This is a genomic window from Salegentibacter sp. UBA1130 (assembly GCF_002311535.1).
Classification (GTDB): Bacteria; Bacteroidota; Bacteroidia; order Flavobacteriales; family Flavobacteriaceae; genus Salegentibacter; species Salegentibacter agarivorans.
In genome coordinates this window covers 57672-173014 of record NZ_DCAP01000038.1, presented here as the reverse complement: position 1 = coordinate 173014, position 115343 = coordinate 57672, and the positions used below count along the sequence as shown (strand labels likewise).

Sequence of the window (115343 nt, the reverse complement as noted above, 5' to 3'; positions counted from 1 at the left end):
GGGAAATTTATTAAGCTGCAACGAAAGTTTAAACCAGTCCAAGGGCGAAAAAGCTTTTTTATAAGAAATAATTGGTGCTTCAATTTACAAACAATTATTTTTGGTGCATAACTAAAATGACTTCAGGATGAAAATTTTAATTCTCGGCGCCGGCGGACGCGAACATACATTTGCTTACAAACTGGCTCAAAGCCCAAAATGTTCTCAACTTTTTGTGGCACCGGGTAACGCGGGAACCGCTGAAATTGCAGAAAACATTGATCTAAAAGTAACCGATTTTAAAGCGATTAAAGATTTTGTGCTGAAGGAAAAAATTGAAATGCTGGTAGTAGGTCCCGAAGATCCTTTGGTAGAAGGAATCACCGATTTCTTTGCGGAAGATGATGCGCTAAACAGCGTAAAAGTTATTGGCCCATCTAAACGAGGGGCGCTTTTAGAAGGAAGTAAAGAGCGTGCAAAAGAGTTTATGGCGATGCATAAAATTCCAACCGCGACCTACGAGAGTTTTACCGAAAAAAGCCTTGAAGCCGGAAAGGAATTTTTGGAAACTTTAAATCCGCCGTATGTTTTAAAAGCCGATGGACTCGCAGCTGGAAAAGGAGTTTTAATTATTAACGATCTGGAAGAGGCTAAACAGGAACTTCAAAATATGCTGGCCGAAAAGAAATTTGGGGCGGCCAGCGCCAAAGTGGTCATTGAAGAATTTTTAGACGGAATTGAATTAAGCGTTTTTGTACTTACTGATGGGAAAAATTACAAAATCTTACCAACCGCCAAAGATTACAAACGAATAGGAGAAGGAGACACCGGCCTAAATACAGGCGGAATGGGCGCTATTTCTCCCGTTCCATTTGTAGATGATGAATTGATGCAAAAAATTGAAGAACGCATCGTAAAACCAACGGTTAATGGTTTGCAGGAAGAAGATATAGACTATAAAGGTTTTGTTTTTATCGGTTTAATTATGGTGAAAAACGAACCTTATGTTATAGAATATAATGTGCGCATGGGCGACCCGGAAACTGAAGTTGTACTGCCCCGAATTAAATCAGATTTAGTAGAGATTTTTGAAAAAGTTTCTGAAGAAAAATTAAATGAAATTTCTTTAGAAATAGATGAACGTGCAGCCACAACGGTAATGTTGGTATCTGGCGGTTATCCTGAAGCTTACGAAAAATCTAAAGAAATCACAGGGTTTGATAAAGTTGAAGATTCCATAGTTTTCCACGCGGGAACCAAATTTGAATGCGATAAAGTAGTAACCAGTGGTGGAAGGGTGATTGCGGTTACTTCTTTTGGGAAAGATTACAAAGAAGCACTAAAAAAATCTTATCAAAATGTAGAAAAGCTACATTTCGATAAGATGTATTATAGAAAAGATCTTGGCTTTGATTTATCCTAAAAACGAGTGTGCTGTAGGATCACGATCTTCATCATTCACTTCGTTGTAGTGCTTTAATTGCTTCATCCAATAAGCAAAAGCAGCCAAACCAACTAAAATAAAGATGAAGTTTAAGGCGTTTGCACCCCACCAGGAATCAAGCTCCAACGATCTTAAAGCATCTAAAGGAACAAATAATATTTCCTCGAATAAATAGGCGATACCTTCAAATATATCTCTTAACATTTTTAGTGTATTTTAAGTTCAAATTATTTCAAAGCGATATTAAATTACCTTTGAAGGCGTTCAATAACTAACTTTGGTGTATTTAAGATTACAAAAATATAAAAAACCACAATGCTAACAAGCTTTTTTGGCAAATCAAAACCGGTAAATGGGGTTGCGATCACCGTTTTTCTCATTATATTTTTTATTATCGCTAATTTTAGGGAGTGGTTTTTAGATTTTAACCTATTATTTTTTCTTGAAAAACTGGCGGTTTTATTATCACTTATTTTAAGTGTTTTTACCCTTAATTTTATTGCCAAGAAAAATGAACTTACCCAGCGTAGTGCCTATAAAATCTTGTTTTTTGTAATTTTCACAGCTTCATTTTTTGCACTTTTAAGAAATCACCAGGTGATATTTGCCAATTTATTGGTACTACTGGCTTTTAGAAGAATTATTAGCTTAAAATCTAAAAAAGTAATGCAGAAAAAGGTTTTTGATGCTACCTTTTGGATTTTTATCGCATCACTTTTTTATTTTTGGTCTATTTTATTCCTGGTGGTGGTGTATGCCGGGATCTTATATTATCTTCCAAAACCTAAAAACTGGTTAATTCCCCCAATTGCAGCTTTAGCGGTTGCGCTCTTAACGCTTGGTTTTCATATTATTGCTTACGACCAGTTTTATACATTTTCGCAGTGGTTTGAATGGAGTAATTTTGATTATTCCAATTATCAAAACCTCGAAATTCTTATTCCCGTAAGTATTATTTTGACTTTGGCACTTTGGACACTTGTCCAGTTTTTTGCAGTGGTGAGCAAGGCAAGCGTCTCCATGAAGCCTTCCCTAAACCTGGTTTTGCTAAGTTTTCTCACCGCGGTGGCGGTTGCTATTTTTGCGCCTACCAAAGATGGTAGCGAACTTATTTTCTTTTTTGTACCGCTTAGTATAATCACTTCTATTTATTTTGATCAAAGAGAAGACAAAGTCTTTCGGGAAGTTTTGCTGGTTTTGCTTATCTTAATGCCTTTGTGTATTCCTTTTATTTTTTAAATGAATTTACCGGCAATTTAGACCGAATTAAAAAAGCGCTGCAAATACCAGTATCGCTGGTTTCGTAAGCAAATTAATTCGTGGGACAGGCTGTCTTCCTTTGTTTATTCTACTTCAAATTGGGATAAATTAAACGAGCAAATTGCCTTAATTATCGCTACTGAAAAGTTAGACGAAAAGCAATTTTTCCAGTATTGCAGTAATCTTACAACTTCTGGAGTGCCATGGCCGTGGAGCATATATTTGCCGAAATGAAAGAAGTTATTCCCAATAAAAACCCAAAAAATCGAAAAATTGATTTTAATTTCTTAGGAAATGATTTCGATTTAAAAACAAGTGTTTTCCCAAAAGCGTTTAGTCGTTCCCTTGAATTTGCAAAAAATAATCCTGAAACTCTGATTTCCTGGTTATATAAAAACCAAAGCAAACAAAGCCGTTTTCATCTTGAAAATCGATTATTCTTAATAGTTTATGCTGAAGATGGACAGCATTGGAAGATAAAGGCTGAAATTTCTTTTTTGAAGCAGGTGATTGAAAAATATGTTGCTATTTTTGAAAATTCACAACTAAAAGAATTCCAATTTCAGCAAGGAAAAACCACTTTTGCTGACGTGATCTGGGCAGTAAAATGAATTATATAGGTTCTAAACATAAGCTTGGTAATTTTATAAAATCTACGGTAAAAGAAGTGGTTGGCGAAGATCTGTCTCAAATGGTTTTTTGCGATCTTTTTGCCGGTACAGGCAGTGTGGGCAGGAATTTTAAAACTTCGGTAAAATCGGTTCTTGCTAACGATGTAGAATATTACAGTTATGTTTTACTCAAAAATTATATTGAAAATCATCAGAAATTAGATTCTGAAGACCTCCTCGTTAAATTAAATAAGCTGGAAGGAAAACCGGGTTTTATCTTTGAAGAATACAGCGAAAACGGAAAATCTAACCGACTTTATTTTTCTGAAGCAAATGGAAAGAAAATTGACGCGGTTAGGCAGCAAATTGAAAATTGGAAATTGAATAATGAAATAGGGAAAAACCAGTATTTTTTCCTTTTAGCTTCATTATTAGAAAGTGCCGATAAAGTGGCAAATACCGCTTCAGTCTATGGCGCATTTTTAAAAAAGGTAAAACTTTCGGCCCAAAAAGAATTAGTATTAAGACCAGCAAACTTTGATTTTACAGAACATTCCCACCGGGTTTTCCAAAAAGATGCCAATCAATTAATTAAGGAAATTGAAGGGGATATTTTATACTTAGATCCGCCCTACAATGCACGCCAGTATGGCGCGAACTACCATATTTTAAATACCATCGCAAAATATGATACCTTTGCACCACAAGGTAAAACCGGTTTGCGAGAATATTATCGATCAAATTATTGTAGCAGGACAAGAGTTGAAAATTCTTTTAAAGATTTACTGGAAAATGCAAATTTCAAATATATTTTCTTCAGCTATAATAACGAGGGTTTAATGCCTTCAACAGAAATAAAAAAAATAATGAGTCGTTTTGGAAATTACGACCTGGTAACCAGAAATTACCAGCGTTTTAAGGCCGATAAAACCGAAAACCGAAACCATACGGCCATAAATACAACAGAATATTTACACATTTTAGAAAAAAAATAATTTATGTTTTCAGATAAAGCAAATAAGATTTTTCAGGAAGTAATAGAAAAATATCACGAAAAAGATACGGTAGAACAGCCATTTACCAATCCGTACGACAGCGAAAATGAGTTGATTGAGCATTTATTATACAGAAAATGCTGGATAGATACAGTGCAGTGGCATTATGAAGATATTATTCGCGATAAGCACATAGATCCTGTAGATGCACTGGCGCTAAAACGCCAAATAGATGCGTCAAATCAGGACCGAACGGACACAGTGGAATATATTGATAGTTATTTTTTGGAAAAATTTAAAGATGTTAAGCCAAATGAAGATGCTACAATAAATTCTGAAAGCCCGGCCTGGGCTATAGACAGGCTTTCAATTTTAGCGTTAAAGATTTATCATATGGACGAGGAGGCTAATAGGGAAGATGCCTCACAGGAGCACCAAATGAAATGTAAGGCTAAACTTGATGTTTTGCTGGAGCAACGCGTAGACCTTTCTACCGCGATAAACCAGCTGTTAGAAGATATTGCTGCCGGGAATAAGTATATGAAAGTTTACAGGCAAATGAAGATGTATAATGACGATGAGTTAAATCCTGTTTTAAGAAAAAAATAGCGCTTAAAATTGTTTGAAAATGAAGAAGAAGACCTCTTTTAATAAAAGAAATTCTCCCCTTTCAGGAGAGATTCCACAGGCTGAGGGGGCTTCTCATATTTTGGTTATTCGCTTATCGGCGATGGGCGATGTGGCGATGACGGTACCGGTATTACGGGTGCTTAGCGCCACTTATCCACATTTAAAAGTTACGGTTTTAACCCGCGGGTTTTTTGAACCAATGTTTAAAGGAATTCCGCGGGTTTCTGTTTATGAAGCCGATGTTAACGGAGTGCATAGCGGCGTATTTGGTCTCTGCCGACTCGCAAAAGATTTAAGGGATCTGGGAATTGATAAAGTAGCCGATCTTCACGATGTTTTGCGAAGCAATATCTTGAAATCGGTGTTCTATATGTTTGGGATTCCAGTAAAACAAATTGATAAAGGCCGAAGTGAAAAGAAGGCCTTAACCACTGAAAACAATAAGGTTTTTAAACAATTAAAATCCACCGTACAGCGCTATGCCGATGTTTTTGAGGCTTTAGGTTATCCGTTAGACCTCAAAACCCACAAATTTCCTGAAAAAGAAAAAATTTCAGAAAAGATAAGAACACTGGTTGGCACCGAACCTAAAAAATGGCTTGGCATTGCACCCTTTGCCCAGCACAATTCTAAAGCCTATCCAGCAGATTTAATGGAAGAAGTTTTAGGGAAATTAAGTGAAAATTCAAAGATTAAAATTTTGCTTTTTGGCGGTGGAAATAAAGAAAAACAACAACTGGAAACCTGGGCGGCCAGATTTAAAAATACTCTTAGTATTGCCGGAAAACTCACTTTAGCCGAAGAACTCGCACTTATCTCAAACCTGGATGTCATGCTTTCTATGGACAGTGGGAATGGACATATGGCCGCGATGTTTGGCATCCCGGTAATAAGTATTTGGGGTGTTACGCATCCTTATGCCGGTTTTAGACCTTTTAACCAGCCGACGGAAAATAGCTTACTTCCCAATCTTACGCAATACCCTAAAATACCGACTTCCGTTTACGGGAATAAGTTTCCAGAAGGCTATGAGAACGCTATTAGAACTATTTCCCCACAAACTGTATTAAAAAAGATTCAGGAAGTACTTCTTTAAAGATTGCCTTTTACATATCTGGTTAATTTCTTGTTTAGAAAATGATAAAATTCGTGGTAGAAAGATGATTCTTAGTATCTTTCTTTAGAAGTCTAACATTACGAAAATGCAGGAAATTATAGTTTACGACCTTAATCAAACTTTGTATAAAAAATCGTCTAAAGATGAATTTTTTAAATTCATTTGCTATAAAAAAGGCTATAAGTTATTGCATCTCTTTCAAATTGGCTGGCTGCATGTGTTGGGAAAGCTTCATATAACCAGTAAAACTTATTTTAAAGAAAATTTCTATGATTATTTGAATAAGCTTTCACCTGAAAAGGTAAAAAAGTACGCTAAGCAATTTTGGAATATTGAATTTCCCGAACATTTTAGAGAGGATATGCTCACCGATATTAAAGAAAAAGATAAAGCTGGTATAAAAGTGTATATAGTTACCGGCGGATTCGAGGTCTACACAAAATATTTGGAAGAACTTTTGCCTTTAAAAGTGATTGGTACTCTCACAAAATATGAAAATGAAGATTATAAGATAATAGGAAAAACCTGTAATGATGCCGAAAAGGTAAAACGCCTCGAAGCTGAAATGAATGGAGAGTACAGGCTACTAGAGGCCTACTCAGACGATGATGAGGAAATTCTGTATAAAGCTGAAAAAGGCTATTTACTTGAAGAGGGAGAATTGAAATTGGTGCAGAATAGAAAAAAATAAAAAAGAGACTGCCTGAAAAGTTCTTAATATCGTCATCCTGAATTTATTTCAGGATCTAAAATATTGATAATCAAAACATCTTAGAAGCTGAAACAGATTCAGCTTTACGAAACTAGACATTTCAGACAGCCTCTTTGAGATAATAAAAAAAATTATCCTTTTACTTCTTCTTCCGTTTTATTAGGTAACGTGTCAAAGCCCATATTATAAAGGGTGAAACCAAAAATATCGGCATATTCTTCAATAATCATTTTTGTAGGTTTTCCTGCACCGTGACCGGCTTTGGTTTCAATTCTGATTAAAGCTGGATTATCTCCGGCTTGCTTATCCTGTAATTCAGCGGCAAATTTAAAAGAATGCGCAGGCACCACACGATCGTCGTGATCTCCTGTGGTTACCAAAGTAGCTGGATATTCGGTTCCTTCTTCCAGGTTGTGCACCGGGGAATATCCAAGAAGGTATTTAAACATTTCTTCACTATCTTCTGCAGTTCCATAATCGTAAGCCCAACCTGCACCTGCGGTGAAAGTATGATAACGTAACATATCCATTACGCCAACGGCTGGTAGAGCCACCTTCATAAGATCTGGACGCTGGGTCATTGTAGCTCCAACTAAAAGCCCGCCGTTAGAACCACCACGAATGGCCAGGTAATCGCTGGAAGTATAATTCTCTTCAATTAAGTATTCCGCAGCAGCGATAAAATCGTCAAAAACGTTTTGTTTTTTAAGTTTTATACCGGCATCATGCCATTCTTTTCCATATTCACCACCACCTCTAAGGTTTGGTACGGCGTAAACTCCGCCTTGTTCCATCCAGACCGCATTTGCGGTGCTAAAAGAAGGCGTTAAACTAACATTGAATCCTCCATAACCATAAAGCATGGTTGGGTTCTTACCGTTAAGCTCAAGACCTTTTTTGTGGGTAATGATCATAGGAACCTTTGTCCCATCTTTTGAGGTATAAAAAACCTGCTTGCTTTCGTAATCTTCTGGATTGAATTTTATGTTCGGTTTGTTATAAACCTCAGAAGTTCCTTCTTCAATATTGTATTTGTAAATAGTACCCGGAGTCACATAATTTGTGAAAGAATAATACAATTCTTCTTTTTCCTTTTTAGCACCAAATCCGCCTGCAGAACCAATTCCCGGAAGTTCAACTTCACGAACTAACTCTCCTTCATAATCGTATTGTTTTACTTCAGAAACCGCGTCTACCATATATTCGGCAAAGAAATAGCCACCGCCTGTAGAAGGGCTTAATACGTTTTCGGTTTCAGGAATAAAATCCTCCCAGTTTTCAGGAGAAGGATTTGCAGCATCTACAGTCACAACCTTACGATTTGGCGCATCCATATTGGTAACGATAAACAATTTACTGTCTTCGTTAGTAATTACGTAGCTATCGGTGTTTTCATGGTCCAAAATAGTAACCAGTTCAGAATTTTCTTTAGAAAGATCCATCATAAAAAGTTTTCCTCCAGAGGTTGAATTCCTTGCAGAAATAAATAAAAACCGGTCATCTTCTGAAACGCCACCACCAACATAACGATGTTTTTGCTCTTCAGAATCTCCAAAGATTACTTTGTCTTCGCTCTGTGGAGTTCCCAGTTTATGGTAAAATAACCTATGCTGATCTGTTTTTGCTGAAAGCTCGCTACCTTCAGGTTTTTCGTAGCTTGAATAGTAAAAGCCTTCGTTTCCTTTCCACGAAATTCCACTGAATTTTACATTTTGAATGGTATCTTCTATACGTTCTTTATTTTCGGCATCTATAATGATTATTTTTCTCCAGTCGCTACCACCTTCAGAAATAGCGTAAGCGGCTTTGCTGCCATCTTTAGAGAAACTTAAGCCTGCAAGGGAAGTAGTCCCGTCTTCACTGAATTTATTAGGATCCAGGAAAACTTCTGTTTTACCATCTTCACCTTTTTTTCTATAAACCACGTATTGATTTTGTAAACCATCGTTTTTATAGAAATAGGTGTAATCACCTTCTTCAAAAGGAGCACTTATTTTTTCATAATTCCATATTTCAGAAAGTCTTTCTTCAAGCTCTTTTTTATACGGAATGCTGTTTAGATAATCGAAAGTCACCTCATTTTGGGCTTTTACCCATTCTTCGGTTTCTTCGCTACGATCGTCTTCCAGCCATCTATATGGATCTTTTACTTCGGTGCCAAAATAATCGGTTACCGTATCTACTTTTTTGGTTTCAGGATAATTCAAACTGATTTCTTTTTCTGATTTAGAATCGTTGCAGGAAGCCAGGACGGCGAGTGCAAAAATTCCGGGTAATGTTTTTTTCATAAATTATGTTTTGATACAAACAGTTAGTACTAAAAAATGCCTGTAAGTTACAATTTTACAGGCATTAGTTAATTTTTTGTTTGCTACCGTTTACACTAACTTATTTTTAATCAGGTATTCGGCAATTTGTATGGTATTGGTAGCTGCGCCTTTTCTAAGATTATCGGCCACCACCCACATATTTAAACTTTTAGGTTGTGAATAATCCCTACGGATTCTTCCAACAAAAACATCATCTTTTCCTTCAGCATAAATAGGCATAGGGTAAGTGTTGGTATCAGGATTGTCCTGTACGGTTACCCCTGGAAACTGACTTAGAATTTTTCTTACTTCAGCTTCATCAAATTCATTTTCAAATTCAATATTCACAGATTCTGAATGTCCGCCAACAACGGGAATTCTAATCGCGGTAGCACTCACCAAGACCGATTCATCTCCTAGGATCTTTTTGGTTTCTTTGGTAAGTTTCATCTCTTCTTTGGTATACCCGTTTTCCTGGAACACATCGCAATGCGGAAGTGCATTCTTATGAATAGGATAAGGATAGGCCATTTCGCCTTTTTCACCTTTGTACTCATTTTCCAGTTGTTCCACCGCTTTTACGCCGGTACCGGTGATAGACTGGTAAGTAGAAACGATAACACGCTTAATTTTGAAAGCATCGTGCAGCGGTTTTAAAGCCATCAACAACTGGATGGTAGAACAGTTTGGGTTGGCAATGATCTTGTCTTCTTTGGTTAACTCTGAAGCATTAATTTCTGGAATCACCAGTTTTTTGGTTTCATCCATTCTCCAGGCCGAAGAATTATCCACTACCGTTGTTCCATTTTCGGCAAATTTTGGAGCCCATTCCAAAGAAGTTTCTCCGCCAGCTGAAAATAGAGCAATATCCGGTTTAAGATCTACCGCCGTTTGCAAGCCAATTACTTCATAGTCTTTTCCTTTAAAATTGATCTTTTTACCTACAGAACGTTCTGAAGCCACCAAATATAATTCGGTAATCGGAAAATTTCTTTCGGCTAAAACTTTTAACATGATCTCGCCTACCATCCCGGTAGCGCCTACAACTGCTATTCTCATAATTTTAAACTTTTGTCTTTTTCCGCGTAGGCGGAAAACTATTTATTTTAGTCATTCCGGCTAAAGCGGAAATCTTATTTGGGTAATTTCTTTTTGTTAATAAATGTTCTTAAAACAAGCCGCAAATTTATTATCCCCAACTTAACTTACATAGCCCCAGCCCTTAAAATTGAAAAGAATTATTGTTTTTAAACTAATTCGTGTTTTTCGTTAAAAAAAGACCCCACAGTTTCCTGTGGGGTTTGATTAAATTACGATTTATTTAAAATGAGCAGTATAGCGGTGCTCGTATCTTTAAGAATTTTAAGTCGTACTATTCTGTTTTTTTAGCTCATCCCTAATTTGGGTAAGCAAATCTTCCTGGGTTGGGCCTTTTGGTTCCACCAATTTTGGGGCTTCTTTTTCTTTTTTGGTCTTTTCGTAAGCACGTAATACCAAAAATATAAAAAACGCAACGATTATAAAATGAATAATAGTATCAATTAAATTTCCGTAGGTAATTACAGCGGCTTCAGCTTCTTTTGCAGCTTCTAACGTTTCGTAGGAAACGCCATCTAACGAGATAAATTTCTGTGAAAAATCTGTTCCTCCGGTAATTAAACCAATAATAGGCATAATAACATCGGCCACTACAGAAGCGATGATTTTGTTAAAAGCGGCACCTATCACCACCGCAGTAGCAAGGGCTATAATATCACCCTTGAGCATAAACTTTTTAAAATCTTGAATAAAACTCATGATAAATTCTGATTGGATTAGTAGCTAACCAAATTACACAATAATTCGCTAGAAAAATTCATTTAACTATTGAATAATTATCCGTTTTACTCTTTGTGAAATTCCGGTGATAAGCTCGTAAGAAACGGTTCCTCCTTTGGCTGAAAATTCGGGTACATTTTGGGGACCACCAAAAATTATTACTTCATCACCTTCCTTACAATCAATGTGGGTAACGTTTATCATAATAATATCCATACAAACATTACCAACAATGGGAGCGTAATCCCCATTAATAAAAACGCCGGCTTTTCCGTGGCCGTATATACGTTTTATACCATCGGCATGGCCAACAGGAAGCGTAGCTATTCTTGTAGTTTTTTCGGCTTTAAAAGCACGGCCATAACCTACCGTATCTCCTTCTTCTAAATTTTGAATTTGCGAAATAACCGATTTTAAAGTGCCAACCGGTTTTAGTTTCTTGTTGAGGTTATCGTCATTGGCGAAACCATAAAGTCCCAGGCCGCTTCTTACCATAGAAAAAGTGGCAGAAGGATAATTAAAAATCGCTGAAGTATTACAAAGATGCAAAAGCGGTTCGTAACCAATATCATCCAAAAGTTTACCCGCCAGATCTTTGAATTTATAGATTTGTGAAAGGGTGAATTCCCGCTCTTTCCAGTCTTCGCTGGCTGCTAAATGGGAAAAGGCAGAAGCTATTTTTACCGATTTAGTCTTCTTTAATTTCTCCGGAATATGCTGATAATCGGCTTCAGTAAATCCAAGACGGTTCATTCCCGTATTAAATTTTAGATGCACCGGATAATTTTTCTGTTTTTGCTTTTCAGCGAGCTCTATAAAAAGCTGAAGCGTTCTTGCACTGTATAAATTAGGCTCCAGGCAATTTTCAATTATTTCAGGATAATTTACGGGTTGTGGGTGCAGAATTAAAATAGGTTTGCTAATTCCCGCTTCCCGCAGTCTTATGCCTTCTTCGGTATAAGCAACCGCAAAATAATCGGTGTCCAGTTCTTCTAATTTATGAGCCATTGCTACAGAATCATTTCCGTAGGCATAAGCTTTAATAACCGACATAAATTTAACGCCGGGTTTTAACTGCGATTTTATGGTTTTAAAATTATGAGCTAAGGCGTTAAGGTCTATTTCCAGAACGGTTTCTTCGGCTTTAGGCATTCTTTTTCTTTAGGTTAGGTTGCAATTCTTCGGCATCTTTCACATCTAATTTCTTAACCCTTTCCCTAAGCATAGCTTTGTAATATGCACCACGGCTTAAAGGTTCGTATTCCTCGTTTTCCCCTAGAAAAACCAGATCGTCATTAATAGCTTTTCTATAACTAAATTGTGCCAGGTTTCCGGTGCGGGTGCAAACTGCATGAACTTTGGTTACATATTCTGCAGTAGCCATAAGATAGGGCATAGGCCCAAAAGGATTTCCTTTAAAATCCATATCCAACCCGGCCACAATTACCCGAATTCCTCTATTTGCGAGATCGTTGCAAACCGTTACAATTTCATCATCAAAAAACTGGGCCTCGTCTATTCCTACCACATCACAACCATCGGCAAGAATCCTGATATTGGAAGCCGAAGGAACGGGAGTAGACCTAATTTCATTAAAATCATGAGAAACCACCATTTCCTCGTCATAGCGCGTGTCTATGGCGGGTTTAAAGATTTCTACGGTTTGTTTGGCGAACTGGGCTCTTTTTAAACGGCGAATTAGTTCTTCGGTCTTGCCAGAGAACATACTGCCGCAAATAACTTCAATCCAGCCAAATTGCTCTTCGTGATTTACTGTATTTTCGAGAAACATTTTGTAATTTTCAAATCGAAATGGGAACTTGCCCTTTTTGATAAAGGTGGAACAAATTTATTAAAAATACAAGCCATTAGCGGTTGGTAACCACTAAAGTTATTAAACCAGATTAAGGCACTTTTTTTGTAAGTGTTATATTGAAACTTGAGAGAGACTTTAAATAAAAAGTGGGTTCATAAATATTGCTGAAAAATGAAAAACAGACTTAAAAAAGAGTTAGTAAAACTTGCCGAAGAAATAATTTCTGAAAAAGAAAATCTGGATACCAAAGCCCTTAAATTAAAAGCGGCAACCTTATATGAGCAACTTTCTATATTGAATTTCACCGAAAAGAATCTTGAGGCATTTGAAGCTCCTGAAGCCACTCCAACGCCTAAGATAGAGAAGAAAGTTCAGGCTAAAGCACCAGTACAGCACGAACGTGACGATTATGCTCCAGATGGTACCGAATACCGGGAAGATGCCGATGCAATTACCGAACCTAATACCGAAAAAATTAAAGATATTGTAGCTCAAATGCCTGCAGAATCTGAGCGTGTAGATGAGCTTATAGAACAGGCAAATCCTAAACCACAGGCTCCACCTGCGCAACAGCAATCTCTTCAAATGGAAGAAGAGCCACCAAAGCCAAAAACAGAAGCGCCTAAAAACGATTTTAGAAATATTGGGGTAGATTATGATAACCTTCCTGATTTTGAACCGTTAAATAACAGGCAAAAGGACCAAAGACCAAAGTCTGTAAACGACAGGTTGAAGAAAGGAATAAATATTGGGCTTAACGAACGACTTTCATTTATAAAAAATCTATTTGACGGAAATTCTTCAGATTATAATCGGGTACTTTCCCAGTTAAATACTTTTAGTTCTTTAGATGAAGCCCAAAAATTTATCCAGTTGGTAGTAAAGCCAGATTACAACCACTGGGAAGGAAAAGAAGATTATGAAGAGCGATTTATGGCCAAAATAGAGAACAAATTTAGTAATTAAATTCGCTTTAATGGGAAAATTATTCCTGGTTCCAACGCCAATAGGAAATTTGGACGATATGACTTTTAGGGCGGTAAAAGTGCTAAAAGAAGTAGATACAATTCTTGCCGAAGACACCCGAAATAGCGGGAAACTCTTAAAGCATTTTGATATTGGTACGCATATGCAAAGTCACCATATGCACAACGAGCATAAAACAGTAGATCACATTGTTGAACGGATTAAAAGCGGCGAAAATATTGCGCTGATAAGTGATGCCGGAACTCCCGCAATTTCAGATCCCGGGTTTTTATTAACGCGCGCTTGTGTTGAAGCAGGCATAGAAGTAGATTGTTTGCCTGGCGCTACAGCTTTTGTTCCGGCGCTGGTAAACAGTGGATTTCCAAATGATAAATTTATTTTTGAAGGTTTTTTACCGGTAAAAAAAGGCAGACAAACGCGCTTGAATTTACTTGCCGAAGAAACCCGAACTATGATTTTTTACGAATCGCCTCATAAATTGCTGAAAACCTTAAAACATTTTTCAGAGTATTTTGGCGAAGACAGGCCTGTTTCGGTTTCCCGGGAAATTACCAAACTTCACGAAGAAACTATTCGCGGAACGGCAGCTGAGGTTCTTCAACATTACACCAAAAAAACACCTAAAGGGGAAATTGTAATTGTGGTAAAAGGAAAATCTTGATGCAGGAATTGTTAAAAGAAGCCAGGGCCTGCAAATTTTGTGCAAAGCATCTGCCGCTTGGAGCAAAACCTATAGTAGAAGCCACTAAAAAATCTAAAATAGTTTTAATAAGTCAGGCGCCGGGAAAAATAGTGCATCAAACAGGAATTGCCTGGAATGACCAAAGCGGAAAAAAGCTTAGGGAATGGCTGGGAGTAGATGAAAATACTTTCTACAATACCAATAATTTTGCAATTCTTCCTATGGGATTTTGTTATCCGGGGAAAGCCAAAACGGGTGATGCACCGCCTCGTAAAGAATGTGCACCCATGTGGCACGATACTATTCTTTCAGCATTAAAAAATATTGAACTCACCATTCTAATTGGAGCTTACGCAGCAAATTATTACCTGCCCGGGAAATTAAATCTTACTGAAAAAGTAAGTTCTTATCAGAAATTTTTACCTGATTATTGGTGTTTACCGCACCCTTCACCGGTGAACCGTTTCTGGCGAAGTAAAAATCCCTGGTTCGAAGAAGAGGTGGTACCTAAATTACAAACCAGGATTCATAAAATTATAGATTAGTTTTTATCTATCATATCAACAAAATCAAACTTTCTTCCACTGAACAAACCTTTATCCGAAAGTTTTAGATCGGGAATTACTAGGAGCGCCATAAAGGAAAGTGTCATAAAAGGAGCTTTTAAGGTACTGCCTAAATCTTTGGCCATTTTATCTATTTCCTCGTATAATCTACCGGTTTCCCAACCATCCTTATCGCTAATTATCCCGGCAATTGGCAGTGGAAGTGCTTTTTGCTCATTTCCATTCACGCTACAAATTCCTCCTTTATGCTTGATGATGAGGTTTACTGCGTTACAAATCTCTTCGTCTGATGTCCCAACTGCGATAATATTATGAGAATCGTGTGCTACCGAGCTGGCAATCGCTACATTTTTTAATCCGAAATTCTTTATAAATGCGACAGCAGGAGCTTTGTCCTCATACCGGTTAACCACCGTGATTTTTAAAATATCATTTTCAATATCAGAAATTAGTTCCCCGTCCTTTTCTAAAGCTTTCTGCTGAATTTCATTAGTAATAAGTTCCCCATCCAGCGCTTCAATAACTTTAATAGTATTACCGGCTGCTTTTACTTTAAAATCTTCATGCGTTTTGGATGAAGTATGAAAATTATTCGGCTTTTCGAATGGAGAAGATTTGATATGAGATTTACCATTTTCAGCAACTAATTCTCCGTCAATATAAGTTTGTAAAACTTCAAAATTGGTCAGGTCTTTTACAGCAATAAAGTCGGCGGGGTCGCCTACTTTTAATTGTCCGACTTCTAAATTATAGTGATTTATGGGATTGATACAAGCGACTTCCAGCACTTTAAAAACATCTATACCTTTAGCCACCGCCCGTGCACAAAGCTGGTTAATATGCCCTAAAACCAGGTCGTCTGGATGTTTATCATCAGAGCAAAACATCATATTTTTATAATGTTCCGCCAGCAAATCTACAAGCGCTTCAAAGTTTTTAGCGGCGCTACCTTCGCGAATAAGTATTTTCATACCAAGGCCAAGCTTTTCCTCGGCTTCTTCAGCGGTATAACATTCGTGATCTGTAGAAATACCGGCTTCAGCATATTTTTTAGCGTCTTCTCCGCGCAACCCGGGTGCATGGCCATCGGTAGGTTTATTAAAATGTCTAGCCCACGCGATTTTCTTCATCACTTCTTCATCTTCGAAGATAACGCCGGGATAATTCATCATTTCCGCGAGATATTTTATTTCAGGAAGTGCTAATAGATCTTTAATATCTTCAGCATTAATCACAGCTCCCGAAGTTTCAAAATTGGTAGCCGGAACACAGGAAGGCGCACCAAAATTAAATTTCAACGGACTTTTCTTTCCGTTTTCAATCATAAACTTAACGCCTTCTTTTCCCAAGACATTGGCAATCTCATGAGGATCTGAAACGGTGGCTACCGTACCGTGAATTGCAGCTAAACGGGCAAACTCGGTAGGCACCAGCATAGAACTTTCAATGTGTATATGTGCATCTATAAACCCAGGAAGCAAAAAGCTCTTTACTTCGTGCTTTTTTTCTTCAATCTTTGTAATCTTTCCATTCTCGATGCTGATTTCCGCAGGAAAAATCTTCCTGTTTTTAATATCTACGAGCTGGCCCTGTATAATTTTGATCATATTTTTTCTGTAAATCCTAAAGCGTGAAATTAGGGATTATTATTAATTGCTGAAAAATTTCTATTATTCTGTTTTAGTGAATTCCCCCTTATTGGTATTGAAATTCTATATGTATTTTTGAAAAAAACTTACGATGCGCTGGACTTTAAAACCTAAACCCGATTCTTTAGTTGTTAGTAAACTTGCCGAAGAATTAGGGGTGGAAACGCCTGTGGCTGCACTCTTGGCGCAGCGCGGAATAATGACTTTTGAAGCTGCAAAAAAGTTTTTCAGGCCCAGTTTGGAAGAGCTGCACGATCCCTACTTGATGAAAGACATGGATGTGGCTGTAAACCGAATTCAGCAGGCAATCGCTTCCGAAGAAAATATTATGGTTTATGGCGATTATGATGTAGACGGGACTACCAGTGTGGCTTTGATGTCTTCTTACTTAAAAACCCTTACTCCAAATATCGCGACTTATATTCCCGACAGGTATACTGAAGGTTACGGGATTTCTTACCAGGGAATTGATTTTGCGGCCGACAACGAAATTTCGCTGATTATTGCCCTGGATTGTGGAATAAAAGCCATTGATAAAGTAGCTTATGCTGCTGAAAAAGGAATAGATTTTATTATTTGTGATCACCACCGCCCGGGAGAAACTATCCCTGAGGCCGCTGCGGTGCTGGATCCCAAGCGCGAGGATTGTGAATACCCGTATAAAGAACTTTGTGGTTGCGGGGTTGGTTTTAAATTGATCCAGGCTATAAATACTAAAAGATTAGGAACACCCGAGGTTTTACTGCCTTATCTGGATTTGGTTGCGACCGCCATTGGAGCCGATATCGTGCCTATTACCGGTGAAAACCGAATTTTGGCCTATCACGGTTTAAATGTGATCAATGTTGCCCCCAGAATGGGTTTTAAAGCAATATTGGCACAGGTCAAAAAGGATAAACTCACGATAACTGATGTAGTTTTTATAATTGCGCCTCGTATAAATGCAGCCGGAAGAATGAAGCACGGCTTGCACGCAGTGAATTTATTGACGGAAGAAGACGAAGCAACCGCTATGGAATTCGCTGCTGAAATAGAGAATTTTAACGCCGAAAGGAAAACTACCGATAAAGCGATTACGGTTGAAGCTCTTGGGCAAATTGAAGAACTACAGGAACAGGAACGTTATAGTACCGTGGTTTATCACGAAGGCTGGCATAAAGGCGTGATTGGTATTGTAGCTTCACGTTTAACCGAAACCTATTACCGCCCAACCCTGGTTTTTACAAAAAGCGGTGAGAAATTGGCGGCTTCAGCACGCTCTGTGAAGGGGTTTGATGTCTATAATGCTTTGGAAGCCTGTAAGGAGCATATCGAGCAATTTGGCGGACATAAATATGCGGCAGGATTGACTTTAGAAGCTTCAGAATACGAGAATTTTAAAGCGAAATTCGAGTCGGTGGTTTCTGAAACTATAGATAGAAGATTACTAACTCCTGAAATTGCAGTAGATGCCGAAATTGATCTGGATGAAATAACCCCGAAATTTTTTAGAATTCTAAAGCAATTTGCTCCTTTTGGACCAGGAAATATGAGTCCGGTTTTTATGACACGAAATCTTACCGATACCGGTTACGGGAAATGTGTGGGTGCAGATGAAGCACATCTAAAATGCAAGGTTGTACAGCAGGGAAAATCGGCAATGTTTGATATGATTGGTTTTGGACTGGGAGAAAAATTCGAGACGATTTCAGAAAAGAAAACTTTTAAAGCAGTGTATTCCTTAGATGAAAATGAATGGAACGGGAATGTTTCTATTCAGTTAAAATTAAAAGATATCAGCGAATAAATCTTTTCTATTTAGATTCATTTTAAATAATAATTTTATATTTGGATAACTTATCTCGAAGCAATAGCAAGAGGTATAAAATGATGATGAAATTTCGAGGTAGGCTTTGGAATTTTTAAATCTCGATTATCGAGTAAAGTGTTTTAAAATGGAGGATGTTGCATTAATTTATCACAACAAATTAGGAATTGCTTTTCGGTGGAAAAATAACTTACCAAATGCTGACCCAGCGAGAGTACAGATGGTTTTTAAGGATATGGGCTTCTATTTGTTACCTGAAGAAATTCAGCATTTTTCCAATAATATACAAGCTGCTAAATATTATAATTGTGGTAATTGTACCACTGAAAAATCCTGTAGAAATATTCTGTTAAGATCTCCACTTGAAAAAATGGATTTTGCGGTAAGTGCCATAGAGCTGGAACAAATTTCAGATTTAATAGAGGGAACTTTATTTAAATTAAACCTGGAAGATTATCTAAATGGCTGTGGGAGGAATTAAAATTCTAATTTCTTTAAAACCGTCTTCTCACCATCAAAAACTGCGTAGGTGTAAAAGTCAATCCAGTCGCCGGTGTTGATATAGGTCGATTTTCCGTTTAGGTCGATTTCCAGGGGTAAATGCCGGTGGCCAAAAAGAAAGTAATCGTAATGCTTTTCTTCTAATTTTCGCCTACAATATTGAATAAGCCATTCCTTTTCTTCTCCTAAAAATTTTTGCTCCTGGTCTCCCGAGATCGCTTTATTTTTTACTGAAAAATACTGCGCCAGAGGAATGCCTAAATCTGGATGCAACCAACGATAAAGCCATTTTGAAAACGGATTGGTAAAAACCTTTTTCATTCGTTTATAACCGTGGTCTCCGGGTCCCAGGCCGTCTCCGTGGCCCACAAGAAAGGTTTTATTATTGAATTCAAATTCTTTAGGCTTACGAAATACGGGGATACTAAGTTCGTCTTGAAAATAACTTTCCATCCACAAATCGTGATTCCCTACAAAAAAATAGATCGGGATTCCGCTGTCTTTAATTTCTGCAAGTTTCCCTAGAACCCTTACAAAACCTTTAGGCACGGCGTGTTTATACTCAAACCAGAAGTCAAAAAGATCACCGAGAAGAAAAATAGCAGCAGCGTCTTCTTTAATTTCATCCAGCCATTTTACAAATCTAATTTCCCTTGGTCTACTTTCTTCTTGAGTAGGTGCACCAAGGTGATTATCACTGGAGAAATAAACTTTTTTGCCTTCGGGAATAGTCATTTATGATAATTCTAAGCTGTAAATATAATATTTTAGAAAAAGAGCTCACGGGTTTCACTCCCCCTTCGGGGGATGGGGGGCTTATTGATCGTTTGCAAACCATTCCGCAAAACTGGATTCGGTTTCCTGGAGTTTTAGCGAGTGTAGTTTTATATGCTCCGGTAAATGTTTTTGAATCTTTTCAGCAAAATTTACCACCATATTTTCGCTGGTGGGTTGGTATTCTACCAGAATAACGTGATGTCCTCGATTTTTTAATTCTTCAGCAAGCTCTACGTGAGGCGTATTCTTGTTAAAAACCGTGGCATGGTCAAACTTATCTACAATTTCAGATTTTACGATCTTTTTCAAATCTCCAAAATCTATTACCATCCCAAACTTCACATTATCTTTATCGGTAATAGGTTCTCCAATCACACAAACACTAAGTTTATAGCTGTGGCCGTGTACGTTTCGGCATTTTCCGTCGTAGCCATAAAGAGCGTGGCCGGTTTCAAAAGAGAACTGTTTGGTAATTCTAATCTTACTCATCTCGCGTTATTTTTGGCAAAGTTAAGGGTTTTTTAGCGTTATATTTTTTTGGTCCTGCAATTATGTTTCTGTTGTATATTTGCCCGTTTTTTTAATGAAAAATGATAACAGAAACTGCTCCCGAACTTTTTGAACAACTGGATTTTATAGAAAATCCTTTTTACGAAAACATTATTACCGATTTAGTTGAAAATCAATACTGTACTGTAGACGATTTTTTTAATGCTGAAGAAGTTGCAATGCTTCGCAATTCTTTAAAATCGAAATTTGAAGAAGCGCAATTCAAAAAGGCGGCGATTGGTAATAAAAACAATGAAATTGTTGCGAAATCTATTCGCGGGGATTTTATTTTATGGCTTAACGAAGCTGAAGCGGGAAAAGCCGAAAACCTGTTTTTCAACAAAATCAATTCGTTAGTATCCTATTTAAATAAAACCTGTTTCCTGGGAATTTTAACTAAAGAATTCCATTATGCTCTTTATCCTGAAGGTACTTTTTATCAGCGACATCTGGACACATTTCAGAATGACGGGAGAAGAAAACTTTCTATGGTTTGTTATTTAAACGAAGAAGACTGGAAGCCGGAAAATGGAGGGGAATTGGTAATTTATTCCGAAGAAAATGGGGTTGAGGTTTCAAAAGCTATTTATCCAATGCCAGGTCGTGTTGTAATTTTTGAAAGTCAGGTGCTGGAGCATGAGGTGAAACCGGTACAAACTGCAAGATTAAGTATTACAGGTTGGTTAAAAACTCGATAATCGAGATTAGCTTAACCTAAATTTGTCTCGAAATAAAGAAACACTTTTTCTATCTAGAAAGAAATTGGCCCGGGGCAAGTTATTTCTTGAACCTTTTATAAAGTACTACCACAATTAAAACTAAGGCTAAAATTAACCAGAAGCCCATTCCACTTAAAAAGCTTAGAAATTCCCAGGTATCTTCTCCCATTAATTCATTTGGTTTTTCTCCTGTCTTCTCCTCCAGTTGTAACGCGCATAGAAGAAAATGGCAAGAATTATTAGAATACCCAACAGGTAGAGCCAATTATCGGCTATAAATTCCCAAATGGTAAAACCCCATTCCTCTTCCCGGGTGGCATCTCGGTCTTTTGGTAAATGTTGCTGTGGCAAACTCATAAATTAGTTTCTAAGGTTGAAATTAAGCTTTTTAAAATAAGAAATCTGTTATAGGGATGCTAATTTCCCAAATTGAAACCAATATATGTTTAAGATTAAAAACCCGAACTAATTTTTAATCTGTCGTTTATTGTTTTTAATCATCTTGTAGAGAAAAAACCCAAAAAGCCCGGCAATTATTATAAGACCAAGTAATATAAAAAGAAGATTGTCACCTATAAAATAACCTATAGAATATCCAATACTATGTGCCTTATCTCCGGTTTGGTCAAAGTAAAGTAAATACATGTTTTATTTTTTATATTTAGCTAAAGCGTTTTTGGTAAAATCTGAAAGCACCAATTCTCCAGAAATGGCAGCTCTTTCAGCCAGTAATTCGTCCCAGTGAGAAGTGTTTTTCCAAAACATTTGTTTCATCTCATAGAGTGCTTCTGGGTTGTAAGAAGCCAGTTTTTCGGTAAAAATATCAATTTCTTTATCTAAATCTTTTAAGCTTTCAAATACACGGGCATATAAGCCTTTATCTTTGGCCCAATAGGCGTTTTTCCATTCGTGGGCAGCCAGGCTTAATTCGGAAAGGGCACCCACGCCAATTTTACGTTCTACGGCCGGGGCAATTACAAACGGACCAATACCTATGCTAATTTCTGAAAGTTTTACTGCAGCAGCATCAGTAGCCATAGCGTAATCGCAAGCAGCAACCAGTCCCACACCACCGCCAACGGTTTTTCCCTGGATTCGGCCAACAATGAGTTTTTTACAGTTGCGCATCGCATTTAAAACTTTGGCAAAACCTGAAAAGAATAATTTCCCGGCCTGCATAGTTTCAATTGCTACAAGTTCGTCAAAAGAAGCTCCTGCACAAAAGGCTTTTTCTCCTTCAGATTTTAATAGAATCACTTTTACGTTGTCGTCTTCAGATAATTTCTGAAACTCTTTCTCAAGTCGATCTAATAACACTGAAGGGAAAGAATTACTGGCAGGATGGCCAAATTCTAAATGGGCAATTCCGTTTTTAATATTGGTATATAAACTTCCGTTTTCACGTGTGGTAGACATAAATTTGATTTTTCAGTTAGCTGAATACCCAAATTTAGAAAGATTAATTTTGAAAAATACGGTTTTGGTTTAATTGTTTTTAACTGCTCCCTGGCCACTGAGAATCAAACTTCCTTTTGTAAATATTTTCTTCTGAATTTAATGACCAAACCGGCGCTTCGAATAAGCATCCAGACAAAAAACGCGATCCAGATTCCGTAGAGTTTTAAACCGTAATAATCTGAAATTAAAAGGGCAGGAGTGAAGCCCAAAAATGTGGCTACTAAAAGTAAATTACGCAGATACTTTGCCTCGCCCAAACCTTTAAAGATTCCGTCGAACATAAAAGCAATGGCATTTACCGGTTGCATTAATAATACGATCCAAAAAACCGATGAGAATATGGCCAGCACGGCCATATCTTTATTAAAAACTAACCCAATTTGGTTGTAAAACAGTCCGCAGATGGCCATTAACATAAAAGCGATCAAAACCGCATATTTGCTTATTTTTTTACTGAGTTCCCATAAATTTCTGTAATCCCTGGCGCCGAGTAATTTCCCGCCAATCGCATTCCCGGCGTTCGCATAACCATCTATAAAAAAGCTAAAGAAAAGCCAGATATTCATTAAAATACTTTGAGCAGCGATATAGTTTTTCCCGTAATCTGTGGCGTAGGCATTGGCCAGGTAAATAGCGAAATTTAAGGCGGCCGTTCTAACAAAAAGGTTGGCGGCCATAAGTAAAAGGCCTTTTAAACGCGGATTTATATTTAAACTCAGTTTTAAGTGAAAAGGTGTTTTTTTGAAGAAAAACCATAGTGCCATTACCAGCATTGTTCCTTGTGCAGCAAGACTGGCATATGCAGCGCCTTTAAGATGCATCGCAGGAATAAATCCGTCGATTCCATAAACCAACAGAAAATCCAATCCTACATTCACCGCGGCACCGGCAAGACTACACTTCATTGCCCAAAGTGTGTTCTGAAGTCCGCGAAATACTCCGAAAATAGCAAAAGTCACCAAAGTTAATGGATATCCTAACGCGCGGATTTGATAATAATCTTCAGAATATTGTAAGATCAAACCTTCGGCGTTATAGGCGCTAAAGATTGATTCGGCGAAAAAGGCGGTAGTAGCATAGATCACTAAGCTAAAAGCAAAATTGAAATATATAGCCTGCGGAATAAGCGTTTTTACTGCATGAATTCGGTTTGCGCCCAAATGCTGGGAAACAATGGCAGAAATGGCGGTTTTGGTTTGAGCTACGATCCAAATAATTGCTGAAAGAAATGAGCCTACAATTCCTGCCGCAGCCAGCGCTTCAACCGAGTTTTTTTCTACATTTCCAATTACCGCAATATCTGTAAGCGAGATCAACGGCTCGGCAATCCCGGCGATAATTGCGGGAATGGCAATTCGGTTTATATTTTTAAAACTAACAGAAGATTCCAACAGCGGTTATTTTCAGCAGCAAATATAGAATGCTTTATTGTAAAGCCTCATCGCAAGACTAATTTCTTAAGATTTTCTCAATTTGCGTTGAAAGAATTTGCTAAAAGTTTTTCGTAGCAATGAAAAGGATACTCATTTTTATGCGGAAAATAGACATCACCAAGTTTTGTGTATGCACGGGCTTCATAGAATTTTTGATTGCGAATATTTTTACTGAATGTATCTAATCTTATGGAAGTAAAATTCTTGTTTTTAGCGAATTCTTCAGCAAAATCCATCATTTTCCTGGCGTATCCTTTTCCCCAGAATTCTGGGTGCGTGGCCAGCCTGTGAACATAAAGATTATTGCCGGTTTTGCTAAGCCAGTTTATATTACGATATACATCATCCATTTTTGAGGTGAGTACAATAATGGAGATAATCATATTCTCTTCCTCAAAAATGTATAATTCTTGCTTCTCAATATCTTTTTTAAGCTTTTCCAGGGAAGGATAACGTTCATTCCATTGAAAGATATTTTGCTGCTGAAGCGCTTTTGCACAGGCTTCGGTTAGTTTCTTGATCTCCCTGAGATCGTTTAGGTTAGCTTTTCTAATCATTTTTTAATCAACAATAATAAATAAAAGTTCTTTGTTGGAATTTACAGAAAATTATTACATTTGCCTTCCAATTGGGGGATTAGCTCAGCTGGCTAGAGCGTTTGGCTGGCAGCCAAAAGGTCATCGGTTCGACTCCGATATTCTCCACAAAACCACCGTTTTTCGCGGTGGTTTTTTTATTTCCGAACTTTTCATTTTGAAAATATTGCGGGCTGGCTAGTGCGTCCCGAAACATAATCGGGAAGGGCATCGGTTCCCCCGACGCTTCAGGGCGATATTCTTCACAAACCACGCTGTCTAAACAAGGTTTTCGTCAAGCTGAACTTGTTTCAGCTTCTAACATGTTTAGATTATCAAAATATTAGATTCTAAACTAAATTCAGAATGACGATTTATTTAAAATGAAAAACGATCTTAAAAATTAATTCAAGACCGTTTTTAGTGAAAATATACTTTTAAAAAGCTTAAGAATCAGCTTCGTCGTTATCTATGTATTCGTCTTTTAGATCCTGAACGCTGGCATCGAGAAAAGTTGCCGTTCTATTAAGCACGTGCTGAAATTCTTTAGTTAATTCATCTTTATTCCACGGGTGAGAAATACCAAAAACGTGATCGGCATTTTCTACCAAAAGCAATTTAGAAATAGCACTCCATTCAAATAAATTCCCGGCATCGGCAATAGATACCGTGGTGTCATTACTTCCGTGAGCAATAAAATGGGGAATATCCAGCTTTTTGGTTGCTTTTTGAATATTTAAACGCTCCCTGTTTTCTCTAAAATTCTTATAGAATTGGTAATGATGCGGTAATTGCTGCCCGGTACGGGTGTTTTTTATGTATTGCACGCCTTTTTTCTCCCAGGCTTCCAGTTCTTTTTCTTTTGGGAAACGAGAAGCAAAATCACTTACCGCGGCAAGGGTAATAAGCTTGTTAATTCTTTCTTCTTCAGCAGTTTTTATAATTGCAATTCCGCCACCTCGAGAATGCCCAATCAGGTTAATACTCTTCACGTCTATTTGTTGAGCCTGGTCAAAATCTGGGGTTAGCACCCAGTCTATAACGGTTTGGAGGTCATCTAACTCCTTTATATAATTATTATCTCCAAAGGCTTCAATATTTAAGAATTCGGTTGGGTTTTCTGGAGAAGTCCCGTTGTGAGAAAAGTTAAATTTCACGAAGAAATAACCCTTTTCTGCATAAAATTCTCCCATTTTATCCCAGGCGCCCCAATCTTTAAAACCTTTATAGCCGTGGCAAAAAATTATGATTGGCTTGGGTTTCTTATCGTCGTTAAAAATTAAATCTATAAGAATAGGTTTATTGTGCTTTCCATCTATCTGGAGGTTAGTTCTTTTAGTGATTTCCATAGGTTTTTTATATTTCTTTTTCCTTAAAAGGAATTTCAGGATCGCAAATTTCGGTAATTAGTTTCTTTAATTCTATCTCAAATGCGCCTAGAATCTCCTTATTTATAGCAGTTTCTTTATTTTTTGTTCTTGCTTTATCTTTTTTAGCGAATTTCAGGAATCCGCTTTTTAAATTTTTAAATGAAATAATGCCGGCTTCAACCGGTAAATCTATCGAGCTTTGATCTTGCATCATCTTAGTATACGCTAATACCTGGAAACTTTTGCTGTATTTATCGTAATCTGAAGCGAGATCTTCCCAATCTACAATTTCAATTTTATCCTGGGTTACCTTCCCTGTTTTATAGTCAATAATTCTGGTTATACCGTCAGCATTTTCCACACGATCAACTTTTCCGCGCATAAAGATCGGAAAATCAAGATGCTCTATCCTAATTTCAGATTTTAAAGTTTTCTCAATTTTTAGGATTTTAATCTCTTCAGATTTAAGTCTGTCTAATTCCAGGTTTAAAAAGTTGCGCAAATAACGTTTGGCCACTTCATAAATCAACAAGTTTTTTCCCTGGTTTACCGGCCCGTTCATATAAGATTTTTTAAACTGAAGCGTGATCTCTTCCTGGATCCTAGCTTTAAAATCTTTTATATGCTCTTCCGTGAGCATTTGGTTCTCCAGCGGTTTATAAAAATTTTCAAGGCTATCATGTACCACCGTCCCCAATGTATTGTAAGCTACTGTTTCCTCAACTTCTTCGCTATCACGAACACCTAGAACGTACTGCCTGTAAAAGTCAAGCGGATTTCTAATATAAGAAGTTAGGGCAGAAGGGGAGAAGCCATAAGTAGCGAGGGATTGGATCTTCTCCATAATTTCAGGAGTTTTTTTCACTTCCCGAAGTTCATTTTTAATTGCCGGAACTCTTGGACTCACCATAGCATGCGTGAGCTGATGCGCCGGTTGTTTCTCAATTTCCAGCTGAGTAAGAAACCTGCTTTTTTCTCCGGAATTCAACCCGTCGGTTTCTGTATTATAAAGCAAATGCACATTTTGAGCGCGTTGTAAAAGTCTGTAAAAATGATAGGTGTAAACCGCGTCTTTCTCTTTGTAAGTGGGCAGTTTGTAAGTTTGTTTTAAATCGAAAGGAATAAAAGAACTCCCCGATTTACCCGAAGGTAAAACGCCCTCATTTACCGAACAAATAATCACATTTTTAAAATCTAAAGCCCGCGATTCCAACATTCCCATAAGCTGTAAACCTTTAAACGGCCTTCCCTGGAAATCCAGGTTTTGGGTACTCATTATTTCTTTATAAAACTGATAAAGTGATTTAATACTTTTTAGTTGAGGATAAGCTTCGTTGAGGTTTTCCAGTTTGTTAAACAGCACATGAAAATGATATAAAAACTCCAAACCAAGCTTATTCTCGCTACTTTTTAAATGAATTTTAACCTGGTTTATAATTTCCTGAAAAGCTTCTAAGGCTTTTTTAGGCGAGTTATCCCAACTTCTAAAACAAGCTTTTATTAAAGGTTTTGCTTCAGCAGAAAACGAATTTATAATTTCTTTTTCTGAAAGATTTACCGTGTTTTCTGACTGGATTTTTTCTATAAAAACTTCGGTTTCCTTTTTTAGAATTTCGTTTAAAGCGGGGTGATTAATTACCGAAATCACATCTTTATAATAATAAGCAGAACCGGTGTTTTGGTGAATTTGAAATAACCTGTCAAACAAAGAAGCGATAGGCGCATTTTTAAGCGGAAAACCCATGGTGATATTCAAATCCTGTACATTAGGCGGCAAACTGTTTAAAACGGGTAACAAAAGGTCTTCTTCTCCTAAAACCACGGCGGTTTCCTGTAGTGTTTCTTCATCTAAATTCGCCAATAATTCTCCTAAATATTTGGCCTGTCCCACATTCTTTGGAACGCCGGTAATTTGAATATTTTTAGCTTTATAATACTCGTTTACATTAAGCTTAGCTTTCTTTTTCTTATAAACCGGCCAGTCTTTTAAATACTGATTTATAAAGAGTGAAGCATCGTGCTGGCGGTCTTTTACAAAAACCTCATCTAAGTCCCAGTAAATCTCTGCTCGATCGTTTTCTAATAGATGTTGAACTATTAGTTGCTCAGCAGTATTTAGGGCATTAAAACCGATAAAAAGGTGCCGGGCTTTGTTGGTTTGGGTGTATTCTGTAATATTTTCTGAGGCTTTCCTATAAATTAAACCCTGGTAGCCGGTGTTTTTGGAAAGTAATTCTTCTTTTAAGGCTTCGTAAAATGCCGGTAAACTATTCCAAAACGATAAATAATTATTTATCAATTCGGTTTTGGGTTCCTGGATAGACCAATGTTTTAGGTCCTGAATATCTGCCAGGTAATTAAAAAAGCTTTTGTAATCTATTAAATAACGGTCTATTTCATTGAAGTCATGGATAAGGCTTTGTGCCCAGGCCGTAAAAGTTTCAAAATCCTCCTGTTCCTCTATTGGTGTAATTTTCTTGTAGACATTATAAAACTCGAAAAGAGTAAGGGTATTATCTACAGTTTTTATTTTAGAAATTACTTCTGTGAATTCTTCAATACTATAAACTTTTGGAGCGAAAATGTGATTTTCACTTAAAGCAGAAAGTTCTTTTAATAGAAAACTTCCTGCACGTTTGCTGGGAAGAATAAAGATGATTTCTGAAATATTTTCTTCTGAAGAAATGAGTTCCTTAAGAACTCCTGAAATAAAAGATACCATAGGCTAAAAATAAAAAACGCCCCGGGAACCGAGGCGTTTTTCTATAATAATTATCTAACTAATTACCAGATTTCTTATTCCATAGAAGAATCAGAATCTTTTACTTCTTTATTTTTATCTAAAGAGATTTCAACCCTACGGTTATCCTGTCTTCCGGCAGCGGTATTGTTAGTAGCAATTGGTCTTTCTTCACCATAACCTTCAGAAGTTAATCTGTTGCTTGGTACACCATTTTCTTCTAACCATTTCTCTACGGACGCAGCACGCTCACGAGATAGTTTCTCGTTATATTCGGCGCTACCAGTACTATCGGTATGACCTTCAATGTGGAATATTGTATTTGAATATTCATTCATAATATCTGCAATAGACTGAAGTGCTTCTTCTGACTCATCTCTAATTGTAGCCTTGTTCAAGTCGAACAATACAGTTTTAGAATATTCGTTCAATTCAGAAATAACTTCTACGTCTGGTTCTGGACATCCGTTGTTAGCTGCAGTTCCAGCAACTTCAGGACAATCGTCGTCTTTATCTAAAACGCCGTCACCGTCCATATCTTCGTAAGGACAACCATTGTTTTCAGCAGGACCTGCTTCGTTTGGACAGTCGTCTTCGTTGTCGGCAACTCCGTCACCATCTGCATCAGGACATCCGTTAAGTTCAGCCAATCCGGCTACTTCAGGACAGTCATCATTAGGATCAGCAATTCCGTCACCATCGGTATCAGGACAACCATCAAATTCAGCTAAACCAGCTTCATTTGGACAAGCGTCCATACGGTCTTCAATCCCGTCACCGTCAGAATCCGGACATCCGTTAAACTCAGGTAAACCTGGAGTTTCTGGACATTCATCATCTTTATCGTAGATGCCGTCACCGTCAGAATCTGTTCCACCGAACATAAATTTCACACCCGCTGCGTGTTGAAAGTGTGTTGCACCATCAACATCAAACACGTGTTTGTAATTAGATTCAACAGTTAATGCAACATTATCTGTAAACCAGAAATTTAATCCGAATTTACCATTAAGAGTTGCTGCACTAAGATCTGAAATTGGGTAATCTCCATTATCAGCAATGCTGGTGTAACCACCACCAATACCAACAACAGGATCTAACCATCCGTCATTTAATAAAGCTCTTAAGCTGTAATTAAACGATCCATCTACAGAATAATATGCCATTTGTGGAACAGATTCAGCGCCATATTGTTCTATTTGGTTTACAGAACCCGCAAGTTCAAATACAAAGCCACTTCCAATATAACGACCTACTGTTAATCTAGACATAGATGGCAAGATATTCCAATGATCTCCAACGTTAAAATAATCGTCAAAAGTTCCTCCTACATCAGTGGTAGGGTGAAAATCTACCGCGTTGGTTTGAATCCCAATAGACCAGGGATTGTTTGCATCCTGCGCAGTCACCGAAGTAATGCCCAGAACCAACATTGTAGCGAATAAAATTTTGCTAAGATGTTTCATATTCAATAGTTTAGTTTTAAGTGTTAATTGTTAACAAAAGTAGACTGTTAAAGCTTATCGGCAAAGCATAAAATAATAAAGTTTTCTTAATAAACCCTTAGATAATGGCGTTTTTGAGAGCTTTTTAAGATTTATAAAGCCTTGTTTTTGCTAATATTTCATTATAAGGATCAGCTACTCTTTAACATTGAAACTAAATTATTTCCAATTCTTTACCCACTTTGGTGAAGGCCGCAATGGCTTTGTCTAAATGCTCCTGCTCGTGGGCGGCAGATAACTGTACTCTTATCCTGGCTTTTTCTTTTGGAACTACCGGGTAAAAGAATCCTATTACATAAATACCCTCTTCCAGTAGTCTCTCGGCCATTTTTTGAGATAATTTAGCATCATAAAGCATTACCGGTACAATAGCCGATTCTCCATCTATAATATCAAAGCCGGCATCTTTAATTCCTTTTTTGAAATATTGAGTATTGCTTTTTAGTTTTTCGCGTAGACTATTGTCATTTTTAAGCATATCAAAAACCTTTAGCGAAGCACCAACAATAGAAGGAGCAAGGGAGTTTGAAAACAAATAAGGCCTGGAGCGTTGTCTAAGTAATTCTATAATTTCCTTTTTTGCTGTAGTATAGCCACCCATAGCGCCGCCAAGTGCTTTTCCTAAAGTTCCGGTGATGATATCCACACGATCCATCACTCCTTTTTCTTCCAGGGTTCCAATTCCTTTTTCTCCAATAAACCCTGTAGCGTGGCATTCGTCTATCATAACCAACGCATCATATTTATCAGCTAAATCACAAATTTTATCTAAAGGAGCTACAAGTCCATCCATAGAGAAAACACCATCTGTAACGATAAGCTTAAATCTTGCTCCTTTTTCGTTGGCATCTTTAAGTTGTTTTTCTAAATCGGCCATATCACCATTTTGGTAACGATATCTTGCCGCTTTACATAACCTAACCCCATCAATAATAGAGGCGTGGTTAAGCGAATCTGAAATTATTGCATCTTCTTTGGTTAAAAGCGGTTCAAAAATTCCGCCATTAGCGTCAAAACAAGCAGCATAAAGAATAGTATCTTCAGTGCCGTAGAAATCGGCTATTTTTTGCTCCAGTTCTTTATGGATATCCTGGGTTCCACAAATAAATCTAACACTAGACATTCCAAAACCGTGGGTGTCCATAGTGTCTTTTGCTGCTTTTATAACTTCAGGATGTGAGGATAATCCTAAATAATTATTGGCGCAAAAATTTATTACTTCCTGTCCGGTAGAAATTTTAATTACCGCATCCTGAGGGCCGGTAATTATTCGTTCTTTTTTAAAAAGGCCGTCTTCTTTAATTTGTTCCAGCTCTTTTTCTAAATGTTGTTTTATTGATCCGTACATAATTTTTAATTTTTTACAAACTTACATTTCTTTTAAACAAGGCGCACCTTAAGTGCTTTATTTGTGTAAACAAGATTTTTGCTACCTATTTTGTAACCCATATCTTCTAAAATCCCGGCATAGCTGTTAATTTGAGCTTCGTGGGAAATATCAAACTTTCCGGTTTTATAATCTATAATATTCACTGTATTTCCCGAAAAATTAATGCGGTCTGGCCTTAATCTTTTACCTTCAGGAGTTAAAATATCGCGTTCATTATAATTTTTAGCTTCTTCTACGTAAAATGCTGAAAGCTGTGGATGATTGGTAATTTCAAGAAGCAATTTTTCTATTTTTTCTGCGGAATCTTTGGTGATTATTCCATCGTTTACGGCCTGGGTCACAACAGGTTTTACCTGATCTTTAAAATCTATTTGCGCCAATAATTCGTGCAGAATTTCTCCTTTTTCTATTGCTTCTTCCTGTTTGCTATCCCACAGCATTCCCGATTTCGTTACGATATTTACCGCTTGATTTTGAGTGGCTGAAGAATAGAACTTTTTAGAAATAATATTTTCTGAAAGACTTTCTTCTGAAATTTCCGGGCTTCCAATTTCACCAAATTCATAAGTATTGATGTTGGAATCCCATCTTCCAATTTCTTTTAAAAAGCCAATCAGTAAGCCTGAAGTTTTATAGGCTTTTTCATTTCCTTTTGCATCTATTTCTTTTTTACTTAACAAATACAACTGTTGCGAAGCACGGGTGCATGCTACATAAAGTACATTTAAAGTGTCAAGTTCTTTTTGGTGAATTAACTCGGAATAAATATCTGAAGCCTTGGGTCCCCAATTCAGCATTTTATCTGATGCGCTTAGGTAATTCATAGGAATTTCATTTAAGGGAGCCTCCATTGGTAACCAAAGTGAATCCATTCGGGTGCTTTTGGAATCGGAATTCGCATAAGGATAGATCACCACCGGAAATTCCAGGCCTTTAGATTTATGAATGGTCATTATTTGAACCGCATCTTCAGCTTTTGGAACAACGATACTGAGGTTTTCTATTTCTTGTTTCCATAGATCTATGAAATCGGCTATGCCGGCAGTAGCTTTTTGAGTACTTTCAAAGATAAAATCCAAGAAAAACTGCACATAAGCGTTAGATGTTTCTACTAAAGAAAAGCTTCGAATAATATATTCTGCGGCTTCGTAAACTGAAAGTTGCCTTATTTGATCAAGGTCAAAATCGATATTATAACCTTTTAACCAGTGGAAAAAGGCCCTACCGTCTTTCTTTAAATTCGTTGAAATAATAGGGTAGCGATTTTCTATTTCTAGAAACTCGGCCAGGAAATCAAAAAGTTCCAGTTTTAAAGTGTTGTCTTTAGGACTTAAAGAAAATTCAAGCAAATGAGCCATAAAATTTACTTCAGGAGAATTGGCCACTAGCAAAGTTTCCGAAGAAACTACAGGAATATTATTTTCGCTTAAATAACTCGCAATAGTAACGCCTTCCTTTTTTTTACGCGTTAAGATGCAGATATCTCCTTTTTTAATTTTTCTTTTTTCTAAATTCTGAATAATTTCCAGGATTTTTTCAGGATAAATTTCGTGTTCTTCCGCCGCATTTTCGGCTTCAATAAAATCGATATTTACATATCCAAAATCTCCTTTTTTAGGATTTTGACCGCTTTCCTGAAACAAATTAGCATAAGCAGGGTGTTGCAAAGTACCGGCTGCATAGCTAAATAAACTATTGTTGAAGTTCACAATCTGGCTTCCGCTGCGGTAATTATCTGGCAGATTTTGAACGTATTTTTCAATACTAAAAGGGTTAGTATCTAAGCAAAGGTCTATAAACTGCTCGGCTTTTCCGCCACGCCAACGGTAAATAGATTGTTTGGCATCACCAACCAGCATCGCACTGGCAGGATCCTGAATATTTTCAGAAGAAAGTTTATTGTCTATAAGCGGAATAAGATTTTCCCACTGCATCTGGGAGGTATCCTGAAACTCGTCTATAAAATAATTCTGGTAACGTTCCCCAAGCCTTTCGTAGATGAAAGGGGCCGGCTGGTCTTTAACCTGGGCGCTAATTTTAGGGTTAAATTCTGAAATTAGAATTAGGTTACGTTCTTTCTTGATAAGCTCTACTTCCTGGTTTATCGCGTTAAGAAGCGAAAGTTGGGTAAGGTTTTTTCTAATTGCCTCAAGAAAATCAAGGTTTAGGTAGGCTCTTTTCGAAATTTCGAAAAAGCTAACTATTAAAGATTGAACACTATCTAGCGCATCTTTTACCGCCTGATTTTTGTTCGATTTTGTGTAAAGTGGAGCGCTGTACAGTTTTAGCATCCAGGCTTTTTCAAATCCGTCAATAGGTTTTTGATCTCTTAACTTTATAAAATGCTTATAAATATAACCGCCGCTAAAATCTTTTTCTTCAATGCTATTTTTCTCAAGCAGGTCGAAGAACTCGTGGCTTGTTTCTGCAATTAAAGCTTCGGTTTTCTTTATTTCTGAACTTATTCTTTCTTTGAATTTCTGAAAATCTTCTGGAGTTTTTCCCTTTAGTTTTTTTAGCGCTTCCTGGTGATTTTCGCCAATAAGTAATTCAGAAATTTCAAAAAGATCTTTAGCTATATCCCAGCTTTTGTCGTCATCGGTTTTACTTATGGCAAAAGCAATAAGAACCTTTGTAAGTTCTTTATCGGTTCCGGCTTTGCTTATAAGCCTATCTACGGCTTCCATTAGTATTTGCCGTGTGTTAAGGGCAATTTCAAAATTTACGGGAAGACCAAGATCTTTAGCGAAAGTTCTAAGTACCCGGTGTGTAAAACCGTCTATGGTAGAAACTTCAAAAGCGGCGTAATTATGAATAATGCTTTTTAAGATCTTTGCAGCTTTAGTTTTAAGCTCGGCTTCAGATAAACCGGTTTCTTCAGCAATAATTTTAAAAAGCGGATTACTATTAATTGAAGTTTCTTCTTCAGTAAAATCTCTTAAACTGCTAATAATCCTGGATTTCATTTCATCTACCGCCTTATTCGTAAAAGTGATAGCTAGAATGTTTTTGTAAGCATCTGGCTTTTTGCTTTTAAAAAGCAAGAGCAAATATTCTTTAACCAGGGTAAAGGTTTTTCCCGATCCCGCCGAAGCATTATAAATAGTGAAATTATTAGTCAAAAAAGCTGGATTTTGATGAAGATTTTGAATTTTAAAGGTAAAATAAAAATGTTTTGTATTCTCCCCCCGCTTTTAAGTATTTTATAACACTAAAATGTTTTTATTAAATAGCTTAATACCTAAATTTGAGTGAATTTTATTACTAATCACTAAAAAATAGATACAAATGGCTTTTGAGTTACCAAAGTTAAAATATGCATTTGATGCATTAGAACCACATATAGATGCGAAGACCATGGAAATTCACCATGGAAAACACCACGCAGGTTACACTAAGAAATTAAACGCTGCAATAGAAGGCACCGATCTTGAAGGAAAAACTATAGAGAATATTCTTGAAAATCTTGATAAAGAAAATACCGCTGTAAGAAATAACGGAGGCGGATTTTATAACCATAACCTGTTTTGGGAAGTAATGTCTCCAGATGGTGGTGGAAAGCCAGAAGGTGAACTTGCAAAAGCAATAGATGCTGCATATGGTTCTTTTGAAGCTTTTAAAGACGAATTTGCCAAGGCAGCTGCAGGACAGTTTGGTTCTGGATGGGCCTGGCTTTGTGTTCACGAAGGCGGAAAAGTAGAAATTTGCTCTACTGCAAATCAGGACAATCCATTAATGCCAGGAATTGGCTGTGGCGGAACTCCTATTTTAGGTCTTGATGTTTGGGAACATGCTTATTACCTAAACTATCAAAACCGTCGTCCAGATTATATTGATGCATTTTTTAATGTAATAGACTGGAAAGAAGTGGGAAGCAGATATGCAAAGCAGAAATAATAACTAAGTTATTTTTCATATATATTAAAAAGACCGCTGTTTGGCGGTCTTTTTTTTGCCAGAATGTTAAATAAAAAAAGGCGGATTTTTTAAATCCACCTTTCTTTGCCCCAAATCTACCATGAACTTAACCTACTTATGTTATGGTGAGTCTAAAGTATATTGAATAAATGTTGCGTGCAAATTTTTTAGATTAAAGGCGTAAATATCTGTTAAAGTATTGAAATTCAATATTTAATGTAAGAAAATTTGGGTTTTTGTGTAAGTTAGTTGTGGGAAGTTTTATTTTCTGAAGCGTTTTAAATTTGGGTAAAAATAAAAAAAGGCGGATTTTTATATCCACCTTTTTTTGCCCCAAATCTACCATGAACTTAACCTACTTATGTTTATGGTTCTGCTAATGTATAGATTCTTATTCCTGTAAAAAATCATTTTAGACGAAAGGCAGAAAAACTTGTTAAACTGCACTTAGTAGGCTCTCCCTTCGTTTCCTTCGTAAAAATTAATAAAAGCTCTATTCACTACCCGGTTACCACCAAAAGTGGGATAGTTCCCCGTGAAATACCAGTCACCCAGGTTTTTAGGGCAGGCTTTATGTAAATTGTCTACTGTTTGGTAAATCACTTTTACCTCTGCCTTTACATCTGTATCACAAAGTAGCTCTGAGATTTTATCTGAAATTTGCTCATCGGTAAAAGGTTCGTAGATTTCCTTAACGAAATTCTTCACTTCTTCATCGGCAAGATCTACCTGGAGTTTACACTTTTCGTAAACCTTTTCCACTATATCGTATTGGTTATTATCTTTTAAAAGCTCTAGGGCTGCCCTAAAAGCAACAAGACCTTCCAGTCGCGCCATATCTATACCGTAACAATCTGGATAACGAATTTGTGGCGCCGAAGAAACTACTACAATTTGCCGGGGGTTTAACCTGTCCATCATTTTAATGATGCTCTTCTTTAAAGTTGTTCCCCTTACAATACTATCGTCTATGATTACCAGGCTGTCTTCTGGTTTAACCACGCCGTAGGTTACATCATAAACGTGGGCTACGAGATCATCACGGCTGCTGTCTTCGGTAATAAAGGTTCTAAGCTTTACATCTTTGATCGCAATTTTTTCGGTGCGTAAACGGTGTGCTAAAATTTCCTGAAGTCTGGCATCAGTTAAAGTATCTTTTTCAGCTAGAATTGCATCGTTTTTCTGTTTATTCAATTCATCCTGTGCCGCTTCAACCATTCCGTAGAAACTGGTTTCAGCAGTATTTGGAATAAAAGAGAAAACCGTATTTATGGTATCGTGATCTATGGATTTTAATACTTCGGGCATTAATAAACGCCCAAGCATTTTACGTTCTTTATAGATTTCGGCATCGCTTCCGCGGGAAAAATAAATACGTTCAAAAGAACAGGCTTTTCGTTCCAGAGGCTCCAGAATTTGGGTGATATTTACTTCTCCACTTTTTTTAGTGATAATGGCGTGTCCCGGCGGAAGCTCATGTACATCATTAAAATCTACGTTGAAAGCGGTTTGAATCACCGGTCTTTCTGAAGCAACAACTACCACTTCGTCATCTTTATAATAATATGCGGGACGAATTCCTGCAGGGTCACGTAAAACAAAAGAATCACCGTGGCCAAGTAAACCGGCCATAGCGTAACCACCATCCCAGTTTTTAGACGATTTTCTTAGTATTTTAGCAACGTTTAATTTTTCGGCAATAATAGGAGAAGCTGAAACTTTAGAATAGCCTTGTTTTTTTAATTTTTTATAAAGTTTTTGAACTTCAGAATCTAAAAAGTGTCCAATTTTTTCCATTACCGTAACGGTATCGGCTTTTTCTTTGGGATGCTGCCCAAGCTCTACCAGGTTATTAAAAAGCTGGTTTACGTTGGTCATATTAAAATTCCCGGCCACAATAAGATTACGGTGCATCCAGTTGTTTTGCCTAAGAAATGGGTGTACACTTTCTATACTATTTTTTCCAAAAGTACCGTAGCGCACGTGTCCAAGATAAACTTCTCCCACATATGGAAGGTTTTTCTTTTGCAGCGCAACATCTTCAGAATACTCAGGGTTTGCTTTAATTTCGTCGTTAATTCTACCATTTATCTGCTCAAAAATATCCTGGATGGGTTGTGCCGCATTAGATCTAATTCGGCTTATATAGCGATCTCCGGGAGCAGTATTTAATTTAATGTTGGCAAAACCGGCACCGTCCTGGCCGCGGTTATGCTGTTTTTCCATCATTAAATACATTTTGTTAATCCCATAAAAGGCAGTACCATATTTTTCTTTATAGTACTCCAGTGGTTTTAACAATCGTATTTGGGCAATTCCACATTCGTGTTTTAAGGCGTCACTCATAATTCGTGGCAGATTTTATTCCTGCTTTATATAAAAAATGCCCTGAAAATTCAGGGCATAAGTTTAGGTTAATGCTATTTCAAATTGAGTTAATTTCTTAAACTCTGCGAGGCGCGAATTTACTTCCTCGCCTGAAAGTTCCTCCATCCTCTCGGTTCCAAATTTTTCTACGCAAAAAGATGCGAGATTAGAGCCGTATATAATGGCGTTTTTCATATTTTCAAAGCTAATATCTCCGGTTTTTGCAAGATAACCTGCAAAACCACCTGCAAAAGTATCGCCGGCACCGGTTGGATCAAAAACTTCTTCTAATGGAAGGGCGGGCGCAAAGAACACCTGCTCTTCGTGAAATAATAAAGCGCCGTGTTCTCCTTTTTTAATCACTACATATTTTGGGCCCATTGTAGCAATCTTTTTAGCAGCTTTGGCTAAAGAATATTCGCCAGAAAGTTGCCTTGCCTCTTCATCGTTAATGGTGATCACATCTACTTTGGCAATTACTTTCATTAAATCTTCCAGGGCGTTATCCATCCAGAAGTTCATAGTATCTAAAATGGCGAGTTTTGGAGATTCAATTTGTTCTAAAACGCTAAGTTGCACCAAAGGATGCAGGTTGCCCAACATCACAATTTCAGCATCTTTATAAGCATTTGGTACTACCGGATTAAAATCGGCCAGTACGTTTAATTGGGTGTCTAAGGTATCTCTGGAATTTAAATCGTTATGGTAACGGCCGCTCCAAAAGAAGGTTTTTCCGCCGGAAACCACTTCAATTCCATCTATATTTATATTGTTTCTGGTAAGCAGGTCCAGGTATTTTTGTGGAAAATCGTCTCCAACAATAGATACCACGGCGCTGTCTACATTAAACTGCGAAGCTGAAAGCCCAATATAGGTGCCTGCACCTCCAAGAATTTTATCGGTTTTCCCAAAAGGGGTTTCAATAGCATCAAAGGCTACAGTGCCTACAATCAGTAATTTACTCATAAAATGGTTTAAAAATTGTGCTGCAAATATACAGTTTGTTTTTCAAGGGCTCAATCAAAATTACTCGATAATCGAGATTTAAATATTGTACGTTTTGTCTCGAAACCAGGATATAATAGTAATAATGCCTTTATGGTTCATCTCGAATACACTACTTAAAGATTAATTCCGTTCAATTTTGTTGAAAACCTTCATCAATTAGAAGTCTTTTTTCTTTTGAGGCGGCTACCGCCAAAGCGTCGCAGCGTTCGTTTTGCGGATGCTCATTATGTCCCTTTATCCACCTAAAGCTTACATTATGTTTGCGTATTTCTTTTAGAAATTCTATCCAGAGATCCGCATTCTTTCGATCTTTAAAATTTTTCTTTTCCCAGCCAAACACCCATTTTTTATTAACCGCATCTGCAACATATTTTGAATCGGTAAAAACTATAGCAGAAACTCCGGGCTTTTTCAGCTTTTTTAAAGCTTCAATTACTGCCAGCAATTCCATCCTGTTATTAGTGGTGTGTTTAAAACCTTTTGAAAATTCTTTGCGGTAGGCTTTTCCTACCCATTCCATTACAATGCCGTAACCGCCGGGGCCGGGGTTTCCTCTCGCGGCGCCATCGGTATAAATGTGTACCTGGGTTGTTTGCACTATTGTGATTTCTTTTGAAGTAATTGCTGAAGGATTTCTGGAAAATGTTTGTACTCCAGCTTATGAATTTTTTCTGCAAGACTTTCGGGAGTGTCTTCTTCTGAAATATCTGTTTTCGCCTGAAAGATTATTTCGCCTTCATCATAATTTTCATTTACATAATGAATGCTAATCCCGCTTTCTTTTTCCTTATTTTGAATTATAGCTTCGTGCACATGCATTCCATACATTCCTTTACCGCCATATTTTGGAAGTAGTGCCGGATGTATGTTTACAATCTTATTAGGAAAACGTTTTAAAATGTCTTCGGGGAAAATCCACATAAATCCTGCTAAAACAATTAAATCTGGATTTATATCTTCTAAAATATGCAGAACATCGTAACTATTATAGAGTGCATCCCGGTCAAAATGAAGCGCTTTAACATTGAGATCGTGTGCTCTTTTTAGCACTTTAGCCGATTTTTTGTTCGAGAAAACCGCTACCACACTGGTATTGGGCTGTTTCTGAAAAAATTTAATGATATTTTCGGCGTTGGTTCCCGAGCCGGAAGCAAAGACAACTATTTTTTTTTGTAGGGTATGGGTTGGATTGCTCAAAATAAGCTTGTTAACAATTATTAGAATGTAAAATTAAGTCCTTTCAACTAAATTTATGTAAATTACGATCACATTTTTAAAGTAAAAATCGGTTTTAAAATAAAGTTTTTTATTTTTGCCACCTAATCAAAATTAAAATAAAAGTATTATGTCAGACATTGCATCAAGAGTAAAAGCGATTATCGTTGACAAGTTAGGTGTTGACGAGAACGAGGTTGTAAACGAAGCAAGCTTCACAAACGATCTGGGTGCTGATTCATTGGACACTGTGGAATTGATCATGGAATTCGAAAAAGAATTCGATATCCAGATTCCTGATGACCAGGCTGAGAACATTGCCACAGTAGGTCAGGCAATTTCTTATATTGAAGACGCAAAAAAATAAAAAGAGTATAGACCATATGGAGTTGAAGCGAGTTGTAGTAACGGGCTTGGGAGCCCTAACCCCCATTGGTAACAATATTGAAGAATATTGGGAGGCTTTGGTAGCCGGAAAAAGTGGTGGTGCACCTATTACCTATTTCGATACTGAAAAATTCAAAACCAAATTCGCTTGTGAACTCAAAAATTTTGATCCACTCGATTTCTTTGACCGTAAGGAAGTAAGAAGACTGGACAGGTTTGCCCAATATGCCATTGTAGCTTCAGATGAAGCAATAAAAGATTCCGGCATCAACCTGGAGACTGTAAACAAGTACCGTGTTGGTGTAATATGGGGGGCCGGAATTGGCGGATTGGAAACTTTTCAGAACGAAGTGATAAACTTCGCGACGGGAGATGGTACACCAAGGTTTAATCCTTTCTTTATCCCTAAGATGATTGCGGATATTGCCCCGGGTAATATTTCTATTCGTCATGGGTTTATGGGAGCAAATTATACTACCGTTTCAGCTTGTGCATCTGCAGCAAATGCTATGATAGATGCATTAAATAATATTAGGCTGGGACATAGTGATATTATTGTTTCCGGAGGTTCGGAAGCTGCGGTAACCATGGCTGGTATGGGTGGTTTTAATGCTATGCACGCCCTTTCTACACAAAACGATAACCCCGAAACGGCATCAAGACCTTTTGATGCTACTCGAGACGGATTTGTGTTAGGGGAAGGTGCCGGTACACTTATTCTTGAAGAATATGAACATGCCAAAGCCAGAGGAGCTAAAATTTATGCTGAAGTACTTGGAGGAGGATTATCTTCTGATGCTTACCATATGACGGCACCACATCCTGAAGGAAACGGAGTTGTTGCGGTTATGGAAAACTGTCTTCGAAATGCAGAAATGAAACCCGAAGATGTAGACGCCATTAATACGCACGGAACTTCTACTCCATTAGGAGACGTAGCCGAATTAAAAGCGATAAGTAAGGTTTTTGGTGAACACGCCAAAACAATTAATATTAATTCAACAAAATCAATGACCGGGCATTTGCTTGGTGCTGCAGGAGCTGTAGAAGCAATTTCTGCAATTTTGTCTATGAAACATGGAATAGTACCACCTACTATTAACCACGAACATAAAGATGAAAATATTGATCCTGAATTAAACCTTACTCTTAATATGGCCCAAAAACGTGATGTAAAGGTGGTAATGAGCAACACGTTTGGATTTGGAGGTCACAACGCTTGTTTATTATTTAAAAGATTTGATGAATAACCTTTAATTATGGGCGTTCTTCGAAATATATTAAATTCCCGTTCTGATAAAGGCGGGAATTTTTTTTCCGTTTTATATAAAATTCTGGGATTTAAGCCCAAGAATATTCTTCACTACCGCAAAGCCTTTACCCACCGTTCTTTAAATATTAAAGATGAAAAGGGAAATGCGGTGAGTTTTGAACGCCTGGAGTTCCTGGGAGACGCCATGTTAAGCGCTGTAATAGCTTCCCACCTTTTTAAAGCAGTTCCTGGCGGAAATGAGGGTTATCTTACCAAAATGCGTTCTAAAGTAGTTAGCCGAAAGCATTTAAATGAGCTTGGTAAAGACCTGAAACTTATAGACCACGTTCAAACTAATATTCCCAAAGATCAATTTGGAGCAAATATTCACGGCAATTTATTTGAAGCATTAATTGGCGCAATATATCTAGACCGCGGTTATAAATATTGTAAGCGTTTTATTTACGAAAGAGTGATAGATCCTTATGTAGATATAGAACAATTAGAAGGCCAGGTAATAAGTTATAAAAGTCTGTTTATTGAGTGGTGTCAAAAAGAAAAACGGGAATTCGACTTTGAAGTTTATGAAGATACCGGGAACGATGAAATAAAGCATTTTGCTGTAAAATTGAGGTTAGATGATAAAGTTGTTGCCAAGGCAAGGGCAACCTCAAAAAAGAAGGCCGAAGAAAAAACAGCAAAACGGGCTTATTATGCACTTCAAAATAAAATCACATAAAATTATGAAATTAGTGCAAACTATAACGTTTTCGTAGATAAATACGAAGTTTTGGTACGATAAACCTTCATTTTTCTCAATCTTATCTTATCTTTAACCTTAAATTAAAAGCTATGCAATCTCATAAAATGCTGCTTGAGGATGTAGAGGAAGATGATTTTGGCTTAATAGCACTATATGGTGATTTAGAAGAATATAAGATGGCCTATTTATTAAATAAGCATCTTAAACTTCAATTAAAAAGAGAACGCAGGGATATAGACTTCAACCATAAATCGGTAGAAGCTTTCTACGCCCATTATACCTTTAAAGATCTGGCGAATTTCAGGTCTTATCACCTTGTGGCCAATAAGTTTAAAGGAGAACCAAAAAAGATATTAAGCTCGGGTTCTTTATTTGAAGAAGAAGAAGTTAGACCCTTACAGGTAAACCTGGTGCCTGAGTATAAAAAGGTAGATTTCTTTCTTAAAATAGATGAGGAGCTAAATCAAAAAGACCTCAATTTACTTGTTAATGCCATAAGCCAGATACCGCAGGTAATAGCAGTTTATAAAATTGACACAGATTTATTAAAATCTAAACAAAATTTAATTTTTGAATAATGCCAACAAATAAGAAGACTAAAATCGTTGCAACCCTAGGCCCGGCAACGAGTTCCAAAGAAACCTTAGATAAAATGCTCCAGGCCGGAGTAAACGTTTTTAGAGTTAATTTTTCCCACGCTAATTATGACGATGTAAAAGAACGCATTAACATGATTAGAGACCTGAACAAAGAAAAAGGCTACAATGCCGCAATTCTTGGAGATTTACAGGGTCCTAAACTTCGGGTAGGAGTGATGAAAGACGAAGTGGTAGTTTCAGAAGGTGATGAAATTATTTTTGCTACCGGAAAAGAATTTAAAGGAACCGCAGAACGCGTTTATATGAATTATGAAACTTTTCCGCAAGATGTAGCTGCGGGAGAGCGTATTCTTTTAGACGATGGTAAACTTATTTTTGAAGTAGTAAGTACAAATAAAAAAGATGAGGTTAAAACCCGGGTAATCCAGGGTGGACCTTTAAAGTCTAAGAAAGGTGTAAACCTTCCAAATACTAATATTTCGCTTCCTGCTTTAACTGAAAAGGATGTAAAAGATGCGATTTTTGCCTGTGAAATGCAGGTGGACTGGATGGCTCTTTCTTTTGTGCGTCACGCGGAAGATTTAAAAGAACTTCAGGATTTAATTAAAAAGCACAGCGAATATAAAATCCCAATTATAGCCAAAATCGAAAAACCGGAAGGTGTAGCCAATATTGATAAGATTGTGGCCTACTGTGATGGTTTAATGGTGGCTCGTGGAGATTTAGGAGTAGAAATTCCTGCGCAGGAAGTTCCACTTATTCAAAAGAAATTAGTTTTAACGGCCAAGAAAGCAAGAATTCCGGTAATAATCGCTACTCAAATGATGGAGACGATGATTACCAGCCTTACGCCAACAAGAGCCGAAGTTAATGACGTAGCGAACTCAGTTATGGATGGTGCCGATGCGGTAATGCTTAGTGGAGAAACTTCAGTAGGGCAGTACCCAGTGCAGGTGATTCAAAAGATGACACAAATTTTGGAGAGTGTTGAAAACTCACCATTAATTAAAGTTCCCCACGATCCGCCGCATGTACGTACCAAGCGTTATATTACCAAATCTGTTTGTTATCACGCGGCCCATATGGCTAACGAAATTAAGGCCAAAGCAATTTGTACCTTAACCAATAGCGGGTACACAGCTTTCCAAATCTCTGCTTGGAGGCCTGAAGCGCATATTTTAGTGTATACTTCTAATAATAGAATTCTTTCACAACTTAGTTTGTTATGGGGTGTTAAAGCTTTCCATTACGATAAATTTGTAAGTACAGACGAAACTATAGAAGATATTAACCGCATTGCAAAAGAGAAATCTTTTGTAGAGGTGGGGGATTATACCATTAACCTGGCTGCGATGCCAATTGGTGAAAAAGGTATGGTAAATACGCTAAGGATTTCAGAAATAGAATAATCTAATAATATTTATACTTCAAGCCCCGAATACACTCTATTTGGGGTTTTTTTTTGTTTAAAATTCAAACTTTAGCTGTACTTCAACTTTTTTCTCTTCTTCCGGTTTCTTTTCGCTTTTATCGGTATTTAGGTTGGAAAGAGAAATTCCCAAAAGTCGTACGGAATTCTTCATTTTTTCCTGGTATAATAACTCCTTTGCATTTTCAAGAATTAATTCTTTACTGGAGATATAGAACGAAATAGTTTTACTGCGAGTCTGCAGGGTAAAATCGCTATACTTAATTTTTAGGGTCACCGTTTTACCAGCAACCTTGCTTTTTTTGAGCCGACGTTCTATTTCTTCGGCAATGTTTTCCAGCCTTTCCAGCATAAAAATTTCCGAAGAGATATTTTCATTAAAAGTGCGTTCGGCACCAAGAGATTTTCTTATTCGGTTTGGTTTTACTTCGCTCAAATGTATACCGCGAACCACGTTGTAATAATGCGCACCGCTTTTCCCGAATTTTTCGATTAAATATTCTTGAGATTTCTTTTTAAGGTCTTTCCCGGTAAAAATACCCAGCATATACATTTTTTCAGCAGTCACTTTACCTACTCCGTGAAATTTCCTGATGTCTAAAACTTCCAAAAAAGCTTCTACTTCTTCAGGATTTACAGTTTTTTGTCCGTTAGGTTTATTAAAATCACTGGCAATCTTTGCGATAAATTTATTGATAGAAATTCCTGCCGAGGCATTTAATCCTGTTTTCTCCTTAATTTTCTCCCGTATTTCTTTTGCAATTAGGCTTGCACTGGGATTTCCTTTTTTATTCTCGGTTACGTCCAGGTAAGCTTCATCTAAAGAAAGTGGCTCTACCAGGTCTGTATATTCATAAAAGATCTCCCTTATTTGTTGTGAAATCTCCCGGTAACGGTCAAAACGGGTTTTTACAAAGATTAGATGCGGGCAATTGCGTTTGGCAATTATGCTACTCATAGCGCTTTTAACGCCATATTTTCGCGCTTCATAACTTGCCGCGCTAACTACACCTCTTTGCGAACTTCCGCCCACAGCAATCGCCTTACCGCGTAATTCGGGATTATCCAGTTGTTCTACCGAAGCATAGAACGCATCCATATCTATATGAATGATTTTTCGAAGAGGAAGGTTTTGGTTCACTTTACAAAGTTAAAGAAACTTCAAGTTGTCTGGAAAGCTATTTATTTCCCAAACCTGTTATAAAATCTTTCAACTTCAGAAATTTAAAAATCGTAACTTTATAAAAATCAATTAAAAAAAATGAAGAAAGAGAAGGAGCTTAAGCAACGGGTTTTGGCTTACGTTCAGGAAGCTGATGAAGAATTACTTCATCTTATAACAGAAGTGGCTGAAACTTATAAAAAGCAAAAAAAAGGTGATTTGTGGGATAAGCTTAGCGACATTGAGAAAGCTGCTATTCAAAAAGGCTTAGAGGATGCCAATAACGATAAGGTGTTAGCTAATGAAGATGTTATGCGAATGTTTAAAAAATGGCATTAGAGATCTTTTGGACAGAGACTGCAAAGACAGGTTTGCAGAGAGTGCTGGAATATTTGGAAGAAAATTGGACTGAAAAAGAAATATTTAAACTGGAAGAAAAACTTAAAATAGTTATTCAAATCATCATTTTAAACCCAGAATTTGTTTCCTAAGTCCACGCAAAACCCTAAGCTTTTTAAAGCTTTGATAGATAAAAATAATTATATAGTTTATAGAGAAAATAAAGAGAAACAAAGAATCGAAATAATTAATTTTAGAGGAACCAGAAAAAGACCGGTTCATTAATAAATAATATATGCCAAAAACAGCAATAATTTTAGGAGCTACCGGCCTAACCGGAGGAATGTTACTACAGCAATTACTTGAAGACGACAGGTATGGGAAAATCAAACTTTTCTCGAGAAATTCAGTAGAAAAAAAACATCCTAAAATCGAAGAACATTTAATAGATCTTTTTAAACTGGAGGAACATAAAGACAAATTTACCGCCGATGAGGTTTTTTGTTGTGTGGGTACCACCAAAAAGAAGACCCCAGATCACAATACGTACACCAAAATTGATCGCGGAATTCCTGTGACAGCGGCCAGGCTTTGTAAAGCAAATAATATAGATACATTTCTGGTAGTTTCGGCACTTGGAGCGAATCCCAAAAGCAGGGTGTTTTATAACCGTATTAAGGGGAAAATGGAGAAAGAGGTATTAGAGCAGGAAATTAAGAATACCTATATCTTACAACCTTCACTTATTACTGGTGAGCGGAAGGAAAGCCGAAGCTTTGAAAAAGTTGGAAAAGTAATGCTCAATTTTATAAATCCGTTTTTCCTGGGAACTTTACGTAAATACAAGTCTATTTCGGCTGAAAGTATTGCCAGGGCTATGGTAGCCATTGCTAATAAGCCCGAATTGGACGTAGAAAGAATTCCTTCAGATGAAATTAAAAATATAGCACACAATAATTAAATGCAGGAAATTGAACGTAAATACCTTGTACTTTCAGAAGATTTTAAAAAGGAATCATTTAAGAATTTCAGCATAAAACAAGGATTTTTAAACACCGATCCCGAACGTACAGTGCGCTTAAGAATTACCGGCGATAATGCTTTTCTTACTATTAAAGGGAAATCTTCAAAAAACGGACTTACACGTTTTGAATGGGAAAAGGAAATTGATATAAAGGAAGCCGAAGCGCTATTTGGACTTTGTGAACCTGGAGTTATAGAAAAAACCCGCTATTTGGTGAAAGGCGGTGATTTTGTTTTTGAAATTGATGAATTTCACGCTGAAAATGAAGGTTTAACCGTAGCAGAAATAGAATTGAATTCTGAAACCGATACCTTTAAGAAACCCAATTGGCTGGGAGAAGAAGTAACCGGAGATATAAAATATTATAATTCCCAATTAAGCAAGAACCCGTATAAAAACTGGTAAAATTTAATATGAAGAAATTAATTTATATACTCGTTTTTCCGTTTTTAATACTTTCCTGTAAAGATATTCCAGAACAGGAGCGAGGTATTCCCGGGCCAGAGAAAGTTGAGAAGAAAAAGCCCAAAACCAATATAGATTCTATTGCGAAACATTTAAATGAAAAAGGTTATCAAACTTTTACCTACAAAGAGGGCGACAGCACTTATTTGATGCAGCAATATTATATGGTTTTTTTGAAAAAGGGAGAAAACCGCAACCAGGATTCTACTGAAGCGGCAAAACTGCAAAAGGAACACCTGGCTTATTTAAGCAAAATGGCACAAGAAGGCTACGCAAGCTTAATTGGCCCCTTTGGTGATGACGGGGATATTCGTGGAATTGCGGTTTATAATACGGCTACGCAGCAAGAAGCCGATAGTTTGGCAAAACAGGATCCTATGGTAAAAGCCGGTAGATTAAAAGTTGAAGTTCATCCCTGGTGGACCGCAAAGGGTGGAAAACTCGATTAAATCCAGACAAAATTCTTAAAAATTTGAATTATGAAGATTGAACAAGTTGATGAAATTAAGAAGGGCTTTTTTCAAGCTTTGGAAAATGAAAAAATTGCCGGGAAAGTAGAATATACCTGGGCAGGCCGAAGCAAGTTTATAATAGACCATACCGAAGTTGACCCCGATTTTAAAGGCCAAGGTATAGGCAAGAAATTAATAAAAGCTACTGTAGATTTTGCAAAAGAAAATAAGCTGAAGGTGATTCCGCTATGTCCTTTTGCAAAAAGTGTGATAGAAAAAGAACCCGAATTTCAGAAGGTTTTAGCTTAAAATAATTTCAAAAACATACATTGCTTCCCAGCTTTAGGTTTCTATTAGGAATTAGAATTAATAATATTTACAATTTCAGCTTTTTGTAAAACTCCAGATTGTCTCCAAAGTTGCTGGCCATTTTTAAATAGCATCATTGTGGGAACACCGCGCACATGGTATTTTCCCGCCAATTCCTGGTTTTTATCTACATCTATCTTTACAATTTTTACGCCATCGCCCAATTCGGCCTTTACGTCTTTTAAAATTGGCGCCAGTGTTTTGCAAGGGCCACACCAGTCAGCATAAAAATCAACTAGAACAGGTTTTTCATCTTTTATAATATCACTAAAACTACTTTTCATTTTAATAAAATTTAAGCTTTCTTAAAGTTACTGAATTTACTCGATAATCGAGATTTAAATGCTACGAGGTTTGCCTCAAATCAAACTATTTTTCTTACAAAAAGTCCCGTGGGCTTGCTCCAGGTAGTGTACTGGCTTAGTCGAAATTAAATTTCAATCTCAACAAAAAAACAGCCCCAAAATTTAATTCTGGAGCTGTTTATTCAACAATTAACAAAACAAATTCAACACAATTTATTGCCAGCCTCCACCAAGGGCTTTATAAAGATTTACGATGGAATTCAATTTATTGTATTCAGCATTTATAAGGTTTAGCTGAGAATTTAAAGCATTTTCCCTTGCGGTTAATACTTCCAGGTAATTTATAAGACCGTTATTCAATAATTCTTCTGAATAGCCTGAAGCCTTATTGTAAGCTTCATATTCATTCTCAAGAATATCTATGCGTTCGGTACTTGCCTGGTAATTAGAAAGTGCATCTGAAACTTCCCTGCCGGCCACTAAAATGGCTTGTTTAAAGTTTAGTAAAGCTTCTTCTTGTTGTGCCTGCGAAACTTCGTACTGGGTTCTTATTTGCCGCTTATTAACAATTGGCTGCAAAAGCGAAGCACCCAAATTAGCAAAAAGGGAATTGGCATTTAATAATTTATCCAGTTCTAAACTTTGAAAACCACCTGAAGCGGTTAATGTAAGCGAAGGATAGAAGTTAGCGCGAGCCGCATTAGTAAGTTCAAAAGCATTAATTAATCCGTACTCGGCGGCAATCACATCTGGCCTATTTCTTAGGAGTTGTGAGGGCACTCCTGTATTCAACGGACTTACAATATTTTGTTGTGATAAATCAGTTCGTTCTATTTCCTGTGGCCCTGCGCCCAGTAGAATGGAAAATGAATTTTCCAGCAAGCGAATTTGGTTTTCAAGCTGCACTACTAAAGCCTCGGCTGTATGCAACTGCGCTTTGGTTTGTTGTACACCAACTTCAGTTACATTTCCGGCATCTTTAAGGGCCATTGTAGTTTCCAGGCTGCTTTTCCTGGTTTCCAGGGTTTCTTTTGCAATTCTAAGTTGCTCGTCCAGGCTTAGTAATTGATAATAATTATTAGCAATATTGGAAATAAGCTGAGTCTTTACCGCTTTATGAGCAGCTTCACTTTGTAGATAAGCTGCGGTAAAAGCACGATCGTTACTTCTTATTTTTCCCCAAATATCAGCTTCCCAGGAAAGATTTCCGGTAACGTCGTATTGGGTAATACTTCCGTCAAAGAAAGAACCAAACTGGCTGTTAGGAGATAAGATTTGATGATTTACGGCCGGCCCTGCACTTAGGGTAGGGAAATAACTCGCTTTCCCTTGTTTTACATAAGCTTCGGCTGCCAACATTTGCTGTATGGCAATGCGTATATCTATATTATTCTCCAGGCCTTCTTCAATATGGTTTTTCAGAATAGGATCGGTAAAAATTTCGGTCCAGGAAATAGTGGCCATATTTAAGGAATCCTGCGGAAGATTATCTGTTCTATACAATTCTTCAGAAATCTCTTCTATTTCAGGACGTTCGTAATCTTTGGCTGCAAAACAGGAAACCAATAAAAATGGTAAGGCTCCCCCAAGCAAAAGTTTATATATACTGTTCTTTCTCATTGTTATTCTTTTTCAGAAATTGATTTGTTTTCTGTTTTAGCTGCTTCTGGTATCCCGGTTATTTTTTCCTGTAAATGTTGGAAAATGATATAAAGAATTGGAATAATAAAAACTCCCAATATGGTACCAACTAATAAACCTCCAACAGCTCCCGTACCTATAGAGCGGTTACCTGCAGCACCTGTACCACCGGCAAAAACCAAAGGAAGTAAACCAATAATAAAGGCAAAAGAGGTCATTAAAATAGGTCTTAACCGCACTCTTGCACCCTCTAAGGCAGCATCTACAATAGAAAGGCCTGCCTGCCTTCGTTGCATGGCAAACTCTACAATAAGAATTGCGTTCTTAGCCAGCAGCCCCAGCAGCATTATTAAAGCAATTTGGAAATAAATATTTGCCTGAAGCCCTGTGAATTTAGTTACCAGGTAAGAGCCCATTACCCCAACCGGCAATGAAAGTAGCACTGCGAAAGGAATAAGGTAACTTTCATATTGAGCTGAAAGAATGAAGTAAACAAACAGAATACTTAAAATCAAGATAAAAGTAGTCTGTGAACCTGCTGAAACTTCTTCCCTGGTAAGTCCGCTATAATCTACGCTAAAATTAGAGGGTAGTGATTCTGCACTTACTTCTTGTACTGCTGCAATAGCATCTCCAGAAGAATATCCCGGAGCCGGGGCACCGTTTATAGTTGCCGAGTTAAACAGGTTAAACCTGGTTACCGATTGCGGACCATAAACCCGTTTTAAGCTTACAAATTCACTTAAAGGCGCCATTTCTCCCTGGGAATTTCTTACAAATAGAGAATTTAAATCGTCGGTGCCGGCGCGATCTTCAGGTAAAGCCTGAACATACACACGATATTGTTTACCAAATCTAGAGAAATCTGCTGCGTAAATACTTCCAATATACCCTTGTAATGTTGAGAAGATGGTAGAAATATCCACGCCTGCTTCTTTAGCTTTCGGAATATTTAAATCCATTTCATACTGCGGATAATTTGTGTTGAAAGAACTTTGTGCATACTGAATTTCCGGTCTTTGGGAAAGCGCTGCAATATAATTTTGGGTTTGGGTATCCAGTTCCTGGAAACTACCACCTGATCTATCTAACAATTTAGCTTCAAATCCCCCTGAAACTCCAAAACCTGGAATACTGGGAGGAGAAAAGAATAGCATTTCAGCATCAGAAAATGAAGCGCCAATTTGAAATAATTGTCCCTGGATAGATTCTACCGATAGGTGATCTTCTTCACGTTCACTCCAGTCGTCTAATTTAATAAAACCAAGTGCATAGTTACTACCTGCTCCACCAATTAAACTATAACCATTTACTAAAGAAACACCCTGTACACCTTCTATTTGTTGTGCTTTTTTCTCTAATTCTGAAGTAATTCCCACGGTTCTGTCTAAAGAAGCACCGGCAGGTAATTCAACATTTACAAATAATATTCCGCGGTCTTCATCTGGTACAAAACCGGTTGGAGTAGTCTTAGCTCCCCAAAATATAGCAAGTACCGCAGCTACAAGGATTAGCCCTGTAATCCACTTATGTTTACTTAAAAATGAAAGGGAATTCACATACTTGTCAGTAGTTACTTTAAAAGCGGTATTAAACGAACTAAAGAAGCGCTGTAAAAAATTCTTTTTCTTATGTTCTTCGTCTTCACGATGTGGTTTTAAGAAAATGGCACAAAGCGCAGGACTTAAAGTTAAAGCATTAACTGCAGATATTGCAATAGCTACAATTAAAGTCACCCCAAATTGTTCATAGAAAACTCCTGTGGGTCCCGTGATAAAAGTTACGGGAATAAATACCGCTCCCATTACCAGCGTAATAGAAATAATCGCCCCGGTAATTTCGTCCATCGCTTTTCTTGTACCGCTTATGGCATCTTTAGCTCCTTCTTCCATTTTTGCATGTACGGCTTCTACTACTACAATAGCATCATCTACTACAATACCAATAGCCAGTACCAGCGCAAATAGCGTTAGTAAGTTTATAGAGTACCCAAACAGGTTTAAGAAAAAGAATGTACCAATTATGGAAACCGGTACCGCAATGGCAGGAATAAGGGTAGACCTAAAATCCTGAAGAAATATAAAAACTACAATAAATACCAGTATAAACGCTTCAATAAGCGTTAAAATCACTTTATCTATAGAAGCGGTAAGAAATTCGTTGGTATCAAAATTTATATATACCGAAAGCCCGGTTGGAAAATCTTCTTCCATTTCGTCCAGCTTCTGGTGAATATTTTCAATAATTTCCTGGGCATTAGAACCTGGCGTTTGGTAAACAGCCATATTCACTCCTGGCTTACCATTGGTATATCCAATAACATTATAACCTTCGGCATCCAGTTCAACTTCTGCAACATCGTCTAACCTTAGGTATTGCCCATTATCAAGGGCTTTAATAATAATATTTCGGTATTGATCTTCGTCCTGGTATCTTCCGCTATAACGCAGTACATATTCAAAAGCTTCAGCATTATTTTGACCTAAAGATCCCGCAGCAGCTTCCTGACTTTGCTCATTAATGGCTCCAATAACATCTGAAGGGATTAAATTATAAGCCGCTAATTTTTCAGGCTGAAGCCAGATTCGCATCGCATATTTCTTGGCGCCAAATACATTTACGTTCCCAACCCCGTTAATACGCTGTAATTCTGGAATCACGTTAATATTCAGGTAATTCTGAATAAAAGTTGCGTCATATTCTTCGTTGTCTGAAACCACGGTAAAGAACATCAATGCACTGGTTTGTTCTTTTTGCGTGGTTACCCCAGATTGGGTTACTTCCTGCGGCAGTAAAGGTGTAGCACGTGCCACACGGTTTTGAACGTTTACCGCGGCAATATCTGGATCTACTCCCTGGTCAAAAAATACCTGTATACTGGCACTACCGTTGTTACTGGCAGTAGAGGTAATATAATCCATTCCCTCAACCCCGTTTATTTGCTCTTCAATGGGAATAATTACACTCTCCAGTACTGTTTGAGCATTTGCCCCCGGGAAATTAGCCGAAACCTGAACCGTTGGAGGGGCAATATCTGGATACTGCGTTACAGGCAGTGTTGAAATTCCCAACACACCCAATACCACAATTATAATGGAAACGACCGTAGATAATACCGGTCTTTCTATAAATTTCTTTAGCATCTTAAAGTCTTATTTAAATACTGTATTAATAGAATTCGCAATACTATCAAAAGGAATTTCTTGCGGTTTTATTGGAGTGTTGTTTCTTAGTTTTGCCACGCCCTGAGCAACAATTTTATCGCCTTTTTTAAGGCCGGAAGCAACAACAATAAGATTATTTACTCTTGAAGTTTCTGTGATTGGTGTAGAAACGGCCAAACTATCACCCTGAACTTTGTAAACGTAAGTTCTTCCCTGTTGCTCATAACTTGAGATTTCGGGTACTACAATTACGTCTTCAAAAGTTTGTGGCACTCGAATCTTACCACTATTACCGTTAGATAATAGTTGATTTGGATTAGGAAATTTGGCCCTGAAGGTTACTGTACCTGTTGAAGGATCAATTTGTCCAGAAATTGTTTGAATTTTCCCTTTTTGTTCATATTCTTTACCATTGGCCAGAATTAAACTTACATCTGGGAAATTAGATATCTTTTCTTCTATACTGCTGCCCGAAGTTTCCTGAAGAAAACTCATATAATCTTTCTCGTTCATAGAAAAGAACGCATAAACCTCATCGGTTTGGGAAACCGTAGTAAGCGGTGTAGGGTCTCCGGGAGATACAAGTGCTCCATTTCGAAAATTAATATTACCTACATAACCATCTACCGGGCTTTTAATATTTGCATAATCAATATTTGCAGCTATACTGTTGTAGTTAGCCTGGGCCTGGGAGAGCTGTGCTTTTGCGGTTTGTAGTTGTACTCCACTAATAATATCTTTTTCAACTAAAGGTTTTAGTTTTTCAACTTCAACCCGGGCGGCATTTACATTTGCCTGGGCAGCTTCAGCATCACCCGATAAAGATTCTGTTTCAAGCTTAAAAAGCCTTTGTCCTTTTGTTACTTTTTCTCCTGCATCTACTAAAACATCTGTGATATAACCAGAAACTTTTGCTCTAACCTGACTGTTTACCACACCCTCTATACTGGTAGGATAGGAAGTGAAACCGGTAACTGTCTTTGTTTGTACTTCTAATACCGGGAGTGGTTGTGCACCCTGGCCCCGTGCTGCTTGCTGTTCTTCTTTCCCGTTAGAACAGGAAGTGAAAACGGCAGCACCTATAAACAGACTGAAATAAATTATCTTTTTCATTGCTTTTTATTGTAATTAATGGTTGTTGATGTTCTTCTTTAATTTATTAAGCGCTGCCGTTGCTTCATCTAAAAAGTCTAACAGGCTTTTTTGAAATTCCATATCAAAAGGCGGATCTTCTTTATTCAATTCGTTGCTCTTTTGCTTGTATTCCAGAACCTCTTTATGAATACATTTTTGAGCTTCCCACTTCGCGGTGAGCTCATCAATATGGTTTTCCATCAGGTCGGGTTTTACAATAAAATACCGCTTTCTGTCTCCAGATTTTGTGTAGTATTCAATACGGTTTGTTGTTTGAAGATGTTCTAAATGAGTAGAAACCGTACTTTTTCCGGCATTTAAATCTTTTACCAATTGCTCAAAAGTGATTCCTTTTTTACCGGTAACAATAAGCGTGGCAAAAATCCTGGCTGCAACCGGAGCTAACTGATGCTCTTTTTCAAACTGAACGCCCAATTTTTCAATTAAACGTGTTTTTTGTGCTTGTAAGTCCGTATTGTTCATTTTAATAAATTGAAGGCGCGAAATTAATATTTAGTTCCGAATAACCCGAACCAAATTTCTAAAAGGTTTGTTAAATTGCATCGGGAAGCGATTTTAGGAAGTTTAATTCGTCTGATTTTAGAACGAAGCCTGCGCGAATCATACTTCGGTTTTCTTCAAAATTAATAAGGCTTTCTGCATTTCCTTTATACCACTCCAGCATTACCTGGAAATTAGAAGAATTAAAAGGTTTATAAAGAAACCTGGTGCGCACCGTTCCATTCCAGTTTTTAATTCCCTTTCTAAGCATAAGATCTACCAGTAATTTTTCTGGAATTAAATTGTAAGTAAGGCTTATTTTTCCGTAGCCAACATAATCAATTAGCTCGGGATTATCCTTTTTATATTTAAATGGCAACCAGCCTTTTACACTAATTAAAAGGTTTTTATTTATCGGGGTGTGATAACTTAAAGAAAGAGAGTTCCAGCTTCGGGAATAAATACTATCCCGCCCGTTAGATTCGTGTTCCAACTGTAAATAGGCCATTCCGGCCAAATCATCATTTTTATTATATACTGGTTTTCCCAAGCCTACCCCCGGATTAAAATTAAGTTCGCGAAAGGGGCTTGAAAACTCATAAATATTCCAAAAAGCTTTTTGGGTATAAGTGAGAAACAAGTAGGTATCAAGCGGTAGGGTATTACGCGTAATTAATGCTTTAAAACTAATTTGATATTTTGCATCTGCAGATTTAGAATTGAGATCTTTATTTGTAGAAATTCCCGTGATAAAATAATTATCCTTATGAATAGAAAAAGTGGGCATATTTTCTATGGTATCGTTTATTTTTTCACGTGATAAACGTTGTGAAAAAACCTCTCCATAACAGAATATAAAGACCAATATTAGAATTACACCGTACTTATTTCTCATTTGTAAATTATTTAGAAGTTTGCAAAATTATAATTAGTTCGGAATTCTCCGAACTAACGAATTCTAAAATTGAGTTAAAAAAAAGCCCAACCGTTTAGGTTGGGCTTGTAAAGATCTTATTTCAAAGGTTATTCGCTATAGATTCCTATTTCCAGGTCGCCGTCTTGGTTCATTTTTGCACGGTACATCCCAGCGGTATTAAATTCCATGGAAACATTCCCATTACGATCTATAGCAATGATGCCACCGTTTCCTCCCAGTTCGGGATTTTTGTTTTGAATTACTTCTTTTGCAGCTTCAGCAAGGCTCATTCCTTTATATTCCATCATTGCTGAAATATCGTAGGCTACCACGCCCCGTATAAAAAACTCTCCCCAGCCGGTTGCTGAAATCGCTGCGGTTTTATTATTAGCATAAGTTCCTGCGCCAATTATGGGTGCATCTCCTATACGTCCCCATTTTTTATTAGTCATTCCGCCGGTTGAGGTTCCTGCGGCAAGGTTTCCATTTTTGTCTAAAGCGGCACAACCAACCGTACCAAATTTAGAATCTTTAATAAACGGATCTACAAATGCAGTTTTGCTATCGTGATCCAACTCTGTTTTTTCTGAATCTCTTGCTTTTAAACGTTCTAAACTTTTAAAGCGTTTCTCGGTATAAAAATATTTTGGGTCTACAATTTCCAAATTTCGTTCTTTAGCAAACTGTTCGGCGCCTTTCCCTGAAAGCATTACGTGCTCTGAATTTTTCATTACTTCCCAGGCGAGATTTATAGGGTTTTTCACAGTAGTTACTCCAGAAACTGCACCTGCATTTAGAGTTTCTCCTTCCATTATGGAAGCATCAAGTTCGTTTTTGGCATCATTTGTAAAAACGGCACCTTTCCCTGCGTTAAATAGCGGCGAATTCTCCATCACATTTACGGTTCGTTGTACGGCTTCTATCGCGGTACCGCCATTTGCTAAAATTTCGTGCCCGGTTCTTATGGCTTCTTCCAGCTTGGCTTTGTAAGCCTGTTCCAGAGAATCACTCATATTTTCTTTTAGAATTGTGCCGGCACCACCATGAATAACAATCCCAAAATTGCCTACGGAATCCTGAACTTTTTCAGCTTCGGGGGATTCATTTTTTTCTGAATCTTTTTCAATTGAAATATTACAGGCTAAAAAGAGAGAAAGACTGAATAAAAGGAATATTTTTTTCATATTGAGTGTGATTTTAAGTCGAAGATACGCATTTTGTTAAGTTTTTTATTTTGCGCCAGGGATAGCAGCGTAAAGCCCACAGGAGCCGATAGGCGACGAGGACTTGTAGCGTATAGCCCGTTAAGGTGCCCAAAAAGATAAGAAAATGGGGCATTTGTCTAAGCTTTAAGTTGTAATTTTAAGGAATATAAATTAGAAATCATGGCAGTAAATAAACCTTTTAATCTTAATAAATGGATTGACCAAAACCGGGAATCTCTTAAGCCGCCGGTGGGCAATCGAAATCTTTACAAAGAATCTGAAGATTATATTGTGATGGTGGTTGCAGGGCCAAATGCGCGCAAGGATTATCATTATAACGAAACCGAGGAGCTTTTTTATCAATTGGAAGGCGAAATTGAAGTACATATTCAGGAAGATGGTAAGAAAAAAACGATGAAATTAAGTCCTGGAGATATGTATTTGCATCCCGCAAAAGTGCCACATTCGCCGGTTAGAAAAGAAGGTTCTATTGGGCTGGTTGTAGAGCGAAAACGCGTGCAACTTGAAGGCAAAGATGGGCTATTATGGTTTTGCGATAATTGTAACCATAAATTATATGAAGTTTATTTTCCATTAGAAGATATTGAAAAAGATTTTTTAAAGCATTTTAAACATTTCTACGGAAGTAAAGAATTACGTACCTGTGATAATTGCGGGGAAGTAATGCCGGTAGATGAGCGTTTTGTAGCCGAAACGGAATAGCATAAAAATTTTATTATTTTAGCAGAAAACACACAAAAGAACAGATAAAATTTACAATTTAATGAGTGAAATAGCAGAAAAATTCGGAATTAAACAAGCTTTAAAAGATCTTGGTTTACAGGAAACCAATAATGGAACTTCTACCGGAAAAGATTTTTTTAGTAGTGGTGAAGTAATTGAATCTTATTCTCCGGTAGACGGTGCTTTAATTGGAAAAGTAAAAGCCACCACCAAAGAAGATTACGAAAAAGTAATTACTACTGCCACTGCAGGTTTTAAAGAATGGCGCACCTGGCCGGCACCTCAGCGTGGTGAAGTGGTTCGCCAGTTCAATGATGAATTAAGAAGATTAAAAGAACCTTTGGGGAAACTGGTTTCCTACGAAATGGGAAAATCTTACCAGGAAGGTTTGGGCGAAGTTCAGGAAATGATAGATATCTGTGATTTCGCAGTGGGACTTTCCCGCCAGTTACACGGATTAACCATGCATTCTGAACGCCCCGGGCATAGAATGTATGAGCAATACCACCCGTTAGGAGTAGTTGGAATTATTTCGGCATTTAACTTTCCCGTAGCGGTTTGGTCATGGAATACCGCTTTAGCCTGGGTTTGTGGAGATGCTTGCGTTTGGAAAGGATCAGAAAAAACTCCGTTAACTTCTGTGGCCTGTCAAAATATCGCAGCAAGAGTTTTTGCTGAAAATAATGTTCCTGCAGGGATTTCTTCATTAATCACTGGCGATTATAAAGTTGGTGAAATGATGACCAACGATAAACGAGTGCCGTTAATTTCGGCTACCGGTTCAATTAGAATGGGAAAAATAGTTGCCCAGGCCGTGGCCGCAAGGTTAGGAAAATCACTTCTTGAATTAGGAGGAAATAACGCGATAATCGTAACGCCAGATGCCGATATTAAAAATACGGTGATCGGTGCGGTGTTTGGAGCCGTAGGAACCTGTGGGCAGCGTTGTACTTCTACCCGAAGATTGATAATTCACGAATCTATTTACGATAAAGTAAAAGATGCTATTGTAAAAGCTTATAAGCAATTGCGTATTGGAAACCCATTAGATGAAAATAATCACGTGGGGCCGCTTATTGATAAAGATGCGGTTAAAAATTATCAAAGCGCTTTAGATAAAGTTGTAGAAGAAGGCGGTACGATCTTATTTGAAGGCGGTGTTTTGGAAGGCGAAGGTTATGAAAGCGGATGCTATGTGAAACCAGCCATTGCCGAAGCAAAGAACGAGTTTAAGATCGTGCAGCACGAAACTTTTGCGCCGGTGCTTTATATTATGAAATATTCCGGAGATGTTTCTAACGCTCTGGAATTACAAAATGGGGTAGTGCAGGGACTTTCTTCAGCAATAATGACCAACAATTTAAGGGAAGCCGAGCGTTTTCTTTCGGTTGAAGGTTCAGATTGCGGGATTGCAAATGTGAATATTGGAACTTCAGGTGCTGAAATTGGCGGTGCTTTTGGCGGTGAAAAAGAAACCGGAGGCGGAAGAGAATCTGGTTCTGATGCGTGGAAAATCTATATGAGACGTCAAACCAACACTATTAATTATACCACTGAATTGCCATTGGCGCAGGGTATTAAATTCGATTTGTAGTATTTAATAATAGAATCGTCACCCTGAACTTGTTTCAGGGTCTAATGTGTAGATTATAAAAAACTTAGATTCTGAAATAATCCGCAGTTTCGGGAAAGAATGACGGAGTAGCTTAATTGGAATTATGAACAAAACCTCACAGCATTTAAAATCTGTGAGGTTTGTTTTTTCTCAGATTTTAGCATTTCCCTAATTAAACCTTCAATAATAATTTTATATTTTGTGGTCATCAAAAAAATAGACAATGAGTAAAATCGATAACGAAACAATTAAGAAAGAGCATAAAAAGCTTCAGGACGATTTTGAAGAAGAAGATATAGATGATGTACTGGAAGATGAAGATGCGATAAAATCTAAATTTGAAAATAAAGGAAAATTACAGCGTTATCTGGATGATGCGGTAATACTTTTTAGTTTGCTAAAAGATTATGCGAACGGGAATTACAGGGAAGTACCCTTTAACGTAATTGCAGCTATTGGAGGCGCTCTTCTTTATGTACTTTCGCCCATAGATCTAATCCCCGATTTTATTCCAATTATTGGTTATTTAGACGATGCTGCGGTAGTTGCTTTTTGTCTAAATCTCATAGAAAAAGATCTAATTTCTTATAAAATTTGGAAGAAACAGGAAGTGTAGTTTTAAAGATTTCTCACGAATAAATTCAAAAAAAAAGACCTCACAGGTTTTCATAACTTGTGGGGTCTAATTTTTTTATAGACAAATTGCCTTAAATTCTTCCGTTAGGCTCAACCCATTTAAAGATATGCTGATCTTGCGGAACAGCCATACGGTCTGCAATTCTTCGCATTCTATCGGGCAATCTCATAAGATAATCCCTGGCTTTTTCAGCTTCATCGGTAAGGGAACGCATTTTATCAATTTCCCAGTATCCATTTAGTTTTTCAAGGATTTCAATATAATCGTAAGTGGTGTATACGCCAAGTCTTTGGGCTGCGTTAGAGAAGTTTTCAAAAGCTTCGGCAATTCCCTGTCCGCTTTCACGTAAAAACTGAGCTGGCATAACAATCTTTCTTTTCATCATATCGTGAAAAGCCAGCATCATTTGGCTGGGATCGTGTTCAAAGATGGTTTTTACAAATTCCCGGTAAGCCATATAATGTCTCATCTCGTCTCCGGCAATAATATTACACATTTTTCCCAGCATTTTATTGCCTTTTTTCTTAGCTAACTGGCCAACACGCTTATGCGAAATATTGGTTGCCAATTCCTGGAAACTGGTATATACAAAGTTCTTATAAGGATCACGCCCCGTTCCAATGTCAAAACCATCATTTATTAAATGTTGTGTGGTTTTTTCAATTTCACGCATATTTACCCTACCAGAGAGGTAAAGGTATTTGTTAAGCGTATCTCCGTGGCGGTTTTCTTCTCCGGTCCAGTGACGAACCCACTTAGACCAGGCGTTTTCTTCACCACGGCTTTTACCGTGTTGTTTTACCCCTTCCATGTCCATAAGCCAAGATTCGTAGGTTGGGAGGGCTTCTTCGGTAACCATATCGGCAACTAAAACTACCCAAAAATCGTATTCAAGTTCTTTTGCTTCTTCCCTAATTTGGGTAAGCTCATTCATATAATCCTCTCCCTGTAAATTTGGAAGTAAATCTGTAGGTTGCCAGATTTCTTCTACCGGGATAAGGTATTTTTCAATGAAACCGTCTACCTCTTTCTCAACGGTGTTCATTACTTCTAATCTAATATTATCGAGGGCCATTTTATGTGGATTGGAGCAGGTATTTTAGAAACCCTGCTGGGATTTATAATTATGCTACAAAAACTGTGTTTTAGTTTTTACTAATATAATTCAGCTTAAATAAAACTCAAAATCATTAAAGTACAAAGATATAAAGAGTAAAGGCGTTTTCTGGTAAAATCGTCTTAATTTCTACCTTCCTCCTCGGGATATAGCTTAAAAACTGGCTCACTTTGCCATATTTCCTTTGAATTTACATCTATAGCCGATAATTTTCCCATAAAAGCAGCGCCGGTATCTACATTCCAAATGTTTGCTTTTTTTACCGGGACATCTTCGTTAATTCGGGTAACCGGGGTATGGCCAATAAATATTTCATCAAAAAGTCTTAGGCGCTTTGGGTAATTTATATCATCTGGCTTTATATTTTTATCTAAAGAAAGTGCCATTTCCCATAGGGTTCTATCCCAGTAAAATCCGGTATCGTGGTATTCCTGTTCGGGACCATGTTGATTTGTAAACCCCGCGTGCACAAAAAGCCTGTTTTTTTTATCTACGTAATAATTAACCATCTGATTAAAAAACTCGATATGCGCTTTTATTTCTTCTGAAGAAAAATTTCTATACGCATCAATACTGGATTGCCCGCCGTGCTCCAGCCACTTTTCATTAAGCTCTCCAGATTCCAGCCAGCGATGAGTAAGATCGTCATGATTTCCCCGTATAAAAATACAGGTATTTTGCTTTGCGAATTCTATTAAATAGGAAACCACGTTTGCCGAATCACTCCAGCCATCTACATAATCGCCCAAAAAAATTAGTTCATCGTCTGGGGTGACTTCAATTTTTTTAAGCAGTTGTATTAATGCTTTTAATCCGCCGTGAATGTCTCCAATGGCAATACTTCTACCCATATTAATTGTATTTTACTTTTCTTAAAATTCGCATACTTTCCTTATAATAATTATAAACTTCCTGGCTGTATTCTTTTAAAAATGGTTTGGCTTCTTCCAGTTTGTCTATTGCCTGTGCAAAGTTATTTAAATAACAAAGTAAATAAGTTGAAGGCAAATTTTTGAGATCTTTTATTTGTTGTTTATTTAACGGAAGTTTCTTTTTAAGTCTTTCCAGAAGTTTATTGTTTGTGTTGTATATATGATAAAGTGTTTTCTTGTCGAATTCTGGTGGCTCAAATAGCAATTTGCTTTCTATCTCATAACTCACGCTGTCTTTAAAACGAATAGTTACCTCTTCTAAGGGATAAAACTGGTATTTATCGTGCAGTCCCAATTGTACATATTCCAGGATTTTAAATTGTTCTTCGGTAAGGCTAATACTCACCTGGTCCAAATCTGAATAAAACAATTTCACCTGTTCGTTTATTAATTCTATATCTACACGGGAGTAAAATGTTTCATTTTTTACCTGAATCTTTTTTCCGGCCCAACAAACCACAAAATATTCTTTAAAAACTTTATAAGTGGCGTTATAATCTTTTCTCTTCTGAAGAAAATCAAACACCCCGTCCAGGGTTAATTCTATATTATTATGGGAATGGTTTTCTATAGAATTTACCACTTCTGAATTCACATCGCTAATAGTAATATCAAAAACCTTGGGCATACTAATGCTCCCGTCTCTAAGAAAAACCGAGCCACCATAATATTTCCAAATGTTTTTTCTAAGCGAGCATATTTTTCCGTGGTTGGGCTTAATGGTCACCAGGCCAACCACAAGGTTTCCCGGCAAATGCGGAAAAGGAATATTTTCATAAGATATTAATGGCGGATTACTTAAATAAGCATTCACCAGGTTTTGAATTTTACTATCGTCAAAAAAATCGGTGCCAACAATACGGTTATCTTCATCCTGGACTCCAATAACGATATAAGAATTATTTTTAGGATTAGAATTTGAGAGTGCGCAAACGTGCTTTAAAAACTTGGCTTTTCCTTCGCGTTCGCCAATATTAAGCTTCAGCTTTTTATCATAAAAGCTGTTCTCGTCGTTGTGTGCGAGTAAGTTTTTTATTAAAAGCCGTTTGTTAATCATACTAACTTTGTCATTTCCGTGAAGACGGAAATCTCTTTAATTATTATCTATTCTTTTTTCCATTAGATATCTGAGTTAAACCATATCACTTTTCAATATTTTTATTCCTAGTGTGTTCCAAAAACTAATCCTACAAGGTTTTTAAAACCTTGCAGGATGTAAATCTCAAGAAATATTAATTTTTATTCACCGTAGTGCTGTTTGCCTGCGCGGTTGGCATCACTACTAAATCTGCAATATTTACGTGGTAAGGCCTGGTGACCACAAACCTGATTATATCAGCGATATCTTCCGGGCGTAAAGCTTGAAATCCTTCATAAACTTTTTTTGCCTTTTCGGTGTCGCCTTTAAATCTTACTTCGCTAAATTCTGTTTGAGTAAGTCCCGGGTTTACGGCGCCAACTTTAATTCCGTGTTTGTTGAGGTCTATGCGCATTCCCTGGTTTAAGGCATCTACGGCGTATTTGCTTGCACAATAAACATTTCCGTTAGGGTAGACTTCTTTCCCTGCGGTAGATCCAATATTAATAATATGCCCGGTTCCCTGGTTAATCATTTTTGGAAAAATTGCTTTGCTAATATACAGCAAGCCTTTTACGTTAATATCTAACATGGCATCCCAATCGTCTATATTTCCATCCTGTATGGGGTCTAAACCGTGTGCGTTTCCGGCATTATTTATTAGAATATCAATTTTGCTGAATTTCTCTGGAAGTCCATTTATTTTTTCAAAAACCGCAGCTTTGTCACGAACATCAAAACAAAGAGTATAAACCGCGACTCTTTTTGATAACTCTTTTTTTAATTCGTCTAAACGTTCTTCCCTTCTTCCACAGAGAATTAAATTAATGCCTTCTCTTGCAAAAGCATTGGCGGTAGCTTTTCCAATTCCACTGGTGGCGCCGGTAATTAGTGCAGTTTTCATAAGTTTTTCTAAGTTATAAAGCTTCTACAAGAAACTAGCTTAAATGTATAAATGCAATTTAAAATCCTGTTAAATTTAGTTAATCTAGGCATCTGGATAAAATTTATTCAATGATGCTGCGTTTTCCTCTCTAAACAATTAATAAACCTATTTATGAAAAGAACGATGAAGAACCTAAAATTAAAAAGCTTATTGCTTGCGGCAGTAGTTGCTTTTGGATTTACCAGTTGTAGTGATGATGATGAAAACGGAGTGGAAGAAGGCAACGCCCAATTAACGGTTAGAATGACAGATGCCCCCGGAGACTACGATGAAGTTTGGGTAGATGTGCAAGATGTAATGATTAAAACAGAGGCCGCCGTTGGCGAAGAAGAAGCCGAATGGGAAAGCCTTTCTAATGTAGAAACTGGCCGTTATGACCTTTTACAATTAACCGGCGGGGTATCACAATTACTGGCCGATGTTGAAATTCCTGCAGGTTATCTTGATCAAATAAGACTGGTTTTAGGACCAGACAATGTGGTGGTAATTGAGGGAGAAGAGAATCCTATGGCTACCCCAAGTGCACAACAATCTGGATTAAAATTAAATGTTCAGCAAGAGCTGGAAGCAGGAGAAAGCTATGAATACCTTCTGGATTTTGATGTAGACGAATCTATCGTGACAACCGGTAATGGAGGTTACATCCTTAAACCTGTAATTAGAATGTCTGCTATGGCCAATACCGGTTCTATTGTAGGCGAAGTACATCCCAACGAGAGAAAATCTTTGGTAAAAGCCCAGAATGCAAGCCATACTATTTCGGCTTATACTGACGAAGATGGGAATTTTGCGCTGCACGGGGTGCCGGCAGGAACTTATAAAGTTATTGTAACTCCAGATGCCGAAACTGGGTATGATGCCATTACCAAAGACAATGTAGAAGTAGTAAAGGGGAAAGCAAAAGATCTTGAAACTATTTATTTGGAATAATTAAAAGATTTCCCTTATAAAAAAAGAGCGGCTATTTTTAGCCGCTTTTTTGTTTTTTAACCATACATTAACAGCAGAAACGCTAATAATTTTCCAATTTGCGGCCTCGAATTCACGGTCTTAAATACGCATAAAATGATAGATAACAACGCCTCTGTAGATATTGCAAGTTTAAATGAAAAAATAGAGAGGGAAAGTGCTTTTGTAGATTTACTAAATACTGAAGTCAATAAAGTAATAGTAGGGCAAAAGCATATGATGGAGCGCTTGCTTATTGGTTTATTGGGGCAGGGCCATATTTTGCTGGAAGGTGTTCCCGGTTTGGCAAAAACCCTGGCTATTAATACCCTTTCTCAAGCCGTTCACGGTAGCTTTAGTAGAATTCAGTTTACTCCAGACCTTTTGCCTGCAGATGTTGTGGGTACTATGATCTACAATATGAAGCTGAATGATTTCAGTATTAAAAAAGGACCCATTTTTGCAAATTTTGTCCTGGCAGATGAGATTAACCGGGCTCCAGCCAAAGTACAATCGGCTTTACTGGAAGCCATGCAGGAAAAGCAGGTAACCATTGGCGAAGAGACTTTTATTTTAGATAAACCGTTTCTGGTAATGGCCACGCAGAACCCGGTAGAGCAGGAAGGAACTTATCCTTTACCTGAAGCCCAGGTAGACCGTTTTATGCTGAAAACCGTAATTGATTATCCCGAAATTAACGACGAGCAGTTAATTATGCGCGCCAATTTAAAAGGGGAATTTCCGAAAGTGAATCCGGTGGTGAGCATTGAGCAAATTTTACGTGCACAACAGGCTGCCAGGGAAGTTTATATGGATGAGAAAATTGAAAAATATATCCTTGATATTATTTTTGCCACTCGTAATCCTGAAAAATATAATTTAAAAGATCTAAAACCTTTAATAAGTTTTGGCGCTTCTCCAAGGGGAAGTATTAACCTGGCGAGAGCTTCAAAATGTTACGCATTTATAAAACGTCGTGGTTATGTAATTCCAGAAGATGTTAGAGCCGTGGTTTTAGACGTGCTTCGCCATAGAATTGGAATTACCTACGAGGCTGAAGCCGAAAATGTAACTTCAGAAGATATTGTGCATAAAATAGTGAACGAGATTGAAGTTCCATAAACCTTGTAATTCACTTAATTTTCGCATTTTCCAATAATTGCTGTGTAAAAACACAACCGCTTCCTGATGGATACCAAAGAGCTTTTAAAAAAAGTAAGAAAGATTGAAATAAAAACCCGGCGTTTGAGCGATCACGTTTTTGGCGGGGAATATCATTCTACTTTTAAAGGTCGTGGGATGACGTTTAGTGAAGTGCGGCAGTATCAATTTGGCGACGATGTTAGAAGTATAGATTGGAATGTTACCGCTCGCTACAATGAGCCCTTTGTAAAGGTTTTTGAAGAAGAACGTGAACTTACCATGATGCTTATGGTAGATGTTTCGGGTTCAGAATTCTTCGGAACACAAAATCAGCTTAAAAAAGATGTGATTACCGAAATTGCTGCAACTTTAGCTTTTTCGGCTACTCAAAATAACGACAAGATTGGGTTGATGCTTTTTTCAGATAAAATAGAGCTTTATATTCCGCCTAAAAAAGGGCGTTATCACGTGCTTAGAATTATCAGGGAATTAATAGAATTTAAGCCACAATCTAAAAAAACTGATATCGCGGTAGCCATAAAATACCTTTCTAATGTGATGAAGAAAAAGGCGATTGTCTTTATGCTTTCAGATTTTATGGACGACCATTACCAGCAAACTTTAAAGATTGCGGGCAATAAACACGATGTTACAGGAATTAGGGTTTACGATTCGGCTGAGGAGGAAATTCCAAATTTAGGATTGGTACAAATGTTGGATGAGGAAACCGGGGAATATGTTACGGTAAATACTGGCTCTAAATCGGTTAGAAGAAATTATGCAGAATATTATCGTGAAAGAGCGGCTTATTTTAACGAAAGTTTTACCCTAAGTGGAGCTGGCGTTATCAACAATCGTGTTGACGAGAGTTATGTGAAAAAATTACTGGGTTATTTTAAAAGAAGAGGTTAGAAACAAATGAATAATAGATTTACAACAACATTAAATAGTTTTAAAGCGGCGGCCTTGTTGCTTTTTTTGTTGTTGTCTTTTTCAGCTTTCGCCCAGCAACCTCAAATTAATGCTGGCATAGATTCAACTTCCATAAAAATTGGAGAACAAATAATTTATAGTATTGAAGTAGAAACTGATTCTACCAATTTGGTAGTTTTCCCTGAGGGCCAAACTTTTGACCCAATGGAAATGGTGGAATCTTTAGGGGCCGATACTACCACAGTTGAAGATCGTTTCAGGCTTTTAAAGAAATATTCGCTTACGCAGTTCGATTCCGGTGCATATACTATTCCGCAGCAAAAAATTATTATTCAAAATAGGGAATATTTAACCGATTCTTTTAGAGTTGAGGTTGCCGATGTGAAGGTGGATACCACTCGCCAGAAAATGTATCCTATAAAACCGGCGGTAGATGTTCCAAAACCTTTTAGTATTCCGAACTGGATTTGGTGGTTACTTGCCGCTTTAGTAATTCTTGGACTTGCTTTTTACTTTTTTAGAAGAAGAAAGAAAAGAAAAGAAGCAGAACCCGAATTACCACCTTACGAGCAGGCCATGTTCGAGTTAAAACAATTAGATAATTCTTCTTTGTTGCAAGACAGGGAAATCAAGGAATATTACTCAAATCTTGCCTTTATTGTTAGAAAATATTTAGACAGAAAAATTTACGATAGGGCACTGGAGAGTACAACCTCAGAACTTATTGCGTACCTGGAATTAAGAAAACAAGCGGGAGAATTAAGTTTAAAAGATAAATCTATAGATAATTTTCAGCAATTATTAAAACGCGCCGATTTAGCCAAATTTGCTAATTCGCGCCCCGATGTAATTACCGCAAAAAGTGATAGAACTAAAACCGAGCATCTTATAAAAGACATTCGCCAGGTAGTTCCTGAGCCAACCGAGGAAGAATTGATGCAGGATGAAAAATACCGAACAGAGAAATTAAGAAGAAAAAGAAGAAATAAAATTCTGGCCATAATTGGTGGTGTGTTGGTGCTGGGAATTATTGTAATAGTGGTTTTGGTAAATACCAGAGGATTTGATTATGTAAAAGATTCGGTTTTGGGAAATGAGACCAAAGAATTGCTGGAGGGCGACTGGATTAGAAGTGAATACGGCACACCAAGTGTAACCATAACCACTCCAGAGGTACTGGTAAGAAAGGCTGTAGATTGGGACAATGAGCTACAGGAATTGCTTCTGGGAAGTGAAACTTTTGATTCTGGAACACTGGAGAGTAATTTATATATTTTATTAATTACTGGGCCGGTCAATCCGCAAAGTGATTTTAACCTTGATAAGGCAGTAGACGGTATTTATGAAAACCTGGAAAACCAGGGAGCCCGTAATATTATTATGAAAGAAGAAGAATTTTCAACTTTAGATAGCGCCAAGGGAATTAAGGTTTTTGGAACTTTTAATCTTGAAAATCCAATTACCGGCGGCCCAATTCAAAAGCAATATGCTATTATAAACCTGGGAGAAAATGGCGGATTTCAGCAGGTTATGGTAGTTTTTGATGAGGATGATAAATATGCCGAAGAAATATTACAACGAGTAGAAAGTTCTATAGAATTAAGAAATCAGTCTAATTGATGTTTGCTAATTATACATTCGAAAATCCAGAATTTTTCTGGCTGCTTTTGCTGCTTCTGCCGGCAACGGCCTGGTATTTCTGGAAACGAAAGCAGCAAACTCCAGAACTTAGAATGTCTAGTGTAAAAGGTTTTAAGGTAAAGCAATCGCTGCTTTCAAAATTAAAACCTATACTTTTTGTCTTACGCTTACTAGCCTTGGCCCTGTTAATAACTGCAATGGCCCGTCCAAGAACGGTAGATGTAACCACGCAAAGCAGCAACATTAGGGGTATAGATATTGTAATGGCTATAGATGTTTCGGCAAGTATGCTGGCCCGCGATTTTGAACCTAATCGACTGGAATCTGTAAAGGAAGTAGGAGCTGAATTTATAGAAAATAGGCCTACAGATAGGATTGGTTTGGTGCTTTTTGCTGGAGAAAGTTTTACAAAAACGCCCATTACCAGCGATAAAAGTATTGCTTTAAGAGCCATTGAAGAAATTGAATACAGTAATGTATTACAAAACGGAACGGCAATTGGTTCAGGTTTGGCAACTTCGGTTAACCGTTTAAAAGATAGTGATGCCGAAAGTAAAGTGATCATTTTATTAACCGACGGGGTAAATAACTCCGGGTTTATAGATCCTAAAATAGCCAGCGAGCTCGCTGTGGAATTCGACATTAAAGTCTATACAATTGGCGTGGGAAGTAATGGAAATGCCCTAACTCCAGTAAATATTTTGCCTAACGGAAAGTTTCAATATGGGGTGCAAAAAGTAGAGATAGATGAAGCTTTATTGCAGCAAATTGCTGCAGATACCGGCGGGAAATACTTTAGAGCTACCAATAATGAAACCCTCGAAGAGATTTATGAAGAAATAGACAGCCTGGAGAAATCTGAAATAGAAGAATTCAGGTATTATAATTATACCGAAAAATTTAGGCCTTATGCTTTACTGGCTTTAGGATTATTACTTTTTGAAATAATCTTGCGGTATACAGTATTTAGAGGCTTTATTTAAAAATTAGAAAGAAAGTTTTAATGATCTTAGAAGAAAAAATATATTTATGGCTTTTACTACTCCTTCCGGTAGTAATCTTGCTATACCTTATTTTTAGGCTTTGGCAGAAGCGTGCACGCTCAAGGTTTGCCAAACCCGAGCTTCTAAGTTTTTTATCCCCAAACAAATCGGCATTTAAGCCTGTTTTAAAATTATTGCTCATCCTTGGCGCTTTTGCCAGCTTAATTTTTGGCCTTGTAAATCCTAAATTAGGTTCACAGTTAGAAACAGTAAAACGCGAAGGTGTGGATATTGTTTTTGCGGTAGATGTTTCTAAAAGTATGGAGGCCGAAGATATTGCGCCCAATAGATTAGAAAAATCGAAGCAATTGGTAAGACAAATAATAGGCAACCTGGGAAGCGATCGCGTGGGAATTATCGCCTATGCAGGGAGCGCTTTTCCGCAGTTGCCAATTACTACAGATTACGGCTCGGCAGAGATGTTCCTGGAAAGTTTAAATACCGATATGATTTCCTCGCAGGGAACCGCCATTGGAGATGCTATAGATTTAGCTACCGGCTTTTTTGACGATAACCAACAAACCAACCGGGTGATGTTTATTCTAAGCGATGGCGAAGATCACCAGGGTAATGTTGAAGATATGGCGGAACGAGCCGCTGAAGCCGGGATTAGAATTTATACTATAGGTGTAGGCACCACCAAGGGAGGACCAATTCCTATTAAAAGGAATGGAGTGGTGCAGAATTATAAAAAGGACAACCAGGGCGAAACCGTAATTACAAAACTTGATCCGGCAATTCTAGAGCAAATTGCGAGCGAAACAAATGGAGAATATATTGATGGTAGTATAACTGCTGAAGTAACCGAAAAAGTTCAGGAAGAGTTGCTTACCATTGAAAAAACAGAATTTGAAGCAAAACAATTTGCCGATTATAAATCGCAGTTTCAGTGGTTTGTTGGTTTGGCAATCTTATTGCTGTTACTGGATGTATTTATGTTAGAACGCAAGACCGGCTGGATAAGGAAGCTTAATTTATTCAACGAAAAAAGAAAGACAGAGGAGTGATTCAATGAGAGGTTTTTCAGCAAACATATTACTCGATAATCGAGATTTAAATTTATCCTTGAGCTTTCTTCGAGTTAGTTTATGTGTGTTTTTTGGGTTGGTACTTGGACTTCCGGTATTAGCCCAGCAACAAAGTGATAAAGAAAAAGAAAAAGCCCAAAAGGAAGCCCGGCAATTTATGCAGGAAGCTGATGTTGCTTTAGGAGAAAATAATTTCCCGGAAGCCGAGGCGGCTTATAGAAAAGCTATTACCAAAGATGCTGAGAATGCAGACGCGCGATATAATATGGGAAATATGTATTATACCCGTGAAAATGCACCACAGGCTGCACAACGTTTTAAACAGGCGGCTGAGGTTGCAGACACGAAAACTGCCAGGCACAAAGCCAACCATAATTTGGGAAATGCTTATATGAAGCAAAAAATGTATCAGGAAGCGGTAGATGCCTATAAAGATGCTTTAAGAAACGACCCAACTGACGATGAAACCCGCTATAATTTAGCCCTGGCTAAAAAGATGCTGGAACAGGAACAGGAACAGGAACAGGAAAACCAGGAAGATAACCAGGATGGTGGCGATGATGAGAATGAAGATCAGGAAAATCAGGATCAGGAAAATCAAGATCAAAACCAGGAACAGGAAAACCAGGAGCAGCAGAATCAGGATGGTGAGGGAGATAATGAAGGTGATCAGGATCAACAGGATAAGGATCAGGAAGAACAGGAAGGCGACCAGGATGATCAGGAGCAGCAAGATGGCCAGGGCGACGAGCAAGAGGAAGAGCAGCAACCAGAGCAAGGCCAGCCTCAACCCGCGCAGGGACAATTGTCTCCAGAGCAAATTCAGAGTTTACTGGAAGCGATGAATAATGAAGAAAGAAAGGTGCAGGATAAAGTAAATGCGGAAAAACAAAAAGGTGCCAAAGTGCAATCTGAAAAAGATTGGTAAAATTTTTGATACACTTCTTTCCAAAATCATACTTATCTTAAAGAAAGGAATTTTATAGATGAAGGTGAAGTTTTTAATACTTAGCATTTTATTATTTACCGGCTTTGGTTTACAGGCCCAGGTAAAGTTCGAAGCAAAAGTGAGCAAGGACAAACTTGGGGTAAACGAACGCCTTAGGGTAGATTTTGAAATGAACCAGGATGGCGATAATTTTCGTCCTCCCTCTTTTGATGGTTTTACCGTTGTAGGCGGCCCAAACCAGTCGGTGAGTAATCGCTGGATTAATGGGGATCGTACATATTCAAAAACATATTCTTATTATTTACAGCCCAATTCCCGCGGAAGCAAAACCATTGCCCAGGCTGAAATTACCATAGACGACAAGATTTATAAAACCACCCCTATAGATATCCAGGTTACCGCTGCGGTAGACCAGCCAACCGATGGTGATAATTCAGATCTTATAGCTTCAGATAACCTGCATTTAGTTGCTGAAGTGTCCAATCCCAATCCTTATTTAAACGAAGGGATAACCGTGGTTTATAAGTTATTTGTGAGTCCGCGAATTAGCGTGAGCAATTTCAGGGAAGTAGATAGCCCTAAGTTTTCAGATTTTTGGAGTCAGAATATTGAAATAAGGGAATTAAGACCGGAAAATGGGGAATATCAGGGAGAGCCATATCGCTATGTAGTACTTAAAAAGGCGGTGCTTTATCCCCAGAAAACCGGTAAATTAGAGCTTGAACCACTTACTCTGTCAGTTTCGGTAGATGTACCAAGTGACAGGCGTGACATTTTTGGCAGTAGAATTTATAAAACTATAAATAAAACTGTTGCTGCGGGCACTAGAACAGTCGATGTAAGACCATTGCCCGAAGGGAAACCTGCTGGTTTCACCGGCGCCGTGGGACAATTTAGTTTAGATGTGAGCACCACTAAAGATAAGCTGGATGCTTCAGAATCCCTGGAAGCAAAGGTTGAAATTAGAGGAAATGGGAACTTAAATTTATTTGAATTACCCTCGCTTGAGGTACCATCTTCACTTGAAATGTATGATCCACAAAGAACCGAAAACGTTACCACTACTTTAAATGGAAAACAGGGAAGTATTATAGATTCTTACACTATTGTGCCTACCAGAAAAGGTCAATATCCAATTCAGCCATTAACTTTTTCATATTTTGATCCAAAAACGCAAACTTATAAGAGTTTGTCTTCCCAGGAAATTTTAATAGATGTAGAAGAAGGTCCGGTTAGTACTTCGGGTGGTAGAATTGCAGAAAACAGTAAGCGCGCGGTTAATTTACCTTCAGAACAGTTTAGGTTTATAAAAACCCAAACCAATCTTAGGCCGTTAGAGCAACAAGCCTTTTTTAGGTCGTGGACTTATTGGGGATCGTTACTTTTGCCTTTTGCAGCTATTCCGCTCTTTATTTTATTCGGAAAAAAGAGAGAAGCCATTGCCGCCGATGTACATGGAAACCGACTTAAAAAAGCGAATAAACTGGCAAGAAAATACCTTTCTGAAGCCAAAAAGAACCTTGGCGATCAGCAGGCTTTTTATGAATCTTTAGAGCGTGCAATGCACAATTATTTAAAAGCGAAACTTCATATTCAAACTTCTGAAATGAGTAAAGAACGCATTTTAGAAATTTTGAAGGAAAAAAATGTTCCCGATGAAACTTCTGCAGAATTTATTGAGGTTTTAAAAAGCTGCGAGTTTGCGAGGTACACCCCAGCGTCAAATTCTGCGCAGCAGGAAGATTACGATAAAGCTGTAAAAGTAATTTCAAAACTGGATAAAGAGATTTAGTATGAAAAAGCTGATGTTAATTTTTCTGGTATTTGTTTCGGCCACGACTCTGGCACAAAAGCCCACGCTTTTTGAAGAAGCAAATGAGGCCTATGCAAACGATGATTTTGAAACTGCCATAGCCAAATATGAAGAAATCCTGGCAAATGGAAAAACTTCAGTAGCAACCTATTATAATCTTGGAAACGCGCATTATAAATTAAATAATGTAGCCCCAAGTATATATTATTACGAAAAAGCATTACAGTTAGATCCTACAGATGAGGATGTGCAAAATAATATAGAATTTGCACGTAGTATGACCATAGATGATATTCCTGTGGTAGAGGAAACCGGTTTTGAAAAAAAAATTAATCAATTTCTATCTACGTTTTCTTATAATACCTGGGCTTATTTTTCTATTGCTTTCTCCATAATCTTTGTAGTGCTCTTTTTATTTTATTATTTCAGTAGAAAACCGCTTATAAAACGAACTTTGTTTGGATTTGCGATCTTCATATTTTTACTTGGAGGAATTTCAGTATTCTTTGCATTTCAGCAACAGGAGATTCAATTCAACAATCAATTCGCTATAATTTTTACTGAAGAAGCGGCCGTAAAAAATGAACCTTCCCCTCGGGCCGAGACTGCTTTCAGCCTTCATGAAGGTACAAAAGCTAAAGTGCTTGAAGACTACCAGGGATGGGTGAAATTAGAACTATCTAACGGCACCCAGGGCTGGACAGAAAATAATAATTTAAAGCGACTATAAAAATTATTGATATTAGTTTAACATTAAAGTATGAGTATTTTTTGCTAGTTAGACGCATTTCTTGTTATTTTTGTCGCTGTGAAAACACCGGTCTACATTCTAACTTTTATTTTTATGGCATTTCTAGCAACGCCTAGCATTGTTGCCTATATAGATAATTCTGTAGATGTTTCTTTTGCTTTTAATGTAAATGAAGAAGAAAGTTCTTCTAAAAACCAGATTAACCTGGAATTTAATTTTGAAGAGCAAAATACTAATTACGCCAGTATTCATTTTCTTCAGGAGCAGGATTATACCAAAGATTTCTATACTGAAAGTTATCCTGTAGTATTTTTAGACGTGATCTTTCCCCCACCCAAAAACGCATAATCTAATTTAAATTTTTCTGGATTTTTAAGAACTATCTGCAATTTCTGCAGTGGCTATAGCATTCGTATCTAGATTGTTATAAAAAATTCTATTCATTTTTCTAAAAATTAGATTTTAGAGACATTACTAGGCTAAATTTTGCTTAGGTCTCAATTAATAAAGCGTTTTATATGTTTAAACATTTTAATAAAGATTTCCCGGCAAGTATTGTAGTATTTTTTGTAGCGATTCCGTTATGTTTAGGAATTGCACTTGCCAGTGGAGCCCCACTATTTTCCGGTTTAATTGCCGGTATGGTTGGAGGTATCGTTGTAGGTAGTATTTCAAATTCTCAATTAGGGGTTAGTGGTCCTGCAGCAGGTTTAGCGGTTATTGTTTTAGGAGCAATACAATCGCTTGGGAGCTACGAAATATTTCTGGTTGCCGTAGTAATCGCCGGAATTCTTCAAATAGTAATGGGAGCTTTAAAAGCTGGTATTATTGGATATTATTTCCCTTCATCAGTAATTAAGGGTATGCTTGCGGGTATAGGTATTACCATTGCTATTTCACAAATTCCAAACGTTCTGGGCTTTTCCAGTGATTTAGAAATTTTTTCTATAGATGGCGGTATTGGTTCTGCATTAGGTAACATAGCAGATAACCTTCATTATGGTAGTATATTAATTACTCTTGTGGCCCTGGCAATTTTACTATTATGGGAAAAAGTTCTTACTAAAAAGAGCAAAATATTCAGTATTGTTCCAGGACCTCTGGTAGCCGTTGCTATGGGGGTAGTTTACTATCTAGTAGTAGATGGTCCTGCTTTTGGGATTCAGGATTTTCAATTAGTAAGTGTACCTGTACCAGAAAGTGCAGCTTCTTTCTTTGGGCAATTTTCTATGCCTAATTTTGCTGAAATCACTAATTCTGAAGTTTGGATTGTTGCCGTAACAATAGCTATTGTTGCCAGTTTAGAAACTTTATTAAGTGTGGAGGCTATAGATAAAATAGACCCATTAAAAAGAACCACAAATACCAACCGTGAGCTTTATGCGCAAGGTGCCGGTAATATGATTTCTGGTCTTATTGGAGGTTTGCCAGTTACACAGGTAATTGTAAGGAGTTCTACTAATGCACAATCTGGTGGTAGAACTAAACTTTCTGCAATTTTACACGGTTTCCTCATACTTTTTTCTATTATCGCTATACCAACTGTGTTGAATATGATTCCTTTGGCCGTACTTGCCGCCGTGCTTCTACTGGTGGGTTATAAGTTGGCTAAACCGGCACTTTTCAAGCAAATGTTTAAATTAGGAAAGGGACAATTTCTTCCATTTATTATTACCATTCTTGGGGTTGTGTTTTTGGACTTGCTAATGGGTATAGGACTTGGACTTGCAGTAGGAATTGGAGTTATTCTAATTAATAGCTACAAAAACTCTCACTTTCTTCACAAAGAAGGTTACGATGTTAATGATGGCCAGTACAAAATCACACTTGCTGAAGAGTTGTCTTTCTTAAATAAAGGTGCAATCCTAAGAGAGTTAAATGAAATTCCAGATAATTCTACGGTAATTTTAGATGTAAGAAAAACCCGTGTACTGGATTATGATGTACTTGAAATCTTAGATGAATTTGCTATTAAGGCAAAACGAAAGGATATAACTATTAAGCTTATTGCCGATAGAGGTGAAGTAGTGAATCCTGAAAGTTTTAGAAGATTTTTTGGACTGGACGTTCCGGTTTAAAAGTATAGAATAGAATTTTTTAGAGGAAGTTTGAGAAGTTTAGTTCTCGTCAGGCTCTCCCGAAATTTCGGGATTAGCTTCTAAAATTTTAGATCCTGAAATAAAATTCAGGATGGCGAACTAAAACTTTTTAAACTTCCTCTTTTTCATTCCTGAAGAAATCATTTTCTTCATTTAATATATCTCGTTCTCTGGCTTCTCTTATAATTGAAGGGAGTACTGCCGGGGCTATGGTTTTTACAGGAGCATATAATTTAGATTCCTCCAGGCTTTCTTCACTTACCAAATCTATTTCTTCGTTTGTAGCGCCAAAAAACATAATAACCACACTGGCTAAAAAAGCCATTTTTAGTAGCCCAAATGCACCGCCGAGTAATTTATTCACAATGCCAAGGGCAGCAAAACCGGCCATTTTGGTTAAAATTTTCCCGGCAAGGGAAATTAGAAAAACAATGAGAATAAATGTAATAGCGAAGGCGATTAGGTTAACATAATCTGAATCCCAATTCATATTTTCAGAAAAGAAATCGCTTAAAATATGAGAAAAATGAATGGCACCGTAAATACCGGCTACAATACCTACCAGGGAAGCAATTTCGGCCAGCAGGCCTCTAAAAAAACCTCTAACGAGTCCGTAAAGCAGGATTAAAGCCAGGACGATATCTACTGTGTTCATATTTCAAATATAGTAAAAACTACCTCGGAGCAAGCGTACGAGATATTCAATAGAACCAAGATTTAATTTTAGAGGCAGGCTTCGGAGTATTTAAATCGCGAGTATCGAGAAAAATACCTTTATCAAACTTTCCGCAAATTAATTCAAAGAAATCAGTCCTGTGAGAGGCTAAATACAAATACTAAGATATTATCTTTGCGGTATGACAAGAGACGAAAATTTGAAAGGGAGATGGGAAGGTTTGCAAAAAAAGCTTTCTAATCAGTTTGCCGATGGAGAATCAATGGATCTGGATGCGATAATTTACGTAATTGGCGTTCAGGAATTAGGTCAGCCACACAAGAAATTTAAGAAAGATCATAAAATAGATTTGATGCATATTGCTATTTGCCGTTTGCTGGAACCTTACGGTTACTATGAATTTGATTATTTTGATGAAGACGGATGGCCGCATTATAAGATCTTGGAGCAATTACCTACTTTAAAAGCCGGGGAACAATCGGTTTTAATGAAGGAGGCCATTGTAAATTATTTTATCAATAACGGATACATAGATTAAGGGCGACACGTGCTGCCTAAAACTACATTTTTACTAAATTTGCCCTTCTGAAAAGAAAAGGATCTCATGATAGATAAAATAAAGCAACATATAGCTGAAGTAGAAGCTTTTAAAACTGAATCGGCTAAAGAAGTAGAAGCATTCAGAATTAAATATCTTGGTAAAAAAGGAATTTTAAACGATTTTTTCGCTTCGTTTAAAGAAGTTCCCAACGAACAGAAAAAAGAGTTTGGCCAGGCCGTAAATTCACTTAAAAAAGCTTCTGAAGCCAAAGTTGCGCACCTTAAAGAACTCCTGGAAAGTAAACAGGAGGAAAGCGGGGTTTATGGCGACCTTTCAAGACCGGGAGAACCTATTGAAATTGGAGCAAGACATCCTATTTCTATCGTAAAAAACCAGATTATCGAGATCTTTTCAAACATTGGTTTTAATGTTTCTGAAGGGCCCGAAATGGAAGATGACTGGCATAATTTTACGGCCTTAAATCTTCCCGAATATCATCCGGCTCGCGATATGCAGGATACTTTTTTTATTCAAACAAATCCCGATATTTTATTGCGTACCCACACTTCTTCGGTGCAGGTGCGTTATATGGAAAATAACAAGCCGCCAATTAGAACAATTTCTCCGGGAAGGGTTTTTAGAAACGAGGCTATCTCGGCACGTTCCCATTGTATTTTTCACCAGGTAGAAGGACTTTATATAGACAAAAATGTAAGTTTTGCCGATCTTAAGCAAACTTTACTTTATTTTACAGAACAATTATTCGGGAAATCTAAGATAAGGCTAAGACCTTCTTATTTTCCGTTTACAGAGCCAAGTGCCGAGGTAGATATTTACTGGGGCCTTGAAACCGAAACCGATTACCGAATTACTAAAGGAACCGGTTGGTTAGAAATTATGGGTTGCGGGATGGTAGATCCCAATGTACTTAGAAATTGTAGTATAGATCCTAAAGAATATTCAGGATTTGCTTTTGGAATGGGAATAGAACGTATTGCAATGCTGCTTTATCAAATAGGCGATATTAGAATGTTCTATGAAAACGACCTAAGATTCCTGGAGCAGTTTAAATCGTCGTTTTAATAACCTGCCTTGGCCGAAAGCTAAAGCAAAATATCTTTTTTATGAAAAAAATTGGTTTAGTAATTTTCGGGATTCTTGCCCTTGGGGTAATTGTTATTTTAGTTGCTGTAGAAATAATAGAACTGGCTTTAGGAGCTATTTTATTAGTTATTGCAGCACTTATTCTTTGGGGCTTGTTCAAATGGGCTAAAAATAAGATTGAAGATTAGTGAAGAAAGATATTGATATACCAAAGGTTGAAAAAGTTTATGTAGCGGCGGTGAAAGTCTATAACGAAGCTTTTAAGGTAGAGGAGTGGAATGCATATCTTATAAATGATAAAGATGAGGCTATCGAGATGGCTTTAATTGTGAGTAAGGGTTTTGATGAAAACAAAGTGACCTCTACCATTCGCCATAAACTGGAACATTTACCTGCGAAATCTTTCGCTAAAATCGAATTCATACAGGATGAAGTGCTTGCCCTGAATAATCAGTTTCAGGTGACTTTCTTTTCTGAAGGTAAAATGTATGAGAAGAAATATGTATTCAGGAAAAACAGCGTAAACGAAAAAGCTTTGCGCGAACTCCCAATTATCCCAAACAAAGGAATTTTAGCCAAATAATTAAGTCAGCTTTTCTGCCAGTTTTTTAATCACTTTTTTAGGATTTTTTCCTTCGTAAAGAATGCCATAAACTGCGTTTATAATTGGTGTTTTTGCACCTTTGTCTTTATTTATTTTATAAGCACTTTCGGTAGCGTAATAACCTTCAGCAATCATACTCATTTCCATCTGTGCACTTTTGACCGTGTAGCCTTTTCCAATCATATTCCCGAACATACGGTTTCGGCTAAATACAGAGTATCCTGTAACCAAAAGGTCTCCTAAATAAGCTGAATCGTTTATATTTCGCTTCATCTTATGTACTTTTTTAATAAAGCGTTTCATTTCTTTTATGGCGTTACTCATTAAAACACTCTGGAAATTATCTCCATACCCTAATCCGTGGGCAATTCCGGCTGCAATGGCATAAATATTCTTCAGCATTGCAGCATATTCGGTTCCGGTTACATCATCGCTTATTTTGCATTTAATGTATTCACTGTCCAGGTTTTTAGCCACGATTTTAGCTTTCTCTTCATCGGTACAGGCAATGGTAAGATAAGAAAGCCTCTCCAGGGCAACCTCTTCGGCGTGGCAAGGCCCGGTAATTACTCCAATATTATCGGCGGGAACGTGGTGAAATTCTTCAAAATGTTCGCCCACAATAAGGCTACTCTCGGGCACAATTCCTTTAATAGCCGAAAAGATTATCTTGTCTTCCAAAGAAACCGTTAGCGCGTCTAATTCGCGCTTTAAAAAGGCCGAAGGAATGGCAAAAATTAGATAATCTGCGGCCGCAATAGTTTTATTAATATCATTGCTTAGTTCTAACTGGTCGTTATCAAATTCAACCGAGCTAAGGTAATTTGGGTTATGTTCCTGTCTTTTAATATGCTCAATAGCGTAGGTGCTGCGCATATACCAATAAATAGTATCTACATTTTCGCTTAGCATTTTTACTATTGCAGTAGCCCAGCTACCGCCGCCAATTACGGCAAACTTTGGAGACTTATCCATAGGTTGTTTTATTGTAATTCAAAAATAAGCAATTTTCTAAGTATATCTAAAAAGACTGCGGTTATAAAGCAAAATATTAATGAATAATCAAAGAAATCAAGACTAAACTTTAACATCTATAAATTTTACCAATTTACAATTCTACACAAGTTTTTGCGTTCTCTTATAGACGATGAGGTTCTTTTTTAAAGAAAATGGATTTCTTAGTTTTTTGGTTGGTTATTTAGTTGAAAACCGCAAACTCGCAATATCTATTGTGGTTTGCGGTTTTTGTTTGAGAATTGAAAAATCTAACAAAAATTTAGGACTAAGAGTAAGACGATTACAAATTTCCTTTTGTACTTTTCTTTCACTAACTTAGTAATCAAGGATATGGGAATATTTTCATTTATAAAAGATGCCGGGGAAAAAATCTTCGGAAAAGAAAAAGAACAGGAAGAAGAAAACATAGAAATTTCTGAAGCGAAGAAAGAGATTATACGAAAAGAGAATGCAAAAGCGGCAGATAAGCTCTTAAATACTATAAAGAGCCTGGATTTAAAAGTAGAAAATCCTGTAATTAATATTGAAGATAGTACAGCTATAGTTTACGGACTGGCAGATTCGCAGTCTGTTCGTGAAAAGATAGTGCTTGTTATTGGCAATTCTGGCGGAATTGCGAAGGTAGATGATAGGTTGGCCGTGAAGAAAGAAGAACCTGAATCTGGTTTTCATACGGTTGAAAGAGGTGAGAATTTAAGCAAAATAGCCAAAGAGCATTATGGGGATGCAAATAAATATACGGTGATTTTTGAAGCCAATAAACCAATGCTTAAAGATCCCGATAAAATATTTCCGGGGCAGGTTTTACGAATTCCGCGCCTGGATAAGAAATAAAGATTAAAGACTGTTTAAAGTTTTTGAGGTTGTTACATTGAGGGCAGACGACGTCCTATAGCTTGTAGTTCCACAATGAAAAAAGTAGGTTCAATCAGCTAACCAGAACAGCTAACATAAGATTTTTAAACAGTCTTTTGTTTTTTTTTAATTCCGACTACTTATAAAAATTCATCAGTTTAATATAATCCCAAACCGCATCAGGCAACATGGGCTTTATAAACTTTCCTTCCTTTACCGCTTTTCTAATAAAAGTTGAAGAAATTTCTATCACGGGAGCCATTACGCGGGTTATTTTTGGATGATCTTTAAACTCATTTTCCACCTTTCTGCCTGAAATTCTTGGGTAAACATATATTTGATGATTTTCCAAAATCACCTCGTAATTCTTCCACTTGTGGAAGGTTTTCAGGTTATCCTCCCCCATAATCGGGCAAAATTCGTTTGTAGGATATTTTTCCTGAAGATGTGCCAGCGTAGTACTTGTATAGTTGGGTTGCGGTAAACCAAACTCTATATTAGAAGGTTTTAAATGTTCAAAACCTTCGCAGGCTTTGTATACCATCTCCAGCCGGTGATGATTTTCAAGTAAAGTACTTTTCTTTTTATGCGGATTATGAGGAGTAACCACCAGCCAAACTTCATCTAAATCTGAAAATTCAGCCATATGATTGGCAATAATAAGGTGTCCGATATGAACTGGATTGAAAGTCCCAAAAAACAAACCGACTTTCCTATTCATTTTTAGCCGAATTTTTTACGCCTACATAAGTTGCCACAAGATCGTAAGCTTCCTGAAGTGCGGTATCTAAATGATGATTTTCAATAATAAAATCGAATTGTGGTGCGGTTGCCAGCTCAATGGAAGCTTTTGCAACTCGCATATTTATTTTATCGTCACTTTCCGTTTTTCGCTTTTTCAACCGAATCTTTAATTCTTCAATACTTGGTGGTTTTACAAAAACCGCCAGGGTTTTATCCGGATAGATATTTTTAATATCCAGTCCGCCTACAACATCAATATCAAAAATCACGTTTTTTCCGTGAGACCAGATGCGTTCTACTTCGCTTTTTAAAGTTCCGTAGAAATTATCGCGGTAAACTTCTTCCCATTCCAGGAATTCGTCGTTTTTTATCTTCCTTTTAAAGTCCTCTAAAGAAAGGAAATAATAATGCTGCCCGTCTTTTTCTTCACCTCTTGGCTCACGAGATGTGGCAGAGATAGAAAACTCCAGATCCAATTCTTTGTGCTTTAATAAATGTTGGACTATCGTGGTTTTTCCCGATCCTGAAGGCGCCGAGAATACGATAAGTTTACCATCGCTCATTTAGAGTACGTTTAAAAGTTGTTCTTTAATTTTTTCCAGCTCATCTTTCATTTGCACCACCAACTGTTGCATTGGGGCATAGTTAGATTTACTACCTATTGTATTGATCTCCCGGCCCATTTCCTGAGAAATAAAACCGAGTTTTCTCCCGTTTGAATCCTGTGAATTTATGCTTTCGTTAAAATAGGCAAGATGGTTTTCCAGCCTCACTTTTTCTTCGGTAATGTCGAATTTTTCAATGTAGTACACCAATTCCTGTTCAAAACGGTTTTCGTCTACATTCTCTTTAAGATCTGCCACTCCTTTTCTAAGACGTTCCTTTACCGCCTCAACCCTTTCTGGGTCAATTCTTAGAACTTCCTGCAGTAATGCTTCAATGTTATTTACACGAAGTTTAAGGTCTTTCTCTAAAGCTTCCCCTTCATCTGTTCTAAATTGGTTGATTTCTTCCAGGGCTTCAATCACCGCGGCTTCAATTGCTTTAAATTCAGATTCATCAATTTCTTCGCGCTCGGTAGTCACTGCATCAGGCATTCTTACTGCCATTTTTAGCAATTCGGTTTTATCGCCATCAACAATACTTTTTAATTGTTGCATATAGTTTCTCACTACTCCCCGGTTTACAGAAGCGGTAGTTTCCTCGCCGGTTACCTCTACAAAAAGGGAAAAATCCACTTTTCCGCGGGTAAGCGATTTAGAAATTGTATTTCTTAGTTGAAGTTCTTTTTCGCGGTATTGCGAAGGGATTCGGGCGTTTACGTCAAGGTTTTTGCTGTTTAGCGACTTGATTTCAACGGTTACTTTTTTTGATGGGAGTTGCGTTATGCTTTTCCCAAAACCTGTCATTGACTGAATCATGCGTGATTTTTAAGCTTGCGCAAAGATAATCAATTCTGTAGCAGCGCAAAGCCGGCCAAAGCCTATTTTGAAGATTCTGAAATTATTGACTTGCTTGAAGTTATAAATTCTAAGGCCCGCTGTTCGTGATAATATATTTTTTTATGCTGAAAAAACCCTACGTGTCCCCCGTGTTTTGGAATTTCTAAATGAAGAAATTCAGAATTTTTTGCCACTTCTATGGGATAGGAATTTGGCGAAAGAAAAGTATCATTTTGTGCATTAAGCAAAAGTGTGGGAACTTTAATATAAGGTAGAAAACCTATACAGCTGCATTTTTTATAATAATCTGAAGCATCTTTAAAGCCGTGCGCTCTACTGGTATAAAGTTCATCTATGGCGAGTAGTGAATTACATTGTGTGATCTCTTCTTTACTAATTTCCGAAGGAAAATGGATTTGCCTAAGCTGGAGTTCTTTTTTTAGATTTTTAATAAAGCGTTTTGAATATAAAAAATTATGCGTTTTATTAAGTTCTTCCAGGGAAGCACCTAAATCACAAGGGGTAGAAATCGCGACTGCTGATTTAATTTCTGAAGGAATCTCATTTCGTTCTCCCAAATATTTCAACATTAAATTGCCACCCAAACTAAACCCCACCAGGCCGATTTCTTTATACTTTTGTTCTTGCTGAAGATGATTTATCACCGCTTCAAGGTCTTCAGTAGCACCCGCGTGGTAGCTGCGGTATAGTCGGTTTATTTCTCCACTACAACTTCTAAAATTCATGGAAGCTATATCCCAGCCGTTTTCCTGAAAATACTTTGCCATTCCCAACATATAAGGGCGATTGGCGTGTCCGGCGAGGCCGTGTAATAAAATGATTATTTTATCATTTTCAGCAGAATAAAAACTACGCTCCAAATCCAGGAAATCTCCATCGCTTAATTCAATGCGATCTTTTCTGCCAAAACTAAAACTTACTTTTCGTAAAGTAGCGGCATAAATACTTGAAACATGGGCATTTTTAAAAATACCAGGAGATTTATATTTAGTGTTTATTATAGGCATATGGCGCTAAGGTAAGGATGTAAATTTTTAAAATAATTATGCGTGCATAATATTTATGCTTAATTTTATTAAAAAAATAGAGAGAATGTACACCAAAGAATTTGAAATACGCTGGAGTGATATAGATGCAAACAGGCATTTGGCCAATACGGCTTATGTGAATTTTATGAGCCACACCCGGATGGCTTTTTTAATGGAAAACGGGTTTGGACAAAAGGATTTGGCGAAGAATAATATTGGTCCGGTGGTTTTTTACGAGCACATTTATTATTTTAAAGAAGTTTTTGCGGGAAAACCCATAAAAGTGACTTTACAGTTAAAAGGCCTTGCTGAAGATGGCATGTACTTTGAATTCCTACATAATTTTTATGATGAAAAAGGTCGAAATTTTGCCAGCTGTGAAATGATGGGTGCGTGGATAGATTTAAAGGAAAGAAAACTTACCAAATTGCCTAAAGCCCTGCGAGATAATTTAGACAGTTTAAGCCACACCGATGATTTTAAAATTTTAACTAAAGAAGATACCAGGAGATTTGGAAAACGGCCTCAACATTTAGATCCGGAAAAGTTAGGTTTTTAAACCCTTCTTCAGCGAAATTGCTTAAATTCCCGCATCGAAAAACATCAATTTTATATAAAACCACAAAAAGAACAAACCCGGGAAATCCTTAGATTTTCCGGGCTTGCTTTTTTGATATTTCTTGGATTTGTAATTATTGCACTAATGCTGGAATGGTATTATTTGCCATTATTTGTAGCTCCGCTAATCCTATCGGTTTTGGCGCCGTTTATAGATACACCCCAGGGAAAGAAGCAGGGAAAATTGATTTATCATTCTCCACTTTTTATTACTGAAAAAGAGAAAAATGGTAGAATTATTATTCACGGCGGGACTTTATTTGATTATTACTACGTGATTGATAGAAACTGGAAAGCGAAGCAACGCATAAGATATATTTTAAGGCAGTATATTTTAGGACTGGTGAATCTTACTGAATCTTATACCGAAAAGGAAGCCGCTGAAATCACTCTGGAAGGTACCAGCTATATTTTAAATAAAAGAACAGCTGAAAAACTGGGTTTTACAACAAAAAGAACCGATATACTTCAGCAAATTATACTCATTTATAATTATTTACAAATATTACTTGCAAATTCTATGGCCAAAGGGAAATTGAGTTTTCCAGACGTAGGTAAGGTAAATACTTATACCGCTTCCCTTTCTTCCGTTAAGAAAAATAAGAATTACTTAAAAAAACTTGCGGAAAAACTGGCAGATTAAAACCTAAGCTCTTATTTCGGTTTTCTTCTTGGTAACCATATACACTCCTACAAAAACCAGAATTGCTGCCACTACTTTTACCATATTCAGCTCATCTGCGCCGGTTAAAATTGCATAGGTAATTGCAATAAGCGGTTGCATATAGATAAACACGCTTATGGTTGAAGCCGAAAGTTGTTTTAGTGCATAAATATTCAGCAAATAGGTAGAAAAGGTGGTTCCTGCTACTACAAAAGCCATTTTCCAAATCGCATCAAAAGGTAAACTTGTCCAATTTACATCGGTAAATTCACCAATGGTTATAGGGAAATTGATGATTACCCCAATTAAAAATAGCCATTTCATTAAGGTAAACGCGTGATATTTTGCGGTTAGGGGTTTTACCAGAATTAAATAAAGTCCGTAGCTAAAAGCGTTTACAATAAATAGTACGTTCCCCATAGGAATGTTAGGTGCATTTCCGGCACTTTCAGCGCTAAAAAGAACCAAAACCAGGGCACCGGCCAAACCAACGATTATTCCCAGGGTTTTTAATAAGGTAATGCGTTCCCTGATGAGAATTGAAGCCAGGATTAACACCATAACCGGCGAAAGCGTGACAATAACCGAACTATTTATAGGTGTTGAAAGGCTTAATCCTTTAAAGAAGAATAGCATATTAATTACCATTCCAAAAACGGCACAACCTAAAATTCTTGGCCAGTCTGAAGTTGCAATTTTTTCTTTTGGCCCCAGGAAACTAATTACCCAAAATAGAACAGCAGCGCCGAAAACCCGTAAAAAAATAAATCCGAAGGGTTCAATATAAGTAGGCATTACGCCTTTAGCAATCGTATGGTTAAGTCCGTAGATCGTACTTGCGCCAATGGCCGCAAAGATGGCCAGAATACGTTTGTTATCCATGAACCGCTGCTTTGGCCGCCGCGACGGTTTTCTTAGAATTTCCTATAAAAATTTCCTCATTATTAATAATTACCGGTCTTTTCAGGAAAGTATAATGATCTAAAATTAGTTCTTTATAATCGGTTTCAGAAAGTTCCTTTTCCTTAAGCTCTCTTTCGCGATAAAGTCTTGCCCTGCGGCTAAATAAAGCTTCGTAACTACCGGCGAGCGCTTTCATTTCTTCTAGTTGTTTTTCAGTAATTTCTTCTTCTTTTATATCCTGAAGCTCAAAAGAACCTGGCAATTCCAGTTCTTTTAAAATCTTTTGGCAGGTGTTGCAGGTAGAGAGATGATATACTTTTTTCATAGCTAATTTTAATTAGTAGTTAAGCCATTCGCTTACTTTATTCTTCGGAAAAGAAAGTTTTAATTCCCCTTCGGCATAACTGGCAGCTTCGTACCGATTATAAACCAGGATAACCCGGTTTTTGGTTACGGCAATATTTTCCGGAAGTGCAAAACTATCCTTTTCAAAGAAAAATCTGTTGGAATCTATATTTTCTCCTTCAGGAATCTCATATTTCTTTCTGAATTCTTTTTCAGTAAAATTCGTAAAAGCTTCCAAATCTGAAAATAAATCGTTTTTATAAAGTAATTCGCCTGAAGTGATATCGTAATTAGCATAACGCGTTGCACCGTAACCGTGCGCACCACCGGTGAAAAGGTAGAAATTTGTTTCCAAAACCAGTAATTTCTTCGTCTGGCTTAATACCGATTGAGAGATTTCAACTTCATATTCGGCTTGAGATTCGGGGAAATCCCTTTTAAAATTCTGAAAATCCTGGATAAATTCATTAACCACGGCCTTTACATTTTCAGCTTCAGAAGCTACTTCAGTATTATTAAAAATTTTAATAAGGTTCTCCTGGTTGTAACTATTCATTTCTTTGGCAGCCTCCCTATCTTCTCTAAATTTTAAATAATTGACTCGTATTTTAGGGCATGTTTCGGTTTTACAGGCTTCAAAATCTTTTGGTAAAAAGCTTTCTTCGTAGAAACTAAGCGCTTCGGTATCGCCCTTCACCTGTTTTACGCCGGCGTCAGATTTTTCGTCCCGACAGGAAGTGAATATTAGGAAAATAACCAGGAGGGAAAGGATTTTTTGAGACATAGAAAAGGCTGTTAAATACGCGAATAAAGATAAACCTATTTTGTTTAAAGACAATGAGCGCGCTACATTTGCTGTAAACGCAAGAATTATGAAATTTAATACTAAAACCATACATGGAGGGCAGGAAAATATAGATCCCGCATACGGCTCTGTAATGCCGCCTATATACCAAACAACTACATATTCACAAAGTACACCCGGTGGCCATAAAGGTTTTGAATACTCACGAAGCGGAAATCCAACCCGTTCGGCTTTAGAAAAATCCCTGGCTAGTTTAGAAAATGGGAAATTTGGACTTGGTTTTGGTTCCGGACTTGCGGCGATAGATGCGGTGATGAAACTTTTTAAACCCGGTGACGAAATAATCTCTACCAACGATCTTTATGGTGGTTCTTATAGGTTGTTTACCTCCATTTTTGAAAATATGGGGATTAAATTTCATTTTATTGGAATGAATGAAGCCGGTAATATTGAAAAATATATAAATGAAAACACCAAATTACTGTGGGTTGAAACACCGACCAACCCAATGATGAATATTATTGATATAGAAGCGGTTTCTAAAATCGCAAAAGCCCATAATCTACTGCTTGCGGTAGACAATACTTTTGCTACGCCTTATCTACAACAACCTTTAGATCTTGGGGCAGATATTGTGATGCACAGCGCAACAAAATATTTAGGCGGCCATAGTGATGTAGTTTTGGGTGGATTAGTTGTAAAAGATGAAAAATTAGCTGAAAAACTATATTTTATTCAGAAAGCCAGCGGTGCAATTTGCGGTCCGCAAGACAGTTTCCTGGTTTTACGTGGAATTAAAACTCTGCACCTTAGAATGCAGCGTCACTGTGAGAATGGAGAAGCCGTTGCAAAATTTCTGAGATCACACCCAAAAGTAGGAAATGTTTACTGGCCCGGATTTGAAGATCACCCAAACCACGATATTGCGAAAAAACAGATGAAAGGTTTCGGCGGAATGATCTCTTTTAGCACAAAAGAAAATACGCTAGAAAGTGCAACAAAGCTTGTTGAAAAGCTAAAAATTTTCACCCTGGCCGAATCGCTTGGCGGGGTAGAATCTTTAGCCGGCCACCCCGCCACTATGACTCACGCTTCTATCCCAAAAGAAGAACGAGCAAAAACCGGGGTTGTAGATTCCTTAATTAGATTAAGCGTGGGAATTGAAGATGAAGAAGACCTGATAAACGACCTGAAACAAGCTTTAGGGTAGCTTGTTTTTTTAGAGAGAATTTAAAATTCAATTAGAATCGTCATTGCGATCCCGTTTTTATCGGGAGAAATAATCTCAAACCTGAGTAACAGAAATGGACAGATTGCTACGCAATGACGAAACTTTATTATACTAAATTTACTAAATCACCTTTTTTAAAGTCCATATTAATCGTTGTACTTCATCCAGGGTGTTGTAATGCACTAAACTTACTCTAACCACGCCATTTTTCTCTTTTAAACCAGCATCTTCAATAAGTTTTTTGGCATAAAAATCTCCAAATCTAATACCTATTCTAAAATCATCAACCTTTTCAACTATTTGATCACTCGTGAGCTCATTATGTACAAAAGAAATGGTAGGCACTCTTTTTTCCCTTTCTGCAGTATTCTGGCCAATTATTTTAATTTTTGGATGTTCATTTAAATAAGAAATCAAAGGTTTGCTTATTCGCTCTTCGTGCCTGCCAATCAGCTCAAAAATTTTATCCAATTTTTCCTGAAAATCGGTTTTCTTTTCCTTCGGAAATTCGTGCTTAAATAATTGATCAAAATATTCGATAATTCCGAGTAAACTATAGGTTAATTCAAAATTAAAATTTCCGGGCTGAAATTTATATGGCACATCTTTTTTAGTGAAAAAATAATGGTTAAATCCTTCCATTTGGTATAATTGATTATACCTGCCATACATCACCGCTAAATGCGGCCCATAGGTTTTATACCAGCTAAAAACATAAAAATCTACATCCAATTTTCTAACATCTACCCGTCGGTGGGGTGCATAGGCAACTCCATCTACACAAATAAGTGCTCCTGCTTTATGTACCGTTTTTGCAATTTCTTTAATAGGATTTATACTTCCTAAAATATTTGAAGCGTGGGTAACGGCAACCAGTTTGGTGCGCTTGTTCAGTAATTTTTTTAGATCGCTTATTTCCAGTTCAAGACTGTCGGGATTGGCTTTCCAAACCTTTATATTAATGCCTTTTTCCTTTAAATCTGTCCAGGGAGAAACATTGGCTTCGTGATCTGTATTGGTAACAATCACCTCGTCTCCTTCCTGCCATTGTTTGCTAATACAAATACTTAAAATTCGTAATAGCATAGAAGAAGAAGGCCCTATGACCACTTCTTCTGGTTTGCCGGCATTTATAAACCTGCTGACTTGCTTAGTGGCGTAATTCAGTTTTTCTCCAGCTTCCCGGGAAACTTTATAGGAAGCTCCTAGTTGTACGTTATGATGGAGTAAATACCCGCTAATGCGCTCGGCAACCTTTTTTAAGGTTTGAGAGCCACCAGCGTTATCCATAAAAGTAAATTCCTTTTCCAGAGCTGGAAACTGACTTCTTACAAATTCAATATCCATTAGTCTAAAAGGCTTTCATTGAACAATTCAAGGATTCTACGGTACTCATCGGTCCAACTGCTGGGTTCAACAAAACCGTGATCTTCTACGGGATAAATTGCCATTTCCCAGTCTTCCTTGCCTAATTCAATTAAACGTTGTGAAAGCCTAACCACATCCTGAAAATGCACATTTACATCTACCATTCCGTGGGCGATCAATAAATCTCCTTCCAGACCTTCAGCAAAATAAATGGGTGAAGATCTTCTATAAGCGATTGGGTCTGCCGCAGGTTCATTTAAAATATTAGAAGTATAGCCGTGATTATAATGCGCCCAATCGGTTACCGATCTTAATGCAGCGCCGGCTTTAAAAGTTTCAGGTTCGGTAAACATTCCCATTAACGTGATAAAACCGCCATAACTTCCGCCATAAATCCCGACTTTTTCAGGATTTATCCCATGATTTTCAACTAAATATTCCACCCCGTCAACCTGGTCAGAAAGGTCTTTTCCTCCCATGTGGCGATAAATCCCTGTACGCCAGTCACGACCATAACCAGCACTTCCGCGGTAATCAATATCTATTACGGTGTAACCAAGATCGGTTAATAAATTATGGAACATATATTCTCTAAAATAACTGCTCCACCATTTGTGAGCGTTTTGCAGGTAACCTGCACCGTGCACAAAGACTACCGCAGCGTCATTCTTTACATTTGCTTCGGGTTTGTATAACCTGGCGGGAACCATAGCGCCATCTTCGGCTTCAAATTCTATTAATTCGGGTTCTCTCCAGTCGTAGCTGCTAAATGCTTCAGATTGTCCTTCGGTTAGTTGTTTGACTTCAGCATTTGCTTTCGTTTTCTTTAAATATAATTCCCACGGCTTGTTACTGTAGGAATGCAAAATGGCCATGTTTTTTTCATCGGGAGAAAGGAAGACATTGTTATTCCCTTCCATTTGGGTAAGTTTTTCCATTTTACCACCCATCACCGGCATTTTATAAAAGTGACGTTCTCCGGGTCCAACTTCAGAGGTTGTTAAAAACCAATGTTTTTTATTGTTTGAAAGTTCAGGATCAAAAACTTCAAAATCACCTTCGGTTAGTGCTATTTTATTTCCGGTATTCACGTCTAATAAATACAAATGCGAATACCCGGTTTCTTCACTTTGAAAATAGATATGTTTATTGTCGGGTAACCAACCCATTTCTTCACCGCCGTAGTAAGCGTAGCCAATTCCCGGCCCGGCAATCCAGGCTTCATCTCTTTGGCGGTCTAAAGTGTTTAGCTCGCCGGTTTCCAGGTCAATTTTAGCGATCCACCGGTCTTTATTGTCTTTAGAACGTATATTGACCACCGCGTGTTCCCCATTTTCTGAAAAATAAACCGTTGTGGGTGCTACCTCCCTGTGGGTTTCTTCCCATTCCTTATCGGGATAATCTTCTACGTAATCAGGCAAATCGGTAATTCCTGGTAAATTATCAGTTTTTAAAGTATAAACAGTATCCTTTTCAAAATTGTAAATCGCCAGTTCAATACTGGTTTTATCTTCACCAACTTTACTTCTGGCAGGTAGGTTAGCGGTATAGCCAGATTCATCTACATAATTTGGTACATCGGTGCTTCCATTTCGCTCCCGGGTAATAAGTTTGAAAGTTGCAAATTTCGCATTTGGTGAAACCTGTAAATTACTAAGATCGCGATCTTCTAAGTAAAAGGTATTGTCCTCTTTTTCAGCCGTAGCTTCACGGTAGGTTTCCCTACTTTCTTTTTCAGTTTTACGCTGATTTACAACTTCCAGGAGTTCCAGGTTTTCATCCCGTACCCAGGCATCTTTTTCTGAAGTTTTATCTTCTTTTTCCTCTTCAGCTTTACCATCAGTGATATTGGTTAGTTGTTTAATACTTCCCGCTTTTCTATCGTATATAAAAGCATTGTTACCGGAGTTGAAGCTAATTTTATTTTCGTCTGCGAGGAATTCAGCATTGCTAATAGCTTCCGATAGGTCTAATAATTGAGTAGTTTCGCTAGATTTTACATCGTAAATAACGAGGTTACCATCCTTGCTGAAAATCTTTTTACTTCGGTTTTTATTGAAATCGCCGTAGGATGGAATTATTCCTCGCTCTTCTTCCAAACTCACTTTACTGATTTTAGAAGTATTGTTCAACTCTATTTTATAAAGCGAATCCTTTACATTTTTCTCAGGATTATAATCAAAATAGATGGTTTCGCTATCGGCACTCCATTTTACGTTTGACGGGAAAGTACCCATCCAATTAGGATCTTGCATAATTTTTTCTACAGAAAGTTCGTTAGTTTGGGAAATTCCGGAAAAACTTAAACCTAAAAATATTAAAAAGAGAAACTGAAATTTAAAATTGAAGGGGTTTTGTAGCGTTTTTTTCATTGATTTAAGGAGTTGTGGGTTTATTTTTTAAAAACACTGCCAATATAGTTAAATAGATAATATCTGTAAAGAATCTGTAGGAAATGCCCACCCGGATTTAATTAATATATTTACGCTTAAAATTTAAATTTAATAATTCAGGATGAAGAAAAATTTCCGCACACTTTTTAGTTTATTCCTTGTAGCCGGGGCATTGCAGGTACAGGCACAGGAAGAGATGGTTAACAAAATTGTAACCGAGGCCAATGAAAATTCAAAATTAGAAGAACTTGCCCACGAGCTTGTGGATGTGGTAGGACCACGTTTAGTAGGGACACCACAGATGAAAAATGCTCACGACTGGGCAGTAAAAAAATATGATAGCTGGGGAATTTCAGCTGAAAACGAAGAATATGGCACCTGGCGTGGCTGGGAGCGTGGCATTACCCATATTGACCTTGTAGAGCCAAGATTAAGAACGCTGCAAGGTAGGCAACTTGCCTGGAGCCCTTCAACCGGAAAAAAAGGGGTAACCGCTGAGGTTGTGCTATTGCCAGAAGCTTCAGATTCTACTGCATTTGCCAATATGCTTTCTTTGGTTAAAGGAAAATTTGTGATGATCTCGGTTAATGAACCTACCGGTAGACCTCCATACAACTGGGAAGAATGGGCTACTGAAAAGTCATGGAAAAAAATGCAGGGAAGTATAAAAGAAGCCGATTCAATTTGGAGAGACCGAATTAGCAAAACCGGGTATGGTTACAGAGAATTACCTAAAGCACTTGAAAACGCAGGAGCTGCCGGAATTATAACTTCTAACTGGTCTCACGGGTTTGGAGCAAATAAAGTATTTGGAGCTTATACCAATAAAATTCCAACTTTAGACCTTAACCTAGAAGATTACGGCTTGCTTTATCGTTTAGCTGAAAATAATAATACTCCCAAAATAAAAGTGGTTGCTCAATCTAAAGATCTTGGAGAAGTACCTACGTTTAATACTATTGCAAGAATTGAAGGCAGCGAAAAACCTGAAGAATATGTTGTTCTTTCAGCACATTTTGATTCCTGGGATGGTGGAACCGGTGCTACAGATAACGGTACGGGAACTATTGTAATGATGGAAACAATGAGAATTCTTAAAAAACTTTATCCAAACCCGAAGCGAACAATTATTGCGGGACATTGGGGAAGTGAAGAACAGGGACTTAATGGTTCTCGAGCTTTTGTAAAAGATAATCCGGAGATTGTAGCTAATGTACAAGCCTTATTCAACCAGGATAATGGAACTGGAAGGGTTAAGAATATTAACGGACAGGGTTTTCTACACGCCTACGATTATATAGGAAGATGGCTGGAGCCGGTTCCGCAGGAAATTAAGGGAGAAATTGAAACTTCATTCCCGGGAACTCCATCCAGCGGAGGAACAGATCACGCTTCTTTTGTAGCAGCCGGTGCGCCTGCATTTATGCTAAACTCCTTAAACTGGTCTTACTGGGATTATACCTGGCATACCAACTTAGATACTTATGATAAAATTGTTTTTGATGATGTGAGAAGCAACGTGATCTTAACCGCTATTATGACCTATATGGCGAGTGAAGATCCAGAAACTACCTCCAGGGAAAAAGCAGTATTGCCAATAAACAGAAGATCGGGTGAGCAAATGACCTGGCCTGAGCCAAGAGATGGAGAGCGAAAAGGAGGATTGGATTAAGGGCTAACTATTAAAAAGCTTGTTTGATTTTTTCTCTTTTCGTCAAACTGAACTTGTTTCAGCTTCTAACTTGTTTTAAATCCTGAAAAAAGTTCAGGATGACGAATTTAAAAACGTCATTACGAAAGACGAGCAGTCTGTATATTAATAGCAGATTACTTCACTCCGTTCGTAATGACGTTTTATTTTTTTATTTCAGAATTTATAAAACCTCAAAATTAACTTTGAAGATCAGCTCCTACAGGAATGGAGCAATCGTGATAGGGCTCACCGTGTGGAGGGTTTTTAGAAGGTTTTGAATCCTTCAACCTAATTGGTGAAGTAGTCATTTCAGATCCTGAACCTGCATTGGTGTTGTTACTTGCTCCGCTTAAAGAAGCGCCAACCGGCATATCACAGCGGTGCCCGGGTTCACCATGAGGGGGGTTTACATCTGGGGTTTCTGCATTTCCAGATGTGTTTCCACTCATTTGGGTATTTGGAGCAGTTTGGGTTTCTTCAGCAGTTTTTTCTTCTGCGTCTTTACAAGAAGTAAATGCGGTAAGTGATACAACCGCAAGTCCAAGCATAACTTTATTAAAAGTAATTTTCATAACAGCATTATTTTAAGTTATAAAGATACTAAATCTGTGAAGATTACTTAGTAAGCATCTTCATTTCCTCTTTGCTAACGTTTATTAGGCCGGCTTTGGGCAAACGCTTTAGCATTATTCTCCAGTTTTCGTCTTCATCAAAAATCCTATCAAAAATTTGTTTCGCTTCTTGTAAACGATCGCTGTTAGCAAGAGCCACCGCTTTCCAAAAACGCATTTCCAGGTTGTTGGGAAACATACTTTCTGCGGTGCCGTATTCTTCTAAAGCTTTTTCTACATTTCCTTCTTCCATGGCAAGATCGCCGCGGTTCATAAATTCGTAGGCTCTTGCGGTTTTAAGCAAACGTTCTAATTCTTCAATAGGATTTTCGTGATCGTCTACCCTAAGATCTATTTTTTTGTCTTTCCAAACTTCGTCCACCTTATCTGGCCCCACCACAAATAAGGCCGCCGATTGTTTTCCGCGTATGTCTCCGCCAGCATGCTGGGCGGCTTTTAAAACCGCAACAACTCTTTCAGCCAAAGGTAAGTTTGCATTTTCAACGAAAGCTTCTGCCATTGCGGGAACAACTTTATCATTCAGCATCATATTAGCCTGGACCGAAAAATTATCTCCATTAAGATGTTCGGCTTCAGCTACACATTTTTCCCCGGTATATGCAGCATTAGCGCCAGATTTTCCTAAAATGGCAAGCTGTCTAAAATCGCGACCTTCATCATTATTTATAAGACTTTCTACGGCTTCTTCAGGCGTATAACCTTCATCTAAAAGTTTGAGCCCCTGGGGACCAAATGCGGGATTTACAAAAGATTGAGTAGCAACCACTCCAACCCCAGATTTCCCCCAGGCTACCAATGGACCCACCGAAAACCAGTGACTTTGAACGCCCACGGCCATTTCCCCGGTTTTTGCATCGCGAGCCACAATAGAATACGTGTGCGCGAAAGCGTCTCCGCTAATTTCAGAAGTTTGGGCTTTGGTATTTAAGGTTGAAATAAATATTAAAGCGAAAAAAAGTAAAAATTGCTTCATAATTCAGGTTTCTGATTAGAAGCTAAGATAACGAAACTCTGCTGAATAGCTTAAAAAGTATGATGCAGGCTAAGCTGAATTTGTCCTTTGCTAACCGTATTAGTAGTTTGTGTCATATACCCGGCCTGGAGTTTGAGATTGTCTTTTAGGGCATAACCCAGGGCAGAATAGAACCGGTTACGGTCAAATAATTCAACACTTCTACCATCACCAATTTCGCGTTCGCCATTAATGAAGATCTCGTTATATAAGGCAAGATAAACAGCATTTTTATTAAGGTTTGGCTGATTTAAAGGCACATTTAAAAACAAATTATAGCGGTAACGCGTTCTAAAATCCTGATTTTCTACCCAACGCTGTTCGTATCTAAAGCGGTGCGTGAGGTAAAATCTATTGCTCAACTTATGCGGAAGTAAAGCTTCCTGGTAAATCCTGTTTTCGCCCGAAGTTTCGTTAGCCTCACCAAACTCACCGGAGGTAATATTTCCATATCCCAGGGTGAATTTTATATCGGCATTTTTTGGAGAATAGGTGAGTCCGCCACGAATAAGCAATTGTTCTAAATCACCGCCAAGATCCCAGTTTCTATATTGAATATCTCCCTGAAGGCCCCATTCACTTTCACCAAAATTTGTATTCCAAAAATACATATACCAGGCGCCGGTTTTTTCTTCATCAACTTGGGCATTGACAGAAAAAGAAATGAATAAACTAAAAAGAACTGCGGAAAGGAGTGATTTTTTCATTTTTGCTTTTTCCGCAAATATAACATTCCGCCTGGAAAAAACAGGTCTTTACTATTCTTTCACCTGGGTAACGAGAATATAATCTGGCCCTCCATCTACGGGGTAACCTTCAATTTTTGATCCTGAAATTGTAACTTCTTTCCCTATATATTCATCCAAACTTACTTTGTCACTCTTAAGTGCATAAAATTCATCTTCAGTATTTAAAATATGAGTGCCATATTGGTAGGAAGTTATACCCTGGCTTTCTATAGTTCCTGTAAGTTGCATATGTTCTTCAGAATTTTGCCTGTCACAATTTGTACTTAAAAAAATGAGCCCTGTAACCATGCTTAAAATAATAGCTTTCATAAAGATTGGGTTTAAAATATAAGTTTGATTAAAATTAATAAAAGCAAAGTAACCAGCTGAAGTTTTAAATTATAATATGATGAATTTCTGAAAACATTATTATTTTTGTCCCGCTTACAAGGCCTCATAGTTCAACGGATAGAATAAGAGTTTCCTAAACTTTAGATCCAGGTTCGATTCCTGGTGAGGCTACTTTATTGAAATGGGGTGCTTGCTATAAAGTAGGCTGAGATGATACCCAGGAGTTTTACTCGATAATCGAGATTAAAACATTTAAAATGTTTTTTCTCGAATAAGATATATTTCCAAAAATGCCTTTTGGGGCTTGCCCCGAGGTTATTGACTCCAAACCTGATCCGGATAATGCCGGCGTAGGGATTTTCTAAGCATAGGTTGCATTACTGCAATTTTTAGCTATTTCATCACCTCATTTCATTGATAATTTAGAACAATGATAGAGGATTTCTTTACACAACTTACCTGGCTACAAGCCCTGGGAACCACTTTTGGAGTGGTGCAGGTGTTACTGGCACGAAAAAACAATATTCATAATTACTTATTCGGGATTGTCTCCATTCTTATTAGTCTGTTTGTAATGTACCGGTCTAAACTTTATGCCGATATAATTCTAAACCTTTACTATCTCGTAATGAGTATTTATGGTTGGTTTTACTGGAGATACGGAAAAAAAGAAGAAGAAACCCCCATTTCTTATTCCACTAAATCTGAACATTTAAAAGCCCTGGGAATTGTATTGACCTGTTTTACAATAATGAGTTATTGGCTTCGCTTCCATACAGATTCTGATGTTCAATTTTGGGATGCAGCGGTTAGCGGTTTTGCCTGGGCGGGAATGTGGCTTATGGCTAAAAGAAAAATGGAGAACTGGATTTTCCTTAATATCAGCAATAGCATTGCTATTCCTTTACTTATTTATAAAGAATTATACATATATGCCGGCTTAACCATTTTCCTGTTTATTGTAGGAACTTCGGGGTATTTTAAATGGCGAAAAATTATAAAAAATGAAAAAAGACAACAGGCAGCAAGTGCTTAGAGAGCTATGTTTGGGTGCAGATATATTTCCTGAAGAAGTTTTAACCTGGATTTCCGGAGAAAATCTCTGGAATATTTGGGTGCCTAAGAAATATGGCGGACTGGAATTTACGCTTACTGAAGGGCTTTTAAAACTGCAGGAACTGGCCCGAATTGACGGTAGTCTTGGTTGGACGGTAACTCTATGCAGTGGCGCTAATTATTTTATAGGAAACCTGGAACCTGAAACTGCAGCACAGATTTTTAAAACTCCAAATCCTACTATTTTAGGAGGTAGTGGTGGCTTTTTTGGAACAGCTGAAAAAATTGGTGATGATTATAAAATTTCCGGAACCTGGCGTTATGCGACAGGCGCAAATTATTTAACCCACTTTACACTTAATGCTGAAATTTACGAAAATGGTAAAGCCTTATTAAATGAGGATGGCTCACCCAAAATACGCTCGTTTATTTCACCTAAAAATGATGTGAAAATTGTTGAAGATTGGAACACGATGGGTTTAAAAGCTTCGGTTACGCATTCTTTTGAAGTAAAAAACGTTTTTGTTCCTAAACGCTTTAGTTTTATTTACAATGAATTTTACCAGCCGCAGGATATTTTTAAAATTCCTTTTTCAGTATTTGCCGATTTAACACTTTGGGTTAATTATTTGGGGATGGCCCAGCATTTCCTGGAAGAAGCACGCAGTTTTACTTCTAAAAGTATTCTGGAAAACTTAGAAAAATGTACTGCTGTTTCTCAAGATGAAATTTCAGCATATTCTAAAACTATTGAAAATGAGATTGCAGCCGGAAATAAAATTTTAGATTCCTATTCAGAAGAAATTCATTCTTCGGCCTCCAATTCAGTAAAAAATCTTTCAAAAAATATTATTGAAATCTATCCTTTTTTAGGCGTAAAAGCCAGTAGAAACGGTCATTCTTTAAACCAGGTTTTTTGCGATTATTTTACCGCAACCCAACATCATATTTTCAAAAAATAGCGCTTCTAAAAAGAAATAAGATTTAAAGTGAATTCATCTATTTAGTGGTGAAAAATGATTATCATGATCAATGCGGTAATTTATTTAAAAACCGACTAAATACTTAAGATGAAATATAAAATAAACATAGAGAAAGTTCAAACACTTGATGAAATTAAGGAATATTGGACGAAAGAAGATTATATAGAATTGCTAAAAAGATTTGATTATCCAGAGGCAGAAGAGTCTGATCCTGAAACTTTAAGGGAATTGCTATTTATGGCTATTTCCGATTTTGAACCCGTGGAAGCGGCAAAATTGGTTTTAGATTACAAGCTGGGCGAGGAATTATCTGAAGGCCAAATTGAGCAAATCTCCAATGATATGTTGATAGATACGGTTTGTGAAGAATATCCTGAAATGGAATTACAATCCAGGTTATTCCATGTTAATCAACTACTTTTTAAAGCTTACAACGGCAAATTCCCCAGTTCTAGCGCTACTATTATTCATTGCTCCATTACTTCCCCAGACGCCTCTGCAAAAATGGATAAAGCTACAATACTAAGATTATTGAATGATGGACTTTCTGACAGGAATATTGTGAAAAGATTGTTTGAAGAACAAATGAATGGTAATGGCGAATTTCCGGAAGCAGAAAATATTATCTGGGATTTAGAGGTTTCAGACAACGAGCATTATAAAATCACAACTTCTGGAAATCTTATTAAAAAAGATGAGATAATTGCTTCAGAATGGGAGAAAGAAATAGAAGAAAATTCAGAAAAATAAACTGAATAAGATTGCTACAGAGGGATAGAAATTTTATCTATTTTTATCTCTCTAAAATCTAATTATGAAAAAAACTTTCCTGCAGTTTCTTGCGGTAATTTTATTGCTTGTTTCCTGTTCTACCGATAATAATAATCCTGAAAGTTCAGAAAATCCTGAGACAGAAATTGAAGACACTTTCAATTATCTGGCTCTTCGTGCTAACGGGAATTTATATGAAATTGGAAATAAAACGGGAGAAGTTACGGCTGTGGGTTCAATTTCAGCAATGCGGGGTAATCTAAATATGATTCCCAGTACGGTAACGGCTTCAGCAGAGAAAATCTTTATTTACGAACATCTTTTTGATCCCTTTCACGGTCGGGTATTGGTGATGGATAAGGAAACCAGATCTGTAGAAGTTTTTGCACTTGATTTTCCGGTAGAAATATATGGTGAAAATGCCGGCTTAAATAGTTTAGATTGGGATGCTGCGCAAGGCAATCTGGTAGGAATTGTAAAAGATGAGATGGAGTATAATAACAATAATACCAGCCGTGTAGTGAGAATAGATCCTGAAACTATGGCCCTTAGTTATGAGGGGATTTCTTTTGATCATAATATTACGCTTTCAACAAGTCTGCTTGGTAATAAATTGTATGCACTAAGCTCTACTACCGGGGAGTTGGAAGATGCTGAACTTCTGGAAATTGATTTGTCTACCAAAACGCTTGAGCCTCTTGAAATTTCTGACACCGAACTTTTTATGGGAAACCTCGCCAACAATGGAAAGGATAATTTTCTTTTTGGTTTAATGCCGGTTAGAGGTAGTTCTTTGATGGGTGAAATGAAAGCCTATAAATTGAATCTTACTAATAATGAATTTGAAGCACTGCCGGAGGTAGGAAGGTTCTCTGGCCGTCACATTGCCCGAAAGAGCTTTTACAACAAAGAATTTAAAGAATTTGCTGAACTAATTTACAAGGACAATAAAAATCAGCTACTTCAATATAATCACCAGGAAAATGAATTAAGTGTCTTGGAATTAATAGGAGCCGGGGATTTTGACACTTCTGTTATAATTATAGATTATGTGAAAGTTCAGTAAAAATTCTATTATTTTTCCCGAACAATTGTAATCGAATATTATGAAAAAAGCCTGTACTTTATTTCTATTCAGCCTTATTATTACTCAAAGTTTTTCCCAGGAAAAAATAAAGGTAGCGGTGGCGGGCTTAACTCATGGTCATGTAGATTGGATTTTTAACCGGGAGGGAAAAAACGATATAGAAATTGTTGGTATTTATGAAACCAATAATGAACTCATTAAAAAATATTCAGACAACTATAACCTGGATAAAAATCTCTTTTACACTGATTTTGAAAAAATGCTGGATAAGGTAAAACCTGATGCGGTTTCAGCATTTGGGGCTACCGAAGAACATATTAAGGTTGTGAGGGCCTGTGCACCAAGAAAAATTCACGTAATGGTGGAAAAGCCACTTGCAACAACTGTCCAGGACGCTAAAGAAATTGAAAAGCTGGCCAACCAACATGAAATTCACGTGCTTACTAATTATGAAACTTCCTGGTATGCAAGTAATCAGTATATAAAAGATTTAGTTGAGAAGGGCGAACTTGGTGATATTAGAAAAGTAATGGTTAATTCTGGCCATCAGGGCCCTAAGGAAATTGGTGTGAGTAAAGAATTCCTGGAAATACTTATTGATCCCGAGAAAAATGGAGGCGGTGCCTTAATGGATTTTGGTTGCTATGGGGCTAATTTAATGACCTGGCTAATGAAGGGTGAAAAGCCACTTTCAGTTACCGCAGTAACTAATCAAAATAAACCCGAAATTTATAAAGAAGTAGAAGACGAAGCTACTATTATTCTTCAATATGAAGAAGCACAATGTGTGATCCAGGCTTCATGGGATTGGACTTTTTCCCGAAAGGATATGGAAGTCTATGGTACCCAAGCTTACGCAATAGCCAGCGATGCTACCACCATTAAAATACGTGGTGTGGAAAGTGAAAGAGAACAAACCATCAAGTTAGATCCAAGGCAGTCGCCTCACAACGATCCATTTTCTTACCTGGCGGCCGTTGTAAATAAAGACATAGAAATAAATGATTTTGGATTGTACAGTCTTCCGTTAAATGTTACCGTAGTAGAAATTTTAGAGAAGGCCAAAGAATCGGCAAGGATAGGAGAAACAATATATTTTCAAGAAGGTTGATTTCTAAAATTTTTGTATAAAAAAAGGGGGATTGACTTTCATTTCAGAATTGCCCCCTTATTACTCCAATTATACACTTCAAAATTAAATCAGATAAGGCCTATTCAGGTTAAATCAAGTTCAAGTAAATACTAAGCTTGTATTAATCCCATAGATTTGTTTCTCGGCTTAACATTCATTTAAAAATCAGGGATAAAGCCTTAATTTTTAAATAACCTTTCCAAAAATGTTTACATCTAATTTTGCTTAAAATAAAAGTAAAAAATCAAGTTATGGATTTAAGCGAAAAGAACAATTTAGCTTTGGAAACTTTAAAATTTCCGGTTAGGTACGATAGCAGGCAACAAACAATATGGGATGCAAAAGGAATGATGGTTTGTGATATTCGAGGCTGGGGAAAAATTCAATTTATGAACAAATCTGAAGCACGCCAGGATGCTATAGGTGAATTAATTACTAATTTGCTCAATAAATTTCACCGCAATGAAAATTCCAAAATAGACGAAGAACTTTTTAGGATGTTGGCCTCTTAGGTTTAAGTATTTTTAATTGAATGTGTTAAATTCATTCTTAAGTTATAAAGAATTAAATAAGGATCTTATATTTAGCTGCATTTTCCTTGAGTATTTTATTAAAAACCGCCCTTCCGGTTTACTTAACCAATCTCTATATGCGGCAATATTTTATACTTCTATTCTCTATAGTACTACTTAGTACTAATTTCAGCGTTTTTTCGCAGGAATACAGGGAAGAATTTAAAAATTTTGATGAGCTCGTAAATATTGAAAACACCAATTTATTATACGGCAAGGAGTATGTAGAACAGCACGCCACCATAAACAATAAACATAAATTTTTTCAAACCTCTGGGTTTTTGAATGGAGACGTGGTTTATAGCGGGGAAACTTATTACGACCTCGACTTAAAATATAATATTTTTGAAGATTTACTTGTTGTAAGAGTTAAAAAGGAAAACGGAGATGTAACTTACCAGTTATTTAAAAATAGGATTAATAGGTTCAGGATTGGTGGGCGAAATTTTATAAGTATATCGCCGAAAAAAAATAACAAAATTCAGGGATTTTTTGAAATAATTAGTGAATCTGCTTCTCTGAAACTGCTAAAAAATCATCGAAAGAAATTAAAGAAAATCCTCACTTCAGATTTTACTTATTTTGAATTTGAACCCGAGCCGGCGCAGTATGCCGTCGCTATTTCAGAAAAATATTTCCAATTAGAGTCTCAATCGGAGTGGATAAATGTCTTTCCAGAACATAAGGAGAAGATCGAAAGTTTTTTTAGCTCTAATCGGGCTTTAAAAGAAAGTGATCCCGATAGCTTTATGCTGCGATTGTTTAGCGAGATTTCTGAATCCTATAAATCGAATAACTCTTAATTCGAATGAGAATATTTCTAATTTTTCTATTCTTTCTCTGTAGTGTTTTAAAGCTTTCGGCCCAGGAAGCCCCACGAATAGATCTAAGTTTTGAAGATTCACCGGTAGAAGAAGTTATGATGATCATTGAAGACCGCACCGGATACAAGTTTTTTTATTCCGACGAATGGTTAGATGATACTTTAATTTCCGGGTCGTATACCAAGGAAGATTTAGAAACCGTACTTACTGAAATTTTTAATGCTACTAACCTCAATTTCTTTATCCTCAACGATCAAATAATTATTACGAGGAATAATGTGATTTATGATGAGTTGCCCACTAGTTTTTATCCTGAAAAAGACACAGATACTATAGCCAGGGATAAACCCGGGGCGGTGAGTGAAGATTCTGAAGAAAGAAATTATAAACCTGTTTTTTACCGGGAATCAGGAACTGTTGCAGCAGAAGAAATTGAAACAATTTACATAGGGAAGGAAGAAAAATCAAACCCTAGAAATCGATTTATGCTTTCAGGAATTGTTACTCATACTGAAACCGGGTTACCTATTTCAAATTTATCGGTGGTAACCGCAAATGGAAATCAGGGTTCGGTTACCAATGAGGAAGGTTATTATGAACTGGAACTTCCTGCAGGCGCCAGTATTATTGAAACTATCTCCCTGGGAAATTTGGATCTTAAAAAACGGATTGTGATTTATAATGATGGTCAACTAAACCTTAGCCTGGAAGAAAGTTTTGAGCAGTTAGGAGAAGTTTTGGTAGACTCTGAAGCCGATCGGAATGTGAGGAGCGTTATTGCCGGAGTAGAAAGTATAGACGTAAGTCAAATTAAAAATATACCCCTGGTACTTGGCGAAAGGGATATTTTAAAGGTTGCCACTACTTTACCGGGAATAACAACCGCAGGGGAAGGTGCTGCCGGTTATAATGTTAGGGGTGGAAAAACCGATCAAAACCTTATTTTACTTGATGATGCGGTAATTTATAACCCTGCCCATTTCTTCGGAATTTTCTCCGGGATAAACCCTTTTACAACGGGCGAGGTAGATATTTATAAAGGAAATATTCCTGCCGAATACGGCGGTAGGCTATCATCAGTATTTGATATTAAAAGTAAAGACGCTAATACTGAAAAATTCGCTGGCGAAGTTTCAGTGGGTCCCGTAACCAGTAATGTTGCTTTAGAAATTCCTATTGTAAAAGATAAATCTGGCTTGATACTGGGCGGAAGAAGCACTTATTCCGATTGGATCTTGAGAAACCTGGACGAAGAATCTCTTTCTAACAGCAGCGCTTCGTTTTATGATCTTATCGCGAAATATAATCATAAGTTTAATGAAAAGACTAATTTAAGAACTACGGGATATTACAGCCGCGATGTTTTTAGTATTACTTCAGATTCGTTGTTCAGGTACAGTAATCTGATTTTTTCGGCAAATTTTAATCATAAATTTAACGAGCGCAATGAGATGGAAGTGGTACTGTCTAATAGCGGTTACCAGTTTGATATAGATTATGAAAGTGAGTTTAATAATAATTTCACTTCCGGGTATAATATTAATGAAACCGAAGCGAAAATAAAGATGACTTACCGGCATAGTGCTGCCCACAATTTTGAATATGGTTTAAGTAGCAAACTTTATCTTGTAGATCCGGGGGAAATTTCTCCCCTAGGTAGTGAATCTATAGTTGAACCTTTACAAATTGACAGGGAGCAGGGACTGGAGAGTGCAATTTTTATTTCCGATAATTTCAAGGTGAACGATGAGTTGCTGATAAGTGCAGGATTAAGATATTCCTTGTACGCAGCCTTGGGACCCAAATCTCAAAATACCTACGAAGAGGGCTTACCGAGGAACGAATCTACTATGGCAGGTACACGGGAAGTAGGAAATGGTGAAGTAATTGAAACCTATGCCAGGCCAGAGTTCAGGCTATCCGCCAGGTATGCTTTTTTGCCCGATTTTTCCGCTAAAATAAGTTATAATAATACCTATCAATATATTCATACACTTTCCAATAACACCACTATTTCACCCACTGATACTTATAAGCTAACCGATCTTAATATTAAGCCACAACAGGCAAAACAATATTCTCTGGGATTATATAAGAATTTCAAGGAAAATATGTACGAGTTTAGCGTTGAAGGCTATTATAAAGAATCAGACAATATTTTAGATTATAAAGTAGGAGCCCAGTTATTTTTAAATGAAAACGTTGAAACCGAAGTATTACAGGGTGATGGAAAAGCATACGGAGTAGAGTTTCTACTAAAAAAATCTGAGGGAAGGCTTAATGGTTGGCTAGGATACACTTATTCCAGGTCTTTGCTTAGGTTAGATGGCGAGTTTAGGGAACAAAGGGTAAATAATGGAGATTTTTTTCCGGCAAATTTTGATAAACCTCACGATGTTAGCCTTGTAGCTAATTATAAATTGACTAAAAGGTTTAGTTTTTCAGCTAACTTTGTTTATCAAACCGGAAGGCCAGTTACCATACCGGTGGGTAAATTTAATCCGGGAACCGGTCAATTGCCGGTTTACAGCGATAGGAACCAATTTAGAATTCCCGATTATTACAGGTTAGATCTTAGTTTTAATGTTGAGGGGAATCACAAGATTGAAAAATTTGCGCATAGCTTCTGGAATATTTCAGTGTATAACGTGTTGGGGAGGAACAATCCGTATTCGGTATTTTTTGTAACCGATGATGGTGATATTCAGGCATATCAGAGTTCTATTTTTTCAATACCAATTCCTACGATTACGTATAATTTCAGGTTTTAATTTAAAAGATTGGGGAACATGTTTTCAAAACAACAAATATTAATACTGCTTTTTACCGGTTTTTGCCTGTTTCAGTCTTGCGTAGAACCTATAGAATTTGAAACCGATGAATATGAAAATATTCTTGCGGTTAGAGCCACAATAACCGATGATTTAGAAACACAAAAGGTTTATTTAAGCCGAACTTTTCCTTTTGGCGAAGATGGTCCCGCACCCGAAAGTGATGCTTCAGTTTGGATTACGGATGCCGTAGGGAACGAGTATGAATTCAGGGAAACCGAAAATGGAGAATATCATTCTTTAAATCAATTCAAGGCGCAACCGGCAACTGATTATCAACTTCAAATTGAAACTAAAAATGGAATTTCTTATACTTCAGAGCCCACGCAATTAGCGAGTAGTTCGCCTATAGATAATGTAGAAGCACAGAGACTCACAGTAAAAGGAGAAAACGGGATAGCCATTGAGGTAGATAATTATAATACTAATGACGCGACTCAATTTTATCGTTATGAATATGAAGAAACCTATAAGATAGTTTCGCGTTATAGTTCCGACTCCGATCTTATTTATGAAAACGGACAATTTAAAGTCATTCCTAAAACCCGGGAAGAACGGGTTTGCTATAATACCTTAAATTCTACCAATTATATCCTGGCAAATACCAGCAATTTAAGTGAGAATAATATAGAAAATTTTCTGGTTAAATTTGTTGAAACAGCTAATCCAAAACTCTCGCAACGCTATAGTTTATTGGTAAGACAAATTGGTATTAGCAGGGATGCGCATTATTATTATAACGCCTTGGAACGCCTTTCAGGAAGTGATAATTTATTTTCTCAAAATCAGCCTGGTTTTGTTGAAGGAAATATTATTTCTGAAAATCCCGACGTAAAGGTTTTAGGTTATTTTAATGTTTCTTCGGTGTCAACCAAAAGGATATTTTTCGATTATTACGATTTTTATGAGGTAGGCGAAGATCCCAGGCCATATTTTAGCGAAGACTGTAACCCTGCACATCCTGTATTGCCTGAAGAATTGGAAAAACTCATTCCAATGTTGCAAAGTGGTTATGTGAAATTGCTTAGAACCAAATTTCCAACCTATGAAGTTGTGGAAACCGAATGTATAGATTGCAATGTATGGGGTACAAATGTTAAACCAGACTTTTGGGAAGAGTAAAAACTTAAAAATGAATAATTTATTTAAAATACTCTTAGTTTTCCTTCCGCTTTGTGAGATGTGGGCACAGCCTGTAACGCCCAATATGCAATTGCAGGAATCTTTTAAAGAACTTCCACAGGAAAAGGTTTTTGTGCATTACAATTCTTCTCTTTTAATGCCCGGAACTCAGTTTTATTATAAGGTCTATGTGTTAAATACTGCTGAAAATAAATTAAGTGAACTCAGTAAAGTAGCTTATGTAGCATTGATAGATAAGAGCGGTGAAGAAGTTTTCAAACATAAAATTTACCTTGAGAATGGAGTAGGAGCGAGTGATTTTTTTATTCCAAATTCGGTCAATTCGGGTCATTATAAGTTGGTAGCCTATACCCAATGGATGCAAAACGGAGGTGTTAAAAACAGCTTTAGAGCAGATCTTTTATCCATAAATCCATACCAGAATGAACAGGATATTATTGATACTGATAAGGAAATTAGTGCTGGGAATTTAAAAGATAATAATTCCGATGAATTTCTTTCGCTTTCTGTACCGAAAACTACCTATGAAAAAAGGGAAAAAATCAACCTGGAAATTATAAATACAGAAAAGATTACAGGAAATTTCTCGGTTTCAGTCAATAAGCTCGCCGAATTTGAAGTTCCTGAAAAGCCTACCAGCGCTAACTATGGCAGAAATTATGAAATTGATAATAAATCTACTTCAGAATATTTTATTCCGGAGTTAAGGGGAGAGTTGCTAATGGGAAGTATTTCACCTCGGCCTATTAATTCAAATCGTAAACCACAAGTTGCTTTATCAATTAACGGGAATCAACAAATTTTTAGAACTTCTGTAGTGAACAACGCCGGTGAGTTTTTCCTTAATCTTGATGAAAAGTTTGATGGGGAAACCGCGCTTCTTCAGGTTTTGAAGGATGAGGATTCAGAATATAAAATTCAGTTGAGGGAAAAGGAAAAAATCAATACTTCAGCATTAGATTTTAAGGATTATAAAATAAGTGCGGAAGCCACCGATGAGATTTTACAACGTAGTATTCATCATCAAATAGAAAACGCTTATTTTGAAGTAAGGGCTGATAGCCTTGCGGTAGCTGAAATAGAAAATAAGGAATTGTATCCAGGGGAGTCACAGTTGTATGTACTGGATAATTATACTAGATTTAAAACCCTGGAAGAAACCTTTGTAGAAATCATTTATTTGGCAAGAATCAGAAAAGGCGAGCATGGAGAGCCGGAGTTTAGGGTAAGCGGCATTGAAAACTCCCTGGATTATGGTTTGCCGCCATTGTTGCTGGTAGACAATGTGCTGGTAGAGGATCATTCTCATTTTATTAATTATCCTTCAGAAAAAGTGGAAAGTGTAGAAGTTTTTCGCAATAATTTTTACCTGGGTCCTATGGTGGCTCAGGGTTTAATAAGGGTTAAAACTCTTGAAGGTGATTATGTTGAAAGTTTAGATAAGCTAACCGAAATTAAAATTAAAAGTCCCCAGTTGAATAAAAATTATAGTTTCCAAAACTATAACCAGCTGGAAAAATTTAATAGAATTCCCGATTTTAGGTATCAACTTTTCTGGTTGCCTCAAATTGAGCTTGAAGAGAAAAATAAGTCTATTGAATTCTTTACTTCAGATGTTAAGGGTACTTTTGAAATAAGCCTGGAAGGTTTCACTCGGGATGGAGAGCCCGTTAGTTTAAAGAAACAATTTGAGGTGAAATAAACTTTTCCCAGGGCTAATTTATTTCCCAAAACTCCTTAAAACCGTACTTTTGTAGATTCACACATATTAAAGTAGAATTTATGAAAAGTCGATTAATATTAGGCCTCTTTTGCCTGGTTGTTTTTGGTAGTTTGCAAGCCCAAAAACTAGAATCTCCTAACGGAAACCTGGAGATGAATTTCTCTCTTCAGGAAGATGGTACTCCGGTTTATAACCTGGAGTTTGAAGGACGTGCTATTATTGAAAAAAGTAAGCTTGGCTTAGAGTTAAAAGAAGGGCAGCCTCTTACCTCTAATTTTAGCATAGAAAACACCGAAAAATCTACTTTTAACGAAACCTGGACACCGGTTTGGGGTGAAGAAAGTGAGATTAGAAATCAATATAATGAGCTTGTAGTTCATTTAGATCAGGAAGATTCAGAGCGTAAATTGGTTTTGCGCTTTCGTTTATTCAACGACGGACTCGGGTTTAGATATGAATTTCCGAAGGACTCCAGGCTTGGGCATTTCGTGATCTCAGATGAAAAAACCGAATTCGCTATGACCGGTGATCACACCGCTTTTTGGATCGCCGGCGATTATGATACCCAGGAATACGATTATACCGAAAGTAAACTTTCAGAAATACGAGGCTTGATGACAGAGGCGGTAACCGCTAATGTTTCTCAAAAATCATTCTCTCCCACAGGAGTGCAAACTTCTTTAATGCTTAAAACCGAAGACGGCCTTTATATTAATTTACACGAAGCCGCTTTACTGGATTATCCTGCAATGCATTTAAACCTGGACGACGAAACTATGGTTTTTGAATCCTGGTTAACACCAGATGTAAATGGGGATAAAGCCTTTATGATCGCTCCCGGAATAACGCCATGGAGAACTATAATTGTAAGTGATGAAGCTAAAGATATTCTTTCTTCAAGAATCACTTATAACCTGAATGAACCCAGTAAGATTGAAGATACTTCCTGGATTAAGCCAATGAAATATATGGGCGTTTGGTGGGAAATGATCACGGGAATGAGCTCTTGGGATTATACTGATGAATTTGCAGCGGTTAAACTGGGTGAAACCGATTTTGAAGCCGCTGAACCGAATAGTACTCACGCTGCAACTACTGAAAATGTAAAATACTATATAGATTTTGCATCAGAACACGGTTTTGACGGCTTATTGGTTGAAGGCTGGAATGTAGGCTGGGAAGATTGGTTTGGAAATTCTAAAGATTATGTCTTCGATTTTGTAACGCCTTATCCAGATTTTGATGTAGATGAAATTAGAGAATACGCCAAAAGTAAAGATGTGGAAATGATTATGCACCACGAAACTTCGGCTTCGGTTAGAAATTACGAAAGGCACTTAGATACGGCTTACCAGTTTATGAAAGCCAATAATTATAATGCGGTTAAAACAGGTTATGTAGGCGATATTCTTCCAAGGGGTGAAAATCACTATAGCCAGTGGATTGTTAATCATTATCAATATGCGCTTGAAAAAGCTGCGGAATATGAGATTATGATCAACGCGCACGAAGCTGTTAGACCAACCGGAATTGCCAGAACCTGGCCAAACCTTATCGCTAACGAATCGGCTCGTGGAACTGAATATCAGGCCTTCGGCGGAAATAAGCCAAATCACGTGACCGTTTTACCTTTTACGCGTTTAATTGGCGGCCCAATGGATTACACTCCGGGAATTTTTGAAATGGATATCAGTAAACTAAATCCAGACAATAATTCTCACGTAAACAGCACGTTGGCTAATCAATTGGCTTTGTATATAACAATGTATTCGCCTTTACAAATGGCAGCCGATTTACCTAAGCATTACGAGCAGTTTATGGATGCATTTCAGTTTATAAAAGATGTAGCGATAGATTGGGAAAAAAGTGTTTACCTGGAAGCAGAGCCGGGAGATTACATTACGATTGCCAGAAAAGAAAAAGATGGAAATAACTGGTTTGTAGGTAATGTAAACGGACTTACTCCAAGAACTTCAGAAATTGAATTCGATTTCCTTGAAAAAGGAAAAACCTATATCGCAACTGTATATGCCGATGCTGAAGATGCGCATTATAAAGATAATCCTCAGGCTTATGAGATCAAGAAATATAGAGTGAACAGTAAGTCTGAGCTTTCACAAAAATCTGCTCCCGGCGGAGGTTATGCCATAAGCATTATGGAAGCCAGTAAGGATGAAGTAAAAGATTTAGAGAAACTGTAGATCGAAAAATGTATAGTGTATAATGTAGATTGTATACTGCAAATGATTCAATAACAAGAAACCCTCGTCAATTTGGCGAGGGTTTTCTTTTGGGAGCTAATCAAAAGCTTTTCAATTAGAAACCACATTTTATAAGAATTTAATAAATAATTTATAGTTTTAAGCAGTGTTAATAGATAATGCCCATCCAAACCCTACTTTGGGATGGGATATTTTAGTATGAGACTAATCGAATATTACAGTCAATTTTTGGTAGATCAGCACGTATAAATCTAAAAATTTGAACCTTAGCAATTTCATAGAAAATACCTTTAAAAAACTTATCCCGGCGCCCTTTACTTTAGCGGTGCTACTTACATTAATTACCCTTTTTGTCGCGTTCTTTTTTACGGAAGAAACGAACACTAATTCTGCAATTCAAATTCTCGATTTCTGGCAAACCGGGATGTGGGATCCCGCTCTTATTGTCTTTATGGTGCAAATGATGCTCATTTTGGTTTTGGGGCACATTTTAGTACTAAGCAAACCTGTTTCCTGGCTTACGAGTCAGTTAACTAAAATAGTGACCGGAAATGCGAGCGCAGTAATTATCGTTTCGGTTTCAACAATGTTAGTAGCATTTTTTAACTGGGGACTGGGATTGATCTTTGGTGCAATAATGGCGAGGAAAGTTGCCGAAGCCGCTTCCAATAGAGGCTTCAAAATTAATTATCCATTAATTGGAGCCGCCGGTTATGTAGGTTTAATGGTTTGGCACGGAGGAATGAGCGGTAGCGCTCCGTTAAAAGCGGCTGAAGACGGCCATTTGGCCAGTCTTTTCCCAGGAGCAGATGCAGATTTTCTTTCGTTATTACCGAATAATCTTCCTACTTCTATAACAATTTTTTCCACCTGGAATTTATTGATTTTCGGAATTTTATTGGTGTTAATTCCGCTTACGCTTTATTTGCTTTCCAGGATCAGCAGAACGAAGGAGGTGAAAATTGAAGCTGAAACAAAAACAAATCATATCGCAAAAATCACCGGTGCCGAAAAACTGGATCATTCAAAATCGCTAAGATTAATTTTTGGATTTCTTCTCCTAGCAGCTTTTTTCGCAAGTTATTCTGATGAAATTTCCGCGGGACACCTTACACCTAATATGCTGAATTTTCTAATGCTTTGCTTGTGTATTTTGTTACACGAGTCTTTTGCTTCATTTTTAAAAGCTCTAGAAGAAGCCATTGGGGGAGCGGCGGCTATTTTAATCCAATTTCCTTTGTATTTTGGGATAATGGGCATAATGCGGGAAACGGGATTGGTAAGTGATATTTCGGGGTTTTTTGTAAGTATCGCAACCGATGTTAGTCTGCCGGTTTACAGTTTCTTCAGCGCAGGCCTGGTAAATATTTTTGTTCCCAGTGGCGGCGGTCAATGGGCGGTACAGGGCCCAATAATTTTAGAAAGTGCTTTAAAACTTGGAGTGCCGCTTAACAAAGCTGTGATGGCTTTGGCCTATGGAGACCAGATAACGAATATGCTGCAGCCATTCTGGGCGTTACCATTACTTGCCATTACCAAACTAAAAGCCCGGGAAATCCTTCCCTATACGCTGGTAATGATGTTAGTGGGGAGTCTTGTTTATATAATCGGATTGGTACTGGTTTGATTATTAGAATTTCAATAAATTACTTTTGGGAGATAATTATCGGCAATAAGAGGAATTAATCTCGATTAACGAGTAAAACAGATTTAGATTTCTTATTTTATATAGGAATCAACAATTCTAATTATGGTACCACCAAAGACTAATCCGATAAAAAGACATAAGGCTATTCAACCTTTGAGTAGAGAACATCACCAGGGGCTTTTGCTCTGCTGGAAAATCCGAAAAGGTTTTGAAACCGGCGTGGAACCGCAACGCATAAAAAAATATACCGATTGGTTTTGGGAAAACCAGTTACGGGTGCATTTTCAGATTGAAGAAAAATATGTTTTTCCGGTTTTAGGTGCTAAAAATGTACTGGTAAAACAGGCCCTGGAAGAACACGAACATCTGGCATCATTATTCTGCCAAAATACTGATATCTCCCTTGCCTTAGAAATGATTAAAAACGACCTGGAAGGCCATATTAGGTTTGAGGAACGGGTGCTTTTTAATAAAATCCAGGAAGAAGCTTCAGCAGAAGAACTTCAGGAAATTCAACAACACCATAACAAAGAAATAACCTGCGGAGTGTGGGAAGATGAGTTCTGGAAATAAATTCATCTAAATCACCAAAATTAAGCAGCTTTTTGCATATGCTGCCTATCAGTCACTTCCTGTTTTAACCTAAAAACAGTGTCTTTTTCGTAAGCCAGAAAATAGTAGATCACAAAGAACAGGAAATACATAATCATTGATTTTTGCCTAAGAATTATACCAAGATTAGACATTACAAATGTCATTGCAAAAGACGTGGTAAAAAATAAGATTAGACTGAGTTTTACATGGCCCGGTGCCGTTTTTAAAAATCCGAAAAAACTCTTTTTAAACAATTTCCCGAACAATAATAAATAGATTAAATTCTCTATGGATACTATAACTCCAAGAATTCCGGGAGCATCAAAAAATAGTGGTCTAAACCAAAAAGTAAAGAATTTCTCTAGAAGTGAATAATCTGTCATTGGGACACCCGAAGTGGCATTATCCAGGTTATTAGAACGGTTTTCGGTAAAAGAAAGAAAATCTGCAATTAGGTTTTGAGAATTTCCAAGGTTTACCACATCCAGAATTTGTTTATGAAAAAGCAAGAGAACACCAGTTATAGCGCCCACAAAAATTGCTTTTTGTTTTAAACTAATCTGGTTTTTATTGATAAATATACTCAGCAGTCCTGCTCCTGCCAATAGTAAAAACATATGCGGCCTTATGGCAAAAACCAGTAAAGAGCCCAAACTTAAACTATAAATTCTGTTTTGTGGTTTTCTAAGGGCATAAGCAAATAACATTAAGCCCAGAAAAATAGGTGCTCCTTTGCCCAAAGATGCTGTCCAGAAGTGCATATTTGGTAGAAAAAGAATTAAAACCAAAAAATCTATTTTCTTAAAGATCTTAATATTTATAGCTATGTTTTCTTTAAAAAATAGGTAAGCATAAACAAAGCCCATAAAACCAACCCAGCTAAAAAGCAACATCATCATTTCGTAGCTAAAGCCGAAGAAATTTATAAATGGATAAGATAGAAAATCTATAAAAGAGGTGCCTGTTTCTAAAAATCCGTTCCAGGTTTTACCTTCTTTTCCCGGCACACTAAAATAGCGCTTTGAATCTGAAGGATTAAAAAAGGCGTAGGTGTAATAAACTCCGGCAAAGATTAGATGATAATAGAACAATTTATTCATCAGGTTTGCTGAGAAAAAATCGTGTTTTTCACTAATTTTTTTGAAAATATACTGGTTTGCCAGGTGCAAAAACGGAATAAGCATTACCGCCTGCAATAGGTTATGAATTAGGTTTATATTTGGGGACATTTCTTAAAATCTATTTATCCCCTTAAAACCAATTTTCTTACCTAAAATTTTTAATTATGATAGCTTTAAGTTTTAAGCCAATAATTAACTGAATTTAAGTCTTTTGTGGTAAAATGTTTTCAAGTTAACAATACTTTCAAATTTGAATACTGTGAACTTCTACAGTAATGTTTCCACAGGTGTGTAGATTTCAACACGGAAATTTAGAATTTAAATCCAAAAGTAAAGGTTAATCTTCCACCATCGTCACCGTAATAATATCCTGTGTTTGCGGTAAAAGCATTAAAGCCATTAATCCAGATTGAGCCGCCATAGTTGTTTC

General features: G+C 37.2%; 113 protein-coding genes, 2 tRNA genes and 1 pseudogene (2 of these 116 cut by a window edge). 63 read left to right on the top strand and 53 right to left on the bottom strand.

Features of this window, described 5'->3' with window-relative positions; genetic code table 11:
- On the bottom strand, positions 1 to 42 hold the 5' end (the start) of the coding sequence (locus B4F31_RS15760) for a phenylacetate--CoA ligase family protein (protein WP_075325347.1). Its footprint begins 1266 nt before the window's first position; the window shows 42 of its 1308 coding nt (coding positions 1-42); the start codon lies at positions 40 to 42; its stop codon lies beyond the left edge, outside the window.
- 85 nt (positions 43 to 127) lie between these two features.
- Here B4F31_RS15760 and purD point away from each other — a divergent pair, with 85 nt between their 5' ends.
- Positions 128 to 1402 carry a phosphoribosylamine--glycine ligase gene (purD, locus tag B4F31_RS15755; protein ID WP_093304763.1) on the top strand — a complete coding sequence of 425 codons (1275 nt, stop codon included), beginning with the start codon at positions 128 to 130 and terminating at the stop codon, positions 1400 to 1402.
- On the opposite strand, the gene B4F31_RS15750 is transcribed toward purD, so the two are convergent.
- Positions 1394 to 1627, bottom strand: a complete 234-nt coding sequence (locus B4F31_RS15750) for a DUF6341 family protein (protein ID WP_286761723.1) — start codon at positions 1625 to 1627, stop codon at positions 1394 to 1396. The two genes, purD and B4F31_RS15750, sit on opposite strands and share 9 nt — an antisense overlap.
- Before the next feature lie 111 nt (positions 1628 to 1738).
- On the opposite strand from B4F31_RS15750, the gene B4F31_RS15745 reads away from it, so the two are divergent.
- From B4F31_RS15745 to B4F31_RS15720, 6 genes are all read left to right on the top strand, one after another.
- Entirely contained in the window at positions 1739 to 2662 is a 924-nt protein-coding gene (locus B4F31_RS15745) for a DUF6427 family protein (RefSeq protein ID WP_093304765.1), read from the top strand.
- 224 nt (positions 2663 to 2886) lie between these two features.
- Positions 2887 to 3294, top strand: coding sequence for a hypothetical protein (locus tag B4F31_RS15740; RefSeq protein ID WP_075325343.1), 408 nt, complete (start codon positions 2887 to 2889; stop codon positions 3292 to 3294).
- Positions 3291 to 4289 carry a DNA adenine methylase gene (locus B4F31_RS15735; protein WP_075325342.1) on the top strand — a complete coding sequence of 333 codons (999 nt, stop codon included), beginning with the start codon at positions 3291 to 3293 and terminating at the stop codon, positions 4287 to 4289. Before B4F31_RS15740 ends, B4F31_RS15735 begins: the two co-directional genes overlap by 4 nt.
- 3 nt (positions 4290 to 4292) lie before the next feature.
- Entirely contained in the window at positions 4293 to 4898 is a 606-nt protein-coding gene (locus B4F31_RS15730) for a DUF4254 domain-containing protein (RefSeq protein WP_075325341.1), read from the top strand.
- A gap of 121 nt (positions 4899 to 5019) precedes the next feature.
- Positions 5020 to 6015 (top strand): glycosyltransferase family 9 protein, encoded by a 996-nt coding sequence (locus tag B4F31_RS15725; RefSeq protein ID WP_414706141.1) that lies wholly within the window; start codon positions 5020 to 5022, stop codon positions 6013 to 6015.
- Positions 6016 to 6121: 106 nt separating this feature from the next.
- Positions 6122 to 6727, top strand: coding sequence for an HAD family hydrolase (locus B4F31_RS15720; protein ID WP_093304771.1), 606 nt, complete (start codon positions 6122 to 6124; stop codon positions 6725 to 6727).
- Positions 6728 to 6879: 152 nt separating this feature from the next.
- Here the strand turns inward: B4F31_RS15720 and B4F31_RS15715 are convergent, their stop codons facing one another.
- From B4F31_RS15715 to B4F31_RS15695, 5 genes are all read right to left on the bottom strand, one after another.
- The gene (locus B4F31_RS15715) at positions 6880 to 9036 is read right to left on the bottom strand and encodes a prolyl oligopeptidase family serine peptidase (protein WP_286761721.1); all 2157 of its coding nucleotides are present in this window, start codon (positions 9034 to 9036) and stop codon (positions 6880 to 6882) included.
- Between the two features lie 90 nt (positions 9037 to 9126).
- Positions 9127 to 10116 (bottom strand): aspartate-semialdehyde dehydrogenase, encoded by a 990-nt coding sequence (locus tag B4F31_RS15710; RefSeq protein ID WP_075325338.1) that lies wholly within the window; start codon positions 10114 to 10116, stop codon positions 9127 to 9129.
- A gap of 303 nt (positions 10117 to 10419) precedes the next feature.
- On the bottom strand, positions 10420 to 10854 hold the full coding sequence (gene mscL / locus B4F31_RS15705; protein WP_075325337.1) for a large conductance mechanosensitive channel protein MscL: 435 nt from the start codon (positions 10852 to 10854) through the stop codon (positions 10420 to 10422).
- A gap of 66 nt (positions 10855 to 10920) precedes the next feature.
- Entirely contained in the window at positions 10921 to 12027 is a 1107-nt protein-coding gene (gene alr, locus B4F31_RS15700) for an alanine racemase (RefSeq protein WP_093304776.1), read from the bottom strand.
- Complete coding sequence (locus B4F31_RS15695; protein WP_286761720.1) at positions 12020 to 12667, bottom strand: thymidine kinase; 648 nt, start codon at positions 12665 to 12667, stop codon at positions 12020 to 12022. The genes alr and B4F31_RS15695 overlap by 8 nt, the downstream gene beginning before the upstream one ends.
- A gap of 195 nt (positions 12668 to 12862) precedes the next feature.
- On the opposite strand from B4F31_RS15695, the gene B4F31_RS15690 reads away from it, so the two are divergent.
- The 3 genes from B4F31_RS15690 to B4F31_RS15680 are packed head-to-tail and all read left to right on the top strand — an operon-like array spanning position 12863 to position 14905.
- Positions 12863 to 13657, top strand: coding sequence for a hypothetical protein (locus B4F31_RS15690; RefSeq protein WP_075325335.1), 795 nt, complete (start codon positions 12863 to 12865; stop codon positions 13655 to 13657).
- A 10-nt stretch (positions 13658 to 13667) separates the two neighbouring features.
- Positions 13668 to 14339, top strand: a complete 672-nt coding sequence (gene rsmI, locus B4F31_RS15685) for a 16S rRNA (cytidine(1402)-2'-O)-methyltransferase (RefSeq protein ID WP_075325334.1) — start codon at positions 13668 to 13670, stop codon at positions 14337 to 14339.
- A complete protein-coding gene (locus B4F31_RS15680) occupies positions 14339 to 14905 on the top strand; it encodes a uracil-DNA glycosylase family protein (RefSeq protein ID WP_075325333.1) in 567 nt (188 codons plus the stop codon). Before rsmI ends, B4F31_RS15680 begins: the two co-directional genes overlap by 1 nt.
- Here the strand turns inward: B4F31_RS15680 and ade are convergent.
- On the bottom strand, positions 14902 to 16533 hold the full coding sequence (gene ade / locus B4F31_RS15675; protein WP_286761719.1) for an adenine deaminase: 1632 nt from the start codon (positions 16531 to 16533) through the stop codon (positions 14902 to 14904). The genes B4F31_RS15680 and ade overlap by 4 nt on opposite strands.
- Positions 16534 to 16666: 133 nt before the next feature.
- Here ade and recJ point away from each other — a divergent pair, with 133 nt between their 5' ends.
- Complete coding sequence (recJ, locus tag B4F31_RS15670) at positions 16667 to 18361, top strand: single-stranded-DNA-specific exonuclease RecJ (RefSeq protein ID WP_286761718.1); 1695 nt, start codon at positions 16667 to 16669, stop codon at positions 18359 to 18361.
- 148 nt (positions 18362 to 18509) lie between these two features.
- A complete protein-coding gene (locus B4F31_RS15665) occupies positions 18510 to 18863 on the top strand; it encodes a hypothetical protein (RefSeq protein WP_286761717.1) in 354 nt (117 codons plus the stop codon).
- Here the strand turns inward: B4F31_RS15665 and B4F31_RS15660 are convergent.
- Positions 18860 to 19618, bottom strand: a complete 759-nt coding sequence (locus B4F31_RS15660; RefSeq protein WP_075325329.1) for a UDP-2,3-diacylglucosamine diphosphatase — start codon at positions 19616 to 19618, stop codon at positions 18860 to 18862. The genes B4F31_RS15665 and B4F31_RS15660 overlap by 4 nt on opposite strands.
- Before the next feature lie 81 nt (positions 19619 to 19699).
- Positions 19700 to 20149, bottom strand: a complete 450-nt coding sequence (locus tag B4F31_RS15655; RefSeq protein WP_075325328.1) for a 6-pyruvoyl trahydropterin synthase family protein — start codon at positions 20147 to 20149, stop codon at positions 19700 to 19702.
- Positions 20150 to 20250: 101 nt separating this feature from the next.
- Between B4F31_RS15655 and B4F31_RS15650 the strand changes: the two genes are divergently transcribed.
- Positions 20251 to 20907: a 2OG-Fe(II) oxygenase gene (locus B4F31_RS15650; RefSeq protein WP_075325327.1), complete on the top strand. Its 657-nt coding sequence runs from the start codon at positions 20251 to 20253 to the stop codon at positions 20905 to 20907.
- 189 nt (positions 20908 to 21096) lie between these two features.
- Here the strand turns inward: B4F31_RS15650 and B4F31_RS15645 are convergent, their stop codons facing one another.
- The 5 genes from B4F31_RS15645 to B4F31_RS15625 form a co-directional block, all read right to left on the bottom strand.
- Positions 21097 to 21285 carry a hypothetical protein gene (locus B4F31_RS15645; protein ID WP_232228887.1) on the bottom strand — a complete coding sequence of 63 codons (189 nt, stop codon included), beginning with the start codon at positions 21283 to 21285 and terminating at the stop codon, positions 21097 to 21099.
- Between the two features lie 108 nt (positions 21286 to 21393).
- Positions 21394 to 21573: a hypothetical protein gene (locus B4F31_RS15640; RefSeq protein WP_075325326.1), complete on the bottom strand. Its 180-nt coding sequence runs from the start codon at positions 21571 to 21573 to the stop codon at positions 21394 to 21396.
- A gap of 3 nt (positions 21574 to 21576) precedes the next feature.
- The gene (locus tag B4F31_RS15635; RefSeq protein WP_075325325.1) at positions 21577 to 22344 is read right to left on the bottom strand and encodes an enoyl-CoA hydratase/isomerase family protein; all 768 of its coding nucleotides are present in this window, start codon (positions 22342 to 22344) and stop codon (positions 21577 to 21579) included.
- Positions 22345 to 22448: 104 nt separating this feature from the next.
- The gene (locus B4F31_RS15630) at positions 22449 to 23777 is read right to left on the bottom strand and encodes an MATE family efflux transporter (protein ID WP_075325324.1); all 1329 of its coding nucleotides are present in this window, start codon (positions 23775 to 23777) and stop codon (positions 22449 to 22451) included.
- A gap of 77 nt (positions 23778 to 23854) precedes the next feature.
- Entirely contained in the window at positions 23855 to 24376 is a 522-nt protein-coding gene (locus tag B4F31_RS15625; RefSeq protein ID WP_075325323.1) for a GNAT family N-acetyltransferase, read from the bottom strand.
- A gap of 73 nt (positions 24377 to 24449) precedes the next feature.
- Between B4F31_RS15625 and B4F31_RS15620 the strand changes: the two genes are divergently transcribed.
- Positions 24450 to 24523: transfer RNA gene (locus B4F31_RS15620), tRNA-Ala, on the top strand.
- 317 nt (positions 24524 to 24840) lie between these two features.
- Here B4F31_RS15620 and B4F31_RS15615 read toward each other — a convergent pair.
- The 5 genes from B4F31_RS15615 to B4F31_RS15595 form a co-directional block, all read right to left on the bottom strand.
- Positions 24841 to 25743 carry an alpha/beta hydrolase family protein gene (locus B4F31_RS15615; protein WP_075325322.1) on the bottom strand — a complete coding sequence of 301 codons (903 nt, stop codon included), beginning with the start codon at positions 25741 to 25743 and terminating at the stop codon, positions 24841 to 24843.
- Between the two features lie 7 nt (positions 25744 to 25750).
- Positions 25751 to 28486 carry a PD-(D/E)XK nuclease family protein gene (locus B4F31_RS15610; protein ID WP_286761716.1) on the bottom strand — a complete coding sequence of 912 codons (2736 nt, stop codon included), beginning with the start codon at positions 28484 to 28486 and terminating at the stop codon, positions 25751 to 25753.
- A gap of 74 nt (positions 28487 to 28560) precedes the next feature.
- Entirely contained in the window at positions 28561 to 29970 is a 1410-nt protein-coding gene (locus B4F31_RS15605) for an OmpA family protein (protein ID WP_075325320.1), read from the bottom strand.
- A 193-nt stretch (positions 29971 to 30163) separates the two neighbouring features.
- On the bottom strand, positions 30164 to 31357 hold the full coding sequence (gene kbl / locus B4F31_RS15600; RefSeq protein ID WP_075325319.1) for a glycine C-acetyltransferase: 1194 nt from the start codon (positions 31355 to 31357) through the stop codon (positions 30164 to 30166).
- A gap of 32 nt (positions 31358 to 31389) precedes the next feature.
- Positions 31390 to 34521: a UvrD-helicase domain-containing protein gene (locus B4F31_RS15595; RefSeq protein ID WP_286761715.1), complete on the bottom strand. Its 3132-nt coding sequence runs from the start codon at positions 34519 to 34521 to the stop codon at positions 31390 to 31392.
- 166 nt (positions 34522 to 34687) lie between these two features.
- On the opposite strand from B4F31_RS15595, the gene B4F31_RS15590 reads away from it, so the two are divergent.
- Positions 34688 to 35296: a superoxide dismutase gene (locus tag B4F31_RS15590; protein ID WP_075325317.1), complete on the top strand. Its 609-nt coding sequence runs from the start codon at positions 34688 to 34690 to the stop codon at positions 35294 to 35296.
- A gap of 468 nt (positions 35297 to 35764) precedes the next feature.
- On the opposite strand, the gene B4F31_RS15585 is transcribed toward B4F31_RS15590, so the two are convergent.
- The 4 genes from B4F31_RS15585 to purN form a co-directional block, all read right to left on the bottom strand.
- The gene (locus B4F31_RS15585) at positions 35765 to 37663 is read right to left on the bottom strand and encodes an amidophosphoribosyltransferase (RefSeq protein WP_075325316.1); all 1899 of its coding nucleotides are present in this window, start codon (positions 37661 to 37663) and stop codon (positions 35765 to 35767) included.
- Between the two features lie 63 nt (positions 37664 to 37726).
- Positions 37727 to 38650, bottom strand: coding sequence for a PfkB family carbohydrate kinase (locus B4F31_RS15580; protein ID WP_075325315.1), 924 nt, complete (start codon positions 38648 to 38650; stop codon positions 37727 to 37729).
- Between the two features lie 172 nt (positions 38651 to 38822).
- The gene (gene rnhA / locus B4F31_RS15575) at positions 38823 to 39290 is read right to left on the bottom strand and encodes a ribonuclease HI (RefSeq protein ID WP_093304674.1); all 468 of its coding nucleotides are present in this window, start codon (positions 39288 to 39290) and stop codon (positions 38823 to 38825) included.
- Positions 39290 to 39889 carry a phosphoribosylglycinamide formyltransferase gene (purN, locus tag B4F31_RS15570; RefSeq protein ID WP_286761714.1) on the bottom strand — a complete coding sequence of 200 codons (600 nt, stop codon included), beginning with the start codon at positions 39887 to 39889 and terminating at the stop codon, positions 39290 to 39292. The genes rnhA and purN overlap by 1 nt, the downstream gene beginning before the upstream one ends.
- Before the next feature lie 148 nt (positions 39890 to 40037).
- Between purN and B4F31_RS15565 the strand changes: the two genes are divergently transcribed.
- The 5 genes from B4F31_RS15565 to pyk all read left to right on the top strand — a co-directional run bounded on the left by B4F31_RS15565 (position 40038) and on the right by pyk (position 44317).
- Positions 40038 to 40274: an acyl carrier protein gene (locus B4F31_RS15565; RefSeq protein ID WP_013069791.1), complete on the top strand. Its 237-nt coding sequence runs from the start codon at positions 40038 to 40040 to the stop codon at positions 40272 to 40274.
- Positions 40275 to 40290: 16 nt separating this feature from the next.
- On the top strand, positions 40291 to 41544 hold the full coding sequence (fabF, locus tag B4F31_RS15560) for a beta-ketoacyl-ACP synthase II (protein ID WP_286761809.1): 1254 nt from the start codon (positions 40291 to 40293) through the stop codon (positions 41542 to 41544).
- A 9-nt stretch (positions 41545 to 41553) separates the two neighbouring features.
- The gene (gene rnc, locus B4F31_RS15555) at positions 41554 to 42285 is read left to right on the top strand and encodes a ribonuclease III (RefSeq protein ID WP_075325311.1); all 732 of its coding nucleotides are present in this window, start codon (positions 41554 to 41556) and stop codon (positions 42283 to 42285) included.
- 113 nt (positions 42286 to 42398) lie between these two features.
- Positions 42399 to 42887, top strand: coding sequence for an IPExxxVDY family protein (locus B4F31_RS15550; protein WP_075325310.1), 489 nt, complete (start codon positions 42399 to 42401; stop codon positions 42885 to 42887).
- Positions 42887 to 44317, top strand: a complete 1431-nt coding sequence (pyk, locus tag B4F31_RS15545) for a pyruvate kinase (RefSeq protein ID WP_075325309.1) — start codon at positions 42887 to 42889, stop codon at positions 44315 to 44317. Before B4F31_RS15550 ends, pyk begins: the two co-directional genes overlap by 1 nt.
- Before the next feature lie 57 nt (positions 44318 to 44374).
- On the opposite strand, the gene dinB is transcribed toward pyk, so the two are convergent.
- Positions 44375 to 45478 carry a DNA polymerase IV gene (gene dinB, locus B4F31_RS15540; RefSeq protein WP_075325308.1) on the bottom strand — a complete coding sequence of 368 codons (1104 nt, stop codon included), beginning with the start codon at positions 45476 to 45478 and terminating at the stop codon, positions 44375 to 44377.
- A gap of 120 nt (positions 45479 to 45598) precedes the next feature.
- Here dinB and B4F31_RS15535 point away from each other — a divergent pair, with 120 nt between their 5' ends.
- The 6 genes from B4F31_RS15535 (at position 45599) to B4F31_RS15510 (ending at position 48088) form a co-directional block, all read left to right on the top strand.
- Positions 45599 to 45838 carry a hypothetical protein gene (locus B4F31_RS15535; protein WP_286761713.1) on the top strand — a complete coding sequence of 80 codons (240 nt, stop codon included), beginning with the start codon at positions 45599 to 45601 and terminating at the stop codon, positions 45836 to 45838.
- Positions 45829 to 45990: a hypothetical protein gene (locus B4F31_RS15530; protein ID WP_232228886.1), complete on the top strand. Its 162-nt coding sequence runs from the start codon at positions 45829 to 45831 to the stop codon at positions 45988 to 45990. The genes B4F31_RS15535 and B4F31_RS15530 overlap by 10 nt, the downstream gene beginning before the upstream one ends.
- A gap of 143 nt (positions 45991 to 46133) precedes the next feature.
- Complete coding sequence (locus B4F31_RS15525) at positions 46134 to 46799, top strand: NAD(P)H-binding protein (protein ID WP_093304668.1); 666 nt, start codon at positions 46134 to 46136, stop codon at positions 46797 to 46799.
- Positions 46800 to 47267, top strand: a complete 468-nt coding sequence (locus B4F31_RS15520) for a CYTH domain-containing protein (RefSeq protein WP_075325305.1) — start codon at positions 46800 to 46802, stop codon at positions 47265 to 47267.
- Positions 47268 to 47275: 8 nt separating this feature from the next.
- Entirely contained in the window at positions 47276 to 47776 is a 501-nt protein-coding gene (locus tag B4F31_RS15515) for a YciI family protein (RefSeq protein ID WP_075325304.1), read from the top strand.
- A 30-nt stretch (positions 47777 to 47806) separates the two neighbouring features.
- Positions 47807 to 48088, top strand: coding sequence for a GNAT family N-acetyltransferase (locus B4F31_RS15510; protein ID WP_075325303.1), 282 nt, complete (start codon positions 47807 to 47809; stop codon positions 48086 to 48088).
- 44 nt (positions 48089 to 48132) lie between these two features.
- On the opposite strand, the gene trxA is transcribed toward B4F31_RS15510, so the two are convergent.
- The 7 genes from trxA to B4F31_RS15475 all read right to left on the bottom strand — a co-directional run bounded on the left by trxA (position 48133) and on the right by B4F31_RS15475 (position 56993).
- The gene (gene trxA, locus B4F31_RS15505; RefSeq protein ID WP_286761712.1) at positions 48133 to 48432 is read right to left on the bottom strand and encodes a thioredoxin; all 300 of its coding nucleotides are present in this window, start codon (positions 48430 to 48432) and stop codon (positions 48133 to 48135) included.
- 234 nt (positions 48433 to 48666) lie between these two features.
- Positions 48667 to 50073: an efflux transporter outer membrane subunit gene (locus B4F31_RS15500; RefSeq protein WP_075325301.1), complete on the bottom strand. Its 1407-nt coding sequence runs from the start codon at positions 50071 to 50073 to the stop codon at positions 48667 to 48669.
- Between the two features lie 2 nt (positions 50074 to 50075).
- Complete coding sequence (locus tag B4F31_RS15495; RefSeq protein WP_057480987.1) at positions 50076 to 53237, bottom strand: efflux RND transporter permease subunit; 3162 nt, start codon at positions 53235 to 53237, stop codon at positions 50076 to 50078.
- 9 nt (positions 53238 to 53246) lie between these two features.
- Complete coding sequence (locus B4F31_RS15490; RefSeq protein ID WP_286761711.1) at positions 53247 to 54371, bottom strand: efflux RND transporter periplasmic adaptor subunit; 1125 nt, start codon at positions 54369 to 54371, stop codon at positions 53247 to 53249.
- Between the two features lie 15 nt (positions 54372 to 54386).
- Positions 54387 to 54875 (bottom strand): GbsR/MarR family transcriptional regulator, encoded by a 489-nt coding sequence (locus tag B4F31_RS15485; protein ID WP_057480989.1) that lies wholly within the window; start codon positions 54873 to 54875, stop codon positions 54387 to 54389.
- A gap of 70 nt (positions 54876 to 54945) precedes the next feature.
- Positions 54946 to 55788 carry a phospholipase A gene (locus B4F31_RS15480; protein WP_286761710.1) on the bottom strand — a complete coding sequence of 281 codons (843 nt, stop codon included), beginning with the start codon at positions 55786 to 55788 and terminating at the stop codon, positions 54946 to 54948.
- 128 nt (positions 55789 to 55916) lie between these two features.
- Entirely contained in the window at positions 55917 to 56993 is a 1077-nt protein-coding gene (locus B4F31_RS15475; protein WP_286761709.1) for an isoaspartyl peptidase/L-asparaginase family protein, read from the bottom strand.
- A 201-nt stretch (positions 56994 to 57194) separates the two neighbouring features.
- On the opposite strand from B4F31_RS15475, the gene B4F31_RS15470 reads away from it, so the two are divergent.
- From B4F31_RS15470 to B4F31_RS18175, 3 genes and pseudogenes are all read left to right on the top strand, one after another.
- Entirely contained in the window at positions 57195 to 57737 is a 543-nt protein-coding gene (locus B4F31_RS15470; protein ID WP_075325299.1) for a 3-hydroxyanthranilate 3,4-dioxygenase, read from the top strand.
- 61 nt (positions 57738 to 57798) lie between these two features.
- A complete protein-coding gene (locus B4F31_RS15465; RefSeq protein WP_286761708.1) occupies positions 57799 to 59352 on the top strand; it encodes an aldehyde dehydrogenase family protein in 1554 nt (517 codons plus the stop codon).
- 463 nt (positions 59353 to 59815) lie between these two features.
- A pseudogene (locus B4F31_RS18175) lies at positions 59816 to 59920 on the top strand (YkvA family protein); the annotation flags it as partial.
- A gap of 160 nt (positions 59921 to 60080) precedes the next feature.
- Here the strand turns inward: B4F31_RS18175 and B4F31_RS15455 are convergent.
- The 4 genes from B4F31_RS15455 to B4F31_RS15440 form a co-directional block, all read right to left on the bottom strand.
- Entirely contained in the window at positions 60081 to 61085 is a 1005-nt protein-coding gene (locus B4F31_RS15455; RefSeq protein ID WP_075325296.1) for an acyl-ACP desaturase, read from the bottom strand.
- A 164-nt stretch (positions 61086 to 61249) separates the two neighbouring features.
- Positions 61250 to 61978, bottom strand: coding sequence for a metallophosphoesterase family protein (locus B4F31_RS15450; RefSeq protein ID WP_075325295.1), 729 nt, complete (start codon positions 61976 to 61978; stop codon positions 61250 to 61252).
- Between the two features lies 1 nt (position 61979).
- On the bottom strand, positions 61980 to 63116 hold the full coding sequence (locus B4F31_RS15445; RefSeq protein ID WP_286761707.1) for an ATP-binding protein: 1137 nt from the start codon (positions 63114 to 63116) through the stop codon (positions 61980 to 61982).
- Between the two features lie 175 nt (positions 63117 to 63291).
- Positions 63292 to 64041: an SDR family NAD(P)-dependent oxidoreductase gene (locus B4F31_RS15440; RefSeq protein WP_286761706.1), complete on the bottom strand. Its 750-nt coding sequence runs from the start codon at positions 64039 to 64041 to the stop codon at positions 63292 to 63294.
- Between the two features lie 153 nt (positions 64042 to 64194).
- Between B4F31_RS15440 and B4F31_RS15435 the strand changes: the two genes are divergently transcribed.
- The 11 genes from B4F31_RS15435 to B4F31_RS15385 all read left to right on the top strand — a co-directional run bounded on the left by B4F31_RS15435 (position 64195) and on the right by B4F31_RS15385 (position 76410).
- Positions 64195 to 65013, top strand: coding sequence for a DUF4382 domain-containing protein (locus B4F31_RS15435; protein WP_286761705.1), 819 nt, complete (start codon positions 64195 to 64197; stop codon positions 65011 to 65013).
- A gap of 135 nt (positions 65014 to 65148) precedes the next feature.
- Positions 65149 to 66153: an AAA family ATPase gene (locus B4F31_RS15430; RefSeq protein WP_093304656.1), complete on the top strand. Its 1005-nt coding sequence runs from the start codon at positions 65149 to 65151 to the stop codon at positions 66151 to 66153.
- 66 nt (positions 66154 to 66219) lie between these two features.
- Positions 66220 to 67086 carry a DUF58 domain-containing protein gene (locus B4F31_RS15425; protein ID WP_286761704.1) on the top strand — a complete coding sequence of 289 codons (867 nt, stop codon included), beginning with the start codon at positions 66220 to 66222 and terminating at the stop codon, positions 67084 to 67086.
- Positions 67087 to 67092: 6 nt separating this feature from the next.
- The gene (locus B4F31_RS15420; RefSeq protein ID WP_286761703.1) at positions 67093 to 68727 is read left to right on the top strand and encodes an LPXTG cell wall anchor domain-containing protein; all 1635 of its coding nucleotides are present in this window, start codon (positions 67093 to 67095) and stop codon (positions 68725 to 68727) included.
- Entirely contained in the window at positions 68727 to 69731 is a 1005-nt protein-coding gene (locus B4F31_RS15415; RefSeq protein WP_075325288.1) for a vWA domain-containing protein, read from the top strand. Before B4F31_RS15420 ends, B4F31_RS15415 begins: the two co-directional genes overlap by 1 nt.
- Before the next feature lie 20 nt (positions 69732 to 69751).
- Positions 69752 to 70798, top strand: coding sequence for a VWA domain-containing protein (locus tag B4F31_RS15410; protein WP_075325287.1), 1047 nt, complete (start codon positions 69752 to 69754; stop codon positions 70796 to 70798).
- 58 nt (positions 70799 to 70856) lie between these two features.
- Positions 70857 to 71747, top strand: a complete 891-nt coding sequence (locus tag B4F31_RS15405) for a tetratricopeptide repeat protein (protein WP_286761702.1) — start codon at positions 70857 to 70859, stop codon at positions 71745 to 71747.
- 58 nt (positions 71748 to 71805) lie between these two features.
- Complete coding sequence (locus tag B4F31_RS15400; protein WP_075325285.1) at positions 71806 to 73560, top strand: BatD family protein; 1755 nt, start codon at positions 71806 to 71808, stop codon at positions 73558 to 73560.
- A 1-nt stretch (position 73561) separates the two neighbouring features.
- Positions 73562 to 74311, top strand: a complete 750-nt coding sequence (locus B4F31_RS15395) for a tetratricopeptide repeat protein (protein ID WP_075325284.1) — start codon at positions 73562 to 73564, stop codon at positions 74309 to 74311.
- A 114-nt stretch (positions 74312 to 74425) separates the two neighbouring features.
- Positions 74426 to 74680, top strand: coding sequence for a hypothetical protein (locus tag B4F31_RS15390; RefSeq protein WP_075325283.1), 255 nt, complete (start codon positions 74426 to 74428; stop codon positions 74678 to 74680).
- Positions 74681 to 74850: 170 nt separating this feature from the next.
- Positions 74851 to 76410 carry a SulP family inorganic anion transporter gene (locus B4F31_RS15385; RefSeq protein WP_286761701.1) on the top strand — a complete coding sequence of 520 codons (1560 nt, stop codon included), beginning with the start codon at positions 74851 to 74853 and terminating at the stop codon, positions 76408 to 76410.
- A gap of 130 nt (positions 76411 to 76540) precedes the next feature.
- On the opposite strand, the gene B4F31_RS15380 is transcribed toward B4F31_RS15385, so the two are convergent.
- Positions 76541 to 77086: a CvpA family protein gene (locus B4F31_RS15380; RefSeq protein WP_075325281.1), complete on the bottom strand. Its 546-nt coding sequence runs from the start codon at positions 77084 to 77086 to the stop codon at positions 76541 to 76543.
- A gap of 202 nt (positions 77087 to 77288) precedes the next feature.
- On the opposite strand from B4F31_RS15380, the gene B4F31_RS15375 reads away from it, so the two are divergent.
- The 4 genes from B4F31_RS15375 to B4F31_RS15360 all read left to right on the top strand — a co-directional run bounded on the left by B4F31_RS15375 (position 77289) and on the right by B4F31_RS15360 (position 79335).
- Positions 77289 to 77645 (top strand): hypothetical protein, encoded by a 357-nt coding sequence (locus tag B4F31_RS15375; RefSeq protein WP_075325280.1) that lies wholly within the window; start codon positions 77289 to 77291, stop codon positions 77643 to 77645.
- 66 nt (positions 77646 to 77711) lie between these two features.
- Positions 77712 to 78731 carry a phenylalanine--tRNA ligase subunit alpha gene (gene pheS, locus B4F31_RS15370; RefSeq protein ID WP_286761700.1) on the top strand — a complete coding sequence of 340 codons (1020 nt, stop codon included), beginning with the start codon at positions 77712 to 77714 and terminating at the stop codon, positions 78729 to 78731.
- 41 nt (positions 78732 to 78772) lie between these two features.
- Positions 78773 to 78940 (top strand): hypothetical protein, encoded by a 168-nt coding sequence (locus B4F31_RS15365; RefSeq protein ID WP_156858127.1) that lies wholly within the window; start codon positions 78773 to 78775, stop codon positions 78938 to 78940.
- A complete protein-coding gene (locus tag B4F31_RS15360) occupies positions 78940 to 79335 on the top strand; it encodes a hypothetical protein (protein WP_093304649.1) in 396 nt (131 codons plus the stop codon). Before B4F31_RS15365 ends, B4F31_RS15360 begins: the two co-directional genes overlap by 1 nt.
- On the opposite strand, the gene B4F31_RS15355 is transcribed toward B4F31_RS15360, so the two are convergent.
- Positions 79336 to 80331 carry an NAD(P)H-dependent glycerol-3-phosphate dehydrogenase gene (locus B4F31_RS15355; RefSeq protein WP_093304647.1) on the bottom strand — a complete coding sequence of 332 codons (996 nt, stop codon included), beginning with the start codon at positions 80329 to 80331 and terminating at the stop codon, positions 79336 to 79338.
- A gap of 372 nt (positions 80332 to 80703) precedes the next feature.
- On the opposite strand from B4F31_RS15355, the gene lysM reads away from it, so the two are divergent.
- Complete coding sequence (lysM, locus tag B4F31_RS15350; RefSeq protein ID WP_075325276.1) at positions 80704 to 81207, top strand: peptidoglycan-binding protein LysM; 504 nt, start codon at positions 80704 to 80706, stop codon at positions 81205 to 81207.
- Between the two features lie 157 nt (positions 81208 to 81364).
- Here the strand turns inward: lysM and nadD are convergent, their stop codons facing one another.
- The 4 genes from nadD to B4F31_RS15330 all read right to left on the bottom strand — a co-directional run bounded on the left by nadD (position 81365) and on the right by B4F31_RS15330 (position 84442).
- Positions 81365 to 81949, bottom strand: coding sequence for a nicotinate (nicotinamide) nucleotide adenylyltransferase (gene nadD / locus B4F31_RS15345; protein ID WP_075325275.1), 585 nt, complete (start codon positions 81947 to 81949; stop codon positions 81365 to 81367).
- Complete coding sequence (gene gmk / locus B4F31_RS15340; RefSeq protein WP_075325274.1) at positions 81942 to 82535, bottom strand: guanylate kinase; 594 nt, start codon at positions 82533 to 82535, stop codon at positions 81942 to 81944. The genes nadD and gmk overlap by 8 nt, the downstream gene beginning before the upstream one ends.
- Entirely contained in the window at positions 82536 to 83393 is an 858-nt protein-coding gene (locus tag B4F31_RS15335; RefSeq protein ID WP_075325273.1) for a YicC/YloC family endoribonuclease, read from the bottom strand.
- Between the two features lie 62 nt (positions 83394 to 83455).
- Complete coding sequence (locus B4F31_RS15330; RefSeq protein WP_075325272.1) at positions 83456 to 84442, bottom strand: YheT family hydrolase; 987 nt, start codon at positions 84440 to 84442, stop codon at positions 83456 to 83458.
- A 55-nt stretch (positions 84443 to 84497) separates the two neighbouring features.
- On the opposite strand from B4F31_RS15330, the gene B4F31_RS15325 reads away from it, so the two are divergent.
- Both B4F31_RS15325 and B4F31_RS15320 read left to right on the top strand, forming a co-directional pair.
- Positions 84498 to 85022 carry an acyl-CoA thioesterase gene (locus tag B4F31_RS15325; RefSeq protein ID WP_093304640.1) on the top strand — a complete coding sequence of 175 codons (525 nt, stop codon included), beginning with the start codon at positions 84498 to 84500 and terminating at the stop codon, positions 85020 to 85022.
- Positions 85023 to 85166: 144 nt separating this feature from the next.
- Positions 85167 to 85724, top strand: a complete 558-nt coding sequence (locus B4F31_RS15320; protein ID WP_093304638.1) for a hypothetical protein — start codon at positions 85167 to 85169, stop codon at positions 85722 to 85724.
- 3 nt (positions 85725 to 85727) lie between these two features.
- Here the strand turns inward: B4F31_RS15320 and B4F31_RS15315 are convergent, their stop codons facing one another.
- From B4F31_RS15315 to B4F31_RS15305, 3 genes are read right to left on the bottom strand one after another with little or no spacing between them, the layout of a single operon-like run.
- Positions 85728 to 86627 (bottom strand): DMT family transporter, encoded by a 900-nt coding sequence (locus B4F31_RS15315; RefSeq protein ID WP_286761699.1) that lies wholly within the window; start codon positions 86625 to 86627, stop codon positions 85728 to 85730.
- On the bottom strand, positions 86620 to 86973 hold the full coding sequence (locus B4F31_RS15310) for an arsenate reductase family protein (RefSeq protein ID WP_075325268.1): 354 nt from the start codon (positions 86971 to 86973) through the stop codon (positions 86620 to 86622). The genes B4F31_RS15315 and B4F31_RS15310 overlap by 8 nt, the downstream gene beginning before the upstream one ends.
- A gap of 12 nt (positions 86974 to 86985) precedes the next feature.
- Complete coding sequence (locus B4F31_RS15305) at positions 86986 to 87777, bottom strand: DUF3298 and DUF4163 domain-containing protein (protein WP_286761698.1); 792 nt, start codon at positions 87775 to 87777, stop codon at positions 86986 to 86988.
- An 88-nt stretch (positions 87778 to 87865) separates the two neighbouring features.
- On the opposite strand from B4F31_RS15305, the gene B4F31_RS15300 reads away from it, so the two are divergent.
- Positions 87866 to 89008, top strand: a complete 1143-nt coding sequence (locus B4F31_RS15300; RefSeq protein ID WP_286761697.1) for a cystathionine gamma-synthase — start codon at positions 87866 to 87868, stop codon at positions 89006 to 89008.
- 141 nt (positions 89009 to 89149) lie between these two features.
- Here B4F31_RS15300 and B4F31_RS15295 read toward each other — a convergent pair whose 3' ends face one another.
- Complete coding sequence (locus B4F31_RS15295) at positions 89150 to 90376, bottom strand: cysteine desulfurase-like protein (RefSeq protein ID WP_075325265.1); 1227 nt, start codon at positions 90374 to 90376, stop codon at positions 89150 to 89152.
- A complete protein-coding gene (locus tag B4F31_RS15290; RefSeq protein ID WP_286761696.1) occupies positions 90376 to 92769 on the bottom strand; it encodes a S9 family peptidase in 2394 nt (797 codons plus the stop codon). Before B4F31_RS15290 ends, B4F31_RS15295 begins: the two co-directional genes overlap by 1 nt.
- 142 nt (positions 92770 to 92911) lie before the next feature.
- On the opposite strand from B4F31_RS15290, the gene B4F31_RS15285 reads away from it, so the two are divergent.
- A complete protein-coding gene (locus B4F31_RS15285) occupies positions 92912 to 94462 on the top strand; it encodes a M20/M25/M40 family metallo-hydrolase (protein ID WP_286761695.1) in 1551 nt (516 codons plus the stop codon).
- A gap of 218 nt (positions 94463 to 94680) precedes the next feature.
- Here B4F31_RS15285 and B4F31_RS15280 read toward each other — a convergent pair whose 3' ends face one another.
- From B4F31_RS15280 to B4F31_RS15265, 4 genes are read right to left on the bottom strand one after another with little or no spacing between them, the layout of a single operon-like run.
- Positions 94681 to 95055 (bottom strand): hypothetical protein, encoded by a 375-nt coding sequence (locus B4F31_RS15280; protein ID WP_093304629.1) that lies wholly within the window; start codon positions 95053 to 95055, stop codon positions 94681 to 94683.
- Between the two features lie 43 nt (positions 95056 to 95098).
- A complete protein-coding gene (locus tag B4F31_RS15275; protein ID WP_093304627.1) occupies positions 95099 to 96088 on the bottom strand; it encodes a DUF1028 domain-containing protein in 990 nt (329 codons plus the stop codon).
- Between the two features lie 50 nt (positions 96089 to 96138).
- Complete coding sequence (locus B4F31_RS15270; protein ID WP_286761694.1) at positions 96139 to 96834, bottom strand: DUF2490 domain-containing protein; 696 nt, start codon at positions 96832 to 96834, stop codon at positions 96139 to 96141.
- A 51-nt stretch (positions 96835 to 96885) separates the two neighbouring features.
- Positions 96886 to 97185 (bottom strand): hypothetical protein, encoded by a 300-nt coding sequence (locus tag B4F31_RS15265; RefSeq protein ID WP_286761693.1) that lies wholly within the window; start codon positions 97183 to 97185, stop codon positions 96886 to 96888.
- Between the two features lie 120 nt (positions 97186 to 97305).
- Here B4F31_RS15265 and B4F31_RS15260 point away from each other — a divergent pair.
- The 14 genes from B4F31_RS15260 to B4F31_RS15195 all read left to right on the top strand — a co-directional run bounded on the left by B4F31_RS15260 (position 97306) and on the right by B4F31_RS15195 (position 113771).
- Positions 97306 to 97377 (top strand) — tRNA-Arg (locus B4F31_RS15260).
- 259 nt (positions 97378 to 97636) lie between these two features.
- A complete protein-coding gene (gene pnuC / locus B4F31_RS15255) occupies positions 97637 to 98242 on the top strand; it encodes a nicotinamide riboside transporter PnuC (RefSeq protein ID WP_075325258.1) in 606 nt (201 codons plus the stop codon).
- Positions 98211 to 99224 carry an acyl-CoA dehydrogenase gene (locus B4F31_RS15250; RefSeq protein WP_075325257.1) on the top strand — a complete coding sequence of 338 codons (1014 nt, stop codon included), beginning with the start codon at positions 98211 to 98213 and terminating at the stop codon, positions 99222 to 99224. The genes pnuC and B4F31_RS15250 overlap by 32 nt, the downstream gene beginning before the upstream one ends.
- Before the next feature lie 108 nt (positions 99225 to 99332).
- Positions 99333 to 99995, top strand: coding sequence for a hypothetical protein (locus B4F31_RS15245; protein ID WP_075325256.1), 663 nt, complete (start codon positions 99333 to 99335; stop codon positions 99993 to 99995).
- Positions 99996 to 100059: 64 nt separating this feature from the next.
- Positions 100060 to 101082, top strand: a complete 1023-nt coding sequence (locus B4F31_RS15240; protein WP_075325255.1) for a hypothetical protein — start codon at positions 100060 to 100062, stop codon at positions 101080 to 101082.
- A gap of 40 nt (positions 101083 to 101122) precedes the next feature.
- Positions 101123 to 102214, top strand: a complete 1092-nt coding sequence (locus B4F31_RS15235) for a Gfo/Idh/MocA family protein (protein ID WP_075325254.1) — start codon at positions 101123 to 101125, stop codon at positions 102212 to 102214.
- A gap of 272 nt (positions 102215 to 102486) precedes the next feature.
- Positions 102487 to 102747, top strand: coding sequence for a hypothetical protein (locus B4F31_RS15230; protein ID WP_143083648.1), 261 nt, complete (start codon positions 102487 to 102489; stop codon positions 102745 to 102747).
- A gap of 86 nt (positions 102748 to 102833) precedes the next feature.
- The gene (locus B4F31_RS15225) at positions 102834 to 103610 is read left to right on the top strand and encodes a hypothetical protein (RefSeq protein ID WP_075325252.1); all 777 of its coding nucleotides are present in this window, start codon (positions 102834 to 102836) and stop codon (positions 103608 to 103610) included.
- 5 nt (positions 103611 to 103615) lie between these two features.
- Positions 103616 to 106402 carry a carboxypeptidase-like regulatory domain-containing protein gene (locus B4F31_RS15220; RefSeq protein ID WP_286761692.1) on the top strand — a complete coding sequence of 929 codons (2787 nt, stop codon included), beginning with the start codon at positions 103616 to 103618 and terminating at the stop codon, positions 106400 to 106402.
- Between the two features lie 18 nt (positions 106403 to 106420).
- Positions 106421 to 107584 carry a DUF4249 domain-containing protein gene (locus tag B4F31_RS15215; RefSeq protein ID WP_075325250.1) on the top strand — a complete coding sequence of 388 codons (1164 nt, stop codon included), beginning with the start codon at positions 106421 to 106423 and terminating at the stop codon, positions 107582 to 107584.
- 10 nt (positions 107585 to 107594) lie between these two features.
- The gene (locus B4F31_RS15210) at positions 107595 to 109307 is read left to right on the top strand and encodes a hypothetical protein (RefSeq protein ID WP_286761691.1); all 1713 of its coding nucleotides are present in this window, start codon (positions 107595 to 107597) and stop codon (positions 109305 to 109307) included.
- An 80-nt stretch (positions 109308 to 109387) separates the two neighbouring features.
- Positions 109388 to 111529: a glycoside hydrolase family 97 protein gene (locus B4F31_RS15205; RefSeq protein WP_093304621.1), complete on the top strand. Its 2142-nt coding sequence runs from the start codon at positions 109388 to 109390 to the stop codon at positions 111527 to 111529.
- Between the two features lie 280 nt (positions 111530 to 111809).
- Entirely contained in the window at positions 111810 to 113177 is a 1368-nt protein-coding gene (locus B4F31_RS15200) for a short-chain fatty acid transporter (RefSeq protein ID WP_093304619.1), read from the top strand.
- 123 nt (positions 113178 to 113300) lie between these two features.
- A complete protein-coding gene (locus tag B4F31_RS15195; RefSeq protein ID WP_286761690.1) occupies positions 113301 to 113771 on the top strand; it encodes a hemerythrin domain-containing protein in 471 nt (156 codons plus the stop codon).
- Positions 113772 to 113791: 20 nt separating this feature from the next.
- Here the strand turns inward: B4F31_RS15195 and B4F31_RS15190 are convergent, their stop codons facing one another.
- Together B4F31_RS15190 and B4F31_RS15185 are read right to left on the bottom strand one after the other, a co-directional pair.
- On the bottom strand, positions 113792 to 115021 hold the full coding sequence (locus tag B4F31_RS15190; protein ID WP_075325245.1) for a hypothetical protein: 1230 nt from the start codon (positions 115019 to 115021) through the stop codon (positions 113792 to 113794).
- A gap of 203 nt (positions 115022 to 115224) precedes the next feature.
- Positions 115225 to 115343: the final stretch of a metallophosphatase gene (locus tag B4F31_RS15185; RefSeq protein ID WP_286761689.1), read on the bottom strand. Its footprint extends 3505 nt past the window's final position; 119 of the gene's 3624 nt are visible here — the last part of the coding sequence; its start codon lies beyond the right edge, outside the window; it ends in the stop codon at positions 115225 to 115227.

Coding starts and splice junctions, on each gene's coding strand:
- B4F31_RS15465 (WP_286761708.1), top strand. CDS start 57,799: ATGAGTGAAATAGCAGAAAAATTCGGAATTAAACAAGCTTTAAAAGAT.
- B4F31_RS15275 (WP_093304627.1), bottom strand. CDS start 96,088: ATGAAGCAATTTTTACTTTTTTTCGCTTTAATATTTATTTCAACCTTA.
- B4F31_RS15420 (WP_286761703.1), top strand. CDS start 67,093: ATGAATAATAGATTTACAACAACATTAAATAGTTTTAAAGCGGCGGCC.
- B4F31_RS15565 (WP_013069791.1), top strand. CDS start 40,038: ATGTCAGACATTGCATCAAGAGTAAAAGCGATTATCGTTGACAAGTTA.
- mscL (WP_075325337.1), bottom strand. CDS start 10,854: ATGAGTTTTATTCAAGATTTTAAAAAGTTTATGCTCAAGGGTGATATT.
- B4F31_RS15385 (WP_286761701.1), top strand. CDS start 74,851: ATGTTTAAACATTTTAATAAAGATTTCCCGGCAAGTATTGTAGTATTT.
- B4F31_RS15615 (WP_075325322.1), bottom strand. CDS start 25,743: ATGGAAATCACTAAAAGAACTAACCTCCAGATAGATGGAAAGCACAAT.
- B4F31_RS15665 (WP_286761717.1), top strand. CDS start 18,510: ATGGAGGATGTTGCATTAATTTATCACAACAAATTAGGAATTGCTTTT.
- B4F31_RS15285 (WP_286761695.1), top strand. CDS start 92,912: ATGAAGAAAAATTTCCGCACACTTTTTAGTTTATTCCTTGTAGCCGGG.
- B4F31_RS15410 (WP_075325287.1), top strand. CDS start 69,752: ATGATCTTAGAAGAAAAAATATATTTATGGCTTTTACTACTCCTTCCG.
- B4F31_RS15645 (WP_232228887.1), bottom strand. CDS start 21,285: ATGAGTTTGCCACAGCAACATTTACCAAAAGACCGAGATGCCACCCGG.
- B4F31_RS15695 (WP_286761720.1), bottom strand. CDS start 12,667: ATGTTTCTCGAAAATACAGTAAATCACGAAGAGCAATTTGGCTGGATT.
- B4F31_RS15380 (WP_075325281.1), bottom strand. CDS start 77,086: ATGAACACAGTAGATATCGTCCTGGCTTTAATCCTGCTTTACGGACTC.
- gmk (WP_075325274.1), bottom strand. CDS start 82,535: ATGAGCGATGGTAAACTTATCGTATTCTCGGCGCCTTCAGGATCGGGA.
- trxA (WP_286761712.1), bottom strand. CDS start 48,432: ATGAAAAGTAGTTTTAGTGATATTATAAAAGATGAAAAACCTGTTCTA.
- pyk (WP_075325309.1), top strand. CDS start 42,887: ATGCCAACAAATAAGAAGACTAAAATCGTTGCAACCCTAGGCCCGGCA.
- kbl (WP_075325319.1), bottom strand. CDS start 31,357: ATGTACGGATCAATAAAACAACATTTAGAAAAAGAGCTGGAACAAATT.
- B4F31_RS15610 (WP_286761716.1), bottom strand. CDS start 28,486: ATGGTATCTTTTATTTCAGGAGTTCTTAAGGAACTCATTTCTTCAGAA.
- B4F31_RS15750 (WP_286761723.1), bottom strand. CDS start 1,627: ATGTTAAGAGATATATTTGAAGGTATCGCCTATTTATTCGAGGAAATA.
- B4F31_RS15355 (WP_093304647.1), bottom strand. CDS start 80,331: ATGGATAAGTCTCCAAAGTTTGCCGTAATTGGCGGCGGTAGCTGGGCT.
- B4F31_RS15745 (WP_093304765.1), top strand. CDS start 1,739: ATGCTAACAAGCTTTTTTGGCAAATCAAAACCGGTAAATGGGGTTGCG.
- pnuC (WP_075325258.1), top strand. CDS start 97,637: ATGATAGAGGATTTCTTTACACAACTTACCTGGCTACAAGCCCTGGGA.
- B4F31_RS15735 (WP_075325342.1), top strand. CDS start 3,291: ATGAATTATATAGGTTCTAAACATAAGCTTGGTAATTTTATAAAATCT.
- B4F31_RS15435 (WP_286761705.1), top strand. CDS start 64,195: ATGAAAAGAACGATGAAGAACCTAAAATTAAAAAGCTTATTGCTTGCG.
- B4F31_RS15470 (WP_075325299.1), top strand. CDS start 57,195: ATGGCAGTAAATAAACCTTTTAATCTTAATAAATGGATTGACCAAAAC.
- B4F31_RS15440 (WP_286761706.1), bottom strand. CDS start 64,041: ATGAAAACTGCACTAATTACCGGCGCCACCAGTGGAATTGGAAAAGCT.
- B4F31_RS15320 (WP_093304638.1), top strand. CDS start 85,167: ATGCTGGAATGGTATTATTTGCCATTATTTGTAGCTCCGCTAATCCTA.
- B4F31_RS15305 (WP_286761698.1), bottom strand. CDS start 87,777: ATGTCTCAAAAAATCCTTTCCCTCCTGGTTATTTTCCTAATATTCACT.
- B4F31_RS15475 (WP_286761709.1), bottom strand. CDS start 56,993: ATGAAAAAAATATTCCTTTTATTCAGTCTTTCTCTCTTTTTAGCCTGT.
- B4F31_RS15445 (WP_286761707.1), bottom strand. CDS start 63,116: ATGATTAACAAACGGCTTTTAATAAAAAACTTACTCGCACACAACGAC.
- B4F31_RS15280 (WP_093304629.1), bottom strand. CDS start 95,055: ATGAAAATTACTTTTAATAAAGTTATGCTTGGACTTGCGGTTGTATCA.
- B4F31_RS15375 (WP_075325280.1), top strand. CDS start 77,289: ATGACAAGAGACGAAAATTTGAAAGGGAGATGGGAAGGTTTGCAAAAA.
- B4F31_RS15725 (WP_414706141.1), top strand. CDS start 5,020: ATGGGCGATGTGGCGATGACGGTACCGGTATTACGGGTGCTTAGCGCC.
- B4F31_RS15415 (WP_075325288.1), top strand. CDS start 68,727: ATGTTTGCTAATTATACATTCGAAAATCCAGAATTTTTCTGGCTGCTT.
- B4F31_RS15390 (WP_075325283.1), top strand. CDS start 74,426: ATGGCATTTCTAGCAACGCCTAGCATTGTTGCCTATATAGATAATTCT.
- ade (WP_286761719.1), bottom strand. CDS start 16,533: ATGATCAAAATTATACAGGGCCAGCTCGTAGATATTAAAAACAGGAAG.
- B4F31_RS15215 (WP_075325250.1), top strand. CDS start 106,421: ATGTTTTCAAAACAACAAATATTAATACTGCTTTTTACCGGTTTTTGC.
- B4F31_RS15690 (WP_075325335.1), top strand. CDS start 12,863: ATGAAAAACAGACTTAAAAAAGAGTTAGTAAAACTTGCCGAAGAAATA.
- B4F31_RS15325 (WP_093304640.1), top strand. CDS start 84,498: ATGCTTAATTTTATTAAAAAAATAGAGAGAATGTACACCAAAGAATTT.
- alr (WP_093304776.1), bottom strand. CDS start 12,027: ATGCCTAAAGCCGAAGAAACCGTTCTGGAAATAGACCTTAACGCCTTA.
- B4F31_RS15720 (WP_093304771.1), top strand. CDS start 6,122: ATGCAGGAAATTATAGTTTACGACCTTAATCAAACTTTGTATAAAAAA.
- B4F31_RS15245 (WP_075325256.1), top strand. CDS start 99,333: ATGAAATATAAAATAAACATAGAGAAAGTTCAAACACTTGATGAAATT.
- fabF (WP_286761809.1), top strand. CDS start 40,291: ATGGAGTTGAAGCGAGTTGTAGTAACGGGCTTGGGAGCCCTAACCCCC.
- B4F31_RS15315 (WP_286761699.1), bottom strand. CDS start 86,627: ATGGATAACAAACGTATTCTGGCCATCTTTGCGGCCATTGGCGCAAGT.
- B4F31_RS15425 (WP_286761704.1), top strand. CDS start 66,220: ATGGATACCAAAGAGCTTTTAAAAAAAGTAAGAAAGATTGAAATAAAA.
- B4F31_RS15235 (WP_075325254.1), top strand. CDS start 101,123: ATGAAAAAAGCCTGTACTTTATTTCTATTCAGCCTTATTATTACTCAA.
- B4F31_RS15515 (WP_075325304.1), top strand. CDS start 47,276: ATGAAGAAATTAATTTATATACTCGTTTTTCCGTTTTTAATACTTTCC.
- B4F31_RS15680 (WP_075325333.1), top strand. CDS start 14,339: ATGCAGGAATTGTTAAAAGAAGCCAGGGCCTGCAAATTTTGTGCAAAG.
- B4F31_RS15400 (WP_075325285.1), top strand. CDS start 71,806: ATGAAGGTGAAGTTTTTAATACTTAGCATTTTATTATTTACCGGCTTT.
- B4F31_RS15730 (WP_075325341.1), top strand. CDS start 4,293: ATGTTTTCAGATAAAGCAAATAAGATTTTTCAGGAAGTAATAGAAAAA.
- B4F31_RS15585 (WP_075325316.1), bottom strand. CDS start 37,663: ATGAGTGACGCCTTAAAACACGAATGTGGAATTGCCCAAATACGATTG.
- B4F31_RS15710 (WP_075325338.1), bottom strand. CDS start 10,116: ATGAGAATAGCAGTTGTAGGCGCTACCGGGATGGTAGGCGAGATCATG.
- B4F31_RS15520 (WP_075325305.1), top strand. CDS start 46,800: ATGCAGGAAATTGAACGTAAATACCTTGTACTTTCAGAAGATTTTAAA.
- B4F31_RS15590 (WP_075325317.1), top strand. CDS start 34,688: ATGGCTTTTGAGTTACCAAAGTTAAAATATGCATTTGATGCATTAGAA.
- B4F31_RS15455 (WP_075325296.1), bottom strand. CDS start 61,085: ATGGCCCTCGATAATATTAGATTAGAAGTAATGAACACCGTTGAGAAA.
- B4F31_RS15500 (WP_075325301.1), bottom strand. CDS start 50,073: ATGAGAAAGAACAGTATATATAAACTTTTGCTTGGGGGAGCCTTACCA.
- B4F31_RS15190 (WP_075325245.1), bottom strand. CDS start 115,021: ATGTCCCCAAATATAAACCTAATTCATAACCTATTGCAGGCGGTAATG.
- B4F31_RS15480 (WP_286761710.1), bottom strand. CDS start 55,788: ATGAGAAATAAGTACGGTGTAATTCTAATATTGGTCTTTATATTCTGT.
- B4F31_RS15335 (WP_075325273.1), bottom strand. CDS start 83,393: ATGATTCAGTCAATGACAGGTTTTGGGAAAAGCATAACGCAACTCCCA.
- B4F31_RS15395 (WP_075325284.1), top strand. CDS start 73,562: ATGAAAAAGCTGATGTTAATTTTTCTGGTATTTGTTTCGGCCACGACT.
- pheS (WP_286761700.1), top strand. CDS start 77,712: ATGATAGATAAAATAAAGCAACATATAGCTGAAGTAGAAGCTTTTAAA.
- B4F31_RS15635 (WP_075325325.1), bottom strand. CDS start 22,344: ATGTCTACCACACGTGAAAACGGAAGTTTATATACCAATATTAAAAAC.
- B4F31_RS15210 (WP_286761691.1), top strand. CDS start 107,595: ATGAATAATTTATTTAAAATACTCTTAGTTTTCCTTCCGCTTTGTGAG.
- B4F31_RS15250 (WP_075325257.1), top strand. CDS start 98,211: ATGAAAAAAGACAACAGGCAGCAAGTGCTTAGAGAGCTATGTTTGGGT.
- B4F31_RS15535 (WP_286761713.1), top strand. CDS start 45,599: ATGAAGAAAGAGAAGGAGCTTAAGCAACGGGTTTTGGCTTACGTTCAG.
- B4F31_RS15365 (WP_156858127.1), top strand. CDS start 78,773: ATGAAAAAAATTGGTTTAGTAATTTTCGGGATTCTTGCCCTTGGGGTA.
- B4F31_RS15205 (WP_093304621.1), top strand. CDS start 109,388: ATGAAAAGTCGATTAATATTAGGCCTCTTTTGCCTGGTTGTTTTTGGT.
- B4F31_RS15580 (WP_075325315.1), bottom strand. CDS start 38,650: ATGAGTAAATTACTGATTGTAGGCACTGTAGCCTTTGATGCTATTGAA.
- B4F31_RS15650 (WP_075325327.1), top strand. CDS start 20,251: ATGATAACAGAAACTGCTCCCGAACTTTTTGAACAACTGGATTTTATA.
- B4F31_RS15655 (WP_075325328.1), bottom strand. CDS start 20,149: ATGAGTAAGATTAGAATTACCAAACAGTTCTCTTTTGAAACCGGCCAC.
- B4F31_RS15485 (WP_057480989.1), bottom strand. CDS start 54,875: ATGAACAATACGGACTTACAAGCACAAAAAACACGTTTAATTGAAAAA.
- B4F31_RS15490 (WP_286761711.1), bottom strand. CDS start 54,371: ATGAAAAAGATAATTTATTTCAGTCTGTTTATAGGTGCTGCCGTTTTC.
- B4F31_RS15605 (WP_075325320.1), bottom strand. CDS start 29,970: ATGAAACATCTTAGCAAAATTTTATTCGCTACAATGTTGGTTCTGGGC.
- B4F31_RS15495 (WP_057480987.1), bottom strand. CDS start 53,237: ATGCTAAAGAAATTTATAGAAAGACCGGTATTATCTACGGTCGTTTCC.
- B4F31_RS15195 (WP_286761690.1), top strand. CDS start 113,301: ATGGTACCACCAAAGACTAATCCGATAAAAAGACATAAGGCTATTCAA.
- B4F31_RS15430 (WP_093304656.1), top strand. CDS start 65,149: ATGATAGATAACAACGCCTCTGTAGATATTGCAAGTTTAAATGAAAAA.
- B4F31_RS15230 (WP_143083648.1), top strand. CDS start 102,487: ATGGATTTAAGCGAAAAGAACAATTTAGCTTTGGAAACTTTAAAATTT.
- lysM (WP_075325276.1), top strand. CDS start 80,704: ATGGGAATATTTTCATTTATAAAAGATGCCGGGGAAAAAATCTTCGGA.
- B4F31_RS15640 (WP_075325326.1), bottom strand. CDS start 21,573: ATGTATTTACTTTACTTTGACCAAACCGGAGATAAGGCACATAGTATT.
- B4F31_RS15740 (WP_075325343.1), top strand. CDS start 2,887: ATGGCCGTGGAGCATATATTTGCCGAAATGAAAGAAGTTATTCCCAAT.
- B4F31_RS15240 (WP_075325255.1), top strand. CDS start 100,060: ATGAAAAAAACTTTCCTGCAGTTTCTTGCGGTAATTTTATTGCTTGTT.
- B4F31_RS15330 (WP_075325272.1), bottom strand. CDS start 84,442: ATGCCTATAATAAACACTAAATATAAATCTCCTGGTATTTTTAAAAAT.
- B4F31_RS15510 (WP_075325303.1), top strand. CDS start 47,807: ATGAAGATTGAACAAGTTGATGAAATTAAGAAGGGCTTTTTTCAAGCT.
- B4F31_RS15290 (WP_286761696.1), bottom strand. CDS start 92,769: ATGAAAAAAACGCTACAAAACCCCTTCAATTTTAAATTTCAGTTTCTC.
- rnc (WP_075325311.1), top strand. CDS start 41,554: ATGGGCGTTCTTCGAAATATATTAAATTCCCGTTCTGATAAAGGCGGG.
- purD (WP_093304763.1), top strand. CDS start 128: ATGAAAATTTTAATTCTCGGCGCCGGCGGACGCGAACATACATTTGCT.
- B4F31_RS15530 (WP_232228886.1), top strand. CDS start 45,829: ATGGCATTAGAGATCTTTTGGACAGAGACTGCAAAGACAGGTTTGCAG.
- B4F31_RS15660 (WP_075325329.1), bottom strand. CDS start 19,618: ATGACTATTCCCGAAGGCAAAAAAGTTTATTTCTCCAGTGATAATCAC.
- B4F31_RS15265 (WP_286761693.1), bottom strand. CDS start 97,185: ATGAAAGCTATTATTTTAAGCATGGTTACAGGGCTCATTTTTTTAAGT.
- nadD (WP_075325275.1), bottom strand. CDS start 81,949: ATGAATAGGAAAGTCGGTTTGTTTTTTGGGACTTTCAATCCAGTTCAT.
- B4F31_RS15300 (WP_286761697.1), top strand. CDS start 87,866: ATGAAATTTAATACTAAAACCATACATGGAGGGCAGGAAAATATAGAT.
- B4F31_RS15625 (WP_075325323.1), bottom strand. CDS start 24,376: ATGATTAGAAAAGCTAACCTAAACGATCTCAGGGAGATCAAGAAACTA.
- rsmI (WP_075325334.1), top strand. CDS start 13,668: ATGGGAAAATTATTCCTGGTTCCAACGCCAATAGGAAATTTGGACGAT.
- B4F31_RS15715 (WP_286761721.1), bottom strand. CDS start 9,036: ATGAAAAAAACATTACCCGGAATTTTTGCACTCGCCGTCCTGGCTTCC.
- B4F31_RS15220 (WP_286761692.1), top strand. CDS start 103,616: ATGAGAATATTTCTAATTTTTCTATTCTTTCTCTGTAGTGTTTTAAAG.
- B4F31_RS15525 (WP_093304668.1), top strand. CDS start 46,134: ATGCCAAAAACAGCAATAATTTTAGGAGCTACCGGCCTAACCGGAGGA.
- recJ (WP_286761718.1), top strand. CDS start 16,667: ATGCGCTGGACTTTAAAACCTAAACCCGATTCTTTAGTTGTTAGTAAA.
- B4F31_RS15450 (WP_075325295.1), bottom strand. CDS start 61,978: ATGGGTAGAAGTATTGCCATTGGAGACATTCACGGCGGATTAAAAGCA.
- B4F31_RS15270 (WP_286761694.1), bottom strand. CDS start 96,834: ATGAAAAAATCACTCCTTTCCGCAGTTCTTTTTAGTTTATTCATTTCT.
- B4F31_RS15310 (WP_075325268.1), bottom strand. CDS start 86,973: ATGAAAAAAGTATATCATCTCTCTACCTGCAACACCTGCCAAAAGATT.
- B4F31_RS15550 (WP_075325310.1), top strand. CDS start 42,399: ATGCAATCTCATAAAATGCTGCTTGAGGATGTAGAGGAAGATGATTTT.
- B4F31_RS15295 (WP_075325265.1), bottom strand. CDS start 90,376: ATGGATATTGAATTTGTAAGAAGTCAGTTTCCAGCTCTGGAAAAGGAA.